The following is a 111,000-nucleotide window of genomic DNA, read 5'->3' on the forward strand; positions in this document are numbered from 1 at the left end:
CTTGCCGGGAAACAGCGTGACGTGGCGCGCTTGCTCGATGCCCTCGGCCGGCTCCCACGCATAGGTCGCGCTGGTGGTGGCATATTCGACCGCCAGCACCTCGGCCCGCCCAGCCAGCCGGCGTGCCGCCGCCTCGACCCGGTCGACGTGATAGGCGGCAAACTGCGAAAACAGGATCGCGACCTGCGGCAGCTTGCCCGTGTTGGCTGACCCTTCGTCCATTGCCGCCAACCGCTAGGCCAAGGGAGGCCGTAATGCCACCCTCCGGCTTGCCCCAGGCCACAGCTACGACTATCTGGCGCGCAACCTTTCCATTCCCGAACAGAATCGCTCGAAGGACACGCCCGATGGCCGCCCAATACGCCTTTGTCATGAAGGACATGACCAAGACCTTCCCCGGTGCAAACAAGCCGGTGCTGAACAACATCAACCTGCAGTTTTACCAGGGCGCCAAGATCGGCATCGTGGGTCCCAACGGCGCGGGCAAGTCGACGCTGATCAAGATCATGGCTGGCATCGACAAGGATTTCACGGGCGAGGCATGGCCGGGCGAGAACATCACCGTCGGCTATCTCGAGCAGGAGCCCGAGCTCGACCCGACCAAGACCGTCCTTGAAAACGTGCGTGAAGGCGCGAAGGAAACGGCCGATCTCGTCGCGCGCTTCAACGAAGTCAGCGCGCTGATGTGCGAGCCCGACGCCGATTTCGACGCGCTCGGCGCGGAAATGGGCGAACTGCAGGACAAGATCGACGCGGTCGACGGCTGGACGCTCGACAACCAGCTCGAAGTCGCGATGGAAGCGCTGCGCTGCCCGCCGGGCGACTGGCCGGTGAAGGACCTGTCGGGCGGTGAGAAGCGCCGTGTGGCGCTCACCCGCCTGCTGATCCAGAAGCCGTCGATCCTGCTGCTGGACGAACCGACCAACCACCTCGACGCAGAATCCGTCCAGTGGCTGGAAAATCACCTCAAGGAATACGCCGGTGCGGTGCTGATGATCACCCACGACCGCTACTTCCTCGACAATGTGGTGGAATGGATCCTCGAACTCGACCGCGGCAGCTACTACCCGTACGAAGGCAACTACTCGACCTACCTCGAGAAGAAGGCCAAGCGTCTCGAGCAGGAAAGCCGCGAGGAAAGCGGCAAGCAGAAGGCCCTGCAGCGCGAACTCGAATGGATCCGGCAGACGCCCGCCGCCCGCCAGACCAAGTCCAAGGCGCGTATCCGCAAGTTCGAGGAGCTGCAGAACAGCCAGGACAACCGTGCCGTCGGCAAGGCCCAGATCGTCATCCAGGTCCCCGAGCGTCTCGGCGGCAAGGTCATCGAGGCCAAGGGCATTTCCAAGGCCTATGGCGACAAGCTGCTGTTCGAAGATCTCAGCTTCACCCTGCCCCCGGGCGGCATCGTCGGCGTGATCGGCCCCAATGGCGCGGGCAAGTCCACGCTGTTCAAGATCCTGACCGGCAAGGAAGAACCCGACAGCGGCACGATCGAGATCGGTTCGACCGTGCGTCTCGGCTATGTCGACCAGAGCCGCGACCACCTGAACCCGCAGAACAACGTCTGGGAGGAAATCTCCGACGGGCTCGATTACATGAAAGTCAACGGGCAGGACATGTCGACGCGCGCCTATGTCGGCGCCTTCAACTTCAAGGGCCCGGACCAGCAGAAGAACGTCGGCAAGCTGTCGGGCGGTGAACGCAACCGCGTCCACATGGCGAAGATGCTCAAGGCGGGCGGCAACGTCCTCCTGCTGGACGAACCGACCAACGACCTCGACGTCGAAACGCTCGCCGCGCTGGAAGACGCGATCGAGAATTTCGCCGGCTGCGCCGTGGTCATCTCGCACGACCGCTTCTTCCTCGACCGCCTGGCCACGCACATCCTCGCTTTCGAGGGCAACAGCCACGTCGAATGGTTCGAAGGCAACTTCGAGGCTTACGAAGAAGACAAGCGCCGCCGCCTCGGCGATGCGGCCGACCGTCCGACGCGTCTCGCCTACAAGAAACTGACGCGTTAAGGCTGGCGTCACAGTCGACCGGCCAGGAGGACTTTCAAGGGGGGAAATCTTGAGCCGGAGGACTGCAAGCCATAGCGAGAGATATGTCTGGCCGCTGGTCTACAGCCTGGCCTGGCTTGTCTGCGCCTATATCGCGCTGGAGCTGACGCAGGGCGAGGACGGGATCGCTGCCGTCTGGCCGTCTAGCGGCATTTTCGTCGCCTCGCTTCTCCACCTAGGACGGTCCGGACGCCTCGCGACGACCGTTGGCGTCGGCATTGCGAGCCTGGTGGCGAACTATGTCGGCGGCCTCTCGCCGCTCGCCTGCTTCGGCTACACGGTCGCAAACCTCGCCGAAGGCTGGCTGGTCTTCTACCTGATGGGCGGCGAAAAGAGCCGCGGCAAGCTGCTGGCGCGGCCGATGAACCTGATCCGCTTTGCCGCCTCTGCCATGTTCGTCGCCATGCTCAGCGCAGGCGTCGCCGGCGTGCTGTCGGCCAAGTTCGATCTCGACTTCCTGACCTCTTGGGCGACGACTGTCGGCCTCGGCATGCTGATCGTGGCGCCGTTCATCCTCTTCCTCGTCCAGAGCGACGAGGGGCGCAAACGACTGGTCAGCGTGCGGACGGTCTGGGCGCTGATGCTGGTGGCGGTCGCATCGCTCGCCGCCTTCGGGCAGGCCCAGGTCCCGCTGCTTTTCCTTCCCGTTCTGGCGATCTCCATCGCCACGGCCGCACTCGGCCTCAGCGGCGCGGCGCTTGCCCTGCTGGTGGTGGCGGTCATCGGATCGGTGCTGACGGTCTACGATACCGGACCGGTCAGCGGCTATTTCCCGCTGCAGGGCCAGCAGGTCCTGTTCCTGCAGGTCTATTTCCTCGGCCTGCTCGTCAGCGCCATGCCGGTCGCCCTGATGCTGGCGCAGCGCCAGCGCGACCTCGTCAAGCTGTCGACCAGCAACCGCTTCCTCACTTCCGCCGAAAAGGCAGCCAAAGTCGGCCACTGGCGCTACGCCCCGTCGGACGGCGCGGTCTATCTCTCCTCGGAAGCGCGTCGCATGCTGGGCGAGGACGCGCGTCCGCATACGGTCGCCGACATCGCCGACCTCTTCCACGACGACGACCGCAAGCGCGTGGCGCACGTGCTGCTGCAATCGCTGGCCACAGGCGTGCCCTTCGTGTTCGAGGCGCGCATTCCGGGACCGCAGGGCGAGATGTTCGATACGGAATGCCGCGGCGAGGTCGAATGGGCCGACGACCCGCAGAAGATCGCCATTTTCGGCACGATGATGGACATCACCGACCGCGCGAACACCATGCGCGAACTGGCGAACGCCCGCGCCCATGCCGAACGCGAGGCACAGGAAACCCGCCTGCTGGCCGAAACCGACCACCTCACGGGCATCGCCAACCGCCGCAAGATCCTGTCCGACCTCGAACGCACCGTGCTCGACGGGCGTGCGCGTTCCGAGAAGGTGGCCATCGCCATGGTCGACGTCGACCACTTCAAGTCGATCAACGATCGTTTCGGCCACGAAGCGGGCGACCGCACGCTGCAGCAGCTTGCCTCGATCTTTATGGACCGGTTCGCCGATGCGGGAATGGTCGGGCGCTTCGGCGGCGAGGAGTTCCTCATCGTGACCCGCGGCCTCGGCGCCAGCGAACTGGATGCGCGCTGCACCGCACTGCGCGATTTCCTGTGCGCCTATGCCTGGCCGGTCGAGGGGCTGAGCGAACTGACGCTCAGCATCGGGATCGCCGAACTGGGCGAAGGGGCTAGCGAAACCGACCTCCTCAACGCCGCCGACAAGGCGCTCTATTTCGCCAAGCGCGGCGGGCGCAACCGCTCGGTCGTGTTCGAAGGCAATCTGGTCAGGGTGTAAGCCAGCGGTCGCCCTTGTCGCCGATCAGCGCGCGGCGATGGCCTTCGTGAGACAGCCAGTACCAGTCCACTTCCGACTGCGTTATCAGCAACACGGCGAAATTGGCCCGCGCTGGCACCAACTGCTCATCGGTCGGCTGTTCGCCCTGCGCCCAGTCGGGCAGCCCGCTCGACGGACCATCGCTTTCCTCGCCCGGCGCAGCGCCGAGGTAGCACCTACGAGCGAAATTCGTGCTCGAGGCCCAGGCCGCATCGGCCAGCGGCGTATCCGTTTCGATCCGTCCCCGGCCCCGGCAGCGCAACTGCACCTTCGCATCGGGATCGTAGAACAGCACTGCCATGTCGGCTCCCGCGCCGATCACCTCCACCTTCGGCGAGCGGATATCGGTGTGGAACCGCAAGGTGGAACTGTCGGTGTCGAATTCCCGCAGCACCATGATCCGTGCGTCGGCATCGGGGGTTATCACGACCGGCGTGTGCATCGCCGACTTGCGGCCCGATGCGGCCATGGCGAGGCGATCGGCGATATCGGCGCGGACCTTGTCGAGCGTGTCGTACATGGGATTGCAAACGCACCAGAGGCGGCTTGGTGTCAAGACGTCGATATTCAGGTTGAAGCTTTGAAACATGAACGGGAGGCCGGCAGGCCGGTTCAGTTACAAGACAGGACGTTCTGCTACATCGTGTTACATCGAAGTAGGAGCCGCGGGTGGTGGAGCGGTCTCACGAGCGAAAAAGGATAGCTCAATGACTGTGACCAAGCTGATGAAAGGCAGTGCCCTGGGTGCCCTCGCGATTGCGATGGCGACCACGGTCCTGCCCGCCCAGGCGTCGGCTGCCGAAGCCACCGCGCAGGAACGCCCCGACCGCGAGCGTGGCGAGCGCCGCCAGGAACGCCGCGGTGAGCGCAGCGAACGCCGCGAAGTTCGTCAGGAACGCCGCGAAGCCCGTCCGCAGCAGCGCGAGGAGCGCCGCGAGGTGCGCCAGGAACGTCGCGTGGAACCCGGACCGCGTATCGAGCGCCGTGCCCCGATCGAGAACATGCGAGAGCGCCAGATCGACCGTCGCCAGACCGTTGCTACCGCGCAGGCGCGTGGCGAGGAGCGTCGCGGTCGTGACTGGAACCAGTCGGAGCGCCGCGCGGAAGTGGCCCAGGAACGCCAGGGTCGCGACTGGAACCGCTCGGAAAGCCGGGATGATCGTCGCAGCGAACGCCGCGAGGATCGCCGTGACGACCGCCGGGCAGAACGCTGGGACGGCAACCGCGATGCCGCGCGCATCATCCGCCGTGAACGGGTCGAGGACGCCCGCCGCGAAGCCTATCGCGACGGCCGCCGTGACGAGCGCCGGGGCGATTACCGCGAGAACCGCGAGATCCGCCGCGATGCCTATCGTGACGGTTACCGCGACGCTCGCCGCCACGACCGCAACGACCGCCGTGCACGCTATTACGACGGACGCCGCTGGCACGATTACGACCGGTGGGACCACCGTCACTGGCGCTCGAACACGCGCTACGACTGGTACCGCTATCGCAATCACAACCACAGCATTTTCCGCCTTGGCCGCTACTACGCGCCCTATCGCGGATACAGCTATCGCCGGCTGAACATCGGTTTCTATCTCGGGGACCTGTTCTTCGGCAGCCGCTACTGGATCAACGATCCCTGGCGTTACCGCTTGCCGGAAGTCTACGGCCCCTATCGCTGGGTCCGCTATTACGACGACGTGCTGCTGGTCGATATCTACAGCGGCGAAGTGGTCGACGTAATTTACGACTTCTTCTGGTAAGCCCTTTTCGGGCTCCTGCCCGAAGGGTGAAGAGTGGTCCTTCGGGCAAGATACCCCCGCCGAGCGATCGGCGGGGGTTTTTCTTGGCCTCAGCCCGGCACCTTGCCGAAGGGCAGCATGCGGAAGATGCCGCCGTTCTTGTCGAAGAAGGTGTGCTTCAGCGCCCCAAGGATATGCAGCGCGATGAGGTAGATGAAGACTTCGCCGCCGGTCTTGTGGAAGCCGATGATGGCCTTGCCCGCATCGGGGTTTTCGCCCACCGGAAGCGCCGGCAGCGAGAAGATGCCGAAAACATCGACGCCCAGACCGAAGAAGGACCCGGCCAGCCAGCCGCCGATCGGCAGGCCGATGAGCAGGACGTAGAAGATCACGTGGACCGTACGCGCCAGCACCCGCTCCCAGTTTGCCAGATTGCTCGGCAGCGGAGGGACCGGATGGGTCCAGCGCCACAGCAGGCGGCCGATCGTCAGCAGCAGGATGGTGATGCCCAGCGCCTTGTGATTGGCCATCAGCGGTGCCTTCTCCGCATCGCCCAAATGCTCTGCTGCCTCGACGATGCGCCAGTTCACGATCACCGCGACCGCGATAACCCAGTGAAATATTATCGCGCCGACCGAATAGCGGCGGCCGCTGGTGGTGGTATCCATTGCCTCTCTCCCCGAAGTTTGCGGAGAAACTAGACGTTTGCGTGTGCGGCACAAGATGCCGCCTTGCGGGGCGCGCGCCGATTGGTAACAGTCGGGCCATGACCAAGACCGCAATCATTCCCGACCAGGACGCGCTGAAGCGCATCGGCAAGCAAGTGCGTGCGCGCCTCGAAGCCGACCCGGACATCTACAAGGTGCCGACCGACAAGGCGGAAATCTTCGCCGTGCCCAACTTCCTCTCTCGCGAGGAATGCCGCCGCTTCATCACCATGATCGATGTCGTCGCGCGGCCCAGCGAGCTGCACGAGACCGCTTATATCGAGAAGTTCCGCACTTCCTATTCGGGCAATTTCGATCCGCGCGATCCTTTCGTGAAGGGCATCTCGCGCCGGATCGACGATTTGCTTGGCATGAACCCGATGTGCGGCGAATCCATCCAGGGCCAGCGCTACCTGCCGGGGCAGGAATTCAAGCCGCACAACGACTGGTTCTATACCGACCAGGAATACTGGCAGATCGAACGCAAGCGCGGCGGGCAGCGGTGCTGGACGGCGATGGCCTTCCTCAACGTGGTGGAAGAAGGCGGGCACACGCATTTCACCGAGGTCGGCGCCTCGATCGAACCCAAGCCCGGCGTCCTGCTGGTGTGGAACAATGCCACGCCCGACGGTGTGCCCAACGAAGGCACGATGCACGCGGGCACACCGGTCATAAAGGGTGCGAAATACGTCCTGACCAAGTGGTACCGGACGCGCAAGCACGTCTGAGGCGTCAGCCGCGCGCCAGCGCCTCGGCGATGAGCTTGCGGCTGTTCTCGATCCCGTAAAGCGCGATGAAGCTGCCCATGCGCGGCCCCTGGTCGCTGCCGAGCAGCGTCTGGTAGAGCGCCTTGAACCAGTCGCGCAGGTTCTCGAACCCGTATTCCTCGCGCTTGCCGATCTCGTAGACTTCGGTCTGCAGATCTTCCGCGCTGGTATCGGCATCGGCCTTGGCGAGATAGGCGTCGAGCGCCTTCAGCGCCTCAGCCTCGTTCGCTGACGGAGCGCGCTTTTCCAGCGTCGGCGCGATGTAGTCGCGCGTGTAGTTCACCGCCGTCTCGATCAGCACTTCGAGTTCAGGCGTGACCTTGCCCTCGCCGATATAGCTTTCGAGATATTCGCGCAGGTTTGGGACAGTCGCTTCCGCACCCAGCACGCTGGCGAGATTCAGCAGCAGGCCATAGGTCACCGGCAGGCTGTCGCCGCCGCCGGGAGCCTCTTCCGCGTCGAAACCGCCATTGGCGCGCAGCAGGTGCCAGACCGGATTGCCGAGCTGCTTGTCGAGGTCCTGTTCGCTCAATCGCTCGCGGAACTGCCAGTAATCGTCCACCGCGCGCGGGATCACGCCCACGTGCAGCTGCTTGGCGCTCTTGGGATTGGGGAAGATGTAGAAGCCGAGGCTCTCCTCGCTGCCGTATTGCAGCCATTCCTCGATCGACAGGCCGTTGCCCTTCGACTTGGAGATCTTCTCGCCGTTCTGGTCGAGGAACATCTCGTAGATCAGGCCTTCCGGCTTGCGCCCGCCGAGCACCTGCACGATCTTGCCCGACTGCACGCCGCTGTCGGTCAAATCCTTGCCGTACATCTCGTAATCGACGCCCAGTGCATACCAGCGCATCGCCCAGTCGACCTTCCACTGCAGCTTGGACATGCCGCCGAGCGCGGACTGTTCGACCGTGCTGCCGTCTTCGTCGGTGAAGCGGATCGTGCCGGCTTCGGCATCGACCACCTCTACCGGAACCTGCAGTACGCGGCCCGTCGACGGGCTGATCGGCAGGACCGGCGAATAGGTCTGCCGCCGCTCTTCGCGCAGCGTGGGCAGCATGATGTCGAGGATCGCCTGGTTCTTGCGCAGGACCTGCCGCAACGCATCGTCGAAGCGCCCGGAATTGTACATGTCGTTCGCGGCGATGAATTCGTACTGGAAGCCGAAGCGGTCGAGGAATTCGCGCAGCTTGGCGTTGTTGTGCGCAGCGAAGCTTTCGTGGCCCTTCTCGAACGGGTCGGGCACGCGCGAAAGCGGCAGGTGCAAATTCGCCTCCAGCAGCGCCTGGTTGGGCACGTTGTCGGGTACCTTGCGCAGGCCGTCCATGTCGTCGGAAAAGGCGACGAGGCGCGTCTTGCCGTCTTCGGGCTTCGCACCGATCATCGCCTCGAAGGCACGGCGCACCAGCGTGGTGCGCAGCACTTCCTGAAACGTGCCGATATGCGGCAGGCCGCTGGGACCGTAGCCGGTTTCGAACAGCACGGGGCTGCCGTCGGGCTTGGTGCCGTCGGGATAGCGTTTGAGCAGGCGCTGCGCCTCCTGGAACGGCCAGGCCTTGGACACGCGCGCGGCGGCGATCAGATCGTTCATGCTCATGGCGCACCCTCTTGCCGCTGGCGCGCGCTTTCGCAAGTGCGAAGTGCTGTAGCCTGCCCGGAGGCAGGAAGGAGAAAGGCGGCGCCCCTAGTCCTTCCCTGCCCCGAAGCTGCCGTCGATGCGGATGACTTCACCCGTGCCCGACGGGTTGCCGCGTTCGGCGCGGAACGTCCCGCCTGCCTCGGCAGCGCCGGGCCCGTAGAACGCACCGTTCATCCGCCGCAGCCAGTCGCCCTGCTGTTCCTGTCCGGCGAAGGTCGAGCCGGTGATGAGGCCGCCAAGGGTGAAGCCTTCGAAGACACGGTTGCGGGGTGCCCCGCTGCCGTTTTCCTGCAAGGAAAGTTCCCCGTTGAAATCGGCGAACGTCGCGGTGATCGATCCCCGCCCGAAGTCGGCGTTCAGGCCGACAGTGCCATAATACAGGTAGAGCAGATTGCCGCCGGTCGTCGCGTCGCGGTCCACCCGGACGTAGCCCATGGTCGCACCGGTGTAAGACGCTGTACCCGTGGTTGGCATGTCGGTGGTCGGCAGGCCGGCCGAGAAGACATTGTAGTCCCAGCCCGCGCTTCCGAACACGGCGCGCGAGGCAAACCCGATCCGCCCGAAATTGGAATAAGTCAGCGCAACCAAGGGGTTGGTCCCCTGGGCGTTGTTCAGCTGGCTCACCCAGTCGCGGATAGCGCCTGTCGAATCCGTCAGGGTCTGCGAGAAGTTCCAGAATTGATCGGATTCGCCGCTGCGACTGTCCCTGGTCGTATCGTCCAGCGCGACGTCGGGGAAATTCGCGAAACTCACGATATAGCCCTTGGTCGCGGGATCATAGACGATGCCCGTGATCGCGCCGACATCCGACGGCTTGGAATCGTCCACTGCGGTAAGCGACGTGCGCGTCGTCAGGCTGGCGATGGAGCCAGCGGGCGGCGGGATCTTGGTCGGATCGAGCACGCCCTTGAACGTGCCGATCGCCATGCCGTCGGCATCGCGCGTCGCGGTGAAGCTGCCGCCCAGTTCGCGCGCGCCGGGGCCGAAGAACTGCCCCTTGCCGCTGCCCGAATAGTCGCCGATCCCGGTCATCGTGACCGTGCCGTTGAACTCGTTGCGGCCGGCAGCGATCTGGCCGTCCCAGATCCAGTTGCCCGTCGCCGTTTCGGAGAAGATGCCCGAGGCGGTCGCCCATTCGGCGTAATTGATGGGCACGTTGGCCGTCAGCTTGCCCGTGCCGAATTCCACCAGCAGCTCGCCGGTGCCGGAAATGACCATCGGGTTGCGGTAGGCGTTGTCGGCCGCCTGCCCATCCACGCGCACGAGGTAGCTGGCCGTGCCGGTGGTCGGGATGTCGTTGAAGACCGTCGGGAAACCGAAGACGAAGGCATTGAGGCGGAAATTGTCGCCTTCGCGTACGAGCAGGTAGTTCGAAGCGACGTAGTTGAACGCATTGCCCAGGATCTGGTTTTCCGTGGCCGACCGGCTGAATTCGACCTGCTTGGTCGGTCCGAGATTGATGAACTGCGCGATGTTCGCATCATAGGTCTCGGCCAGACCGGTGCCGCGGTAGATGTAGCGGTTCGTGTCGGCATCGTAGCGGATCGTGAACGGACCGTTTGTGACCGCGATGTCGCGGAAGTCGCCCCTTTCGAAATTCGAGCCGAGCTGGTTGTCGAACTTGAACGTCATCACCGCTTCGGTGGTCGAGAACGTCTCGCTCTTGGTCAGCGGCGTGGCGAAGGTGCCGTTGCTGGTGTCGGCCGTACCGCGGCGGCCCATGATGGTGCCAGTCGCTACACGTCCGGTCGAATCGCTGGCGGACCAGGAAGCGCCGATTTCCTCGCCTGCCGGGCCGAACAGCTTGCCCTGCAAGGTCCCGTTGAAATTCTGGAACTGAGTGAAGACGAAATCGCCCGAGAAGCTGTTGGCAGAAGACGACAGCGTAGCATTGCTGGAGAAATCGATCGTCTCGATCGACCTTCCATCGGCAATCAGGTCCATCTTGCCGATAATGATGATGTTGCCCGTCCCGAAGTCGACCGAGGCGGTGCCCCCGCCGGCAAGCCCGCGGATGGCGCTGAAATCGGTCATCGCCCCGATCAGGTCGATGTCGTAATTGGCCGAACCGGTGCGCGGCACGTCCGCGTCCTTGGTCGGGATGCCGTAGACGAAGGCATCGATCGAGCCCGAGGCAGTCGTCGTGCCGATATTGGTGCGCTGCCAGAAGGCGCTGCCGACATAACGGTAGGTCAGCGGGCCGGAAGTGCCCGGCCGAGTCAGCGTGAGCGAGTCGGTCCGGTCGCCTGAACGCTTGACGTAGACCACCGCCCCGGCGCTTGACTGCGCGGTGTCGATATCGCTCGGCGAGAAGGTGATCGTGCCGGTCGGGGTGACGAGCGAATAGCTGCTCGTCGTCTCGTTGAAGGCGATGGTGGCCGTGGTCCCGGTCGTCGCCGTGCCGCTGGTGCCGCTCGCGTTGAAATTCGCAGCGATACGCGACGAAACGCCCTGGAACGTCTCCGACTTCAGCGGCCCGAGAAGGTCCGCATTCGCCGTGGTGGGCGGCGGAGTAGGGGTCGGCGTAGGCGTTGGCGTTGGCGTTGGTGTGGGCGTCGGCGATGGCGTTGGCGTCGGCGAGGGAGTGGGGGTCGGCGACGGGGTCGGCGTCGGCGTAGGCGTAGGCGTAGGCGTAGGCGTAGGCGTAGGCGTCGGTGTTGGCGTAGGCGTCGGGGTGGGCGTCGGCGAAGGCGACGGCGTACCGGTCGGCGGAGGCGTGCTACGCGGCGGGCTGGACCCGCCACCGCAAGCTGCAAGAGACATGGCGAGCGCAAGGGCGGAGGCCGAAGAGGCCTTCGCAACAACAGTCGACTTCATGATTTGGTTATGCCCCCAAGACGCCGAAGCGTGACCCTAAAACGCCGCAGCGACTCCGATCTCTCCGGCAAGACGATTGTATTTATATATACCGACGGTTGAAAGATTTTTTTCGTATTCGACCTTCACCACCGGCGCGAAGTTCCCGAGGCGGAAAGTCCTCAGCGTTCCGGACAAAGCAACCGAGAACCGGTCGTCTAAGCGGCGCTCGGGAAACAGCAGTAGTCGCCGGTCCGCCTCGAGGTGCGAATAGCCCAGGTCGAGCACGGCCGTGACCGAGCCGAATTCGCGGTAGAGATAGCCGTCGATCCCCGCCGTGACATTGGCATAGCCCGGATCGCGCGCGCCCGTGCGCACCGCCATGAGGTTTGCGCCCAGGCCGCTGCGCGCATCGAGCGCAAGGTCCACTCCGCTCCGCAGTGCCAGCCGCGTGCCGTCCTGCAGATCGTTGCGGCGGTTGTCATTGTCCGTGACTGTGGCGGAGACGCGCAGCTGCGCGGTGTCCGATACCGGCAGGCGGTAATCGGCAGTCGCCCCGACGGTCAGCGAATAGCTTTCCTGCCCGAACCAGCGATGCGATGCGGTGGCGGCCACGTCCAGCGTTCCGCCCCACAGCCGGTATTGCGGCCCTGCCTGCAAGGCGACGATGTAATCGTCGAACTGGTTTCTCCGGTAAATATCGCCGCTCGCCGACAGACGCAGCAGCAGGTCGGACCGCTTGTCGATCCCGACCTTGCCGAACAGCTGTCCCTGCAGCGACAGGCCGACACCGGAGGTTTCCTGCGCATCCTCGTCGAGGGTGAAATCGCCCAGGATCGTATCGAGCGTGTCGGAACGCGTGGCGCGGTTGATGTTGCTGTCGGGTGCCAGCGCGACACGGAAGCTGGCGCCGAACGGTCGCTGCGCGGTGAGCGCCTGCGCATAGAAGCGCACCATCTGCTCCACCTCGGGCGGCAGGCCGGCTGCCTGCGCGGCGCGCAATTCACGGCTCGCTTCGCCAAGGTTGCCCATCATCGCCTGCATCCGCGCCAGTTCGATGCGGACGCGCGCATTGTCGGGCTCCTCGTCGAGGATACGCCGGAACAGCACGGCGGCATCGGCATAGCGCTGCTGCAGGTCCGCGCGCAGCATGGCGAGGCGGAACAGCGCTTCGCGTTTCAGCGGGCCTTCCTCGTTCTCCGCCAGCGCCTCGTAGGCCTGGGCGGCAAGCTCCAGCTCGCCGCGATCGCGCGCGGCATCGGCCACAGCGAAGAGTTCGGCATTGGTCAACTCGACGCTTTGCGCACCGCCGCCAGCCTCTTGTGCGTGCAAGGGCGCACCGACAAGGCAGGACAGGACCGGACCAAGAAGAAAGAGGCGACGCACCCGCTGCAATTAGCGGGGCGCGCGGCTATCACCGAACATATTCGTTTATCCTGCACATAATCAGCCGGGTTGATGCAGTTTTACATCAACCCCGCCAGCCATCTAGACTGACGTATTCCGGTCCGTACTTGCGCAGGTGCTGCAGCTGCCCAATCAACGGCTCTCGCAGGATGGGAAAATAAGGTATACGCAAGTCCCACAAGGGGGACTGGCGCTACCATGGCGGACGAGGAACGGCAGACCGGGCAAGCGGACGCACCTCGCCCCAGCGTATTCCTCAGCTACACCCGCACGGACAGCGAACGCGCACGCCAACTGATCTCGGCGCTCGAACAGTCGGGCTTCGACATGTGGTGGGACGGGCTGATCGAAGGCGGTGTCGATTACCTTCCCACGATCGAATCCGCCCTGCTCGGCGCCGATTGCGTCATCGTCCTGTGGTCTCATGAATCGGTGGAATCCACCTGGGTTCGCGACGAAGCCGAAAGCGGCCGCGACCGTGGCCGTCTGGTGCCGGTAACGCTCGACGGCACGATCGCCCCGCTCGGCTTCAGGCAGTTGCAGCTGATCGATGTCAGGGGCTGGAAGGGCGATCCCAAGGCACCGGAAGTCCAACGCATCGTATCCGCAGTAAGGCGGGCGATCGACGCCGGGCAGACGGGCGGGGGCAAGACCGGCGGCCACCATGCGCATGTCCTCCCGCCCCTGCCCGCCGAAAGAAGGGGAGTCTCCCGCCGGACGCTCGTTCTCGGCGGTCTCGGGGTAGGCGTGGCGGGGGCGGCCCTCGGCGCATGGCAGTTCGGCCTGCTGCCGGGGAGCAAGGGCGATACGGCCGTGGCCATGGCCGTTCTTGGATTTGCCAATCTGACCGGGGATGAAGACCAATCCTGGTTCACCAGCGGGCTGTCCAACGAGCTGCGCCAGATGCTCGCGCGCAATCCGCTGCTGCGCGTATCGGCGCCGACGTCATCCACGCTGCAAACGGAGGAGGACGATTTTTCCATCGGACGCGCACTCGGCGTGCCGAATATCCTGCGCGGCAGCGTGCAGCGTGCAGGCGATATCGTGCGCATCAGCGCCGAACTCGTCGCGGTCGAGGACGGCATGGTCCGCTGGGGCGAAACCTACGACCGCAAGCTGGAAGACGTCTTCGCTGTCCAGACCGAAATCGCCAGCACGGTGGCGCTGCGGCTGGTTGCCCAGATCGCCAGCGAGAGCGAGGCGGCCAGAAGCATTGCCGACCAGGAAGGCGTCGGCGGCACCAAGGACATGCAGGCCTATGAAGCGTTCCTGCGCGGCTCTGCCCTTGCAGATGCCTCGGCAGGATACGAGACCGACCGCTCCGCGCTCGAACAGTTCGAGACGGCGATCCGGATCGACCCGGCTTTCGCCAAGGCGCACGCCATGCGCGCGCAAATGCTGGCCGCAGTAGCGAATGCGACAGACGATTCCGCCGACTGGGCTCGCCTCTACGATGCCTCGATCAAGGCTGCAGAGCGCGCCATCGAATTGGCCCCCACCCTGCCCAAGGGGCACATCTCGCTGGGCTTTTCGCTCAACAACGGCCGGCTCGATCCCAAGGCTGCGCGGCCCCACTACACGCGCGCTCTGGAACTCGCGCCGGGCGATGCCGACGTGCAGCGCGCGGTCGCCCTGTTCTATGCCTATAACGGCGAGGGGGCCGAGGCCCTCCGGCTGATCGAGACGGCCCTCAAGCTCGACCCCATCAATCCGCGAGCCTTCCGCACGGCCGGCTTCGTGGCGCTGCTGGCCGGAGACTTCGCAACCGCATCGGCCCACGGCGAAAAGGCGCTGTCATTCGGCGCCAATTTGTCGAGCGCGCATTACATCGTCGGCGTCTCGCAATACATGCTCGGAGATCTTGCGAAGTCGGAGGCTGCCTTCGCACAGGAACCGGTTCCGCTGTTCGGCCAGGTCGGCTTGGCGATCGTGAGGCACAGGCTTGGGCGGCAGCAAGAGGCAAAGGCGGTCTTCGATGAGATGGTGGCCGATTACGGCGATGCCGGCCTTTACCAGCAGGTGCAGGTCCTTGCCCAATGGGGCGAGAAAGCGCGCGCCATCGAACTGCTGGCACAGGCAAGCGAGCTCAAGGACCCGGGCCTGCTGTTCGCCCCCAGCGACCCGCTGATCGATCCGCTGCGCGACATGCCCGAATTCGACCGGATCATCGCACCACTGGCTTGGTAAGACGCGGAAGGGTTCGGACGCCACACCGTTCAATCCTAGCGAAAACCGGCATTTATCATTAGAAAATGGCTGGATTCTGCGAATTCTACATCTTGTGCTATAGATGATCCCGGTCGCCCAGAACGGACAGGTCGCGCTCGTACCAATCCCATGGGAGACCCGCCTTGCCTGCTTTCCGCTTTCTCGCCGCCTTCGCCATGTCCGCCACCCTGGCTGTCACCGCCAGTGCCGGCCCGCCTGCAGGCAAGGGCGGAGGAAAAGGCGAAAAGGGAGATCCGGCCGACTTCCAGCCCGAAATCCTCTACCAGTACAATGGCCGGAAATCGCAGGATGTGCGCCTGACCGACATCAGCGGTTCGTCCTACGTAACCGTCCATTCCGCAGCGCAGGCGCAGCTCGACGGATTTGTGGCATCAGACGAGGAATTCGCGTTGATCGCTTATGCGGAAGCAGGCGACGTCTACCTGACCAACTGGACCGCATCCCCGGTCACGATCGGGACCAAGACGCTCATCTCGGCCCGTATCGACAGGGCGCCTGGCTCGGGGCGCGTAAACTGGATGGAATTCTCACCCGACGGCACGCGGCTGGTCTTCACCGAAAGTTCGAGCGAACCGGACAATCTCTGGTCCAACGACGCCCGCCGCCTCTGGGTGTACGATATCGCCAGTGGTGACCTAGCCCCGGTCCTTTGGGACTTCAGCATTCTCGACGTAGCCTGGAGCCCTTTTGACAGCGAGGACAATGTCGTTTTCTTCACGGGCGGAGCGGTCGGGGTGGAATATCCCGAGCATCTGTACCGCTTCGACATGGGAACGGGTGAACTGACACCGTTCCTCGACTATGGCGAGCATTATACCAGTCAATATTTCGACATTACCGGCAGACACGCACAAGGCGCGCCGAAGATCGTCATGGCCTACAAGGAAGCGGACGGGCGCGACTACATCCGCATCTACAATTTTTCCGGAAACCGCCTCAACGAAACCTGGATGTCGCGCGGCGACATCCTCAGCTTCGACTGTTCGGGGACGCGGGTCATCGGCAAGGACGAGGGATCGACCGGGGCCAATCTGACCATCACCGAGCTGGGGGGCAGCGCGAGTGGCTTCCTTTCTGGCCGCGGCGTGCACTCGGTCTCCGACTGGATGCCGCGCAACCCCTGCTGAAGAGGCAGCTCAGCTCAGCCGGTCGCGGAAGGTCTCGTAGCCGAACTCCTTCACCAGCTCGAGCTGGTCGGTATCGCTGTCCCACAGCCAGATGCTGGGCAGCTGAACGCCGTTGAAAGTGTTGGTCTTGACCATCGAATAATGCGCCTGGTCGAGGAAGGCGAAGCGCTTACCGATCTCCGCGCCACCCGGGATGCGGTAGTCGCCGATAACGTCGCCTGCGAGGCAGGAGGGCCCGCCGATACGGACTTCGGGCGTCTCGTGGTCGGTCGCCTCGCCCAGCATGGCCGGGCGATAGGGCGCTTCGATCACGTCGGGCATGTGACAGGTCGCCGAAATATCCGCCACCGCGACCGGCAGGCCGTTGTATCCGGTGTCGAGGATGGTGCCGACGAGGATACCGGCATCCAGCGCCACCGCCTCGCCCGGTTCGAGGTAAATCTCCGCGCCCGTGTCTTCCTTGGCGTCGCGCAGGAACTCGACCAGTTCCTCGCGCTGGTAGTCGGCGCGGGTGATGTGGTGGCCGCCGCCCATGTTGATCCACTTGAGCTGGCCGAACCACGGTTCGATCGCGTCGAACACCTTGTCCCAGGTTTCGTGCAGCGGCTCGAAATCCTGTTCGCACAGATTGTGGAAGTGGATGCCGTCGACATGCTCCATGATTTCGGGCGTCAGCTGGTCGATCGGAAAGCCGAGCCGGCTGCCGGGGCTGGAAGGGTCATAGCGCGGTACTTCGCCGGTGGGATGCTGCGGATTGATTCGCAGGCCCACGTCGAAGCTCTGCCCCGCCGCGCGCGCCGCTTCGAGGATCAGCGAGGCGCGTTCCAGTTGCCCGGGGGAATTGAAGATGACATGGTCGGACAGGCGACAGACCTCTTCCAGTTCCTCCGGTTTGTAGGCGGCGGAATAGGTGGCGATCTCGCCGTCGTAGAATTCGCTGGCGAGCCGCGCTTCCCACAGGCCCGAGGTGCACACGCCGTCAAGATACTCGCCGATGATGGGTGCGGTGGCCCACATCGAGAATGCCTTCAGCGCGGCGAGCACCTTGATGTCGGCGGCATCGCGGATGTCGGCCAGCACCTGGCAATTGGCGCGCAGCTTGGCCGCATCCACCACGAATGCGGGGCTGTCCACGCGGGAGAGGTCGAAGTGGGCAAAGGCCCCCGGGTCGCCGGCTTTGGTTTCCATGGGGCGCGACTTAGGGTGCGCAGGGGCCGAGGGGAAGAGGCTAGTCGCTCGCCCCGCTCGCAGGCGCATCCACACCGAAACGGACCACGCGGTTGCCGTAGACGTCGATCATGTAGGCGCGCCCCGCACTGTCGAGGGCGATGTCGTGGCCGAGACTGGCGCCTTCGCCTTCCAGCGCGAGGTCGAAGCTGCGCTCCACCGTGCCGTCGGGCCGGTAGACGCGGACCATGGCGCCGGTGCGGTCGAGCATGTCGCGCCCTTCCACCGCCAGCACCCAGCCCCCGCCAAGCGGTTTGACGCTATAGGTATGGCCGCGCTCCAGCCCGCGCCACTGGCCGAGCGGTTCGCCTTCGGTCGAGAAGACGGAAATCCGCGCGTTCTCGCGGTCCGCGACATAGACCCGCTCGCCATCGGTGGAGACGGCGTGGGGCAGGTCGAGTTCGCCCGCGTCCTCGCCCGGACCGCCCCATTCGCCGAGGTATTTGCCCGCGCGGTCGAACAGCGCGACGCGGGTGTTCACATAGCCGTCCGCCACCAGCACCCTGTCGCCGAGGAAAGCGACGTCGGCAGGCCGTCCGAAGTGATTGCTGTCCTCCCCGCTTTCGCCGCGCACGCCCATGACCAGCTCTTCCTCGCCGTCATGCGAGAAGCGCAGCACCTGCTCGCGCGCGACATCGGTGATCCAGATGTCATCCTCTGCGTCCACCGACAGGCCGTGCGGCATGATGAACTGCCCCGCGCCCCAGCGCGCCAGCAACTGCCCGTCCTGCGAGAACATGAAGACCGTGTCCTCGGCAATCGGCTCGGTGGTGAAGGGCTCTTCCCATTCGCGGCCCGCGCGGTGGAGCACGAAGACGTGGCCGTGGCTGTCGATATCGACCGCGCTCGGCTGGCCGAAAACCGCATCGGCGGGGATCGAGGGCCAGTCGGCGTCGACCTTGCCCCGCGGTGCTTCCTCGCGCGGGGCGCTGCTGCAGGATGCCAGCAACGCGGCGCCGATGATTACCTGAATTCCCCTCATGGGAGGGGAGGATTACGCGCCTGCCGCCCTGCCGCAAGCCCGAACACGAAAAAGGGCGGGAACGACCTGCGCCGCCCCGCCCCCTTTTCTCCTGGCGAAAAGGATTACTTCTCTTCGTCCGCCCGGTAGACCAGCGCCCGCACGGCTCCTTCGTAGGAGAAACCGCGCGACATCATCGCCTCGTGCCCGCTGCGCCAGTTGGACGCACCGAAGCCGGTGTAGATGGTGGTGACCGAGGTACCGGCCACGATGGTGTCGTGGCTCTGCCCGATGGGTTCGGGATCGACAGTCACCAGCGCGTAACGCTCGTTCTCCTGCGGCACGAACTGTACCGACAGGAGGCCCGGGCGGAACATGTACTGGTCGCGCGTGAAGGAGCGGGTTTCCGCGCCTTCGGCATCGAGCAGCACCACCCGCGGCGAAAGCACGCGGGCCAGTTCCAGACCCGCACCCAGTTCCACCATCTTCGTCCGGCCGTCATCCGGCAGGGCAAAGACCATGTAGGGCGCGGAAACGCCGTTGCGTTCGAGGCACTGACCCGACGCGGAGAGCTGGCTGTCGAGCACCCAGATCTTCTTGTCCTTGTCCGGCGTCAGGCTGACTGCCGTCACCGTTTCCGGCGTCGAGACACAGTCCGCCCGGTCGAACGACAGCGTTGCCGGCTGGATCGGCACCGTGGTCGCACAGCCGGCCAGCATGGCCGAAGTTACTGCCAGAAGAAGCAGTTTGGTCCGCATCGCGGCCTCCCTTACTTCATCAGCCGGACAGCGGCGTCTGCAACCTGCTTGAGCGCATCGTCGATACCTTCGGCGAGACGTTCGGGCTGCGAGATCATGTCCTCGCGGTTCTGGAACACGAATTCCGGGTTCGGCGCGAGCGTGACGATGCCTGCCTGCGCGTCGACAGGATTGTAGACGATGCGGTTTTCCATCAGCGTCTTGCCGGTCGCTGCATCGACCATCTTCACGTCGGCCGCGACGGTCGGACGCCACAGCTGGTTGCCTGCGTTGACGTAGCCGTAGCCGGTCACGTTGAAGTCGATCAGTGCCTGCGCACCGGCGGGTGCCACCGGATACTTTTCAAGGAAAGCACGCTTTTCGCGGTCCGGACCCTGCAGCATCGCACCCTTGATGCCGGCATCCGCAAGCGCGCCGATCAGGTGGGCTTCGAACGTGGCTTCGGGCGTGTGGTTCACGCTGGCGAGCGCTTCGTTCACGCGATCCTTGCGCGAATCCTGCACACCGGCGTCGATCAGCGCACCGAGCAGGCCGAAGTTGCCCATGGTGGATGCCGCTTCGTAAGCGATCGCTTCGTCGGGCAGCGTGTCGTCGACGATGCCGACCGAAGTCACCGGAACGGCCGGCGCGGTATAGGGCGTGCCGACATAGGGCGACGCGCAGGCGCCAAGGCTCAGCAGCCCGAGGGCTGCGATAGATTTTTTCATGGAAATACGTCCCCTTCAAACCGGGCGAATTATTCCGTCCCGGTGTCCCTGTTAGACGCGCGCAGGTATATATACTCGCCAAATCCGGTCAATCGTATTCACGCGAGTATTCGGGGCAGAAAAAAGCCGGCGTGACCGCAAGGACACGCCGGCTTTAACTTGGGTTAAATTCCGCAAATACGGATAGGGCTAGAAATCGACCGGCCCGTCCAGTTCCTTTACCTGCCACGGCAGGCCATGGGCATTGAGCATGTCCATGAACGGATCGGGGTCCATTTCTTCCATGTTGAACACGCCGTCGCCGGCCCACTTGCCGGTGACCATCATGGCCGAACCGATCATCGCGGGTACGCCCGTGGTATAGGACACCGCCTGATTGCCGGTTTCCTCGTAAGCCGCTTCGTGGCTGCAGATATTGTTGATGTAGAAGGTCTTCTCGCCCGACCCGTCGAGCGCCTCGCCGGTGGCGATGACACCGATATTGGTGTTGCCCTTGGTCGTTTCGCCCAGCGTTTCGGGCTTGGGCAGGACGGCGGCAAGGAACTGCAGCGGGATGATTTCCTTGCCCTTGTACTTGATCGGGTCGATCCGCGTCATGCCGACGTTCTGCAGCACGGTCAGGTGCTTGATGTATTCATCGCCGAAGGTCATCCAGAAGCGCGCACGCTCCATTTCCGGATTGAACTTGGCGAGGCTTTCCAACTCCTCGTGATACATCATGTACATGTTCTTCGGCCCGACGCCCTCGAAGTCGAATTCGACCTTCTTCGCCATCGCCGGGGTTTCGACGAATTCGCCGTTTTCCCAGTGACGCGCGGGCGCGGTCACTTCGCGGATGTTGATTTCCGGATTGAAGTTGGTGGCAAAGGCCTGGCCGTGGTCGCCGCCATTGCAATCGAGGATGTCGAGCTGGCGAATGGTCTTCAGCTTGTGCTTTTTCAGCCACATGGTGAACACGCTGGTGACACCCGGATCGAAGCCCGAACCCAGCAGCGCCATCAGGCCAGCTTCCTTGAAGCGGTCGTGATAGGCCCACTGCCAGTGGTATTCGAACTTGGCCTCGTCCTTGGGTTCGTAGTTCGCGGTGTCGAGATAGGACACACCCGCTTCGAGGCAGGCGTCCATGATCGGCAGGTCCTGGTACGGCAGCGCGAGGTTCACGACGAGGCTCGGCTGGACCTTGCGGATCAGGTTGACCATCGCCGGCACTTCCTCGGCATCGATCTCGTAGGTCGCCACGTCGACGCCCGTCCGGTCCTTCACCGAGGCGGCGATCGCATCGCACTTGCTCTTGGTGCGGCTGGCCAGGTGGATATCGGTGAAGATGTCCTTGTTCATCGCCATCTTGTGAACGCAGACCGAGCTTACGCCGCCTGCCCCGATGACCAGTACTGTCGACATGATGGAAACCTCTTGGATGAATTCGATTCTCGCGCGCCCTCTAACGCAATGCCCGTGATGCGCCAAACGATCCGCGAAACCTGTTTCCTACCGCAGGCGGCAGGGCGATAGTCGCGCCATGGCCAAACCGCGAAATCCTGCCCTGCCCGCGATGATGCACCGCTTTGCGCAGACGCGCGCTTTTCTTCTCCAGGACCGTGTTCCATGTGTTCCATCCTGTATGCCATGCCGAGGGAGTATCCGACTTTGACCGAGCAGCGCGAACCGACCCGTGAAGGCGTGCTGGCAGCTGCCCGCTCCATCGCCGCAATCCTGCCGCCGGCGCCGCTGCTGCCGGTCGAGATCGCGGGCGTGATGGCCCATGTGAAGGCGGAGAGCCTGCAACCCGTCGGCGCCTTCAAGATCAGGGGCGGCTGGTGGCGCCTGTCCAACCTGACCGAGGAAGAGCGGGCGCGCGGCGTGGTCGCCGTGTCGTCCGGCAATCATGCGCAGGGGGTTGCCTGGGCGGCGCGCCGGCTGGGCATCGCCGCGACCATCGTCATGCCGCGCAATGCGCCCCGGGTGAAGCTGGAAGCCACCCGCGCGCTGGGGGCCGAGATCGTGCTCTATGAACGCCCCGGCGAAGACCGCGACGAAGTGGCCGCCAAGCTCGTGGCGGAACGCGGAAGCGTGCTGGTCCACGCTTTCGGCGATCCGTGGGTGATCGAGGGCCAGGGCAGCGCGGGCGTGGAGATCGAGGCGCAACTCGGCCATGCGCCTTCGCGGCTGGTCGTGTGCTGTGGCGGCGGCGGCCTTGCAGCAGGGCTCGCTCTCGCCTGCCCGGAAAGCGCGATCCACGTGGTCGAGCCCGAAGGCTGGGACATGGTCGGCCGCTCGCTGGCAGCAGGCGAGATCGTGCGGGCCGGCCCGAACCCGCCCTCAACCATCTGCGACGCGCTGCAGCCCGATGCGACCAAACCGATCAACCTCGCCGTGCTGCAAGGCCGCGCAGAGCCCGGTGTTGCCGTCACCGACGAGGAAGTGCGGGCAGCCCAGCGCTTCGCCTTTGCCAAGCTCAACCTCGTGGTCGAACCGGGCGGCGCGGCAGCGCTGGCGGCGGCGCTGGCGGGCAAGGTGCCGGTGGACGCAGACACGGTCATCATGGTGACGGGCGGCAATACCGATGCGGCCAGCTTTGCCGCCACGATAGGTGGCGATTGACAACCGGCAGCAGGCAAAGCACCTCTGCCGGCCTTACAGGGAGGGAGTTTCACTGATGCAGACTCAAATGCTCGCACCGGCTGCGGTGCTCGTCATATGGTCGCTGGCCATGCTGTTCTGGACGGCGTTCACGCGCTTTCCCGCCATGAAGAAGAGCGGGATGGACCTCGCCAACGCCAAGCCGGGCGGCCGCGGGCAGGATCTCGAAGGGGTCGTTCCGGACAAGGTCCAGTGGAAATCGCACAACTATGCCCACCTCATGGAACAGCCGACGCTGTTCTATGCCGTCACCATGATCATCGCGCTGATGGGAGCGGCCGCCGGTGACGTAACTGCGGCGTGGATCTACGTGGGCCTCAGGGTCATCCACTCGGTCTGGCAGGCAACCGTCAACGTGGTGTCGGTGCGCTTCATGCTGTTCATCGCATCGACGCTGGCGCTGCTCTACCTCGCCTATCGCGCGCTTGCGCTCACCCTCTTCGCCTGATCGGGAGAAGCATGATGGATATCGCCCATTCGCCCATCCTCCAGCCCGTCGTGATCCTGCTTGCCTGGACCATGGTAATGTGGATCTGGATGTACGCCACCCGCATTCCGGCGATGAGCCGCAATCCCAAGCTCGACCCGGTGAATATGGTCGGCTCCACCGGCGCGGGATTGCGCGCCGAACTGCCGGACAAGGTCAACTGGAAGGCCGATAACTACAACCACCTGCACGAAGCGCCGACCGTGTTCTACGCAGTCGCGCTGGTGCTGGCGATCACCGGCTGGGGTATCGGGATGAACGCGCTGCTGGCGTGGATCTACGTCGGCCTGCGCATCATCCATTCACTCGTGCAGGCGACGAGCAACAGGGTGCTGGTACGCTTCGTGCTGTTCGCCCTGTCGAGCGTGGTGCTGATGGCACTGATCTTCCACGCCGCGATCGTGACGTTCGACATCCACTTCTGACGCCGGAAAGCGAGGCGGCGGGGATTACTCCGCCGCTTCGCGCTCCGCGACTTCCAGCGTGGCAAGGTAGCGTTCCGCATCGAGCGCCGCCATGCAGCCAGTTCCGGCCGCGGTCACCGCCTGCCGATAGGTGTGGTCCATGACGTCGCCGGCCGCAAAGACGCCGGGGATCGAAGTCTTGGGCGTGCCCGGCTCGACGACAAGATAGCCGCTGTCGTCCATCGGCAGCTTGCCCTTGAACAGTTCGGTCGCCGGCGCATGGCCGATGGCGACAAAGGCCCCGTCACAGGAGAAGTTGCTGTCTTCGCCCGTCACCGTATCGCGGAGCCGCAGGTGCGACAGAGCGCCGTTCTCGCCTGCCTCGAAGCTCTCGACCGTCTTGTTCCACAGGACCGAGATCTTGGGGTGGTTGAGCAGGCGGTCCTGCAGGATCTTCTCCGCCCGCAGCTCGTCGCGGCGGTGGATCAGCGTCACGTCGTCGGAATGGTTGGTAAGGTAGAGCGCTTCCTCGACCGCGGTGTTGCCGCCGCCGATCACCGCGACCTTCTTGCCACGGTAGAAGAACCCGTCGCAGGTCGCGCAGGCCGATACGCCCTTGCCGCCCAGTTCCATCTCGCCAGGCGCGCCGAGCCACTTGGCCTGTGCCCCGGTAGCGATGACCAGCACGTCGCCAATGTATTCGTCGCCGCTGTCACCGATCGCGCGGAAGGGCGAACCATTGGCAAGATCCACCTCGACGATCGTATCCCACATCATGCGCGTGCCGACATGTTCGGCCTGCGCTTTCATCTCTTCCATGAGCCAGGGGCCCTGGATGACGTCGCGGAAGCCGGGATAGTTTTCGACATCGGTGGTGATCGTCAGCTGGCCGCCGGGCTGGAGACCCTGCACCACGATCGGTTCCATCATCGCGCGTGCGCCGTAAATGGCGGCGGAATAGCCGGCAGGGCCGGAGCCGATGATAAGCATCTTGGTGCGGTGGGTAGCCATGGTTCAGTCTCTGGTTGGTCTGGGTAGAAATCGAAAGCGCTATATGGGGAGTGATGACCCCGGAGTCACGCCAGGTAGGCGCTGCGCAGTCTTTCACGCACAGGCTCATCCACACCTAAGACGCCAGTGATGAAGGCATCGAGTGAGCCATGGTCCGCCTCGACCTCGCGCCAGAAGGTGTGAAGGTAGTCCTCATGCACCCCGAGCAGCGCCTTGACCGCTGCATCGTCGAGCTTGCGGCCAAGCCTTTCCTCGATACCCGGCACGGACTGGGCGGCGAGCACGTCCATGCTCGGCGCTTCGTTGGTGCGCAGGAATTCGGCCATCTGCCGGTCCCTGTCGACCCCGAGGATATGCAGGAGAAGCATCGCCGCCACGCCCGTGCGATCCTTGCCCGCGAAGCAATGCACGAGGCTTGCTCCTTCCCGTTCTGCCAAAATGCGCAGGTAACGGCCGAACATGTCGATCATGGCAGGGTTGCGCGGCATGCGCGTGTAGACCGCCATCATCCGCTGGCGGGCGAATTCGGCCGTGGTCGTGTGTTCGTCGACATCCATGTGCGGCGGGCTCGAGCTAGTCTCGCCCTCGTAGAAAAGCACCTCGCCGTCGAAGCCTTCCACCCGGCGGCAGGGATGGCGTTGACGCTCGCTCTCGCCGCGAAGGTCGATAACGGTGCGGATATGGAGGTCGGCAATGGCCCGAAGGTCGGCATCGCTCGCATCCACGTGTTGGCCCGAACGCCACAGCAGTCCGCTCTTCACCCGCGCACCCTCGCCGGTCTCCCACCCCCCGTAGTCGCGGAAGTTGTGAATGCCGTCGGTGCTGATGAAGGGATCGCGAATCATGCCGGCGGGTGTGGCAGGCGCAGGCGCCCCCCGCAATGCACGCCTAATGGCAAACGCGTAAGGGCGCGGAAGGGATGGTTTGGGGCTTGCAGGGCTATCGCGTCAGCGGACCGGGAACAGGGAAGCTGGAGAATTTTGAATGGCGCGCATCCTGATAGTGGACGACGACGAAATCGTGGCCGACATGGCGAGCAAGCTCTTGTTCGATGCAGGCCATGTCTGCGGCTGGGTTGCCGATGGCGAACGCGCGCTCGAAATCCTCAGGTGGCGCAGGCCCGACCTGCTGCTGCTCGACCATGATATGCCCGGCCTTACCGGTGCACAGGTCCTGCGCTCGCTGCGCAGTTCGGCGGAGACCTACGACCTCCCCGTGATCATGTTTACCGGCCTGACCGGGGCGGAGGACGAACAGCACGCCTATTACAACGGCGCGCAGGCCTTCATTCGCAAACCCTTCAACGCGAAGATGCTGCTGCACGAGGTCAACCTCGTCCTCAAGGCGCGGGCCGAGCGGCCGCAGCATCGCTCGCTCAGCGAACATCTCGAACAGGCAGCAGGTCGCTGGCGGGACTCGCCCGAAAAGCGGATTATGCTCTAGCGCGCGCCTGCCGCGTCGAGATCGCGCAGGAAGTTCTCCGTCCAGGACTGGACGTTGTCGTGGCGCACCGTGCCGATCAACTTCTCATACCGCTCCCGGCGCTCCCCCAAGGGCATATCGAGCGCGATGCGGATCGCGTGTGACAAATCATCCGGGCTGTGCGGATTGACGAGGACGGCGTCACCCAACTGGGCGGCCGCCCCGGCAAAACGCGAAAGGATCAGGACGCCCGGATCCTCGGAATCCTGAGCGGCGAGATATTCCTTGGCCACCAGGTTCATCCCGTCACGCAAGGGGGTGACGAGTCCGATCTTCGATGCCCGGAAGAAACCGAACAGTTCCGCATGGCTGTAGCCGCGGTTCACGTAGCGCACCGGGACGAGGTCGACTTCGCTGCGAGCGCCGTTGATCTGGCCGGCCTTGCGTTCGAGCAGGGCGCGGATTTCCTTGTAGCTCTCGACGTCCTCGCGGCTGGGTGGCGCCACCTGTACAAAAACAAGATCGCGCACCCGGTCGGGATGCCGGTCGAAGAAGCGCGAGATTCCGTCAAGCCTTTCGGGTAGCCCCTTGGAATAATCCAGCCGGTCGACGCCGATCATGGCGGTGCGGTGGCGTGTCGAACTCATCAGGCGCTGCTGCGCCTGGCGCGCCTCACCCGTTTCACCAAGAGCGCTGAAGTGATCCCAGTCGATACCGATGGGATAGGCCCGCGCCACAGCCGTGCGGCCCTCGAGGGTCACCGCACCGCTGTCGTCGTCGACCTCTGCCCCGAGCTCGGTGCGGCAATAATGCAGGAAGCTTTCGAGCCATTCCTTGGTCTGGAAACCGAGCAGGTCGTAGTGCAGCATCGTGCGCACCAGCCGCTCGTGAAAGGGCAGAGACACGAACAGCCGGGTCGGCGGCCAAGGAATATGAAGGAAGAAGCCGATCCGGTTCTTCAAGCCCCGCGCACGCAGGCGCTCGCCGAGCGGGATGAGGTGGTAGTCGTGGATCCAGACCACATCCTCCGGCTCCACCAGCGGTTCCAGCATTTGCGCGAAGCGTTCGTTGACGCGCTCGTACCCCTTGCCCGTCTCGCGCTCGTATTCGGCAAGGTCCAGGCGATAATGGAACAGCGGCCAGAGCGTCGAATTCGCATAGCCATTGTAGTATTCGTCGACATCGCGTTTCGACAGGTCGATTGTGGCGGTGGTGACCCCGTCGGTGGTCTGGGTGGAGATTTCGCCCGTCTGCTGTTCGACTTCCTGTCCGCTCCAGCCGAACCAGACGCCGCTGCGCTTCTTCAGAGCCGCATTTAAAGCCCCAGCCAGACCGCCTTGCGCCCCTGCCGCCCCGCGAGCCTTGGGGACAGCCACGCGGTTCGACACCACCACCAGACGCGAAGTCTCGCTCACGTCATCTCACCTCGCTCCAGGATTTGGACAGCAGGCCTGCCGAATTGATAATACCGACCAGCGAGTAGGTCTGGGGGAAATTGCCCCAGAGTTCGCCCGTCTCGTAGTCGAGATCCTCGCTCAGCAGGCCCGAGCGGGTCGTGTGGCTCAGCATGGCGCAGAACAATTGCCGTGCTTCCTGGCTGCGGCCGGTCAGGTAGAGAGCCTCGATCAGCCAGAAAGTGCACACGTTGAACGCCGTTTCTGGCGCCCCGAAATCGTCTTCCGCAGCATAGCGCAGCATGTGGTCGCCACGCCGCAGGTCCCGTTCGACCGCGGCGAAGGTCTTCAGGAACCGCTCGTCGTCGGGCTTCAGATATCGCAATTCGACCATCTGGAGCAGGCTTGCATCGAGATAGTCGCTTTCGAAGCTGGCGCCGTAGTGCTGGCCTTCCTCGCTCCAGGCGTTGGCCTCGATCTTGGCGCGAATGGCCTCCGCGCGCTCTTTCCACAAGGCGGCGCGGTCGTCCTTGCCCAGCTGCAAGGCCACGTTGGCAAGCCGGTCGCAGGCAGCCCAGCACATGACCGCAGAATAGGTGTGCACCTCTTGCCGGGTCCGGAATTCCCACAGGCCGGCATCCGGCTTGTCGTGCTTGGCCCAAGCCGCCTCGCCCACCTCTTCGAGGTGTTCGAAGTCGGTTTCGTCCGCCATGCGCAGCAATCGCGTATCGAAGAAGGCCTGCGCGGTCGGCATGACGATCTGGCCATAGCAGTCGTACTGGACCTGCTTGTAGGCCGCATTGCCCACTCGCACGGGCCCCATGCCGCGGTACCCCTTGAGGTGCGGCGCGAAGCTTTCGTGCAGTTCCGCCTCGCCCATGACCGAGTAGAGCGGCTGGATCTGTCCGCCGCGCGCCTGGTCGATGATGTTGCGCAGGTAGGCGAGATACTTCTCGAGCACATCGAGCGCGCCCAGGCGGTTCAATGCCTGCACGGTGTAATAGCTGTCGCGGATCCAGCAGTACCGGTAGTCCCAGTTGCGCTCACTGCCGGGCGCTTCGGGCACCGAGGTGGTCAGCGCGGCCACGATCGCGCCGGTTTCCTCGTGCTGGCACAGCTTGAGCGTGATGGCAGAGCGGATGACCTCTTCCTGCCATTCGAGCGGTATGTGCAGTCCGCGGACCCAATGTTGCCAGTACTTGCGGGTATTGGCCTCCATTCGCCGCAATTCGCTTCGGAGGTTGCCCACGAACGGCTCGTCCGGGCCAAGGAAGAAATGCTGGTCGCTTTCCACGCGATAGCTTCGCCCCTCGAGCACGTAGCCGACCGGTGCATCGGTCGAGAGGCGCAGCGTTTCATCGCCGATGCGATAGCGTACGTGATTGGTGCCGTTGGTCGTCGTCGCCTCGCCAGCCCCGTAGCCATGCATCGGGGTCAGCCTGACACGGACCCGCGGTGCGCCGGCGGCGGGCCGGATAATGCGAATGAACGCCACGGGGCGGTACATCCGGCCCGAACCTTCGAAACGCGGGGCAAAATCGGTGATTTCCAGCGCGCTGCCATCCTCGGCCTCCAGCCGGGTCACGAGGATCGGCGTGTTGCGCACGTAATGCTGGGTGGCGGAAACCTGCCCTTCCAGTTCGAACCGCCAGACGCCCTGATCCTGCCGGTCGCCGTTGAGGAGTGCGCAAAAGGCCGGATCGCCATCGACCCGCGGGATGCATCCCCAGACGAAACCGCCCGTCTCGTCGACGAGGGCGCTGACTTGGCAATTGCCGATGGGCGACAGTTCGAGCGAGCTTCCTATTTCCACAACTCCAGCCACTGGTGGACAGCAGTCACGCTGCCCAGGTGATAGCGTGCATTCTTGCTGGCCCGTTCGCCTACCGCAATGCCGAACCCTCCGCATTCGATTGCGGCGGCCATCCCGTCCTCGTCGGTCACATCATCTCCAATGAAGATGGGGCATGCTCCTGCAAAAGTCGCTTCGGTAAGGAAGGCGCGTACAGCCCCTCCCTTGTTTGCCCCGGGCCGTACCAGTTCGGCTATGGCCTTGCCGGTCGTGACTTCGAGTTCGAACTGCGCAGCGACATGCCGCGCGAAATCCAGAACCGCCTCACCCATCTCTGGTTTCCGCCGGAAATGGAGTGCGCCGCCATGGCTCTTCTCTTCGTAGAGAAGTTCGTGAGCTGCAGCGAAGGAGCGGAGCTGCGCCACCGCACCCGGCGGAAGCCCTTCCGGCTCGGGTCCGACATGCGAACCGTCCGCCCGCCGCCGTGCCACTCCGTGGGACCCCGCGCGATACAGGCGCACATCGCCCAGATGGCGCTCGAGATCGTCCAGCGCACGCCCGGAAACCAGCGCCAGCCTCCCCTCCAGCCGGTCGCGCAGGTCGTGGAGCGAGCTAACCAGCGTTCCCGGTATGTGGATCAGGCCCGGCTCTGGGGCCAGTTCTACCAGCGTACCATCGAAATCGAGAAAGAGTGCCGCAGGGGCCTGCACCAGCAGGTCCGCAAGGGGCGGCGGGGATGGAAGCGAGGATTGGCTGGCCATCGCCACCCGACTTAGCGGCTGGCGCGCCCGGGTCAAATGCTCACTGCTGCGTATCGGCCTTGGCAGGCGACAGGATGAGGTTGCCATTCTCCACCCGCCAGCCCTTGAGGCGCGACAGGAAGTTCATACCCAGCACGTTGGTCCGGCCAAGATTGGGTGCGATGACCGCGTCGAGCCCTTCGGCGCGGATATTCCCGAATGACAGGCTGGGGACAGTGGTCAGTTCTGCGGTCACTGTGCCGTTGGCGGTGCCGAGCATAACGGGCAGTCCGCCCGGCCGAGGCTGAAGGCCCGCAGCTTCGGCAGACTCGGTCGAGAACGCCGTCAGCGTTGCTCCGGTGTCCACCATCAGCCGGGTCGGCACCCCGTTCACTTCGGCGCTGAGCCAGAAATGGCCGTCCGGCGCCATGGGGATGACCGTTTCCGCCCCGACGATGCTCTGCTCGGGCAATCCGATTTCGGTCATCGTGTCGAGGCGGGGATCGAAGCGGGCGATTTGCAGAAATACGGTTACGAGGATGCCGACAAGCGCCAGCGTGCTGAGCGTGCGCACGGCGCGCCCACCAGCTACTTCCCGCCGGAGCATGGCCGATCCGATCCAGCCGAGTAGCAGGGCCGCGACCGTGGCCACGAGGAGGCCCGAGCGCGGAATCGCCCTGATAAGCTCAGCACCTGCGTCGATAATTGCCTGTGGCTCCATGGCTCTGTCCTAGCGCAGAATTGCTTGCGCCGCGATGACTGTCACGGGGCTTCGCGCTGCTCGCTCGCCTGGGCCAGGGTTACCGAAAAACGGCCTTCTTCGTCGCTCCAGTGCTGGAGCGGGGTCCAGCCGCCTGCGAGCAGCATGAGGTTGCCGCTCCGCCGAGTGAACTTGTGGCTGTTCTCCGTGTGGATGGTTTCGCCCTTCTCCATCGTGAACTTCTCGCCGGACACGGAAAACACGATGTCTTTCGTCGCCTCGAGATGCATCTCGATGCGAGCAAAATCATCGTTCCAGATGGCGCGGTGGGCCAGGTCGCCGGTCGGAATAGTCCCGTCGAGTTCGCGATTGATACGCTCGGCAAGGTTGAGGTTGAAGCGGGCTGTCACGCCCTTCGCGTCGTCATAGGCCGCCTCGAGCACCGCCTGGTCTTTTACCAGGTCCATCCCGATCAGCAGCATTGGCCGTTCGCCCCGGCTGCCACGAAGTGTCGCACGCATTGAACGCAGGAGATCGACCGCCGTACGCGGCACCATGTTTCCGATCGTGGAACCCGGAAAGAAACCGAGCTTCTTGAGCGGCGCGATGGCATCGGGCAGCTCCACCTCGCGCATGAAATCCGCTTCGACCGGATGGACCGGCAATCCCGGAAACTTGCGCGCGAGGGCAGCAGAGGAAGAGCGCAGGAAATCGCCCGATATGTCTAGCGGGACATAGGCGCCCGGCTCGATTGCCGACAGCAGCAACGGTGTCTTCACCGAACTTCCCGATCCGAACTCGACTACCGCCCTTCCCGGCCCGATCAGGCGACGGAAGTCTGCGCTATGGTTGCGCAGAATCTCCGTTTCCGCGCGGGTGGGGTAATATTCCTCCAGCCGCGTTATTTCCTCGAACAGGGCAGAGCCCGCATCGTCATAGAACCAACGTGCGGGAACCGCTTTCTGGCTTTGGCGCAGGCCGTTCAGAACGTCGGCGCGGAACGCGCGGTCGACGCCATCTTCGTCCAGGTCAACGAGAGCGATCCCTTGTGTCGGCGTCATATGTCCCTCGCGAGCCTGAGGCCGGTGAACTGCCAGCGCTGGTGCGGATAGAAGAAATTGCGATAACTCGCCCGCGAATGGCCGCGCACGGTCGCACAACTGGCGCCCTTGAGGACGAACTGCCCGCTCATGAACTTGCCATTGTATTCGCCCACTGCCCCCGACGCCGGCTGGAAGCGCGGATAGGGAAGGTAGGCTGAACGGGTGAACTGCCAGCAATCGCCGAACAGGCCGGTATTACCGCGCGGTTGCGGAGGCGCAGCGGCATCGAGCTGGTTACCACCTGCCGGGTCATGCGCCGGCTCCTCCCCTTCCTGGCCTCGGGCGATGGCTTCCCATTCGAACTCGGTCGGCAAACGGTTACCGGCCCAGGTCGCAAAGGCATCGGCCTCGAAATAGGAGATATGGGAGACAGGCGCGGCAGGATCGCGATCCTGCCAGCCACAGTGCGTGAAATGCCGGTCGTCGGACCAGTACAGCGGCGCGGCGATGCCGTTCTCGCGCACCCAGGCCCAACCGTCCGACAGCCACAGGCTTGCCGTGCGGTAGCCGCGGTCTTCCATGAAATGGGCCCATTCGCGGTTCGTCACCAGGTGCGCTGACAATTCGAACGGTTGAAGCAGTACGCGGTGCGCGGGCCCTTCGTTGTCGAATGCGAAGCCATCTTCCTGGAAGCCGATCCGCGCGACACCGCCCGGATGGGAATGCCATCCATCCTCGACCTTTGTCGCCCCCTGAACTGGTTCGGACCACATCGCCGGGCCCAGCGGGTTCTTGAAGAAAGCGTGCTTGATGTCGGTCAGCAGCAATTCCTGGTGCTGCTGCTCATGCGCGATGCCCAGTTCGATGAGGGGGGCCAGCTCTTCGCGGCCGAAAAGCGGCTCCATCGCCTCGTCCACAATGGCCCGCCATTCGACAACTTGTGCCAGCGTTGGCCGAGACAGCATGCCTCGCGAAAAGCGGCTTATCCGGTCGCCTTCGGCTTCGTAATAGGAGTTGAAAATGAAGGGCCAACTCTCGTCGAACAGGCGGTAGCCGTCGAGGTGGTCGCGCAGGAGAAAGGTTTCCCAGAACCATGTTGTGTGCGCCAGATGCCACTTTGCCGGAGAGGCATCCTCCATCGACTGCAAAGTGGCGTCGGCTTCGGACAGTGGCGCCACCAGCGCTTCGCTCAGCCTGCGGGTTTCCGCAAAGCGGGCGGCGAGCGCGGACGGGTCGCGCGCGATACTGGCAGCATGGGACGGAATCTGGCCCCTCCCTCCATCAGATCGGATGCCGGAAATCGGCAGATGAAGGCACCATGACGCATTTCGATGACAGTTTAAAGGGTTAGTCCCGATAAACGCCCTCGCAGCCAACCTATGATAACTTATGGGCTTTCAAGCTGCACGGGCGACCTGGTTACGGCCTGCGCGCTTCGCCCCGTAGAGGGCCGCGTCGGCCCGGGCGAAAAGAGAGAGAGCGCCCTCGCCCGCTTCGTGGGTGGCGTGGCCCGCACTGATGGTTACGTCGGGGATGGGCTGCGAATGGGTCCCCGCCTCGACGGCCCAGCGCAGGCGTTCGGCTGCATCGAGCGCTTCCCTTTCGTCGCAATCGGACAGCAGCCACAGGAACTCCTCTCCGCCGATCCGGCCGACAAAATCCCCGTCCCGCGCATGGCGCAGCGCGATCTGGGCTACCCTGACAAGCACCTTGTCACCAACTGCATGGCCATTCTGGTCATTGACCTCCTTGAAGTGATCGATATCGAACATGATGATCGAGAACGGCTTGCCCGATCTCTCCGCCCCCAGGATCGAGCGGTCGAGCGCCGCCATGATCGCCCTCCTGCTTGCCAGCCCGGTGAGCGCATCGGTATCGGCTTCGCGCCGGGCGACTTCCGCAAGCCGCAAGGCGCGTGCCTTTTCTTCCTCGACCTGCTGCACGAACGCGTAATCCTCGGTGGCATCGCGTATGACCATCAGGATGCGTTCAAGCCCTCCTTCCGGAGAATACACATTGCGCGCGCGGGCTCTCAATATCCGAGCTTCGCCGTCGGGCCGCAGCAGTTCGAACTCGGCTGCATAAGGCTCCCGATCGGTAGCGTGCGCGGCCAGCGTGACTTCCAGCTGGACCATTCCGTCAGGCATCAGGCGCGCGAGTAGCTCGTCGTTCGGTGCTGCATCCGTGTGCAACCCCGCGATCTGGCACATTTCCTGCGACCAGAGATGCCTACGTTCAGGCCATTCGATGCACCAGCGTCCGATTCCGGCGAGACCCTCGACAGCCTCCAGCTGCCGGACGTCACGTTCGAGTGAACGGTTGCGGCGGTCGAGCTGGCATGTGCGGCGCAAGTGCCTCGCAACCAGCAATCCCATGCCGCAGCATGCCACGATGGTCCCTGCAGGCGCGGAACGCAGAAATAATGCCAGAGCCAGAAGTACGGTGGTCCAACCGACAACGAGCAGGGCCGTGTCGGTGCGAGAGGCAATTGGTGTTTCAAGTGATCGGGTGGTCCGTGCCATGGCATGATGCATGGCACGGGCCCCGATAATGGTGGGCGAAGCGTGGCTAGGTAAGAATACCTAGACCCAAAGCCTCAAGCAGCGTCGGCTTTCAGTTGGTCCTGTTCCGCGTTGAGCGTTTCGGCGATCAAGAACGCCAGCTCCAGCGACTGGGCAGCGTTGAGGCGCGGATCGCAATGCGTGTGATACCGGTCCTTCAGCGCCTCGTCCGTGATGGCGATGGCCCCGCCCACGCACTCGGTCACGTCCTGGCCGGTCATCTCGACATGGATGCCGCCGGGATGCGTACCTTCGGCGCGGTGGACGGCGAAGAAGCCCTTCACTTCGGTGAGGATGTGATCGAACGGCCGCGTCTTGTAGCCGCTGTCCGACTTCACGACGTTACCGTGCATCGGGTCGCAACTCCACACGACCGGATGGCCTTCTGCCTTCACCGCGCGGACGAGGCGCGGCAGGCCGTCTTCCACCTTGTCGTGGCCGAAGCGGCTGATCAGCGTGATCCGCCCGGGCTCGCGCGCAGGGTTGAGAGTGTCGAGCAGGCGCAGCATCGTATCGGTTTCGAGGCTGGGTCCGCACTTCATGCCGAGCGGATTGCCGATGCCGCGCGCGAATTCGACGTGGGCGCTGCCTTCGAAACGCGTGCGATCGCCGATCCAGACCATGTGTGCGCTGGTGTCGTACCAATCGCCCGTCAGGCTGTCGCGACGAGTCAGTGCCTGCTCGTAGGGGAGCAGCAGCGCCTCGTGACTGGTGTAGAAGCTGGTGCCCTGCAATTGCGGGACGGTTGCGGGATCGATCCCGCAGGCCTCCATGAAGTCGAGCGCTTCGCCGATCCGGTCGGCAAGGTCGGCGAATTTGTCGGCCCATGGGCTACGGCCCATGAAGTCGAGCGTCCACTGGTGGACCTGCCGCAGGTTCGCATATCCACCACCGGCAAAAGCGCGCAGCAGGTTGAGCGTGGACGAGGCCTGGAAATAGGCGCGAACCATGCGCTGCGGGTCGTTCGTCCGGCTGGCAGGATCGAAATCGATACCGTTGATATTGTCGCCGAAGTAGCTCGGCAGGGTCATATCGCCCTGCGTCTCCGTGTCGGAGCTACGCGGCTTGGCGAACTGGCCTGCCATGCGTCCGACCTTCACGACCGGCTTCTTGCTGGCAAAGGTCATGACGACCGCCATCTGCAGCAGCACGCGGAAGGTGTCGCGGATGTTATTCGGGTGGAATTCCGCAAAGCTTTCGGCACAGTCGCCGCCCTGCAACAGGAAGGCCTTGCCTTCGGCCACTTCGGCGAGATCTGCCTTCAGTGCACGCGCCTCGCCGGCGAAGACCAGCGGCGGGTGGCTCGACAGAGCAGTCGTCGCTTCCTCCAGCGCGGCGGGGTCTTCGTAGCGCGGCAGGTGCCGTGCTTCGAACGCCTGCCAGCTATCGGGTGCCCATTCGCGTGCCATTACTCATCCATTCTTCGTTACTTGCGGCCGGTGACAGAGCCGTATCGGCCCTTTTCGCGCAAGCAGCATAAACTTGGCCAGCGCAAAAGCGCGATTGCCGTGATCGGTCCCTAGCGGCCGGTGACAGTCGTCATGGCGGAGGCCGTCGCCAGCTCCTGGCCCTGCGGAATGACGGCCATGCGCCAGCCGGAAGTGCCACCGAAATACTCCTGCGCCAGCGCCAGCATGATATCCGGGCTGGTCTGAGAGTAATCGTTCAGGAACCCGCGCAGTGCCTGCATTCGCCGGGGATCGACCGTGGAATTCTCCAGCTCCAGCAGGAAGAAGTAGTTCCCGCTTGAAATCCGCTCGTAATAGTTGCGCAGCGGTTCGGTCGCTTCGGCCAGTTCGGCCACCGTCGGCGGGGTCTGGGTGAGCTCGCGCGCGATGCGGTCGGTTTCCGCGAAGAAAGCCGGCACGTCGCCAGGACGCAGCTGGGCCAGCGCGGTGATCGTCCCGCCGCTTTCCACATCGGTCGGCCAGTCGAGCCGCACGACCGGAGCATAGCTAGCGCCCGCCCGCTCGCGCATGGCATCGCGAAGACGATTGTTGAAGACCTCCGTCAGGATCGAAAGTTGGCGGGACTTGCGGATTTCACCCGGCCCGGCACCTGCCGGCCACGCCATCACGGCCGCCGCCTGGTCGGCTTCGCCCTGGTGGTAGCGCACCTGCGTCGCGCCCGGCTGGGCGAAACCGATTTCGCGGGCCAGTGCTGTCGCGGGGATCGCTTCACGAGGCGGCAGCGCACCGAAGGTCCGGCGCAGCGTCTCGACCGCTTCTTCCTTGTCGTAGTCGCCGAAGATCAGCACCTCGACCGGCCCTTGCCCCAAGGCCTTCGTCCAGCCCTCGCGGAACTGGTCGAGCGTCACGCCTTCGAGCATGTCCGGCGTGGGCGTGAGGAATCGGCGGTCCTGCCCGTAGAGATAATATTCGAGGTCGCGGTTTATGACGCCTGCAGGGTTCGATTCATAGCTCTGGTAAGCGAGCCTTCCGGCGGCCTTGGCCCGTGCCAGCGGTGCCGCATCCCAGCGCGGCATGCCGAGCTTTGCAGCAAAAAGGTAAAGCTGGTCGGCAAGGTCCTGCTTGCGGGTCTGGGCCGCGAAAGTGAACGCGCCTTCACCGATGCCGAATTCGAACCCTAGCTTGCGGCCCGTCGCGAGCCGGTCGAGATCTTCCTGGTCCAGTTCGCCGAGGCCGGACTGGATGAGAGCGCCTTCGCCCAGCTGGATCAGGGCTGCATCCTCGGGACCGAAGGCGCGAAGCCCTGCGCCGAAGCGGACCTTCACCGCGATGCGTCCGGGCTCGTTGTCATTGGCCAGCAGGAGCGCCTTCACGCCATTGGCGAACTCGACCCGCTCGACATCGCCCAGCGTGTGCGGTGCCCGCGCGACGATAGTCCCCGGCTCGCCCACGGGCGGCAGGTCGTCGAAGGAGATGGACTGCGCGGCCAGCCGCGCATCGCCTGCGCTTTCGACGGGCTTGGACAGTGCCGCCACTACGCCTGCCTTGCTGGCTTCGTTGGCATCGGGCGTGATGTAGGTGGCGCGGATGACATCGCCATCGAAGAGCTTACGGGTCGCTTCCAGCACGTTCGCGGGGTCCGACTTACGGCGCATCGAATTGAAAACCATCAGGAAGGTTTCGGGCGCGGCAATCGCTTCGCGAATATCGACCGCGTTCACGAGGTCGTCAGCATAGCCCGATCCCGCGAGCACCGAGCGCTGTTCGACGAGGTTGGCGTAGCCGACCTCCATCTCGTCGAGTTCGCGCTCCATCTCCTCGCGCGTCGGCGGGTTGGCGAGCGCATCCGCGATGACCGAGCGCACATCCGCAAGGGCAGCCTCCCAGTCCTCCGTCAGCGGCGCGAACTGGACCAACGTGGCATGGGTTGACCGGCTGATCTTCGCTTCGCTGGCCTGCGCGTAGAGGAAGCTGCCACCCGCACGCGCGCGCGCTTCAAGACGGCGATTGATAAGCTGGAGGGCAAGCTGCTCGCGCAGGCGCCCCTCGTTGTAAACGATGGTGTCCTGCACCTGCCGCCACGGTCGGAAATAGCCGTAGGTGAAGGCACGCGGCAGGGTCGGTTCGACGATGACCGCAACTTCGCCGACCGGGTTTTCTGCATCCGCGCCAGCTGGCGCGACGGGATCGCCGAAATCAGGGGCAGGTGCCGCCTTGCCGGTCGCTTTCCAGTCGCCGAAATACTTCTCGATCAGCGAGGCGAACAGGACAGGGTCGAGATCGCCGACGACCGAGATCACGGTGTTTTCCGGTCGATACCAGCGGTCGTAGAACGCCTTGACCGATTTGCCATTGGCAGCCTTCAGGCTTTCCTCGGTCCCGATCGTCAGGCGTTCCGCCAGGCGCTGGCCGGCGAACAACGTCTTCATCGAGGTCTCGGACACACGCTCGCCCACGCCGCCGCGCTCGCGCTTCTCGGCAAGGACGATCGGCACTTCTGTACGGACATTTCCGTCTGACAGGACCGGTGCTCGCACCATGCCTGACAGCAGTTTCATGCTCTCGTCGAGCTTGGCTGGATCGATGTTCGGCAGGTCGAGCTTGTAGACCGTGTGCGTCGGGCTGGTTTCGGCATTGGTGTCGCTGCCGAATGTCGCACCGAGCCGCTGCCATGTCGGGATCGCCTCGGAAATGCCGAGATACTTGCTCTCGCGAAACAGGAGGTGTTCGAGCAGGTGGGCATAGCCCAGTTCGCTGTCCTCCTCGTGGAGGGAGCCCGCATCGATGCGGACACGGATGGACACCTGGCCGGGCGGCACTCCGTTCTCGCGCACGCCATACCGAAGCCCGTTATCAAGCTCGCCGAACAGCCATTCCTTGTCGCGTGGAACGTCGCTGCCTTCGTAGATCCACGGCACCTCTCCTTCGGCCTGCAGCGAGGCGGGCCTAGGCGCATCCTGCGCCACCAGCGGCTGGGCGGCGAGAAACGCGAGGGGAAGGACGAGCGCGAAACGCCCGGCGGCGCGCGGGAAATCGGTCATGCCGGGCATATAGGGGGCGTCGAAGTGAAGGACCAGTGAACACCGGCATTTTCGCAGCTTCGCTTGCCGTTGGCCCCTCGGCCTCCTACATCGCGGCCATGTTCATAGAGACCGAAACGACTCCCAATCCGTCCAGCCTGAAGTTCCTTCCGGGCGAGGCTGTCATGGGACAAGGCACCCGCGAATTCGCCACTCCCGAAGCAGCCGAGGCGAGTCCTCTGGCCCAGGCTATCTTCGACACCGGCGAGGTCACCAACGTCTTCTTCGGAAGCGACTTCGTGACCGTGACCGCTGCTCCGGGTTCGAGCTGGACCGATCTCAAGCCGCAGGTGCTTTCCATCCTGCTCGATCATTTCGTCTCGCAGGCCCCGCTTTTCGCGCCGGGCAGCGCGGGCGGGATCAGCGTTCCTGCCGAGGACGCGGACCTTATGGTCGAGGAACGTGCCGAAGATGCAGACATCGTCGCGCAGATCAACGAACTGCTCGAAACCCGCGTGCGTCCGGCGGTTGCCGGTGACGGCGGGGACATCCAGTATCGCGGCTATCGAGACGGCGTGGTCTATCTCCAGATGCAGGGAGCCTGTTCGGGATGCCCGTCGTCTTCGGCGACGCTCAAGCACGGTATCGAAGGCCTGCTGAAACATTACGTGCCCGAAGTGGTTGAAGTCCGCGCCGCCTGACCTGTTCCCGTTTCCTGACGCGAGTTCCCTTCATGACCACACAGTTCCATGACACCGTCCTCGGCGCCGACGCGCTCGACCAGCTTTTCCGCGAAGCCCGCAGCTACAATGGCTGGCTGCCCAAGGATGTTTCGGACGACCAGATCCGCTCGATCTACGAACTGCTGAAGATGGCGCCGACGTCTGCGAACATGCAGCCGGGCCGCTTCGTCTGGGTGAAGTCGGACGAGGCCAAGCAGAAGCTCGCGGCCTGCGTCTCGGAAGGCAATGAAGCCAAGGTGCTGGCCGCCCCCGTCACGGTGATCATCGGCTACGACATCGACTTCCACGAAGAATTGCCTTGGCTATTCCCGCACACCGACGCGAAAAGCTGGTTCGAAGGTGACGAAAAGGGCCGCGAACAGGGTGCATTCCGCAATTCCTCGCTGCAGGGCGCTTACCTCATGCTGGCCGCACGGGCCGTCGGGCTCGACTGCGGTCCCATGTCGGGTTTCGACAATGCGGCGGTGGACAAGGCGTTCTTCAGCGACAACCCGCGCCACAAGAGCAATTTCATCTGCAGCATCGGCTATGGCGACCGCACGACGATCTTCGATCGCAGCCCGCGCCCCGATTTCGGCAAGTTCAATACCATCGCCTGACTTGAAGCGAACCGCAGGCTGAGGCAGGGCGCACGGCATGCGGATGCTGGCAATCGAAACTGCGACCGAAGCCTGTTCGGTAGCCCTGTTCGAGGACGGGGACGTCATCGGCTCGTTCCACGAGACGATCGGGCGCGGCCATGCCGAACGGCTGGTGCCGATGATTGCAGACTTGCCCGGCAAGGGCCGCGCGGACGAAATCCGCGTCTCGCTGGGTCCCGGGAGCTTCACGGGCGTCCGCATCGGGCTTGCCACTGCGCGCGCACTTGGCGTTGCATGGGGGGTGCCCGTTCGCGGGTATCCGACGCTGGCGCTGGTCGCCGCGATCGCCCAGGCCGAAAATGCCGGGCCCGTGACGGTCTGCATGAACGGCGGGCATGGCGAGTGGTTCTTGCAGGAATTCGCAGCTGATGGCCTGCCGGAAACGAAAGTCCGCTCGCTCGTCCCGGAGGAGGCAAGGCTGGCGGCCCGCCATCCGGTTGTTGCAGGCAATCGCGCGGCGCAGCTGTCCGAAGGACTGGATAGCCCCCGTCGCGCTCTCGATATCCTGCCCGATGCAAGCGGGGTCGCCTCGCTGGGCGAACGCCTGCTGACGGACCAGCTTTCCCCGATCTACGGCCGGCCGCCGGACGCGAAGCTTCCCGGCGCATGAACGACATCGACAAGCTGATGGCCGTGATGGAGAGCGCCTTCGATCCCTATTGGCGCGAGGCGTGGACGCGCCGGCAAGTAGAGGATTCGCTTTCCCTTTCTTCGGGCTTCATGTTGCTGGCCGATCAAAACGGCGAGGCACCAAGTGAAGCGGCAGATGCAGCCGGATTTGTTCTTGCCCGCAAGGTATTGGACGAAGTCGAACTTCTGTTGATCGGAGTATCACCTGACATGCGCAGTCGGGGTATCGGCCGCCTGTTGCTCGACCGGTTCTTCGAAGCATCCCGAAAGGCCGGAGCCGCCCGGGTTTTCCTAGAAATGCGCGCGAACAATGAGGCCGAAAGGGTCTACCTGGCCGCCGGATTCGAACCGATCGGTCGGCGCAGGGACTATTACCGCACGCTTGATGGCACCCCCATCGACGCAGTCACATTCGCCAAGTCATTGTAATTTCATAGCCCAAGTAACGTCCAGTTGTATGGACGCGACAAAATTGTCGGTTTTATACAATCTCATGTAGACAGTCCGTAATGGTCGGCGTATCCCATAGAAAAGGGAGAAAGATGACTATGGACCACTTCGAAACCGATATGGCCGAAACGTTGATTACGCTTACCTCGGATATCGTTGCCGCGCATGTGAGTAATAACAGCGTAGCCGTCGACGATGTCCCGGCCCTGATTTCGAATGTCTATGCAGCGCTCGCCGGCCTCGATGGCACTTCGATCACCGAAGAAGCGCGTCCCGATCCTGCCGTTTCTGTCCGCGCGTCGGTCAAGAAAGACCACGTTGTCTGCCTCGACTGCGGCAAGAAGATGAAAATGCTCAAACGGCACCTTTCCACCGAACACGGCATGACCCCTGACGAATATCGTCAGCGCTGGGACTTGCCCGGTGACTATCCGATGGTCGCCCCCGACTATGCGGATACGCGCCGTGACTTGGCGAAGAAGATCGGCCTCGGTCGCAAGCCCGGCCAGAAGCGCGGACGCAAGAAAGCGGCGTAATCCGCATCCCTCGCTTGAGAACAGCGCCCCGGCCCGATAAGGGTGCGGGGCGTTTTTCATTGGGGAGCCCCTTTGCACCAGAAGATCGATCTCGAACAGCTTTGCGCTGACAAGGGCCTGCGCATCACCGAACAACGGCGCGTCATCGCCAAGGTGCTGTCGGAAAGCGACGACCATCCCGATGTGGAAATGCTCCACGAACGGGCGAACAAGATCGATCCCGGCATCTCGATCGCGACCGTTTACCGCACGGTCCGGCTATTCGAGGAAGCGGGCATCCTGGACCGCCACGATTTCGGCGATGGCCGCGCCCGCTACGAGGCCGCACCCGAAGCGCATCACGATCACCTGATCGATGTCGAAAGCGGCAAGGTCGTGGAATTCGTCGACCCGGAACTCGAAGCCCTGCAGAAGCAGATCGCCGAAAAGCTGGGCTACCGCCTCGTCGACCATCGCATGGAACTCTATGGCGTCCGCCTCGACCGCGAAAGCTGAGCGTCGCCTCGCGCGCTACACGGAGAAAAGGCTGGCCGCAGCGCGGGGCGAGAAAGTCCCGCTGACGATTGCCGGTTGGGTGCGCTTCATTGCACGCACCATCGCCATTGTCCTGCTGCTGTTGCTGTTCGTGCCGCTGCACTATGCCTTCCGCATCCTGGCATACGGCTCGCCCTTCCCCATGCTGTTTCTGCGCTACACTGCCAGGGTCGTTGGCGCGCGGGTCGAAATCGTAGGCACTCCGCTGCGGCGGGACGTCTTCTTCATCGCCAACCACGTATCGTGGATCGACATCCTCGCCATGGCGGGCGCGAGCGGGACGGCCTTCGTGGCCAAGTGGGAACTGAGCCAGGTCCCGGTCATCGGATGGCTGTGCAGCCTCAACCGGACCGTTTTCGTCAAGCGCGAGAACCGGATGGGCGTGGCCGAACAGATCAATGCCCTCAAGGAAGCGCTGGCCGACAACTGGTCGGTCACGGTCTTTCCTGAAGGCACGGTAACCGACGGACACTCCCTCCTTCCGTTCAAGTCCAGCATGATTTCTGTGCTGGAGCCGCCGCCGCCCGGCGTCCTCGTGCAACCTGCAGTGGTCGATTATGGCGAGAATTCGGAGGAGATTGCCTGGATCGGTGACGAGACGGGCCTCCACAACGCCATGCGCATCATGGCGCGTCGCGGAACCTTCAAGCTGCGCATCCACTATCTCGAGCCGTTCAGCCCCGAGGAATTCCACGGGCGCAAGGCGATTGCCGCCAAGTCGAGAGCCGAGATTGTCGAGCGGTTGGAGGCGAACCTCGGGAAGCCTCTGCGAGACTACCAGCACGTGGTCGACGCCGTGCGCTACAAGCCGCCGGCGAGCGAAACCGAGAGCTAGAGAGCGGCGTTCACCAGCCAGTCGTGGAACAATCGCACTGGCCGTTCCTCGAGCGCGGTCGGCTTGCACACGAACCAGTAGCTGTAGGGGCTTTCGACCTCGACCCCGTACAGGTCGGTCAGCCTTGTGTCGGCAGCACGGCGCAGGTGGTCGTCATGCATGATGGCGATACCGAGGCCCTGTGCGGCGGCTTCCAGCATCAGCTGACCGGAATCGAAGTGGTCGATTGCTGCAGGTTCAAGCTCGCGCAGGCCCAGCTCGTCCTTCCAGGCGACGAAGCTTTCGGGAAGGCCGTTGTGGATGAGAAATGTCTGGCGCGAGAGCGCCTCGATATCCGGTTTGTCGCCCAGCTTCTCAGCCAGTTCCTTGCTCGCGATGGCGTGGACCATGTTGTAGTCCAGCCGCACCGCGTGCAGGCCGCTTGCGGGCCCTCGCGACAGGATGATGGCTGCATCCAGCGTATCGCCTACCCTGTCTTCGAGATGCGGGCCGGTATCGATATCGATGTGCAACAAGGGATGTCGCGCCCGCAGTTCCGCCAAACGCGGGAACAGGCGCTGAGAGCCGAACAGCGGCAACACACCAAGGTGAAGCCGCAGCACCGACAAGTTCTCCGACTGGCTTTCGACCGCACGGGCCAGAGCTTCGAGCTGGGGATGCACCGCTTCGTAGAAGGCGTGGCCGTCATCGGTCAGCTGCATCGACTGCCGCGCACGGGTGAACAGCTTCTTCCCTACGAAGTCTTCCAGATTGCCGATGCGCCGCGAAAGCGCGGACGGGCTCAGACCGAGTTCGTCCGCTGCCGCACGCGCAGAGCCCAGTCGGACGGTGCGGACGAAGGCCTCGAGGGCGCGCAGCGGGGGAAGTCGGCGGACAGCCATGATGCAACGGACCTATTGCGCACGCGCACCCGTGTCGAGCGCGAATGTGCGATTCCACGCAACAGTCGTATCAGTCGGACGCTTTTTCCTCGCTGGCCGGTTCGTGCAGGCGCATGCGGGTCACATGGGTTTCGTCGCCATCGAGGATTTCGATCCGCCAGCCGCTGGGATGCTCGAGAACCTTGCCGACCGGCGGCACCTGTTCCGCCAGGACGAAAGCCAGCCCGCCCAGCGTATCGACCGCTTCCTCGACCTCGGCAAGACGCGGATCGACCTTCTCGGCAACATCGTCGAGTTCCGCACGCGCGTCGCAGTCCCACATGCCTTCGCCGATCGACACGATCCATTCCTCGGGCGCATCGTCGTGCTCGTCTTCGATATCGCCGACGATTTCCTCGACCAGATCCTCGATGGTGATGAGACCGTCCGTGCCGGAAAACTCGTCGATGACCACCGCCAGATGCATTCGCTGCGAGCGCATGTCGGCAAGGACGTCCAACGCGTTACGCGTCTGCGGCACATAGAGCGGCTGGCGCATCAGCACCGTCCAGTCGGCCGGCGGCGCCTTCTTTTCCGCGAGGAAAGGAAAGACATCCTTGATGTGAATCATGCCGATCACATCGTCGAGCTGGCCGCGGTAGACCGGCATGCGCGAATGGCCGTGTTCGGAAAATTGTGAGACCAGTTCGTCCCAGCTGGCATCGGCCGACACGGCGATAATCTCACCGCGCGGGATTGCCACGTCGTCGGCATCGTGTTCGGAGAAATGCAGCAGGTTGCGCAGCATCTGGCGTTCGACCGGCGAAAGATCGCCCTTGGCCGGTTCGCCTTCGGCCCCGTCCCCGTTTTCGCCCTCGTGTTCGTCGATAGCCTCTTCGAGCTGCGCGCGGAGGGACCGCTCGCCGCTTTCGGGGTCGAACAATTTGCGAATTGCGGGCCACAGCCCGCTGCTACTCTCCGCGTCTCCGGCGGGGGTGGAAGAATTGGCCATGGGCCGGGTGCGTGCTCCTATTTGTCGCGGTCCCCATATGGGTCCGCAATACCCAGTTTTGCAAGCGCTTCGATCTCGAGTTTTTCCATTGCCTCGGCCTGCTCGTCGGAATCGACGTGATCATGACCGGCAAGGTGCAGCAAGCCGTGCACGATAAGATGGGCCGCGTGGTCGGCCAGAGCGATGCCCTTTTCCGCCGCTTCCCGCTCGCAGGTACCGTAAGCGAGTGCCAGGTCGCCGAGCATTTCAGGGGGACCGTCGTGCGCAAGTGCCAGCAGATCCTCGCGCTCCAGCATGGGGAAGGAGAGCACGTTGGTCGGCTTGTCCTTGCCGCGCCATTCGCGATTGAGTTCGTGAACCTCTTCATCGCTGGTGAACAGCAGCGAGGCGGTCAGGCGCGGATTTGCGAGGCCCGGCTCAACATGCGCGGCGACTTCCAGCACCCTGCCGGCAAGCGCTTCCCAATCGCCTTCGGGCCAACCGTCGATGTCGATGTCCAGATTCACCCAATTCAATCCCTGCCCGAAACGCGGGTCCACGTAAGCAGCAATAGGTCCCTGCGATTTGCGTTGGCTAGGCTGTTGGCCCCTCGTAAGCCTCCACGATCCGCCCCACGATCGGGTGGCGAACTACGTCGGCCGCGGTAAAGCGGATCGTGCCGAAGCCTTCCACGCCTTCCAGCTTCTCGACCGCATCGGCAAGGCCGCTCATGCGGTCGCCGCCGGGGATGTCGACCTGGCGCGGGTCACCGCAGACCACCATTCGGCTGTTCTGGCCGAAGCGGGTGAGGAACATCTTCATCTGCTCGCGCGTGGTGTTCTGCGCCTCGTCGAGGATAACGAAGGCATCGGCCAGCGTGCGTCCGCGCATGAAGGCGATGGGCGCAATCTCGATCTCGCCACTGGCGAGGCGCCGTTCGACCTGTTCGGGCGGCATGCAGTCGTACAGCGCGTCGTAGAGCGGACGCAGGTAGGGATCGACCTTGTCCTTCATGTCGCCGGGAAGGAAGCCGAGTTTCTCGCCCGCTTCCACCGCGGGACGGCTGAGGATCAGGCGCTGGACGCTGCCGGTAATCAGCTGCGCCACCGCCTGCGCCACGGCGAGATAGGTCTTGCCGGTCCCCGCCGGACCCAGCGCGAAGATGATGTCGTCGCGCACAAGGCTGCGCATGTAGGTCGCCTGCATGGCGCTGCGCGGCACGATGGTCTTGCGCCGCGTGCGGATCATGATCGGCGGACCTTCCGGCTTGCCGTCCATGATGCCGTCGAGCGTGGGTTCGTTCGACATGGCGATCAGCGATTCGATCGCGCCCTGGTCGAGATCCTGGCCCATGGCGAGCCGGTCGTACATTTCATTGAGGACATCGCGGGCCCGGGCCACGCTGTCTTCCGGCCCTTCGATATGGAGGGCATTGCCCCTCGCCGCGATAAATACGCCGAGCCGGTTTTCGACCTGGACGATGTTCGCATCGAACTGTCCGAACAGCGCACCCAGCAGGCTCTGGTTGTCGAAGGTCAGGTCGAGCTGGGCGCGGCGTATTTCACGCTGCGGACTGGGCGGCGGAGTGAAAGCCTGAGGGGCCTTCGATGCGGGTTTGCGAGCCATGCGCTCCTTTCGTTTCCGATTCGGAATCTAGGCCTTGTCCCCCGCCGCGCAAGAGCACCGCGATTATCGCGGTGGAAAGTCATGCAGTTGCAAGAATGGAACTTGCGCGGCATCCTGTCCGGACCAGACCAGAGGAGCCTGACCCATGCGCTTTGCATTCCTGCCGATCGTCGCCCTTTCGATTGCCGCCTGCGCCGAAGCGCCCGAAGCGGAGGCTCCGGAAACCGCATCCACCGAAGAGGTCTCGCCCGCACCTGCCGATGCGGAAGAGGACATCCGCCATTTCCTGCTTCAGGAATACCCCGATGCGGCACCGATGCAGTATGCCCTCGCCTGGTCCGATCTCAATGGCGACGGTGCGGACGAAGCCATCGTCCACATCATCACGCCCTATTTCTGCGGCACCGGCGGCTGCAATACGCTGGTCCTGACGCCTGCCGGCCCGATGTGGAGCAAGGTCGCGGAGATATCGGTATCGCGCACGCCGATCTCGGTCCTCGATAGCGAGACCAACGGGTGGAAGGATCTTGCCATCAGCGTATCGGGTGGCGGCGGCCCTTCGGGCATGATGCGCCTTGCCTTCGATGGTGAGAGCTATCCGTCGAACCCGACGGTTGCCCCGGCTGAACCGACCGAGGAAGCAGGCACCGTGCTGCTGCCCGAAGAACCCGAAATGAAGACGCTGGAGGCCGAAGCCAAATCAGGCGAGTGACAGGGCACCCTCGCGCACCGATGCCCTGAGCGAGTTGGGGCCTGCCTCGAGCAGGTCCACCTCGACCAGGTCGCCGATGGCATAATCGCCTTCGAACCAGGCGCTTTGCAACCAGGGCGTCTTGCCCAGCCATTGGCCGGGATGCTTGCCCTTGCGCTCGACCAGCACTTCGCAGGTCCTGCCGACGGTGCCCTCGTTGAACGCAAGCTGGTCACGGTTGAGGGCCGCCTGGAGGCGCTGCAGGCGCTCGTCCATGACTTCCTTCGCAACTTGGCCGTCCATGCTCGCGGCAGGAGTTCCGGGACGCGGACTGTATTTGAAGCTGAACGCCTGCGCATAGCGGACCTCGTCCACCAGCTTCAGCGTTTCCTCGAATTCGGCATCGGTTTCGCCCGGGAAGCCGACGATGAAGTCGCCGCTCAGCGCTAAATCCGGCCGGGCTGCACGGAAGCGTTCGAGCAGTTTCAGATAGCTTTCCGCCGTATGGCTGCGGTTCATCGCCCTCAGCACACGGTCGCTGCCTGCCTGCACCGGAAGGTGGAGAAAGGGCATGAGCTTGTCGATCTCGCCATGGGCGGCGATCAGCTCGTCATCCATGTCGGCAGGGTGGCTCGTCGTGTAGCGGATGCGGGCGAGGCCATCGATATCCGCAAGATCGCGGATCAGGCCGGCAAGGCCGACACGGCGGCCTCTGTCGTCCTCCCCGCTCCATGCACTGACGTTCTGGCCGAGCAGCGTGATTTCGCGGGCACCGGCTTCGACCAGTTTGCGAGCTTCGGTCACGAGATCGCTGTAAGGGCGACTGATTTCCGCCCCGCGAGTGTAGGGCACCACGCAATAGGTGCAGAACTTGTCGCAGCCTTCCTGCACGGTGAGGAAGGCGGCAGGGCCGATCTTGCGCCGCTCGGGCAGCGCCGCGAACTTGGCGATCGCGGGCATGTCGGTATCGGTTGCGCGCTCGCCCTGCACGGCCTTGTCGAGCATTTCGGGCAGGCGGTGATAGGCCTGCGGGCCGACTACCATGCTGACCGCCGGGGCGCGGGCCATGATCTCTTCACCCTCGGCCTGAGCGACGCAGCCTGCGACCGCGATCAGCGGCTTGGTGCCGTCCGCTTTCTGCAGGCGGCCGATGTCGGAATAGACCTTCTCCGCTGCCTTTTCGCGGATGTGGCAGGTGTTAAGGACCACGAGATCCGCCTCCTCGCCTTCGGGCGCAGGCTTTATGCCGCGCGTCGCCAGCATCTCGGCCATGCGCTCGCCGTCATAGACATTCATCTGGCAGCCGAAGCTCTTGACCCTGTAGGTCTTGGGGGCGTTAGTCGGTTTCATGCGGATCGCGGCCCTAGCCCGAAGCTGCCCAAGGTTCAATCACCCCTGCGGCAGCCGAAGGGCCTTGGCCTTACGAGAACTGCGTCGAAGCCCCGATTACAGCCACGTATGGCTGCGCGACCGTCCTGAAGCCCAGCTTTTCGTAGACGGGATAGCCCATTTCGGTCGCGCCAAGCGTGGCGAACTCCAGGCCGCTTTCCTGGTGATGCTCGATCGCCGACTGGAGCACGGCAGTGCCGACGCCCCGGCCACGATGTTCTTCCGGAGTCGCCATGACATAGACCCCGAGATGGTCATCGGTCCGCATGAAGACACCGGTCCCCAGGATCTTTCCGTCCTCTTCCACGAGCCAGACTTCGTTTCCCTCGTCCTGGAGGAATTCCGCCGGCATTGACCGGCTGGTCTTCTCGATATCGAGCGAGAAGGCGCGCGCCGAGACGTCCATGACTTCCGCCATCTCCGCAGCTGTCGCCTTGCGAGCCTTGAACGGAGCGGGCCTGTCGAACGGACCCGCGGGACGCTCCATGCAGGGCACCTGCCCCACCGTTTCGATCCCGCGTTGTTCCAGCCGGGCCTTGAGGTCGGAGCCTTCGCTGGGTGCGACGATGATCGTGTCGATCTGCGTATCGCGAATGACTTTCACGACACGGTCGAGGTCGTCGTCGGAGACAGAGGCACCAAGCCCCGCCATGTTCAGATCTGCACAGCCGGGTTCCCCGCTCAGGCCGATCCAGAAATCCTTGCCGGTTTCGAGCAGGCGGTTCGGCGCATGGCCGAACAGGCGCATGACCTCAGCACCCATGTGCTCGATGTGCCATGCCTCGTCGTGAAATGAATGTCCGGCCACCAAACTTCCCCCCAAAGTTGCGCACCCGATGAAAGGCGCAGGCTAGGGCCGGTTTCGCAATTGCACCAGCGCGGATTTTTGGGGGTGTCCGGCCATACGAGGGCGAGGAGGCGCAAAGCGGCGAAAACCCGCTCCCTCGCGCCTCCTCAACCGTAATGTTGATTAGCTGACGGTCGCCTTGACGATCTTGCCCGGCTCGCGCGGCGGCTCGCCCTTGGGCAGCGCATCGATGTGCTCCATGCCGCTCTCGACCTGGCCCCAGACGGTGTACTGGCCGTCGAGGAAGTGGGCATCGTCGAAGCAAATGAAGAACTGGCTGTTGGCGCTGTCCGGCACCTGGGTGCGGGCCATCGAGCAAGTGCCGCGTACGTGCGGTTCGGCGTTGAATTCGGCCTTCAGGTCGGGCTTGTCGCTGCCGCCCATGCCGGTGCCGGTCGGATCGCCGCCCTGCGCCATGAAGCCGGGGATCACGCGGTGGAAGACCACGCCGTCGTAGAAGCCTTCGCCGGCCAGCGTCGTGATGCGCTCGACATGGCCCGGTGCAAGGTCGGGGCGCAGCTTGATGACGACGTCGCCGCCTTCTCCATTGCCGGTGTCGAGGGTGAAGGTCAGTTTGTCTGCCATCTGGCTGGTCTCCTGTGAGTTGGTTGCCGCCTACATAGGCGCTCGCCCGCCGATGTCACCCTCTGCTTGCAATCGACGCCCGGGTGCCTAGACGGGGCAGCATGGCGGAGGACGAACGGCCCCTCGAAGACGACGACGTGATGCTGGCCGAAACGCCGGACGAAGGCGCGCGTCCGGACGACCGTATCGACGACGAACGTATGGACGAGGAGAACACGCTCAAGCGCGAGTTCGTCCAGGCGGTGGAGGACGCGCTCGAAGCGGGCGACGAAGGCGAGGTCTACGATCTCGTCGAACCGCTCCACCCTGCCGACGTGGCCGACCTTCTCGAACTGCTCGAGAAGGACGAGCGTACCCAGCTCGCCTCGGCCATCACCGACCTCATGACCTCCGACGTTGTTGCCGAGCTCAACGACTATGTCCGCGAGGAGATGATGGAGGCCCTGCCTGCCGATGCGGTGGCGCAGATTGCCGAACAGCTGGAAACCGACGACGCCGTCCAGCTGATCGAGGATCTCGACGAAGAGGACCAGCGCGCGGTCCTCGCCGAACTCGATCCCGAAGACCGGATCGCGATCCAGACCGCCCTCTCCTATCCCGAGGAGACCGCCGGGCGCTTGATGAGCCGCGAATTCGTGGCCGTGCCCGAACACATCACGGTCGGCGGCCTGATCGACTTCCTGCGCGACCAGCACGACCTGCCGGAAGACTTCTTCGAGGTCTTCGTGGTCGACCAGCGCCATCACCCGGTCGGCACCTGCCAGCTTTCGTGGATCCTGCGCACGCCGCGCAACATCGCGCTGTCCGACGTCATGAAGCGCGACCAGACGCTGGTTCCGGCCATGCTCGACCAGGAAGAGGTCGCGCTCATGTTCCAGAAGTACGGCCTCATCAGCGCCGCCGTGGTGGACGAGGACGGTCGCCTCGTTGGCCAGATGACGGTCGACGACGTGGTCCACATCATCTCCGAAGAAGCGGGCGAGGACGCCCTGCTCATGTCGGGTGCCGGCGAAGGCGACATCAACGAGCCGATCCGCGAGGCATACTCCGCCCGCGTGCGTTGGCTGGTCGCCAACCTCGGCACGGCGCTGATCGCCAGCCTCATCATCGCTCTGTTCGGTGCCGCGATCGAGCAGCTTGTCGCGCTCGCCGTGCTCATGCCGATCGTCGCCAGCATCGGGGGTAATGCCGGCACGCAGACCATGGCCGTGACCGTGCGCGCTATCGCCATGAACCAGCTCACTAGGTCGAACACGGGCCGTATCCTCGCGCGCGAGATGCGCGTCGCGCTGCTCAACGGGGCGACCATCGCGGTGCTGGTGGGCGCGGCCACCGCAGCCATCTTCAGCCCCCTGCTGGGCGGGGTGATCGCGCTGGCCATGATCATCAACGTGGTCACCGCAGGGCTGGCCGGCGTGCTCGTCCCAGTGGCCTTCGAACGGCTCGACCAGGACCCCGCGGTCGCATCCAGCGTGTTCGTCACGATGATCACCGATTCGATGGGTTTCTTCGCCTTCCTCGGCCTCGCCGTGGTCCTCGGAGTGGTCTGAAACCCAACAGGGTGGAACACTTGGATCACGGTCTAGGGAGAAAAAGCCCCGGGCCACCCAAAACTGGCCGAATTGGCGGTTTTCAAGGGATCGTGGGTGGCGAGCGGCTGGCATGCCGACACCCTGCGCGGTTCGCTAGCGAGTAGGAAAGCCGTTTTCCCGGCGACCGCTCAGACGAGGATGATGCTGTCTTCCTCGGTGAAGTCGTGCCGCTGGCAACGCGAGGCCGGGTCTGCGAGCATACCCTCGATTTCGCGCATGAAGGGTAGGACTGCCTGTTCGGCGGCGGCGTAAATACCCGGATCGATCGCGACCCTCGTCTTTTCCGCCCCCTTCTCGTCCAGCGCAACGAGGAACAACTCGTCCGTCCCCTTGGCGAGAGTCGAGATCGTCGGCCACTCGACACTGATATGGAAGGGACCGCCCGAACGCTGCGGCTCGGTGGCGATCCGGGCATTGCCGTATCTGCGCGGATTGCCATTCACCCGGAATTCGAGCTGCAGCTTCTTGCGCGTATTACGACGCTCGCCTGCGAAATCCCAGATATGCCACATCACGTTGGAATAGCCGTTGCTTATGTCGAAGGTGCGTTCCGGGGACATGTACCATGCGGCAGTCACCCAAGGGTTGCGGTAGGTGTCATTTCCGGCATCCCACTGGATGTAGCCAATTGGCTGTTCACCGTCGCGAATGCGAATATCAGTGGAGACAGTGCCGAAATCGCCAGCTTTCGAGAGTGCGCAGATATAGCCCATGCTCGCGCGCGCTGCCGGGGGTTCGGCGGCTTTGTGGACGCACGAAGACGCCGCGAGGCCCAGCAACGACACGATGACGATCCGCATGGCACCCCCTATCTGCTGACGCGACAATACCTGTGCAGATGTCCGCGCGCCAGCGTCGGCAATCGCACAGGGACTCGTGTCCGGCTCTTGAGCAAATTCGCACACGCGCTATCTCCTCACCATGCCGCTCAACCTGACCAAGATCGCCTTCGGCGCGCAGAGCTATGCCGATATCGAAAGCTGGTATGCCCAGCGGCGCAGCCCGAACCTGACGACGCGCTATCGCCCGACGAAGTGGGAACAGTGCATCGGCGGCTCGCTCTACTGGATCCACCAGCACAGCATCGTCGCCCGCAGCGAGATTACCGGTTTTTCCGAAACGCGTGACGGGCGCTGGTCGATCGACCTCAAGCCCGAACTCATCCGCGTCCACCCCCGCCCCAAGCGTGCCCACCAGGGCTGGCGCTATCTCAAGGGCGAACCCCCGCGTGACCTCGCGGAAGGCGAGGACATCGGCGACGCGCTACCCGGGAAGCTGGCGGGCAAGCTGGAGCGTCTGGGGCTGATCTGAACAGCGTGCGACTTGCAACCAGACGACGGATGTCAAAGCGGCGATCAGGAGCCAGCCAAGATCCGTGCCTTCATCTCCTCGAACTCCTCTTGGGAAAGCACTCCGCGATCGCGCAAGTCGGCAAGCCGCTCGAGTTCGGCAAGCGTTGTATCCTCGGATGGTGCCTGCGCAGTCCCTGCAACAGTGGTGCGGGTCGGGCCGCTTTCACTTTTTGGCTGCGGCAGTCCGAAAGTTGCTAGCTCCATCTTGCCCGCGCGAAGATATTCGACCTCAAACTGCTCGGCTTCGGCCACCTTCTCCGTTGCCACGTACAGCGAACCGCGCGAAGCAACCGGAACACCACCGATGGACATGATAACGTCGCCTGCGGAAAGCCCCGCAGCCTCGGCAGGACCGCCATCGGCTACCTGCGCAACCTTGAGTCCTTTCGCTGCCGGATCGTCCATGCCCAACAGGACGCCAAGCGAGGCGCGCCGCGTCGGAAGCGGCAGCGGCTTCGACGGGTCGATCTTCACGTCGTCATCGTTGCCGCTCGTCCCGCCCCCGAGAATTCCCAGCGCAGCCCCGGTCGTCCCGCCGAGATAGGCACCAGCCACTCCGCCCGCGATGGTGCGGAGGAGGCCACCACCGCCGCCAGTCTTGCCGGCCCTCGCCCGGATGTAACGGATGTTCTGGTCATCTTGCGAAGCAGTGAGGAAGTCGCCCCATCCCGTATCGCGGAAGGCACGGATCGCGTTCTCCTTCCCCGCATCCCTGGCATAATTGGCTGCGAGGAGCAGTTGCTCCTCCCGCGTGAGGACAGCATAATCATCGTCGTTGAGGTGCTGGTGGACGCCGTTTTCCAGCATAGAACGCACGATACCATATTCGTTTTCGTAGATCGCGAACTGTAGCGGCGACATGACATTGGCATCGTCGAACATCGAAGCTTCCCAGGCCGACAGCCGGTCTGGCGTCAGCACTAGGGCAAAAGCGGCAGCCTCGCTTTTCATCAACGCGCAGCGGATCGGTCCCATGTGGGCTCGATAAGACAACTCATCGAGCTCGAGCCCGTCGTCCAGCAGGGCCTGCAGAAGATCCACCCGGCCCTTGCAGCCCATTTGGCGAAAATCCTTGTACTCATCCTCTACATAGGCGTTCACGTCGCCGCCGAAGTCCTGCGCGATGATCTGCCGCATTTCCGAGACATCGTCGGGCATTGCCTGCGCGGCATTGGTGGCGAGAAACGAAGCCGTCAGGCCGATGAATGCTTTTCCGATCCTATTCATGGGCATTTTGTGTCGCAAAAAGCGGCCAAAGATCAAGGGCAGGCCCACGAAATGTCCTGGGTCGGGAAATTACGCTCCAAGCGGGACGGCGAAGGATTGCTCGGAAATCCCGGACAGTTCAATCGCACTGCCTGATGGTCAGGTCGCGGGTGACGATCGAGCTTTGTGCGTCGATCACGATGGCCTCGCCGTCCAGCTCGCACAGGCCGAGGCGCGATATCTGGTCGGGATCGATGGCCAGCTTGTAGCGGCCGGGCTGCACGCGTTCGAAGAAGAAGTAGCCGTCGACCTCGGTCTTGGCGAAGGAGATGACCTCGCCCTTGGGGTTCAGCAGGCGCAGGCGCACGCCCGACACGCCGCGGCCCTGCGCATCGGCAAAGCGCGCGGTGCCTTCCACTTCCGACAGGGCGACGATCGGGAAATCGATGGCCTGGATCGTGCCCGGGCGCGGCACGATCTCGATGCCCTTGCGCTGCGGGGCGAGGTCGATATCGGGCAGCGTGGTCGGGTCCACCTGCACGGTCACTGCCCGTCCGACGCCGAGGCCCGATAGCTGTGCGACGCCCTGGTCATCCGTGGTGCCGGTGCGGTTGAAGGAGATGAAGTCGACGCCTTCCACCGGCTCGTCCGGCGGGCCGTAGACCCCGTCGCCGTCGAGATCGCGGAAGGCACGCAGGCTCGCCCCGCCCGACGCTGCAAGGCCCGGACGCGCCATGAACACACGCCCGCGCAAGGGATCGCGCCCGAGGCTGTAGCCGAGCCGCAGGCCGACGAAATGGCTCTTGTCGACGAAGGAGTAACGGGCGTCGAACGCGAGAGTGAAGGTATCGAACTCGCGCGCGGCGGACAGGCCGAATGCAGGCTGTTTCGCCTCGAAGAAATAGCCAGCCGAACCGCGGATCGAGGTGCGATCGTCCAGCCGGTGGTCGACTTCGAGGTTGGCGTTGAGCAGATCCGCCTCGGGCAGGACGGAATAGCCCAGCGACAGCCGCCCGCGCGTGTCCGAGCGGCTGAGCGTGGCGAGGTCGAAGCTGCCGAAGAGCTGGTCGAACGCCTCGATCCCGCCCCCGCTGGTGCGCGAATAGTCGAGCGTGTTGGAAATGAGGAAACCCGAAGTGCGGGCCGATGCCCTCGTGCCGGCAGAAAAGGTGTTGCGCCCGTCGATGCCTTCGTAATTGCGGATGCGCGCGCTGACGGGGACGGTGAGGCCCGACCCGTCGCCGCCGAGGCTGATCGCAGTGTTGAAATCGAGTTCGGTCGCGCGGCGCAGGAACTGGTTGCCCAGCCCCACCGTCTCATCCGGGAATTCTCCGCCATATTCCATGTGGCTGAGCGTCACGCTCGACCGGCCGAACCGGCCGCCGACGCCGCCTCCGAAGGCATACGACCCGCCGTCGGCAACGCCCGCATCGACCTTCACGGCAAGGCCTGCGATGCCGGTGCGTAGCCCCGTGGTGGCCAGCCAGCGATCCTCGCCCTCGTCCTCGAACCATGCGGCACCTGCCAGCGCGGTGAGGCCGGACGTAACGCCGTAGGACAGCTGCGCGCTGCTCCGCCAGTCGCCGTAACCGGCAGGCTCGATATAGTTCGGCGGCCTGACACCGAGCAGGTTCTGCTGCTTCTGGGCCGCATCGATGCTGTAAACCAGCTTGCCTTCGGGCAGGCGGCCGTCGCCCACGCTGATCCGCTCCACCACCTCGCTGCGCTGGCCCTGCGGACCGAAGAACACGAAGCGGAACACGTTGAGGCCGAAATCGACCGGGATCTGCAGGAACTCGTACTGGCCGTTGACCGCATCGCGGGTCGACCCGACCAGGATATCGTTGCGATAAAGCTCGACCTCGTAGCCGTCGGGCAGGATGCCGCGAAGGTCCACGCGGTCGAACACCGATCCGACCTGTGACGGCGCATTGGTAACCATCGCCCCGCGCCCCGCCACGCTGCGCAGCCCGATCGCCATGGAGGCGGAATTGATGTCGCCGGCCGAAAAGGCCGTCGCGGCAAGCGGCCCGAGCAGGTCTGCGTCGGGATCTATCCGCCCGACCTTGAACAGCGAAGCGGTGGGACCGTTCTTCGTGTCCCCGCTGAAATAGCCTTCCGCCGACAGGTAGCCGAGATCGCCGGCGACGTAGAAATCGCCTTCCGCCCTTGTGCCGAAATTGCTGTCGGACACGGCGCGCAGTTCCACATCGGCAGACGGGATCGACAGTGGGCGATAGGGCGCCACGACCCTCTCGAAATCGTCCTTCGGCTTGTTGCCGGAGGCTTCCAGCTTCGCGCGGCGGACCATCCGGGCCACCCGTTCCTCGAACGGGAATTTCTCCAGTGTGGTGATCTGGACCGATTGCGACCTGAGGTCGGCCTTGACCGACAGCGGGAACAGCGCCTCGTACTGGTCGGCGCGCAGGTAGAGTTCACCGTCGAAGGGGGCCGCCAGCACGCCGTCGGTCTTGATGGTCTTGCCCCCCGCCTCGATCGTGCCCGAGCGCAAGTCGATCGTCAGCGTGCGGCTTTCGTCGAGGACCCAGCCATGCGCATAGCGCCCCTCGTCGGTCACCGAGATCGCAAGATCGAGGATACGCACGAGCGGACCGAGCGGCAGGTACAGGCCGCCGCGCGTGCCATAGGCGATGATGGTGTCCGTTTCAGACGCACCGTTGACCCTCACCTCGAGGATCAGTTCGTCCTGGTATGAGATGAGCGGTCCATCACCCGCGATCGCGCCGCGCAGGCCCGGAGCGGAGGTGAGTTCGGCCCCGGCAGGCTGCGCGGACGACGCATTCCCGCGCTTGATCAGCCCCGACGTGAGCGAGGCATAGGAGGCAGGCGCTTCTGCTGCGGCAGGCGGTGTGCGGACCGGCGGCGACGGCGCGGCAATATAGCTGGCAGAATCCACCTGCGGGGCAGGCTCTGCCGCCGTGGCTGCAGCCTGCGGTTTTGCAGATGCCGCGCGGCGCGATCGAGGCGCAAAGGACAGCCGCTCGTATTCAGGGACCTGCTCTGCCGAAGCGGGCTGCGGCGGAGGAGCGAGGGGAGCGGTAGGCGGCGCCGCCGGCGCGAGCTCTTCTGCCGGTGCAGGAGGTGCCGCAACTGGTTCGGCCACTTCCGGCGAGGTGGTTTCCGGCTCCACTTGAGGCGGCGGGGGAGCGAGGGGTGCCGGAACGGCTGGTTCGGCCTCCACGGCTTGTTGCTCTTCGGTGGAGAATGAGGCCGCGGTTTCGTCCGCTCCGGCAAGGTCTCGTGCCCCGACCTCGCCAGATGCGTGTACCTCGGGAGCAGGGTCTGGCTGGGAGGTCGCGATCCGTGGATCGACCGTTGCCGGAGCGGGCTCGACCGTTGGAGTAAGGGCACTGCTCGGCTCTTCCGGTTGCTCGGTCCCGAATGCATCGACGAATTCCCCCGTCGGCTCATCGGACGCTGGCTGTTCCGGTTCGTCATCAAGCGCCACGGGGGCGAGCGGGACTGCCGGAGCCTCGGCTTCAGGGGCGAATTGCGCCGACCCGGCCAGCGCCTCACCGTTGGCAGCATCGTCGGCTTCGTCAGCATCCGGCGCGGCGGCAAGTACCGGCTCTGCCGGCTCGATTACCGGGTCCGGCCCTACCCCGAACGCAGGAACAGGCAGCTCCTCCGCCTCTGCATCACCAAGGACCGGCGAAGGCGTATCCTGCGAAACAGCATGTTGGACCGCGGGCGCAGGTTCTTCTGGCGCGGCCACCGGGGCCTGCGCTGTTCCGGCCTTCGGCAGCAGCGGCGTATAGGCCGGTGGTCGCTTCTTGGCCGCCTCTTCCAGCGATGCCTGGGCGAGCACCGGAACATCGCTGCCGGAACCGGAAAGCCGCGCTTTCGGGCCAATCTTGCGGGCAGGCAATCCCGCCTTCGATGATGCCGTATCAGCCGCACCGAAGCTGGGCGTGGGCAAGGGGCGGCGCAGGCTGACCGACGGGCCTGCCTCTTGCGGGTCGAAGCGTTTGGGCGCGGGTATCTTGGTCCGCTGCGTCTTGTCGCCGGGAACAAGGCCATACCCGACGGCAGCGGTAATCAGTATCGCGGTGCCAGCACCGCCGACGATTTTCCGCTTGCTCACGGCACCACGAAATCGAGCTCGGCTAGCTTGGAGCCGGGCGAGAAGTCATCGTCGACGAATTCGATCCGCAATTTCGCGCCCGGAGCGGTCAACCGGCGGTCGGCTTCGGGATCGATCGGCACGATGACTTCCCGGCTGTCGACTTCGGGATAGACGCCGACCCCCTTGGAAATCGCGATCGGGTCCGAAGAACCCGCGGCTTTCACGGTGATGTCGCCAAAGGCAGAGCGCGTGCCCGAACGGTTGAGCGTGAAGGCAACTGCCTGCGTCCCGTCGCGCGCGGTCAGCACGCGGGCATTGGAAATCCCGACATCGAGCGTGGTCTCGCCGATCCGGACGATGATCGGGATGGCGATGCCGAAACGCGGGCGGATGGTTACGCCGATACCGTCGTCGCTGCCGCCGGTGGTCGCCTGCTCGATGCTGAAGCCGTCCGCTTCCGGCACCGAGGTCACGGTGAAGTGCGAACGGTATTCGCCGTCCGGCAGTTCTGCCCCGGCGCGCGCCATGATGCGGATGATCTGCGATTCCGTGCCGCGCAGAGTGACCCGGCGGGGCGAATAGCGCAGCATCTGGCTAGCCGTCTTGACCCGTGCCTGGCTGGCCGGATCGAGGCCGTTGTCGAAGGCGAGCAGCTGGCCTTCGGGCGTCATACCCATGTCGACGATGGTGATCTCGTAATCGCCCGGATTGACCGCCTTGTTGTACAGGCCGACCGTGGCGATCGAGCGCCTCCCGTCGATCACGACGCGCTTGGGAAACAGGTTCACGTCGCCGACGCCGCCAACCGATCCGGCAGGAGGCGGGGGTGCGGCCTGGGGCAAGCTGGCCTGGCCTGTGGCGGGTCCGGATACGGCAAACGCAAGGGACACGGCTGCGCCGAATGCGGCGGTGCGCATCCCGCGGAAAGCTTTCGACCCTGAATTCATGATATTATCCCTGCCTGTAGCGACTACGCGCTCCTACAGACAGCCTTAGACAGTCGACATTTACAGATAAAGAACGGTTACGTCGAAAGTCCCCGAATATGTTCCGACCTGTTGGTTTGCCGTCACATTGAGGCGCCCGCCGACGTAAAGGTCGAAGCTGCCTGCGGCATTGAACCGCGCGAAACCGAGCGTGCGGTTGTCGCGGAAGCGGTCGACGACCATTGTGGCCGTGCCGTTCGAGATAGTGATCTGGTTCGGCGTAAAGACGATGAAGCGGCGGTTGCGCTCGCCAAGCACTGTGAAACGGGCCGGCCCACGACCGCCCGGAAATGCCGAGATATCGAGATTACCCGTCACTGCACCGTTTGGGGCAACTTCGATGATGCCGGCAGTGGCCGGACGCATCAACGTACCGAACCGCAGGTCTGCGATGGCATTTATCGAAAGCGGCTCGACAACCCGGGCGTTGGATGTCCCCGTGGTGTCGGCCGTGTCGTTCGCCTGTGCCGCCAGCGGCGTGGCGAACAAGCCCGTCGCCATGGCCAGCATTCCCGCAAACAGTGTCTTTGAGAATGGCTGGCCCATGGGACGATGCCTGTCGGCAATGCTCGCCGGACTACGCTTGCAGCCCGGCGATCATCGCGTCGATCAGTTGTAGGTCACCGTTGCGGTGTACGAACCGGTGTAGCTGCCTGCAGCCTGGCTCGCGCCAACGGTAAGCGTACCACCGACGCTGAACGAGGTTTCGCCGGTGGCGTCGAGCGTGCCGGTTGCAGCGGCATCGGTCGAGAAGTTCATGGTACCGCCGGTGCCGTTGCTGACCGAACCGCCGGTCGTCACGATGTCGAAGCTGCGGTTCGCATCACCGGTCACGGTGAAGGAGTCGGCAGTGTTGGCGCTGCCCGAAACGAGAACGACTTCGCCAGTCGCGCTGCCCGCACCACCAGTCGTGACAACGACCGTACCGCCGGCGCCGGCGGTCATGATGCCGAAGTCGAGCGCGGCGCCCGTGTCGTGGACGATGGCGATCGGGGCGACGATTTCTGCGTTCGCTACGCCCGAGGTGTTTGCAGTGTCGCCCGGTGCGGCGGCTGCCGGCACGGCGATAACGGCGCTGGTCATGGCTGCCGCAAGAACGATCTTTTTCATTTGGTGTCCCCTGAATTCGAACAATAGCGCGACCAGCTATTGCCGGTGCTGATCTAGGGGATACTACGTAGGCTTTAAGGAAGTCTTACTGCCGGAAAACCGCACACCTACGGGGTTTTACGGAGCAGATTAACCCCGCATCAATCATAAAAAACCACCATCTGGAGGTCCGCGCGATAGGTCCCGACAGGACTTCCTTGTGCAACCTGCAAGGTTCCGCCTACCCGAAAGCGGTCTTGCCCCAACTCACCCAGCACGCCGCGCATGGCCTCGCCGGTCGCATTTTCGACAGCCACCGCGATATCGGAAACCGGCAGTCCGGTGCCTGTATTGGTATGGAAGGCGGTGACGCTGGCGGGAGCCTCGATGCGGTATGTGCGCCCCTCTTCCCCGCTTACGAGGAACAGCGCGGGAGATGCCGCGCAGACGGAAGACGACGGGCACGCATTGCCCAGCGCCCCGCTGTAGGAGACGGCCCCCGTTGCAGGATCGACCTTGATGGCGCCCGATTGCCCCTGCCTGACGGCCAGCGTGCCGAATTGCAGCGGATCGATCTGGCGTACGGTCAAAGGTTCCACCACCGAGGCATGGGCCATACCGGTGACGCTGGCACTGTCGCCGTCCGCCTGTGCAGGCGAAGCCAGTGCCGCAGCGGCGAGCGCGAGGGCCTTAATTGACCGAGACAAGGACGGCATCGACGAAAATCGGAATCTCGACGAGGCCGCCGCCGAATGCCCTGTCGACATCGATGCGTCCTCCGAGGTTGAAGCTACGCGAGCAGACGCGCTGCACGCAATTAGGTATCTCTACGCGGATTACCTGGCCGGGCTGGACCATGCCGTAACCCTGCAAATCGATCTGGTAGCGCGACAGCCGCGCGGTCAGCCCGCCCTGCGCGAAATTGGCGGGCGCTGCGAACACCAGCTCGATGACGAGGTCCATGCGCCGCCGGCCATTGTTGCCGCGATCGTATTGCACCACGAACTGCGCCGGCCCCACCCCGCTCTGGTCGAGGGCGAAAATGCCGCCGCTCGTCACGCCGCCGGACGGGGAAATTTCGCGATAGCCCGAAGTGGGGACGGCGAATGTGCCGAAACGCAGGCCCTGCCCGTTGATGACCGACAGCTGCGGCTTGTCGCCTGCGGCCGGAACCGACCAGACGCCCAGCGCCAGCGCGCAGGCTGCAGCGATGCGGCCCGGCAGCTTCACGGGCGCACCCCGCAATTGCGGGCGAGGAGGCAAGTCTGGATGCGGTGCTCCGGGCTCATGCGAAGATGGTTAGCATAATCTTTCAGTGGATTGCACGTGCCGAAACGCGCCTTTCCCGGAGGACAGGCCAAAGCGGGACAGCGATTTTCGCAAGTCTTAACGCGAAGCGCGCGTTCAGGCCGCTGCCGTCTTCTCCGCCACCCGGCGCAAAGCATTGGCATAGGCCTCGGGCGGCTGGGCCCCAGGCACGATGAACCGGCCTTCGAGGATCATCGCGGGGACGCCCGAGATGTTCATATCCCAGGCGGCGCGTTCTTCCGCGCGGGTCTTGCGCGCCACTTCCTCGTCGTCGAGCGCGGCTGCGGCAGCTTCGCGGTCGATCCCCACGCTTTCGGCAACGTCGAGCAGGATCTCGCTCTCCCCGATGCGGCGGCGCTCGTTGAAGTGCGCCTTGAACAGGGCAAGCTTGAGCTGCGTCTGCTTCTCGGGGCCGAGCGTCTCGCCTGCCCAGGTGAGCAGGCGGTGGGCGGCGAAGGTGTTCCACATCATCGCATCGGGCGCAGGTTCCTCGCCCTCGTAATCGAGCGATACGCGCGCCGCTTCGGCAGCTGCGCGCATCTGGCCCTGCACGGCCTTCGACTGTTCGATGGTGCGGCCGTACTTGCGGGCGATATGCGCCGTGCGCTCTTCCCCCTCCTCGGCCATGTCGGGATTGAGCTCGAAAGCGTGCCAGCGCACTTCTGCCTCGATCTCGCCTTCCAGTGCCTCCAGCGCCTGCGAGAGATTGCCCCAGCCGACGAGGCACCAGGGGCACATCACGTCGGACCAGATGTCGATGGTCATCTTCCGGGGCTGGGTCATCGCGAAATCCACCACTGCATGAGATGATACGCAATAGCATGGGGCGGCGGCGCGACGAAGGGCCCCTCGCCTTTCAGCGCCGCAGTCACCTCTTCGCGCGTGAACCAGATGATCTCGGCCATCTCGGTCTCGTCGATGGTCAGTGCATCGTCATCGGCATGGGCATGGCAGCCGATCATCAGCTGGCTGGGGAACGGCCATGGCTGGCTGGCGATGTAGCTGACGTCGCGGACGCGCACGCCGCTTTCCTCGAATACCTCGCGCGCAACGCCTTCCTCGATACTCTCGCCCGGCTCGACGAAGCCTGCGAGCGCCGAAAAGCGTCCTTCCGGCCAGCCGAGGCCGCGGCCCAACATCAGCCGGCCCTCGTGTTCTACCAGCATGATCGTGACCGGGTCGGTGCGCGGGAAGTGGCTTGCCCCGCAAGCGGTGCAGTCACGTTGCCAGCCACCCTTGGCGATCTTCGTGTCGCCGCCGCACTGGGCGCAGAAGCGGTGCCGTGCGTGCCAGTCGACGATGCTGCGCGCGCCGCCATAGAGCGCCAGATCGTCGGGCTGGAGCGTCGCCATGAGCGACCACAGCGCCGGGTTGGCCATGCGCGGAGAGGCATCGCCGCGCGGCGGCACGGAAGCAAAGCAGGCCTTGCCCTCATCGAGGCCGAGGAACACCAGCTCCGCATCTTCCGCCGCATCTGCCAGCGTGCCCCACACGAGGCGGCCATCGTCGCCGACCGAGGGCATCAGCCCGTCGAGCGCGAGCAGCCGCGCCTTCCAGTTCATGTAACCGGCCAGCCGCTCGGGATCGGCGCGCACGTGGTCGGCACGGTCGAGACGCGAGCCGGTGAAGGACAGCATGGGTGCTTACGCCCCCGTCATGGCGGCAAGGTCCTTCATCACCGCCTCAGGGAAACCGGCATGGATCGGATAGGCCTCGGACGGCATGTACTGGGTATAAAGGCTGGCGCGCAGGTTCGCCTCGTGGCTGACGAAGGCAACCGTTCCGGCCGCACCGCCCCAGCCATAGGCACCGTTCGAAACGCGGCCACCGGCGCCGAAGCCCTGCCCTTCGACCCAGGTCCCCTTGGTCGAGGCGGTTTCGGGCAGCAGGTTCGACGTGCCCATCCTGACCGCCGCCTCGCTCATCACGCGCTTGCCGTCGATAGTGCCGTAGCCGAGCAGCATCTTGAGGAAGCGGTCGTAATCGCGCGGACTGGAAACAAGACCGGCCCCGCCGAAGGGGAAAGCCGGATCGTCGAGATAGATCGAGGCCGGAGCCGGATCGAGCGGAAGCGGCATGCCGCCCATTATCCCGTAATTGGTCGTGAAGCGGCCCACTTCGCTCTTCGGCACGCGGAAGTAGGTGCTGTTCATCCCGCTCGGCTCGAAGATCTGCGTACGCAGGTACTCGTCGAAAGACATGCCGCTGGCGACCTCGATCACGCGCCCGAGCAGGTCGAGGCTGACCGAATAGCTCCATTTGGTGCCGGGCTGGAGGACCAGCGGCAGCTGCGCGAGGTTGTTGGCGAACTTGTCCAGCCCGCGGATCGCCTCCTCACGGCCAAGGCCGGGGATCGGAAGGCGCGTGACCTGTCCCGGGACGACGCCGTATTTGACGTACAGATCGCGGATCGGGCCCTTCTGGATGATCGAATAGCCAAGACCTGCCGTGTGGGTGAGCAGCTGGCGAATGGTGATCGGGCGTTCTGCCGGCACGAGATCGGTGACCGACCCGTCATAGGTCTTCTGCACCTTCATGTTCGAGAAGGCTGGCAGCACTTCGGCGAGCGGCTGGTCGAGACCCAGCTTGCCCTCGTCGATCAGCATCATCGTCGCCATGCCGGTGACCGGCTTGGTCATGGAATAGATGCGATAGAGGCTGTCCATGTCGACCGGCGTCGCGCCGCCCAGCACCAGCGTGCCCTTGGCAATCAGCAGCGGGTCCTTGTCGCCCCAGCCGAGCGCTGCGGCCATGTTGGCGACCTTGCCTTCCGCCACGTACTTGTTGACCATCGAGGATACCGAAGGCCACCGCGCTGCCGCGCCCTGTGCCATCGCCGCGCTGCCCAACGGCAGGCCGGACATGGCCGCACCGGCAGTCATCCATGCGCCGCCCCTCAGCAGCGAACGGCGGGAAAGCGGGGACGTATCGAAATCGCGGTAGGCCATGTAATTCCTCTCGAAACCTGGTGCGCGCGCCGTTTTGGGCAAGCGATCCTGAACGGTCAATTGCGAATCGAAACTATTGCAATCCGCAGGTGACTTACCCATATAGGACACATGCTGAACCTCCTCTCCTTCATCTTCGGAATCGTCTCGCTGGTGATCGTGATCCCGGCGACCATCCCCCTGCTCGGCTGGGCCAACTGGATTGCACTGCCGCTGATCGTGATCGGCGTGGTGCTGGGCCAGCTGTCTTCCAGCAATGCGGGCCGCAACTTCTGCATCGTGGTGATGCTGATCGCAGTGGTCCGCCTGTCGTTGGGCGGCGGGATCATCTAGGCTAGCGCCAGCCGCGCAGCCTTGGCGAAGAGCGTCGGCAGGCCCGCATCCTCGAGCCTGTCGATCGGCCACCATTCACCCGCGCCCAAGGTTTCCTCTATCCGGAGGACGGACAGTTCTAGCTCGAAATGGGTGAAGCCGTGCCGCACGAGGCCAAGCGCCTCGCCGATGGCATTCCCCGCACCGTCGCCGCGAGCTGACCAGCCGTCGTCCGGTAGCGCGCGCATTCCGCCCAGCATGCCGGTGCCTTCGCGCCGAACCAGCCAGACCTGCCCTTCGCGCTCTATCCAGTATGCCTGGCCCTGACGCAGCGGCTTGGCCTTCTTCGACGCCTTGACCGGATAGCGCGCCGGCTCTCCCTCGGCCCGCGCGGCGCAGGTGTGCGACAGGGGGCACAGAAGGCACTTGGGATCGCGCACGGTGCAAAGGCCGGAGCCGAGATCCATCATCGCCTGCGCGAAATCGCCCGCGCGTTCTTCCGGCGTGATCTCGTCGGTTCGCTCGCGGATCTGCTTGCGCGAGCCCGGCAGGGGATCGGCGATGGCGAAGAGGCGCGATACGACACGCTCGACATTGGCATCGACCACCACGGCGCGTTGGCCGAACGCGATCGCAGCGACTGCGGCGGCCGTATAGGCACCGAGGCCGGGCAGCTTGCGCAAGGCCTCCTCGTCCGCAGGGAAAGCGCCCAGTTCGGCCACGGCCTTTGCCGCCTTCACGAGATTGCGCGCCCGCGAATAGTATCCCAGCCCCGCCCATGCCGCCATGACGTCCTCTTCCGGCGCTGCGGCGAGCGCCTGCACATCCGGCCATCGGCTGGCAAATGCCTCGAAATAGGGCTTCACCGCAGCAACTGTGGTCTGCTGCAGCATGACCTCGGACAGCCAGACGCGATAGGGATCGGGCGGCGGCGCACCGGGCGGCGCGCGCCACGGCAGGTCGCGGGCATGCGCGTCGTACCAGTCGAGAAGCGTATCGGAGATGCTGGCGGCCACGGCCCGCCTATGGCATGAGCGCCGCCGTCATGGAAAGCGACAAGCCCGAAACCCCTGCCTCAAGCAGCGAAGCGGTAGGCAAAAAGACGCCGAAGCCGAAAAAGGCAGCGCGCCCTTATGAACGGCCGCGCGGAGGACAAGCGAAGGCGATTTCCGACCTGATGCCGCAGATCGGCCGCCCCGCCTTCCGCCGTTTCGGCTTCGTCCAGTCGTCGATCGTCAGCCGCTGGCCCGAGATCGTGGGCGATACGCATTCGCTGGTCTGCACGCCGGAAATGATCCGCTTTCCCCCCGGCGAGAAGTCGGAAGGCATTCTCGAACTGGTGGTGAAGCCCGCCCATGCGCCGCTGATCCAGCAGGTGCTGCCGGAAATCATCGAGCGGGTGAACCGGTTCTTCGGCTATCGCGCCGTCGCCCGCATCAAGCTGCGGCAAGGTGCGGTTAAGCCTCCCGAAGGCAGGCAGAAGGCCAAGGCCCCGCCTTCGCTGAAGCCGATTCCTATGGAACTGGGTGACAGCCTGCGCGATATTGGCGACCCGGAACTGCGCGCAGTGCTCGAATCGCTGGCGCGCGGCCTCGGATCGCAGGATGAGAACGGAACCGATTGACGTGAAAATTCCCGCCCGGCTCGTAGCGCCCGCATTCCTCGCCATTGCCGCCACTCTTTCAGCCGCCCCCGCCGCCGCGCAGGACAAGCCCGCTGTCGCCAAGCCGAAGAACGGCAACTGGAGCAGCGTCATCACCGAAACCGCCGGCGGGCACCTGCTCGGCAATCCGGAAGCGGATGCGCGGCTGGTCGAATTCATGAGCTACACATGCTCGCACTGCGCCGATTTCGCGCGCAGCGGCGAAGGAGCGATCAAACTCCTCTACGTGCCCAGCGGCAAGGTCGCCTTCGAAGTGCGCCACCTGATCCGCGACCCCGTGGATCTCACCGCCGCATTGGCCGCACAGTGCGGCCCGGCGAACAATTTCTTTGCCAACCATGCCGCACTGATCGGCAAATATGCTGACTGGATGGCCAAGGCGCGCAGTATGACGCAGGCGCAGATGGCGCGCTGGAATTTCGGCAGCTTCGGCTCTCGCGCGCAGGCCATCGCCAGCGATCTCGACTTTTACGAGATCATGGAAGGCCGCGGCTATTCGCGCATCGAGGTCGACAAATGCCTGACCGACGAGACGCGCGCGCAGGCCATCGCCGCGCAGAGCCAGGCCGATATCCAGAAATTCGGCCTGCGCGGCACACCTACCTTTTTCATGGGCGGCGAACAGCTCGACGCGCATGACTGGAAATCGCTCCAGCCGCATCTCGACGCCCTGTTCCGCAAGTGATCAGGGCAACCGCGGGGTTGCCTTTACCGGGGACAGCCCTGTGGACACCGCCTCCGTGGCGCTTCACCTGCGCCGGACCCTAGCCTAGCCTTTTTCATCCACTCGAGAGGAATCCGATGAAGACCAGCCTGCGTTTCGCCCTTGCAGCCCCCCTCGCACTCGCGCTTGCCGCCTGTGGCGGCGATGCCGGGGAAGCGGAAGTCGGCGCCCTCGAAGGCGAACCCATCGCCGCCATTCCCGCGCCCGAAGGATCGAGCTGGCTCGAAACTGCCAGCAAGACCGCGGAAGGCGGCTTCGTCATCGGCAATCCCGATGCCCCGATCAAGCTGGTGGAATTCGCCAGCCACACCTGCGGCGCCTGCGCCTATTTTGCGGAAACCGGCTCGGCCCCGCTCCAGCAGGATTACGTCAGCACCGGCGTCGTCAGCTACGAAATCCGCCCGCTGCTGCGCGATCCGCTGGACGTGACAATTTCGGCGCTGGCCCAGTGCGGCGCACCGGAAAGCTTCCACGCCCTGTCCGACCAGGCATGGGCCGCCCTGCCGAGCTTCGGTGAAGCCCTGCAGGCCAGCGGCGCTTACGAATCCGCCATGGCCGCCCCGCCGGAACAGCGCTTCCTGCTGTTGGCACAGGGCGCGGGCCTGATCGACTTCTTCGCCTCGCGCGGACTGTCGGCCGACCAGGCGCGCAGCTGCCTCGCCGACACGGCCAAGATCGAAGAGATGGCCAATACCTCGCGCGCCGCAGCCGATGCGGCCAAGGTCACCGGCACGCCCACCTTCTTCCTCAACGGCAACCGTATCGAGGAAAACCAGTGGGCCGCGCTCGAACCCATCCTGCAGCGCGCCGGCGCCAGGTAAGGGCCGAGGCAGGGGGGCGATACGGCGATGCTCATCAAACAGCTCAGGTTGAGCGGTTTCAAGAGCTTCGTCGAGCCGTCCACCCTGCGCATCGAACCCGGCCTGACCGGCGTCGTCGGCCCGAACGGCTGCGGCAAGTCCAACCTGCTCGAAGCGATCCGCTGGGTAATGGGCGAAAACTCGCCCAAGTCCATGCGCTCGGGCGGGATGGAAGACGTGATCTTCGCCGGCACCGCCACGCGCCCGCCGCGCGACTTCGCCGAAGTCCAGCTATCGGCAGAAAGTGACGACGGCGACGAGCTCGAAGTCATTCGCCGCATCGAACGCGGTGCGGGCAGCGCCTACCGCGTCAACGGCAAGGACGTGCGCGCCAAGGACGTCGCGCTGACCTTTGCCGACGCGGCGACCGGTGCGCACAGCCCGGCCCTCGTCAGCCAGGGCAAGATCGCACAGGTCATTGCCGCCAAGCCACAGGAACGGCGCATGATGCTGGAAGAGGCGGCGGGCATCGCCGGCCTCCACGTCCGGCGCAAGGATGCCGAAAGCAAGCTGCGGCAGACCGAAACCAACCTCGCGCGGCTCGAAGACCTCATGGCGGGCCTCGACAGCCAGATCGCTTCGCTGCGCCGCCAGGCCAAGCAGGCGGAACGCTACAAGAAGCTGTCCGACGAGATCAAATCGGCGGAAGCACGGCTGGTCTTTGCACGCTGGCGCGATGCCGCCGCTGCTGCCGAAGCCGCCAAGAAAGCCGCCGGAGAGGCAGAGACCCGCGTCGCGCAGGCGCAGGCTGCCGCCGACGAGGCCCAGAAGGCCCAGCGCGCCGCCGCCGAAGCCCTTGCAGAAGCGCGCGAGGAGCAGGCCGACCGCCGCGATGATGCCAGCGCCCACGGCCACCGCATGGCGGCGCTCACCAGCCAGCTGGAAGCCGCCGAACAGCGCCTCGCCGACCTCGAACGGCAGAAGAAGCGGCTCGAGGAAGACCGCGGCGATGCCGACCGGCTGACCAAGGATGCCGCCGAGGCGCTCGCCCGGCTGGAAAAGGAACTGGCCGCCAGCGAGAAAGACCTCGCCGCCAACGAGGAACGCCGCCCCGCCCTCGTCGCACAGAGCGAGGATGCAGAACGCGCCAGCCGGACCGCCGAACTTGCGCTCGCCAAGGCCACCGCAGACAATGCGGGTGTCGAAGCCGAATGGCGCGTGGTCGAGGCCGAAATCGCGCAGGCCAGGCTACGGCTCGAGCGCGTGGAAGCCGAAGGTCGCCGCATGGCCGACCAGCGCGGCGCGCTCGCCGGAGAGGACGTCCACGGTGCGCTCGAACGTGCGAAGCAGGGCGCGCAGGACGCGACCGCCTCGCTCGAACAGCAGCGTACTGCCCTTGAAGCCATGCAGGCTCGCAAGGCGGAACTGCAGGCGGCAAGGGACGAGGCAGCCAGCGCGCTCTCCAGCGCCCGCGCCGAACTTTCGGGCGTGGAGCGGGAACACACCGCCCTGCTGCGCGACCGCGAGGCGCGCGAGAGGGCCGCGGCCAAACGCTCCGGCCGCCAGCAGGCGATCGACGGCGTGCGCGCGGCCAAGGGTTATGAACGCGCCGCTGCCGCCGCACTGGGCCGCGACGGCAAGGCGCTGCTCGGCCTGCCGGAAGAAGGCGCGGAAGGGCGCTACTGGACCGGGGCCGATGCGCCGAAGAAGGTGGCCCACAGCCTTGCCGACCATCTCGATGCCTGCCCCGCCGAATTGCGCGCCCGCCTCGCCCTCGTCCACGTGGCCGAAAGCGATGACGGACGCAGCCTTGCACCGGGCGAAAGCCTCGTCACCATGGCCGGGCACCTGCGCCGCTGGGACGGCCTTGTCGTGCGCGGCGAAGGCGCGGCGGAAGCTGCCCGCCTGGAAGCCGACAACCGCTTTGCCGAACTGGATGCGCAGCTGCCCTCATTGCAGGCCGCGCTGGAAGCCGCAGAAAGCGCGCAGGCAAGCGCGAGCGAGGAACTCTCGAACCTCCAGCGCGAGCTGATCGCGGCCGAGCGCGAGCTTGCCGGAGCCGCCGATAGGGAGCGTCAGGCGCTGCGCGCTCTCGACCAGGCGGAAGCCGCTCGCGAACGCATCGCTGCGCGCCTCGCCGAACTCGAACGGGCAGAGGGCGAGCACGCCGAACTCGTCGCTTCGGCGAGGACCGATCTTGCCTCTGCCGAGGCGAAGCGCAGCGCCCTGCCCGATCCCGAAGCAGGCCGCGCCTCGCTCGAAGCAGCCCGCGCGAAGAACGAAGCGGCCCGCGCCGCACTGCAGGCCCGTGCCGCCGAACTCGCAGCGCACGACCAGGGCCTTGCCGTCTCGCGCGAACGCACCAGTGCCCAGCGCTCCGATATGGCGAACTGGCAGGCGCGTTCGGGCGAAGCTGCCCGACGCCTGTCCGACATGGCCCGCCGCTTCGAGGAAATCGAGGAAGAGCGCGCCGTATACGCCGCCAAGCCCGAAGGCCTGATGCGCGAGATCGAACAGGGCGACCAGGTGCGCGAGCGGCTGGGACGCGAACTGGCCGAGGCCGAGGCCGCCGTCGCTGCAGCCAACGAGCGGGCGCAGGAGGCCGAACGCGGCTTCGCCTCGGCCAACGAGGCACTCGCCGCCGCCCGCGAAAACCGCGCCGGCTTGGTTGCACGGGCGGAGAACGAAGACGGCCGCCGCATCGAGATGGCGCGCATTTCGGGCGAACGCTTCCAGTCGCCCCCGCCGCTTCTGCCGACCAAGTTCGAATTCGACGAAACCGCGGTCAAATCCGCCGAGGCGGAGGCGGAAGAAATGGACCGGCTCACCGCCAGCCGCGAGCGCATCGGCCCGGTCAACCTCGTCGCTGCCGAAGAGTTGGAGCGGATCGAGAGCGAGCACGGCTCCAACGCGGCCGAACAGGAGGAACTGCGCGAGGCGGTCAACCGGCTGCGCGGATCGATCGGTAGCCTCAACCGCGAAGGTCGCGAGCGGCTGCGCGAGGCGTTCGAGCGGGTCAACGACCACTTCAAGCATCTCTTCACCCGCCTGTTCGAAGGCGGCGAGGCGCATCTTGCGCTTATCGACAGCGACGATCCGCTGGAAGCCGGCCTCGAAATCTTCGCGCAGCCGCCGGGCAAGCGCCTCCAGTCGCTGACCCTGCTGTCGGGCGGCGAACAGGCGCTGACCGCGACCGCGCTGATCTTCGCGCTGTTCCTTACCAACCCGGCCCCGATCTGCGTGCTGGACGAAGTCGACGCGCCGCTGGACGATGCGAATATCGACCGCTTCTGCGACCTGCTCGACGCGATGGTGAAGGAAACCGACACGCGCTACCTGATCGTCACGCACAATGCGGTCACGATGAGCCGCATGCACCGCCTGTTCGGCGTCACCATGATCGAGAAAGGCATCAGCCGCCTCGTCAGCGTGGACCTCGGCGGAGCAGAGGAATTGCTGGCGGCGGAATAGTCTGCCCGCTCGTCCTGCGTTGTGGGAGGACAGAGAGATGACCAGACTGAAGACACATACCGAAAGCCACGCAACTTCTCGCATCGGCTGGCTGCGCGCCGCCGTCATGGGAGCCAATGATGGCATCGTTTCGACAGCAAGCCTGATCGTCGGCGTCGCTGCAGCCAGTGCGGGGCGAAGCGAGATCCTTATTGCGGGCATGGCTTCGCTGTTTGCCGGCGCGATGTCGATGGCCGCAGGCGAGTATGTTTCGGTCAGTTCGCAGGCCGACACGGAGAAGGCCGACCTCGCACGGGAAAGGAAAGAACTGGCAAGCGACCCGGAATTCGAACACGCGGAATTGGCATCGGTTTACGAGGCGCGCGGCGTCGACGCCACGACAGCGAAGGAAGTCGCCCGGCAGATGATGGCGCATGATGCCTTGACTGCGCATGCACGCGACGAACTTGGCATTTCTGATATCAGCACGGCTCGCCCGCTCCAGGCGGCGATAGCTTCCGCTCTCACCTTCATCGCAGGCGCTGCCGCACCGCTTCTTGTGGTGCCCTTCGCACCGCTTGCATCAATGGTGGTGGCCGTGGCCGCTGCTTCGCTCGTATGCCTTGCAGTCCTTGGGGCGCTGGGTGCCAAGGCAGGCGGGGCGCCGGTAGTGCCCTCGGTAGTCAGGGTCGTGTTCTGGGGTGCGATGGCGATGGTCGTCACCGCACTGGTCGGAAAACTGTTTGGCGCCGCTGTGGCCTAGATAATTTACGGACCCGCCTTTCAGGCACACACGATCCGTTTCATGTGGAAGAAATATGCTGAAAATTGATCGCTCCTGGATCCTTGCCGTGACGGGTGCCGGATTGGCGTGCCCGGCCGTAGCCTCTGGCGTCGAGCCCCCCCTGCTTCCCATGACGGCGACTGAACTCGCGCGCCCAGAACTGCCGGTTATCCTTCCCCAAAGAGACAGGGCCGCGGTGATCGACGAAATCCTCGCCGAGCGGCTGGAGACAGTGATCCCGGCCATCATGCGCGAGCAAGGGGTGGATTTCTGGCTGTTGATGTCGCGCGAATATTTCGAGGATCCGGTGACCGCCACCATGCTCGATGCCGAGAGCATGCATGCGCGCCGTCGCACGATCCTCGTCTTCCACGATCCGGGTGACGGCCAGCCGGTCGAGCGCCTGACGGTGAGCCGCTATGGACTTGCCGACCTGTTCGAAGCCTCCTGGTCGCCTGAAAGCCAGCCAGACCAGTGGCAGGCCGTGGCCGAGATCATCTCCAAGCGTGACCCGGCGAAAATCGCGGTCAATTTCTCCGACCTGACCGCTTTTGGCGACGGCATGACGCTGAGCCAGTACCGCGCTTTCACCGAGGCGCTGCCGGAGGGTTACGAGAACCGGATCGTGTCCGGCGAAGCGCTGTCGATCCGTTGGCTCGAAAGCCGTACCCCGCGCGAACTGGAAATTTACCCCGGCATCGTGCGGATCGCGCATTCGATCATCGGCACCGCCTTTTCCCGCGAGGTCATCACGCCGGGCAAAACCAGCGTCGAGGAGGTGCAGTGGTGGTACCGCGAAAAGCTCGCCGAACTGGGCCTCACGCCCTGGTTCCACCCCTCGGTCGGCATCCAGCGACAGGGACGCGAAGGAATGCTGCGGGGAAGCGAGGTCATCCAGCCGGGCGACCTGCTATGGACCGATTTCGGCATTACCTATCTGCGTCTCAACACCGATACCCAGCACCTCGCCTATGTCCTGAAGCCGGGCGAGACGCGGGCAACTGCGGGCCTCGTGGCGGGGCTCAAGGCGACCAACCGAGTGCAGGACCTATTGCTCGAATCCTTCGAGGCCGGGCTGAGCGGTAACGAAGTGCTCGCCCGCGCCCGCGCCAAGGCGCTGTCCGAAGGGCTGGACCCGTCGATCTATTCGCATCCCATCGGCTTTCACGGGCACGGGGCAGGCACGGCCATCGGTTTCTGGGACAACCAGAACGGCGATCCGCGCGGCGCCTTCCCGGTGCAGGCCGGGACTACGTGGTCGATCGAGCTGACCAATTACCACAAGGTGCCCGAATGGGGCGGCCAACGGGTCGATTTCCGGTCCGAGGAAGACGCCTGGTTCGACGGGGAGCGTGTGCGTTTCCTAGATGGGCGGCAGACCGAATTGACGCTAATACCGTCCGATTGATCCAGCCTGATTGAGCGAGGCTTCATGCAACTGGCCTCCCCGAGTTTTGCCGAAGCCACGCGGGTGTTCGCGCGCATCGGCCTGCTGAGCTTCGGCGGGCCTGCGGGACAGATCGCGCTGATGCACCGCGAGTTGGTGGACGAGCGCAAGTGGGTCGGCGAGGAGGATTTCCTCAACGGGCTCAATTTCTGCCACCTCCTGCCCGGTCCCGAAGCGCAGCAGCTGGCGACGTGGATCGGCTGGCGGCTGCACGGCTGGCGCGGCGGCGTGGTCGCGGGCACGCTGTTCGTCATCCCGGGCGCCCTGATCGTCCTGCTGCTATCCGCGCTCTACGCTGTCGCGGCCGACCTTGCCTGGTTCGAGGCGCTCTTCCTCGGCATCAAGGCGGCAGTCCTTGCCATCGTCGCGCAGGCGCTGCTGCGAATTGCGGGGCGGTCGCTCGACACGGGGTTCAAGCGCGCGCTTGCCATTATGGCCTTTGCCGGCCTGTTCCTGTTTGCGCTGCCTTTCCCGCTGGTCGTCCTACTGGCAGGTGCCGCCGGCGCTTTGGCCGCATGGAAGCGGCCCGGCTGGCTGGCGCTCAAGCCTGCGGCGGCAGCGGGGGAGCGTGGCCCCCGCCCGTGGAAGGCAACGGCAAGGGCCGTGCTAATCTGGGGCGCGATCTGGGCCGCGCCGATCATTGCCATCGCCATCGGCCTCGGCCGCGAGCACCGCCTGTGGGACATCGCGATGTTCTTTTCGCAGCTGGCCGTGGTGACATTCGGCGGGGCCTATGCGGTGCTCGCCTACATGGCGCAGGAAGCGGTGACCGGTTTCGGCTGGCTGCAGCCGGGCGAGATGGCCGACGGCCTCGGCCTTGCGGAGACCACGCCGGGCCCGCTAATCCTCGTCACCCAGTTCGTAGGCTATCTCGCCGCCTTCAGGGCACCCGAGCCTTTCAGTCCATTCGTCGCAGGGCTGATCGGCGCAGGGCTGACCACCTGGGTCACCTTCGCGCCCTGCCTCCTGTGGATCTTCGCCTTTGCTCCGTGGATCGACCGGATGCGCGATGCGGTGCGGCTGAAGGGCGCGCTGGCAGGCGTAACCGCGGCCATTGTCGGGGTGATCGCCAATCTCACCGTGTGGTTCGCGCTCCATGTCCTGTTCGCGCGCGTGGGCGACGGGGCGGCCGGACCGTTGCGGGTGCTCGTGCCGGAACGGGCCAGTTTTGACTGGCGCGCAGGCTCGCTGGCGCTGGTCGCCGGAGTCCTGATCTTCAAGCTGGGCTGGAGCGTGCCGCGAACTCTCGCGGTCTGCGCCGGTGGAGGACTGCTGCTCGGCCTTGCGACCTAGACTGCGCGCCTAGGCGGAAAGCGCGGCCTTCAGGTCGTCGCGGATGGCCTTGAGGCGCGGCAGGATCGCATCGGCACCTGCCGGGGGCTGGGCCTGCACCACCGGGGCGCTTTCAGCTTCGGGAGCACCGCGCAGGGCAGCCTTGGCGCCTTTCAGCGTATAGCCTTCGCGGTTGACCAGCCAGTCGATCCGTTCGACCAAGGCGACATCTTCCGCGCGGTAATAGCGGCGGCCGCCGGAGCGTTTCAGGGGCTTGAGGCTCGGGAACTGCTGTTCCCAATAGCGCAGAACATGCGTCTTGATGCCGGTTGCCTTGGCAACCTCGCCAATGGTGCGCAGTGCGCCGTCGTCCTTGTGGTCGTCGAATTCCGCCATCACGACCCCTTAGCAGTCATCCGTTCGCGACGCGATCCTTCAGGAGCTGGCTTGCCCGGAAAGTCATCACGCGGCGCGGCGTGATCGGCACTTCGACGCCCGTCTTGGGGTTACGACCGATCCGTTCCTTCTTGTCGCGCAGCACGAAGCTGCCAAAACCGGAAATCTTGACGTTTTCACCGCGCACCAGCGCATCGGTCATCTTGCCGAGAACCTGTTCGACAAGGTCCAGCGATTCCGCCCGGCTAAGTCCCATTTTCCGATTGATAGTCTCTGCCAGGTCGGCGCGGGTCAGTGTTCCCACCGAGCGCATCATATCCATCTCACTCTCCCAGACGCGACCCTGGGGTTCGATTCTAGATATCCAACATACTGTATTGCGGCGAGTTTCACAACCGAATGAAACAAATGTTTCATCGCCTACATGCGGGCGAGCGAGGCACCCCATGTGAAGCCGCCGCCCATCGCCTCGAACATGACCAGATCGCCTTCCTTGATCCGGCCGTCGCGGCGGGCGACGTCGAAGGCGAGCGGCACCGAGGCGGCAGAGGTGTTGGCGTGCTGATCAACCGTCACCACGACCTTTTCGGCCGGCAGGTCGAGCTTGCGCGCGGTCGCATCGAGGATGCGGGCATTGGCTTGGTGCGGCACGACCCAGTCGATATCGGCAGCTTGCGCCCCTGCATCGACCAGCACTTCGCGCAGCACGTCGGCAAGGTTCACGACCGCATGGCGGAAGACCTCGCGGCCCTTCATGCGCAATTTGCCGACCTCGCCCGTGGTGGAGGGCCCGCCATCGACATAGAGCAGGTCGCAATGCGCGCCGTCGGCATGCAGCTTGGTGGACAGGATACCCGGACCGTCTTCGGCAACGTCGCGTGCCTCGAGCACGACAGCGCCTGCCCCGTCGCCGAACAGGACGCAGGTGGTGCGGTCTTCCCAGTCGAGGATGCGGCTGAAGGTTTCCGCGCCGATGACCAGCGCCTTTTTCGCCATGCCGGTCCGCAGGAGCGATTCGGCAGTCCCCAGCGCGTATAGAAAGCCCGAGCACACGGCCTGCACGTCGAAAGCGACGCAGCCATTGCAGCCAAGGGCGTTCTGCACCTGCGTGGCGGTGGCGGGGAAGGTGTGGTCCGGCGTCGCAGTGGCGAGCACGATGAGACCGATCTCCGCAGCGTCCACACCTGCATCCTCGATCGCGCGGCGCGCGGCCTGCGTTGCGAGGGTCGAGGTCGTCTCGCCTTCGGCGGCGATGTAGCGCTGGCGGATGCCGGTTCGCTCGACGATCCACTCGTCGCTGGTATCCACACGCTCGGCCAGGTCGGCATTGGTCACGCAGTTCGCGGGCAGCGCGCTTCCGCTGCCGGTGATGACCGCGCGGATCATTTTCCGTTGAAGCCCTGCGTGTCGATCTTGCACAGATCGTTGGCGATGCGGTTGGTGATGTCGTCCTCCAGCAGGCGGGCGGCGACTTCCACCGCATTGGCGACGCCCTTGGCATTCGCGCTGCCGTGGCTTTTCACGACCACGCCGTTGAGGCCGAGGAAGACCGCGCCATTGTGGTTGTTCGGGTCCAGATGGTGCTTCAGCAGTTCGGTCGCGGGGCGCGACACGAGGAAGCCGACCTTGGACCGGATGCTGGAAGTGAAGGCCTGGCGCAAGAGGTCGGTCACGAAGCGTGCCGCGCCCTCGATCGCCTTGAGCGCGATATTCCCGGAGAAGCCGTCGCACACGACCACGTCGCATTCGCCGCGGTTGATCTTGTCGGCTTCGACATAGCCGGCAAAATCCATCGCCAGATTGTCGGCCGCGCGCAGCGCGTCGGCGGCAGCCTGGATATCCTCGGTGCCCTTGGTCTCTTCCGTGCCGATATTCAGCAGGCGCACGCGCGGGCGTTCGCGCCCGGTGACGATGCGCGAATAGGCCGCGCCCATGATGGCGAACTGGACGAGGTTGCGCGCATCGCAATCGCGGTTTGCGCCGAGGTCGAGCATGATGACGTCGTTTTCGCCGAGCGTGGGCAGCAGCGCCGCCAGCGCCGGACGGTCGAGGCCGGGCATGGTGCGCAGGGCCAGCTTGCTCATCGCCATCAGTGCGCCGGTGTTGCCGGCGGACACGGCAGCGCCGGCCTCGCCGCGCTTCACCGCGTCGACGGCCAGGCCCATGCTGGTGGTCTTGGCACGGCGCAGCGCGCGGCTGGGCAGCTCGTCACCGGCGACCACGTCGTCGCAATGCAGGATTTCCGAAGCGCCGGACATTCCCGGGTGCGTTTCGAGCGCCGCCTTGATGCGGGTTTCGTCGCCGACCAGAAGGAACTTGAATCGATCGTGGCGCCTACGCGCAAGCGCGGCGCCTTCGATCATGGTGCGAACGCCTTCGTCCCCGCCCATCGCGTCGATAGCGATACGCGGCAAACTCATGACGTTCTCCGGCTTTCAGCTGTGGTCTTAAAGACCGACGGCGATGACTTCACGCCCGTTGTAGTAACCGCAGTGCGGGCACAGGTTGTGCGGACGCTTGAGTTCACCACAGTTCGAGCACTCGTGATGAGCCTCGACCTTGAGCGAATCGTGCGCACGACGGTTGCCGCGGCGGTGGGGCGATACTTTCCTCTTGGGGACGGCCATGGCGGCACCTGTTCCTCAAACAATTACAATCAATTTCGGTGGCCGCCCTAGTGGAAGGTCCGGCAGCGCACAAGAGTGCGTGAACCCGAAACTTCCCGACCGTGGCGGTGAAGGCGCGCGCTATAGCGATTTTTCGCGTCCGCGCAAGCGCTGTGCGCAATCGCGGCGCCCGCATTGCCACCGGGGGCCCATCTCTATAGCCCGAGATAGGGTTCGCCAGAGAGATCGCAAGGGAGGGATCGCATGGGCATTATTCTACCCGTAACGCTGACTGCCGCCGCAGCCGCGGCCATCATCAACTTCTGGCTCGCCATGCGGGTCGGGCAGATGCGCGTGAAGCACAAGGTTTCGATCGGCGACGATGCCGGCGGACCGCTGACCGCGCGGATGCGGGCACAGCTCAATTTCGTGGAAAACACGGTCTTCGTGCTCGTGCTGATCGCGGCCATCGAACTGGCCGGCAAGGGCGGCAGCTGGCTTTCGATCGTCAGCGCCATCTACATGCTGGGCCGAATCGCCCACGGTCTGGGAATGGATGGCGGCAAGTTCGCGCGCGGACGCAGCATCGGCGTGATCATCACCATGCTGACCCTGCTGGGGCTGGCGGTGGTTGCCGCGCTGATCGCGATGCGGGTGCTCTAACCCAGCGCGTAATCGCTGACGAAAGCGTTGGTCTTGCGTTCCTGCCCGAAGGTGCTGGTGGGACCATGACCGGGAATGAAGGTCACGTCATTGCCCAGCGGCCACAGCTTCTGGGTGATGGCGTCGATCAGGTCCTGGTGGTTGCCCATCGGGAAATCGGTGCGCCCGATGCTGCCCTGGAACAGGACGTCGCCGACGATGGCGAACTTGCTCGGCCGGTGAAAGAACACCACGTGGCCGGGCGTGTGGCCGGGGCAATGGATGACTTCCAGCTCCAGCTCGCCGATGGTGACCTTGTCGCCGTCTTCCAGCCAGCGATCGGGTTCGAACACCTGCCCGTTCACCCCGTAACGCGCACCGTCCTCGTCGAGGCGGCTGATCCAGAAGCGGTCGCCTTCGTGCGGCCCCTCGATCGGCAGGCCGAGTTCCTTGGCCAGGATGCCCGCCTCGCCGCAATGGTCGATATGGCCGTGGGTGATGAGGATCTTTTCCAGCTCCACCCCGGTCTTGGCGACCGCGGCCTTGAGCTTGTCGAGATCGCCGCCCGGGTCGACCAGCGCGCCCTTGTTGGTCTTGGTGCACCAGATCAGCGAACAGTTCTGCTGGAGCGGGGTGACCGGGACGATACCGGCTCTCATCGGGGGCATGGGCTTGTCGTTCATGGCGCATGAAATGGCGGCCTGCCGCCACGAATGCAAGCGCGCGCGGCACGGCCTGCCGCGGCCTTCCGGTGGCAATTGCCGCTCCCAAGCGCTATGATGCGCGAATGGTCGCACGGGTCGCCTCTCGCAAGGAGGTAAGACATGCGAGTTTTCAAGACACTGTCGATGATTGCCCTCGTCACCGGCGGCGCTACGCCGCTGGCCGCCCAGTCCGCCGACACCGACGCGCTGATCGCCGATGCGCTGAGCGCCGCCCCGGCCTCGGTCACCGACAATGCGAGCGTGCGCAACAACGACGGCACGCTGCTGCGCGAAGGCAGCAATGGCTACACCTGCTACCCGCAGGCGCCCACCATGGGGCCGCGCTGCAACGATGCCGAATGGGACGCCTTCATTGCGGGCTTCATGAAGGGCGAACCCTATACGCCGAAGAAATTCGGTGTGTCCTACATGCTGGCCGGTGAAGGCACCGCGCCCGGCACCAGCAATATCGACCCGATGGCGACCGAGCCGACCGCTGACAACGAGTGGATCAAGGACGGGCCGCACATGATGCTGATTTTCCCCGATCCCGCCATGATGGCAGGGCTGTCGACCGATCCGAAGGACCCGGTCTATGTCATGTGGCGCGGCACGCCCTATGCCCATGTGATGGTGCGGATCGAGGAAGAATAGCGCGCCCTACAGGAGCGGTGCGAGGTCGGGTTCCACCCAGTCCCGCCGCGCATCGACCGAGAAAAGGCGGTCACGCGACCAGTGGGCGAGGATCCAGTCCGACCGGCCGAGCGGGCCTGACATCAGGTCGCGCAGGACCTCGGCCAGTTGCGCGCCGCGTCGAGTATCCAGCAAGCGCTCCGTCGCGTGTAGCGAAGCGAGCGTGATCGTATGGTGATATCCCGAACTGTCGGTGTTGGGCGTGCCATGAGCCTCGTTCAGCCGGGTGATGATGGTGCGGAAACTCTCGCCGCCTGCAAGGCCGGGGCGATGGCGCAATATCTCCAGCGCCAGCGCGAAATGCGCCTCGTGCGTCCATTCGGCACGCGGCAGGCTAGTATCCAGCACGCGGTCGGCAAGATGCGAGAAATCGGTTTCCGTGGTGAAGGCGGTCATCGGGGCAATCCTTTTCGGGAGTTGCGCCCGACCGGCACGAAAAACCCCGCCGGTCGGGCGGGGTCTGGCTGGTGTCTGTGGCTTGGGACCGGAAGGATCAGCACACAGGCGCGCAAACAGTCGCCGCCGTTATCGGGCGGGCCGCTTGCAGGACAGTGGTGGCGATCGTTCGGGCCATGACCAGGTGCTGCGCCCGGCGCGCAATCCTGTCAAGCCGGGCCACAAGCGATCAATAAGTGATCTTCTCGTAATTCAGCGTGACCTCTTCCGCCGCGCAGCTGGCGATGGTCACGCCGGTCAGCTTCGCTTCCCCGCCTCCCTCATCATCGCCGATCAGGACGTGCGGGTAGCTGGCACCTTGGGTGCAGCCATCAAACCGCCCTGCGAAAGTCAGGGTTCCCGGCCCGTTCGAGGCCGGCACCATGATGCGTGAGCCCTTCTCCATCGGTTTCAGGGTAACGGGTCGATGCTGCCGTTTGCCCGTTGCCATGCCGGTGGCGGTATCGCGCGGGGCCGGCTCGGCCGTCGTCGCACGATCCTTGTGGCGCAGGCGTTCCGAGACACCGGCACGCAGGGGAACGCCCTCGGCGCTCCAGTGTATCGGGCCGGGGGGCGCATCTGCAGTGCCTGCGCCGCCCTGCTGCACGACATGGGTCACTTCGCGGCCGCCGGCACGCGGACTGAGTGTGATGGTCAGGTAATCGAGATGCGCCTCGCCCGAATCCTTCGTCTGCGCACCGTCATCGGCCATCTTCACGTCGATCTCGTCGGGTTCGACGCCGGGCGTTGCGCGCCCACTCTCGCCGTCGATGTCGGGAATCTTGATGTAAATCGCCGCGCTGAGCGGGGTGGTGAGCGTCAAGGCCGCAGCCAGGGTCGCGATGGTCCGGATAGTGGGCATGGACATCCTCCTCCGCGCGGCAGTGTGCCACCGATGCGGCGGGTTGGTCCAGCACGACCTCCCAAGCGGCTAGATTCGCCCGCCCTTCCAAACCACGCGGCCGATCACTTCCACCTCGTGACGCGCGAGTTCGACCGGCGCATAGGCATCGTTCGCACTGATCAGCTTGATGCGGTCCGCAGCGCTGACCTGCACCTGCTTTACGTGCAGAGCATCGCCGATGCGAACGACATGGATACCCTCGCCCGCGCGCTTGTTGCGGTCGACGAAGATCTCGTCACCACTGCGAAGGACCGGTTCCATGCTGTCGCCTTCCACGCGGATGGCGGACAGGTCCGCACCTTCCAGCCCCATTTCGCGCAGCCACCGGCGCGAAAAGCGGAAGCTGTCGAAGGAAATTTCCTCCGCCGATACTGCGCCAGGCCCCGCCGAGGCATCCAAAGCAAGCCTTGGTACGGCAAGAAAGTCGTCCGATTCGCGCGGACGAGCGAGGTCGGGATCGGCCCCCAGTTCGACCTCGCTCACTCCGAAGAATTCGGCAAGGCGATGACGGTCCTGCTCTTCCAGTCGGCGCGGACTGCCCTTGCGCACGAATTGCTGCAAGTAGCTGGGATTGCGCCCCAACATAGAGGAAAGAGCGGCCAGGCTCGTGCGGTTGCGTTCGGCCAGTTCGACCAGCCTGGCGCGATCTTCGCTCATCCCGTCTGCCATGCCTTAACTCCCTGCCAACCTTCGTCACCGGCGCATTTCCGCGCCTCGCCGGAGAGCGATGCGGGAAAATTCCTATAGCATAGGATTTTTCCTAGACAAGTAGGATTTGGGGTGGAACGAAATAGGAACACGGCGAGCGATTCGCCTGTCAGTTCAGCTATTTGGGGAGCCTTCGCATGCTGATCCGGTCCATCGAGAAATTCCTTCGCGCCCATGACATGCCGCCGACCAAGTTCGGGCGGCTCGCGGCGCATGATCCGCGCTTCGTGCTCGACCTGCGCATGGGGCGCGAACCGCGCAGCGGGACCGAAGCGCGCATTCGCGGTTTCATGACGGGTTTCGAGGCCGGTCGCGGCGAAGCTGCGCGGGAGGTGGCCCATGTCGGCTGAGTGCGCCCCACCCAAACGCCAGCGCATCCGCCCGCGCCGCACTGCCGCCGACCGGCTGCGCGATGCGCTGATGGATCTGTGCGATCATCGCGGACAGGTCCTCACCCACACGGAAAAAGCCTGGGCCAGCATCACCTTTGCCGGCACGCGCCACAGCCTCGCCCTGCTGTTTGCTGGAGACGAGGCGGTGGAAGCGGGCGAGCGGTTCGTCGCCGAACTGCCCGATCACGAGTTCGCGATTGCGGGCCAGCTCGTCGCTGATGCCGGCGTGAGCGAGGTCGAGCACCGCATGGTCCCCGACCCGCGCCTGCTGGTCCAGTGCGAGTTGCTGCTGCTCGAAGACGCCTGATCAGTACCCGGCGGCAAGGTCCATCTGCGGCTGGACCGGTTCGCCCTTCTGCCACCGTTCGAGATTTTCGACGAACCTGTCGGCGCTGCGCTGGAACATCTTCGTCTGCGCGCGGCCCGACAGGTGCATGGTGACCTGCGCATTCTGCAGTTCCCACAGCGGGTGGTCTTCGGGCAGCGGCTCGGGGTCGGTCACGTCGAGCAGCGCCGCCTCGATGGTCTTTGCCTTGAGCGCCTCGACCAGCGCGTCCTGTTCGACCACGTCCCCGCGCGCGATGTTCACCAGCACGGCATTGGGGCGCATGGCGGCAAGTTCCGCGGCTCCGATCATGCCCTTGGTCTCGTCGGTAGAGGGCACGGCGAGCACCACCCAGTCGAATTCGCCCAGCTTTTCGCGCCATTCGCCGGGACGCAGCGCGCCCTCGCCGCCCGAACGGCGCACGGGCACCACGGACATGTCGAAGGCCTCGAGGCGGGTCTTCACGAGGCTGCCGATCGCGCCCATGCCGAGCAACAGCACCCGCTCGCCCGAGAGTTCGCGCTTGCCCGGGCTGTCGAGCAGCCATTCATGGCGTTCCTGTGCGCGTACGACCTCGCGGTAGCCCTTGGCATGGGCCAGCATCAGCATGACGACATATTCGGCGATGGTGATGGCGTTGATGCCGACGCCGTTCGTCACGACCGTCCCGCGCTCCGCCAGCAGGTCGAGCGGCATGAAATCGAGCCCGGCGTAGATCGAATTGAGCCATTTCAAATTCGTCGCGGCGCGCGCGATTTCTGCCATTGGCTCTTTCTCGTTCAGATCGAACCAGCCGATTTCCGCTTCGGGCGCGAATTTCAGCGCCTCTTCCTTGCTCATGAACCACAGGGGCTCGACCCAATCGGGCAGACGCGGCTCCACCAGCGGGCGGATCAGGGCGGACATAACGGCTTTGGTCATGTGTGGGACTCTCCTCTTCGGATTAAGTCCCTAACCGCAACTCAGCCCAGCTTCCACTCCCAGCCGAGCGGATCGCCGTCCATGACCTCGACGCCCTTCACGGCGAGGGTTTCACGAATGGCGTCGCTGGCGGCGAAGTCCTTGAGAACGCGCGCTTCCTTGCGGCGGACGAGTTCGGCCTCGATTTCCGTCTCGGTAATTTCGGCAGAGACGGGCCTGATGCGCAAATCCTCGCGGGTGAGCGAAAACAGATCGAGGCCGAGCACGCGGTCCATGTCCTCGATCACGGCACGCTTCACCCCGCCGTCGACCTTCTTGACCGCCAGCGCCTCTTCCAGCGCGACAAGCGCGATCGAGGTGTTGAGATCGTCGGACACGGCAGCGGCGAATTTCTCGCGCATCGGTGCGAACTTCTGGTGCGAGGGATCGCCTGCAATCTCGTCCTTCAAGCGTTCGACCTGCATCACGATGCGCTTCAGGCGTGTCAGTGCCGCACCCAGCCCTTCCCAGCTGAACTCCAGCTCGCTGCGGTAATGCGCCTGCAGGCACATCATGCGGTAGGCGAGCGGGTGGTAGCCCTTGTCGATCAGCAGCTGCAGGCGCAGGAACTCGCCCGCGCTCTTGCTCATCTTGCCGCTGCGTTCGACGAGGAAGTTGTTGTGCATCCAGATGCGCGCGCCGCTGTTTTCGGCCACGTCGAGGCCGTTGGTGCAGCAATGCGCCTGGTTCTGCGCGATTTCGTTCGGGTGGTGGATCTCGCGGTGGTCGATACCGCCGGTGTGGATGTCGAAGGGGAAGCCGAGAAGCTTTCCGCCCATGACCGAGCATTCGAGATGCCAGCCCGGCGCGCCCTTACCCCACGGCGAATCCCATTCCATCTGGCGCTTCTCGCCCGCTGGCGTCTTGCGCCAGATCGCGAAGTCGGCCGCGTTTCGCTTGCCTTCGACCGTATCGATGCGGCCCTCACCTTCTTCGGTGACAGCGCGGGCGAGCTTGCCATAATCCTGGATGGTGGAGACGTCGAAATAGAGCCCGCTATCGAGTTCGTAGCAGTGCTTGTCCGCGATGCCTTTCGCGAACTCGATCATCTCGTCGATGTAATCGGTGGCGACCGACCACTTGGCCGGCTGGCGGATATTCAGCGCCTTCACATCGGCCCAATAGGCCTCGGTGTAGTGCTTCGCGATGTCCCAGATCGACTGCGCTTTCTCCGCAGCCATCTTCTCCATCTTGTCCTCACCCTCGTCCGCATCGTCGGTCAGGTGGCCGACGTCGGTGATGTTGATGATGTGGGTGAGATCGTACCCCTTCCAGCTCAGCGTGCGGCCCAGCACGTCGGCAAAGACATAGGCACGCATATTGCCGATGTGGGGGTAGTTGTAGACCGTCGGCCCGCAGCTGTAGACGCGCGCCTCGCCCGGATGGACAGGAGTGAACGTCTCGATCTCGCGGGTGAGCGAGTTGAACAGCTTGAGCGGCGTATCGGTCATGGCGTGCGCAATAGGTGCGCGGGTGGCTACTGCCAACCCTCCCAGCGCACGCTTTCATCCAGCGACGCGCGTTTCACATCGAACAGGTTCACCGGCGCGTCCGCATCGCGGTAGCCGATGGCCATACCGCAGAAGAAGGTGTGGTCTTCGGGAATGTCGACCACCTCGCGCACCTGCGGGCTGTAAGCGGCCCAGGCTTCCTGCGCGCAGCTATCAAGGCCCTCTTCGCGCAGCAGCAGCATGATGGTCTGCAGCCACATGCCGATATCGCTCCACTGCGGCGGACCCATGTATTTGGGCGTGTGGACCAGCATCAGCACCGGCGCTCCGAAGGCGCGGAAATTGTTGGCGAACCACATGAGGCGCTTGGCCTTGTCCTCGCGGCTGATGCCGAGCGAGGCGTACATGTCCTCGCCCACGCCGAAGCGGCGTTCCTCGTATGCGCCGTCGAGACCCTCGGGGTAGATGTCGTATTCGGGCTGCATCGCCGCCCGGCCCTTGGGAAACTCCAGCGCCACCCGGTCGAACAGCGCCTGCATCGGCGCGCCGGTGAGCAACACGGCATTCCACGGCTGGACGTTCCCGCCTGAAGGCGCACGCTGCGCCTTTTCGAGCACGCGGGTGAGCACCTCGCGGTCGACCGGTTGGTCGGTGAATGCGCGCACGGAGCGGCGCGATTGGACTGCTTCGGTGACGTTCATCACTTCTCCACCTCGAACAATCCGGCCAACTGCTCGATAATCGTGCCACCGAGCTGTTCGACGTCCATGATCGTGACCGAGCGCTTGTAGTAGCGGGTCACGTCATGGCCGATGCCGATGGCGGCGAGCTGGACGGGGCTTTGCTTCTCGATCCACTCGATCACCTTGCGAAGGTGCCCTTCGAGATAGCCTGCCTGGTTCACGCTCAGCGTGCTGTCGTCGACCGGTGCGCCGTCGCTGATGACCAGCAGGATGCGGCGGTCTTCGGCGCGTGCGAGCAGGCGGGAGTGCGCCCAGAGCAGGGCCTCACCGTCGATGTTTTCCTTCAGCAGGCCTTCGCGCATCATCAGGCCGAGGTTGCGGCGCGCGCGTCGCCACGGCTCGTCGGCCTTCTTGTAGACGATGTGGCGCAGATCGTTGAGGCGGCCGGGATTGGCGGGGCGCCCATCGGCGAGCCATGCCTCGCGGCTCTGCCCGCCCTTCCATGCGCGGGTGGTGAAGCCGAGAATTTCCGTCTTCACGCCGCAGCGCTCCAATGTGCGCGCCATGATGTCGGCGCTGATCGCGGCGATGGAAATCGGCCGTCCGCGCATCGAGCCCGAATTGTCGATCAACAGGGTGACGACCGTGTCCTTGAACTCGGTATCGCGCTCGATCTTGTAGGAGAGCGCATGGCCGGGGCTGACAACCACGCGGGTCAGGCGCGCTGCATCAAGCAGGCCCTCTTCCTGGTCGAAATCCCAGCTGCGGTTCTGCTGCGCCATGAGGCGGCGCTGGAGGCGGTTGGCAAGCCGCGTGACGATGCCCTGGAGGCCCGCCAGCTGGCTGTCGAGATAGGCGCGCAGCCGGTCCAGTTCCTCGTGATCGCACAGCTCGGGCGCCTCGATCACCTCGTCGAACTTGTCGGTATAGGCCTTGTAATCAAAGTCTTCCGGCAGGTCGGTCCACGGGCGGTTCGGACGGACGGGCTGCATGCCCTCGCCATCGTCGTCCGAAGGGTCGCCGTCGGACATTTCCTGTTCGCCCTCGACGTCCTGCTCGGCATCGCCATCGGCCTCGCCGTCGGTGATTTCGCCGCGCGCATCGCTTTCCTGCGGCTGGGCCTCACCCTCGTCCTGTTCGTCGGTGTCCTCGTCCTGTTCGGGCGTTTCGCCGTCGTCCTGGTCCCCGTCGTCGGAACTGCCGTCGTCCGGCGTATCGGGCAGCGTCAGTTCCAGATGGCGGAGCATGTCGAGCGTCAGATTCTGGAAGGCGCGCTGGTCGTCGAGCGCGTCGGCAAGGCCGTCCATGTCGGTGCCGATCTTGGCGAGGATATCGCCGCGCACCATGTCTACGCCGGCCTTCGCGCGGTCGGGCACAGCCTCGCCCGTCAGCGCCTCGCGCAGGATCAGAGAGAGCGCGGTCGACAGCGGCACCTCGTTCGCCTCGCTCGCCTTGGCGATGGGGTCGGTCGCGGTGCGCAGTTCGAGCGCAGCGTCGAGATTGCCGCGAATGCCGTCGTAGCGGTTGCTGCCGATCGCCTCGTAGCGGACCCGCTCGATCGCGTCATAACAGGCACGCGCGATGGGTTCGGGCGGCGCGCCCTTGGCGTGCAACGCCTCGTTGTGGTGGCGCAGCTTCAGCGCAAAGCTGTCGGCAAAGCCGCGCGCCTCGGTCGCCTGGTCGCGGGGCAGGTTGCGGCCCGGCAGGGGCACGCGGAAGTTCTTGCCCGACTGGCTCGGCTGGTCCGCGCTCCAGGCCACCTCGACCTCCGGCTCTTGCGCGAGCGCGCGCGCAGTGCCGGTCAGCGCCTGCTTGAAACGGTCGAGGGGGGTCTGGTCGGTCACGTGTGCCTAGTTAGGACGTCGGGATGCTTTGGCCAGTCTTTTCCCAGTCGGCGACGAAGCCTTCGATGCCCTTGTCGGTCAGGATGTGCTTGAACAGCCCCTTGATGACGGCGGGCGGCATGGTGGCGACGTCGGCACCGATCAGCGCGCTCTGCAGCACGTGGACGGGGTTGCGGATCGAGGCAACGAGGACTTCGGTCTCGAAACCGTAATTGCTGTAGATCGTAACGATATCCTCGATCAGCGACATGCCGTCGAAGCCGTTGTCATCATGACGGCCGACGAAGGGCGACACGAAGGTCGCGCCGGCCTTGGCGGCCAGCAGCGCCTGGTTGGCAGAGAAGCACAGGGTCACATTGACCTGCGTACCGTCCGAGGTCAGCTTCTTGCAGGTCTTGAGGCCGTCGATCGTCAGCGGCACCTTGATGCAGACGTTGTCGGCGATCTTGCGGAGCGTTTCGGCCTCTTTCATCATCGTCTCGTGGTCGAGCGCGACGACTTCGGCGCTGACCGGACCATCGACGATGCTGCAGATTTCGCGCGTCACCTCGATGAAATCGCGGCCCGACTTGGCGATCAGCGAAGGGTTGGTGGTGACCCCGTCGAGAAGACCGGTGTCGGCCATTTCCTTGATGTCGGCGATGTCGGCGGTGTCGACGAAGAACTTCATGTGTGCGCGCTCCGGAAGGCGAGAGTTGGTGTCATTCGCTGCAAGGCGATTGCGCAGCGCGAGTCAAGGCTTGCGCGGCCTTAGACCCCCGCATTGCCGACGACGAAACAGGCCGCGGCGACCAGCGCGCCGGTCCAGCGATTGGCGCGGAACCTCTCGAGCGGGTTGCCGGCATCCTCGCCGTCGAGGGTCGCGACCTGCCACGCAAGATGCCACGCGGCGGGGATAAGCGCCAGCAGTGCCACCCAGTCCTCTCGGTAGAGCCAGAAAGCGAGCGCCCACAGCGCAACAGCGCCGGTGTAGAACAGGGCCACCCCGCGCTTCACCCCTGCCCCCAGCCGGAGGGCGGAAGAGCGGATGCCGACCAGCGCATCGTCCTCGCGGTCCTGCATGGCGTAGATCGTGTCGTAACCGATCACCCACAGCGCCGCGCCCGCATACATGGCAGCAAGTGCACCGAGGTTGTCGGCGCGGAAGTGGGTAAAGCCGACCAGCAGCCCCCAGGTGAAGACCATGCCGAGCCAAGCCTGCGGCCACCAGGTAATCCGCTTCATGAAGGGATAGGCCGCCACCAGCGCAAGGCTCGCCAGCGCGACGATTTGGGCCAGCGGTTCGAGCTGTAGCAGCACAAGGAGCCCGACGAGGCTCAGCGTGACCAGCCAGCCCCAGGCGAGCTTCTTCGAGACGCGCCCGCTTGCAACCGGGCGACTGGCCGTGCGCGCCACCTGCCGGTCGAGCTTCGCATCGACGATATCGTTGTAGACGCAGCCCGCTCCGCGCATGGCGATACTGCCGAGCAGCAGCCAACCGAGCAGGGCGAACTGCCAACCCGCACCCGCGAGCCACACGCCCCAGGCGCAGGGCCAGAACAGCAGCCACCAGCCGATCGGCCGGTCGAACCGGGCGAGCATGGCGAGGTCGCGTGGGCCTTGCGGCAGGCGCGCGACGATGCCGCGGTGCTCTGTATCGGGGACGATGTCAGGTGAAGCAGTCTCGCTCATGACTTGCTCCCTACCCGCCGCCGTGCCACCTGCAAAGCCATGCCCGCTACACCCGCCTGGCCCCCGAAAAGCGCCCCGCGCCTGTTCGTCGACACCCCGCTTTCGCCGGATGCGCCCGTACAGGTGGACGGCAACCAGGCGCATTACCTGGCCAAGGTGATGCGCGTGTCGCCCGGCGACGCGGTGATCCTGTGCGACAATGCGACCGGCGAATGGGCCGCCGAGGTGCTGGAGGCAGGCAAGCGCCATGTCCTGCTGCAACCGCGCGACCACTTGCGCCCTCGCGAGCCGGTGCCCGATTTCTGGCTCTGCCCGGCACTGCTCAAGAAGGACCGGTTCGATTTCGTGCTCGAAAAGGCGACCGAACTGGGCGTTGCGCGCATCGCGCCGATGGTCACGCGGCGCTGCGTGGCGGACAAGCTCAACCTCGAACGGGCAGGCACGATCGTGACCGAGGCGGCCGAGCAATGCGCCCGCACCGCGCTGCCCGAATTGTCCGAACCAGTGAAGCTCGACGCCATGCTGCGCGACTGGCCCGAAGACCGCCTGCTGTTCTTCGCCGACGAGGAAGGCGGGGAAAGCGCTGCCGACGCCTTCTGCCTTACCGAAGGGCCCGCAGCCCTGCTCACCGGCCCCGAAGGCGGATTCGACGATGCCGAGCGCGAGGCGATCCGTGCCCATCCCAACGCCCGCCCGATCAGCCTCGGACCGCGCATCTTGCGGGGCGAAACGGCAGCGATTGCAGGCATCGCGGTGTGGATGGCGGAAGCAGGCGATTGGATCGGAGAGGAATAATTTCCTTTCCCTGATAGATTCCGTTTTCTAACGCCACCCAATGAGCACGCGCGACACATCCGCCAAGGTCGATCCCATCATCGAATCGCGCGACCAGCTCGTCGCGCCGATGCAGAAGGGCGAGAAGCCCAAGCACGCCTGGCGCATCGGCACCGAGCACGAGAAGCTCGTCTTCAAGCGCAAGGATCACCGCGCGCCGTCCTATGACGAGGAAGGCGGCATTCTCGATATCCTGCTGGCCCTGCGCAAGTTCGGCTGGGAGCCGGTGGAAGAAGGCGGCAAGGTCATCGCCATGCGCGGCGAGGACGGGACGGTCAGCCTCGAACCTGCCGGCCAGCTGGAACTGTCGGGCGCGCCGCTCGAAAACCTGCACCAGACCTGCGCGGAAACCGGCCGTCACCTGTCGCAGGTGAAGGAAGTGGCCGAAGCCTTCGACGTCGGCTTCCTCGGGCTCGGCATGTGGCCCGACAAGACCCGTGAAGAACTGCCGATCATGCCCAAGGGCCGCTACGAGATCATGATGCGCCACATGCCGCGCGTCGGCAGCCTCGGCCTCGACATGATGCTGCGCACCTGCACCATCCAGGTGAACCTCGACTATTCGTCCGAACTCGACATGGCGCAGAAATTCCGAACCGGGCTCGCGCTCCAGCCGCTGGCGACCGCGCTGTTCGCCAATTCGCCCTTCCTCGAAGGGAAACCGAACGGTTACCTGTCCTATCGCAGTCATATCTGGAGCGACACCGACCCGCATCGCACCGGCATGCTGCCCTTCGTGTTCGAGGACGGTTTCGGCTACGAACGCTATGTCGACTACATGCTCGACGTGCCGATGTATTTCGTCTTCCGCGACGGGAAATACATCGATGCCGCCGGCCTCAGCTTCCGCGATTTCCTCGATGGCAATCTGTCCGTCCTGCCGGGCGAAAAACCGACTGAGAGCGACTGGTGGGACCACCTTTCGACCGCCTTCCCCGAAGTGCGCCTCAAGAGCTTCCTCGAAATGCGCGGAGCGGATGGCGGCCCGTGGAGCCGGATCTGCGCCCTGCCCGCCTTCTGGGTCGGCCTGCTCTACGACCAGGGCGCGCTCGATGCGGCGTGGGACCTCGTGAAGCACTGGACGATGGAAGAGCGCGAGGACCTGCGCAACGCGGTGCCCAAACTGGCGCTCGACGCACCCATCCCGGGCGGCGGGAAGCTGCGCGATCTGGCAAAGGAAGTGCTCGCCGTGGCGCGTGCCGGCCTGACCGCGCGGGCCAAGCTCAACACTTCGGGCGATAACGAAACCGGCTTCCTCGAAACGCTCGACGAGATCGTGCGGAGCGGCAAGGTGCCCGCACAGGTCCTGCTCGACCGCTACAACGGCGAATGGAGCGGGGACATCACCCGGGTCTACAAATACAGTTTCTGAGCAAAGGAGGACGGCGATGATCCAGATCAACGGCACGATCAAGCTGGGCAAGCCGATGGACGCCGCCACCCGCAAAGCGATGGTCGAAATGGTCCGCGCCAGCCGCGCGGAAGATGGCTGCCTCGACTACGCCTTCGCCGAAGACCTCGCCGATCCCGACACGCTGATCCTGTTCGAACGCTGGCGCGACCGCGATGCGCTGGCCGCGCATGGCCAATCGGCGCACATGGCCGAATTCCGCGGCGTGATGGCGGCCAACCCGCCCGTGTCGCGCGAAATCAGGGTCTATGAAACCGACGAGGGCGAGCCGCTCGGCTGACCTATTCCGCCGGTTGGGCCGCCGCAGCACCGGCGCGCGGCGTGAACAGGCGGAACAGTCGTGACAACGGCGCGGTGATCAGTCCGTTTGCGCTCATCCACGCGTAATATTCGCGGTATTTCTCGTCCTCTGTCAGCAGGTGCGCCTCTTCCGTACGCGCGCGCCAGTAGTAGATGCCGTTCACGCACAGCAGGAAGAAGGTGTTGCGGATGGCATCGGTCATGCTGCCGTTGACCACGAGGAACGGCATTACGCTGCACCACCAGAACAGGTTTTTCGACAAATAGGCCGGATGCCGCGTGAAGCGGTAGGGCCCGTTCGTGAGCACGCCGCGATAGGTGAGGTTTGAAAAGCGGATGCCGAAAGCGAATGTCGCCCAGGCATAGACCGCGGTCAGGAAGACCAGCACGCCCGCCCAGACCCACAGCACCGCCTGGTTCCCGTCGAGCCAGTAGTGCCACTGCCCGACATTGTGTTCATAGCTCATCACCTGACCGTTGCCGAGGATGCCCCAGACGAACGGCGGATAGCAGACCAGCGCGGCCAGCCAGCCACCGAGGAAGGGGTTGCCCGACCGGATATGCGCATCAAGCGGGCGCAGCGTCACGATGTAGCCGACAGCGCCGACCATCACGTCGATCAGGAACAGCAGGTTGATCAATACGACCGCGAAGACGACCGGATTGCTCAGGAATTCATAGAGGTCGGCATTCACCACATTGGCGAAATTCACCGGCACGATGGAGATCATGAAGGCGCCGAAGAAGCCCTTGATGATCCAGGCACGCCAGTGCTTCTTCACCTCGCCCGCATCCCAGTCGTCGCGCATGAACAGCATCGCGCCGAAATGCCATGCGTGGTCGCGCGGGTTCTTCATCACGCGGTCGAGCCACAGGACATAGGGCACCGACAGCACCACCATGGCCGCGCCCATGACGGCGAGGACCTTGAGCGCGTAGATGTAGTTCCCGCTCCAGTACCAGCGGCACAGGCAAAACAGCGCAACGAGAATCGCCCATGTGGCCCACAGGCCCGCGATCTTGGTCAGCGATGTCTCGAGGTCTGCCTTGCGCGTCTTGGCCAGCGACCAATCGATCCCGGTGGACGGGCGCCGATGCACCTTGTCGACGAATACCGACCAGGCGACCATCGGGATGGTGATGAATACGAGGCCTGCGATGGCGGCATTGGGGCCGACCAGAGGCTCGCGCGGGCCGGGCAGGTTCCAGAACTCCGCGATGCCCGCCCAGTCGCGGGCGATCCATACCCATGCGAGCAGCGCGAACAGCCCCACCAGCCCCACGGCTGGCGAGACGTCGCTGGTCGGACGGCGGTCCGGTACGGGTAGGTTCCTGTCCATTGCCACGCCCTATAGCGCGGCAATGGTAAACGGTGCGAAAACTATCGCGCCTTACCGGAAAGCGGTGATCGTGCCGCTGTCGTCGAGGACGTAGAGCGTGTTGTTCGCCACGATCGGCGGCAGGCTGATGTCGGCGTCCAGCTCGGTGAACAGCGTGGCCGAACCTTCGCCCGTGCTGATGCGCCAGATTTCGCCTTCCGAATTGACCGCCCACAGCTGGCCGCCGGCAAGCACCGGGCCCTGCCAGAAGATCGGGCCTTTCTTGTCCTCTTCGTCGCGGTAGCGGGCCATCTGCGTCAGCCAGCGGACCTTGCCGGTTCCGCGCTGGATGGCGATCAGGCGGGCATCGTCGGTGAGGGCGAAGATCCATTCACCGGCGATCGCGGGGGTGGAGATACCTGCGACGTTGAGTTCCCACAGGCGCTGGCCGGTCACCAGTTCGTAGGCCGCCATGCGACCGCCCTGGCCGAGCGCATATACGCGGCCGTTGTCGATGATCGGGTCGGCGTCGATGTCCGACAGCGCACCGACCTGTGTCGAGATCGAGGTGCGCGCAAGGGCGTCGGCCCACAGGCTGCGGCCATTCTCGTAACGGTAGGCGATCAGTTCGCCCGATGTGTAGCCGGCCACGACCGTGCCCTGCCCTGCGGCAGGCGCGGCAACGCCGAAGACGCCGGCCATGGTGGTCGAACCCGATTCGTCCCACTGGATGCTGCCGTCGGCGGCATTGAGGGCGAAGAGCAGATTGTCCTGCGTCATGACGAAGACGTTGTCGAAGGCGAGCGTCGGAGATCCGCGCAGCGGGCCGCCCGGCTTGACCTTCCAGAGTTCCGCGCCGGTCTGGGCGTTGAGGGCGAACACATTGCCCGCCCCGTCGGTCCCGTAGACCGTGCCGTTCGAATAGCTGACGCCGCCGCCGAATGCGGAGGGGCGCGTATCATCGCTCAACTGGGTCTGGTAGCTCCAGCTGCGTGCGCCGGTCTGCGCATCGAAGGCCGAAACGCGGCCGTCAGTGCCGACGGCATAAAGCTTGCCGCTGCCGATCACCGGCGCAGCGCCGAGGCGGCGGCGGTTGTCCGCGCCGGTCACGCTGACGGTGAAGGCCCGCGTGGGTGCCTGCGAAAGGGCGAGGTGCCCGTAGCTCTTGCTGGCAGTGCCGCCGGCCTGGCCCCATTCGGTATTGGCCTGAGCCGGAGGCAGGACCACCGAAACGCCTGCCAGCGCCGGATCGACTTCTGCGCCCGTGGTGATGCGCGAGAGGATGGGTTCGCGCTTGCCGACGGTCGGCGTGGTCTTCTTGCCGTCCCCGCCGCCGAACAGTCCGCCGCTGCAGGCCGACAGGCCGAGGGCGATCGCTGCGACGAGTGCGCCGCGCAGATAGGGTTTTGCGTTGGTCTGGCTCATCTTCATCCCGTCTATTCGATTATTCGGCAGCCGGCTGCTGGGCTTCGGCCTGCGGGTCGACACGCTGCGAATCGAGCAGCTTCTCGACATCGTCCACGGCATCGACGCCGAGGATGCCTGCCATGTTCAGGACCCGGGTCCTGGTGCCTTCGGGCGTGCCCTCGGCACGTGCGATCTGGCCGAACAGGGCGCCGGCTTCGGCGCGCTTGCCCTGCGCGAGATAGGCATGGGCGACGATTTCGCCCGCGCTGGCGAACAGCGGCTCGCCCGGCGTCGCCAGCGGCTTGAGCGCGGCGATGACTTCGGCGGGTTCGAGATCGTCGTACTGCATCGTCACACGGCGCAGCAGCGCCATGTCGCGCATGACCTTGGGCGCGCTTTCATCGTCGGCGACCTCGCCGAACAGCTTCACCGCTTCCGCGTCATTGCCCGCTTCCGAAGCAAGGCCTGCACGCAGCAGCTTGGCGGAAATCACGGCCGTGCCTTCGCCTTCCATGCCGTTCAGCTTTTCCAGCGCGGCGGCATTGTTGCCCGCTTCCAGCTGGTCGAGCGCGACGACCAGCGCTTCGGACTGCGCCTCCATCTTCTGCTCGTTCTGGTTGTCCCACCACAGATAGCCGCCGAAGGCCGCGAGGCCGGCAACCAGCACGCCCAGCAGCGGCTTGCCGTAGCTGGTCGCGAAGCTTTCGAAATCGCCCTGGCGAACGGCATCGTCCACCTCGCGCAGCAGGGCTTCCTGCTCGGCTGCGTCGGCGCGGGCTTTCTTTTCCTCGCGGGTCAGGTCGGTCTTGGGTGTGCGTGCCACTGCGGCGCGTGCTCCATTCAAGGCAAATGTGAAGGCGGGTCTTTAGGCATAGCGGGGGGCAAGGGCAATGCTTGAGCGGCCATGGCGCATGCCTGTCCCCCGACGGGTGAACGGGTGATGAAACGCGCAGGCGCGCTCAGAATTCGCGGCGCATCGCGCTGGAGTAGAGCCGGCGGTAGGTGGCGACCATCCGTTCGCGGTCGAATTGCGCCTGCGCGCGGGCCCGGTTGGCTTCCCCGATGGCTTTCTGGGCCTTCTCGTTATCGGCGAGCGCGCGCATCAGGGCGGATAGATCGTCCTCGTTGCCGGGCGCGCTCAGGAATTCGCGATTCTCGTCCGAGACGATATGCGGGATGTCGCCGACTGCAGGGGCCACAACGGGAAGGCCTGCGGCCATCGCCTCGATCACCGAGAGCGGGAATTGTTCGGACGAGCTGGACAGGGCAAACATGTCGAACAGGCCGATGACGCGCGAGGGGTCCTTGACCGAGCCGGGCAGGTGGACGCGGTGGTTGATGCCCAGCCGGTCGATTTCCGCCTGGATGGCATCGCGCTCGCTCCCCTCGCCGATGATCACTAGATGCCATTCCTCGCGCATCGGGGCGAAGGCACGCACCAGCGCGGGCAGGTTCTTGACCTTGCGCAGTCCCGCGAGCGTACCGACCCATTTCTCGCCCTTGCGCTTGATCAGGCGGAAAGCCTCCGGCTTGGGCCGCATTGCAAAGGCCTTGGTGTCGATCCCGTTGGGAATGCGCTTCACCCGGCCGAGCGGCTGCTGCCAGTCGACCAGCGCGATTTCCTCCAGCGTTTCAGACGGGACGACGAGGCCCGACGCCTTGCCCAGCGCCACGCGGCGGTACCAGGTGCGCCCGCGCTTGCGCTTGTGCAGCTCGCTCTCGTCGAAGCCGTCCTCGTGATGGATCAGCGGCGGCAGCGTCAGCGCTTCGGAGAACATGGTGTGCGCCATGACCGCATCCATCGCGCCCCAGTTGTATGTCAGGACGAGGTCGTAATCCTTCATCGCTCGCGCGATCTTCATCAGCCTGCCGGGCAGCGGCGTGCCCTTGAGGCTGGGAAAATCGGGCTGGAGGACGACGGGAATGTTGCGGTCGATGCCCTCCGCCGCTTCCAGCCGGTCAGGCTCCGCCGACACGATCGTGTGGTGCAGCCCGCGCCCGAAGGCGTTGATGAGTTCGACCGTGCGCCGTTCCTTGCCGCCTGCGGCGAAGGTCGACTGCAGGTGGAGGACGCGCGGCGCGCCGCCGCCGGCGCTGCGGTTCATCGGATGCTGGCGAGCAGCGAATCGATGGCCGAACGGACCTCCGGCTCGTCCAGCGTCGGGGCATGGCCCGCATCGGGCACGGTCACCGCATCGGCGGCAGGCGCACGGCGCTGCATTTCCGCAAAGGCTTCTTCCGGCAGCAGGTTCGACAGGCCGCCGCGCACCAGCAGCAGGGGCTTGGTCGCCAGCGCCTCGAAACCGGGCCACAGGTCCGGCGGCACGGCGTTCTCGTCCGCGGCATTGAAGGGTTCTGCGATCTTCATGTCGTAATCGAAAGCGATGCGGCCATTGTTGCACAGGGTCATCCCGCGCTTGGCCATGGCGATCCAGTCCTCGGTATCGAACGACGGGTGGGCTGCGCCGTGCACTTCCTCCAGCGCGCGAGCGGCATGCATCCAGGTGGGGAAGCTGCGTCCCTGCCCCAAATAGGTGCGGATCTTGTCGATGCCCGAGGGATCGACCACCGGGCCGATGTCGTTGAGCAGCGCACCTGCGATCAGCTGCGGCATGCCCTGCGCGATCAGCATGGTCATCAGCCCGCCCATCGAGGTGCCGACCGACACGAAGCGTTCGATCTTTTCCTGCTGCAACAGCCCCAGCACGTCGCCGATGTAATTGGGCACCGCATAGGTCGCGCTGTCTTCGGCGTAATCGCTCTTGCCGCGACCGCGCATGTCGGGGACGATCACCCGCCAGCCCTTGCTCGCGATATAGGGGGCAACGCCTTCGAAATCGCGGCTGTTGCGGGTCAGGCCGTGGAGGCAGAGCACGGGCGGACGTTCGTTCGCCTCGCCGTAATCGCGGAAATAGAGGGTCAGGCCCTCGGCGCTTTGCCAGCTGCGCTCGCTGAATTCGCTATCCATGGAAAGCGCGGTAGCGGCTTGTGCGGCAAATTTCGAGAGACGACTTGCACCTGTCGTTGCGGACCCTCATCTGGTCGGGGATGCCCAGCGCGCCCGAACCATCCGCCTATCGCCCCGACACACCCGTGACGGAGCTGGCCGGCTGGCTCGCCGATCCGGTGAGGGCAGCCGATTTTCCCGCCACGCGACTGCGCTTTCGCAACGACCGCTGGGCCGCCGCCGTGGGGCTGTCGGATTTGTCGGACGAGGAGTGGACGCACCATTTCGGGCGATTCGATCCGCTGCCCGACAATTTGCCGCAGCCGCTGGCGCTGCGCTATCACGGCCACCAGTTCCGCGTGTACAACCCGCAAATCGGAGACGGGCGCGGTTTCCTGTTCGCCCAGCTGCGCGACGGGACCGGCCGCCTGCTCGATCTCGGCACCAAGGGTTCGGGCCAGACGCCGTGGAGCCGCGACGGCGACGGGCGGCTGACGCTGAAGGGCGCGGTGCGCGAAATCCTCGCCACCGAAATGCTCGAGGCGCTCGGCGTGAATACCTCCAAGACCTTCAGTGTGGTCGAGACCGGCGAGGAGCTCTGGCGCAATGACGAGCCGTCCCCGACGCGCTCTGCCGTCATGACGCGGCTCAGCCACGGACACGTGCGTATCGGCACCTTCCAGCGCCTTCTGGCCCTCGAAGAGCGCGAGCACATGCAAGCGCTGGTCGACTATTGCCTCGCGCAATTCCCCGGCCCGCCCCCGCCTGCCGATGCCCCCGGGCGCGACGAGCCGGCAGTGCGCCTGATGCACCTCGTCGTCGAACGGCTGGCCGATCTCGCGGCAAGCTGGATGGTAGCCGGTTTCGTCCACGGCGTGCTCAACACCGACAACATGAACGTGTCGGGCGAAAGCTTCGACTATGGTCCCTGGCGCTTCCTGCCGAAATGGGAGCCGGGCTTCACCGCCGCCTATTTCGACCATGCGGGCCTTTATGCCTTCGGCCGCCAGCCCGAGGCATTGCACTGGAACTGCGGGCAGTTCGCGGTTGCCCTGCGCCTGATCGCCGATGCGCCGCCGCTGATTGCCGCGATGGAGCGGTTCGGCTCACTCTACATGGAAGTGGTGGCGCGGCGCTGGTGCTGGCGACTGGGCCTCCAAAGCCGGGGCGCCGATGCCGACGCGAGGCTGGTCGGCGCATGCGAGGCCCATATGAGCGAAAGTGGCGTGCAGCCTGATGCCTTCTTCTTCCGCCATCGCGGTGGGCGGAACGCTACGGGCGATCTGGCGCAGCCCTTTGCCGGCTACCAGCCGGTCGAAGACAACCACGAATACTGGTCCGCAGACGAGCCCCAATCCATGCTGGTCGAGGAGGTCGAGGCGATCTGGTCGGCCATCGACAAAGACGACGACTGGGGCCCGCTCGAAGCCAAGATCGCCGCGCTGCGCAGCATGGGCGATGCGCACGGGCCTGCCCCGCTGCCTGCCGGACATTTGCCGCAGGGCGAAAGCTAAACTCGATTTGACGCGCCAGCGCGGCTGGCACATAGGCGCCAGCGGAGACGCCGCGTCGGCGCAGGAAGGGAACGAAGTGTCGCAAGCCGAAATGATTTCGACCGAACCGGCCACCGGCAAGGAACTGTGGCGCGGCCGGATCGGCAATGTCGAACAGGCCGTCGAAAAGGCGCTGTCGGTCCGCGACAGCTGGGCGCGCGAACCCGTGGGCCAGCGCATCGAACTCATGCGCCGCTTCGCGAACGAAGTCCGCAAGCAGGCCGAACCCTTTGCCGAACTGATCGCGCGCGAAAGCGGCAAGCCCCTGTGGGAAGCCAAGACCGAGGTCGAGGCGGTGATTGCCAAGGTCGAAATCTCCAAGACCGCCTATGCCGAGCGGACCGGCCAGAAGAAGCTCAACAGCGCGCTTCAGGGCACTGCCGCGCTGCGTCACAAGCCCCATGGCGTGATGGCCGTGCTCGGCCCCTACAACTTCCCCGCGCACCTGCCGAACGGGCACATCGTCCCGGCGCTGATCGCGGGCAATGTCGTGATCTTCAAGCCGAGCGAGAAAACGCCGGCCGTGGGCGAATTCCTGGTGAAGTGCTTCAACGCCTCGGGCATTCCCGAAGGCGTGGTGCAGTGCCTCATCGGCGGTCCCGAAGAAGGCAAGGCGCTGGTCGAGCACGCCCATGTCGATGGCGTGCTGTTCACCGGCTCCGCGCGCGCAGGCATCGCGATCAATCGCAAGCTCGCCAGCAATCCGGCCAAGATCGTGGCGCTGGAAATGGGCGGCAACAACCCGATCGTCATGCTCGATACGCCCAAGATCGACGATGCGGCGGCAACGATCATCCAGTCGGCCTTCACCACTGCCGGCCAGCGCTGCACGGCTGCGCGGCGTCTCGTGGTCGTCGACAGCATGTACGACAAGATCGTCCCGGCGGTTAAGCAGCTGGCGGAAAAGCTGATTGTCGACCAGCCCTTTGCCGATCCCCAGCCTTTCATGGGCTGCGTCATCGACAACCAGACCGCCGACCTGTTGTCCGAAAGCTTCGTCGCGCTGATCAGCCGCGGCGGCAAGCCGCTGATGCACATGAAGCGGCCGGACGAGAACCTGCCGTTCCTCTCGCCGTCGATCATCGATGCGACCGAGATGTCCGAGCGCCCCGATATCGAGTTGTTCGGCCCGCTGCTGCAGGTCATCCGCGTGCCCGATTTCGATGCCGCCATCGCCGAGGCAAACAACACGCGTTACGGCCTCTCAGCCTCGCTGGTCGGGGGCAAGCCGGAAGATTTCGAGCGCTTCTGGTTCGAAGCGCGCGCGGGTATCCTCAACTGGAACCGCCCGACCAACGGCGCGTCATCCGCAGCGCCCTTCGGCGGCGTGGGCCTGTCGGGCAACCATCGCCCGGCCGCCTATTACGCGGCCGACTACTGCGCCTATCCGGTGGCGAGTACGGAAATGGACCAGCCGCGCGCCAGCATCGGCGTCGGCCTCAAGGACGGCTGATAGGTTCGGCTCAGCGCTTGCTGGTGACGAGGTCGATTTCGGTGACCTCGCCCGGCAGGTCGCGGGCATAGACCACCATCGCGCTATTGCCCTTGGTGGCGGACAGCACGTTGTCGCCGCCCTTCACCACGTGTTCCACGCTGTAGCCCGCGTCATTGGCGCGGGTGACGTAGAAGGCCAGCACGTCGTTCTTCGGCACGCCGGTGCGGAAAGTGACGGCGCGTAGAGCGCAGGAGCGCTCGTCCGTCCCCGCCGCCTCGACCGTGTTGCCGCGCGGATAGACCGGGAATTCGGCCGGCAGCTTTGCCGCCCAGGACGCGGAATAGCTGACCGCCTCGAAGCAGTTGCCGCCATTGGCGGACTGCATGGCGCGGGCCGCCTTCACCATGGCAGCGGTATCGGCAGCATCTTCGGACAGGCGGCGCGGCGTGGGCGCTGCATCCATGTTGGCGCTACCCCCGACGAGTTCCGCAGCGCGGGTGCGTGCAGCCTCGATCGCGCGGGGCGAGGTGTCGATCTTGGGCACGTTCTGGTTGCCGGTGCCCGACAGCGCGGCATTGGCTTCGCTGGTGCCAGCCATGTCGGGATCGGTAGCGAGATTGTCGCCCAGCGCAGCCTCGCTCGCCGCGTTCATGTCATCGCCGGCCTCGCCCGCATCCTCGCCGTTCTGGCAGGCGGCCAGCAGGGCAATCGGGGCGACGACCATGGTGATCGGGGCGAAAGGGCGCAGTTTCATTTCGGCATCTCCGGCACGTATTTGCCGCCGTAATGGCCGCGCGCGCACCAAAAAGCCATATGCGCCAGCAGGCTGCGCCATTGCGGGACAGGCAGAGACCGACACGTGAAATGGGCGCCGCCCGCTCCTTCTTTGCGAGGAGGCGGACGGCGCCCGACACGACCCAGGAGGGATCGCGCTATCGGCCGCGGGTGGGCACGACCGGTAGCTGGTAAAACTGGTCTCAGCCGCAGCGGGTGTTCGAGCGGTCGATGGTACGGCCGAGCAGCGCACCCGCCGCACCGCCGAGGATCGCGCCGAGGGTGCGATCGCCGCGACCGGCGACTTCGTGGCCGATCAGCGCACCGACCCCTGCGCCGACCAGCAGGCCTGTGGTGCCGTTCTCGCGTTCGCAGTAATAGCGCCCGTCACGGCCGCGCCAGACGCGGGTGTCGCGGTAGACCGGCTGGCCGTAATCGCGGTCGTAACCCATGTAATAGGGGCGCGCTTCGCGGTAGCTGCCGCGATAGTCGTCATAACGGTCATTGTGATGGCGCTTCCAGTGCTTGCGCTTCTTGCCGTGTTCGTAGGTCATGTCGCCCGCGATGGAGGCGGCATGGGCGTGGGCCTGCGGCGCGGCATGGGCCGGGACAGCGGCCGATGCGGGCATGGACAGGGTCAGGCCGGTGGCGGCGATGGCCAGCGAAGCAGTCTTGAGAAGGTGTGCCATAGTTCGTTTCCTTGGTCTTATCGGGCGGTCTTTTTCGACTCGGGGGTGTCGATGTCGTTCAGGAATACGCTTCGCATTCTGAACGGTTTGCAACCGCGCTGTCAGCAAACGACAGTTTCGACGAGCCGTGCCGCTTTGCCGGACGAATTGAAGCTTGCGGCCCGGATGGGGCGCGCCTAGGCGCAAATCGTTCATGGACACGACAGCATCAGACCAGCGCCGATCGGGGCTTTTGTCAGCCTTCAGCGCCTATCTGATCTGGGGTTTCCTGCCGCTCTACCTGATCCTGGTGCGCGAGGTTCCGGCCTTCGAATTCGTCGGCTGGCGCATCCTGTGGACGCTGCCGCTGTGCCTTGTGATCGTGGCCGCGCGCAAGCAGATCGACCAGCTGGTACGCGCCTTTGCCACGCCCAAGGTCATGCTGCTGCTGCTCGCCAGCGCCACGCTGATCGCGGTCAACTGGGTGGTCTATGTCTGGGCGATCCAGCAGGGCAATGTCTACGCGGCCAGCCTCGGCTATTACATCAACCCGCTGGTGAACGTCCTGCTCGGTACGCTGGTGCTGGGCGAACGGCTGTCACGCGCGCAGTGGATCGCGGTCGGCCTTGCAGCGGTGGGCGTATCGCTCCTGCTTGCAGGCGCGCTGACCACCTTGTGGATCAGCTTGACGCTGGCACTCAGCTTCGGGACCTACGGCCTCATCCGCAAGCAGGTGGACGTGGGCGCCCTGCCCGGCCTGACGATCGAATCCATCCTGCTGACCGTGCCTGCCGCCGGGGTCGCCTGGTATTACGCCGGAACGCCCGCGGGCTCGTCCTTCACGCAGAGCTACGGCCTTTCCGCCGCCATCATGCTGGGCGGCGCGCTGACCGCCTTCCCGCTGCTGCTGTTCGCCATCGCCGCGCGCAAGCTGCCCTATTCGACGCTCGGCTTCATCCAGTTCCTGGCGCCCAGCATCGTCTTCGTGCTGGGCCTGACCGTCTTCGGAGAGCAGCTGAAACCCGCGCAGGCCGCCTGTTTCGCCTGCATCTGGGCGGCAGCGGCGATCTTCGTCTGGGACCTCTGGTCGCGTTCTAGGACGCCAGCCGCCAGCTGAGCGTTTCGCCTGCGTGGAACGGCACGATGGCCGCGCCGCCGCCATCGACTTCTGCCGGGACTTCGACCGGGGCCTTTTCCAGCGTCACCGAGCCTTCGTTCACCGGCAGGCCGTAGAAAGCCGGACCGTTGAGGCTTGCAAATCCCTCGAAGTGGTCGAGCGCGCCTTCCTCGTCGAACACGGTGACATAGCTTTCCAGCGCATAGGGCGCGTTGAAAATGCCGGCACAGCCGCAGTCGCTTTCCTTGGCGCCGCGGTGGTGCGGCGCGCTGTCCGTGCCGAGGAAGTACTTGGCCGAGCCGCCCGTGGCCGCCTTGCGCAGCGCCAGCCGGTGTTCCTCGCGCTTGGCGACGGGCAGGCAGTACATGTGCGGGCGGATACCGCCGACCAGCATGGCATTGCGATTGATGTGGAGGTGCTGCGGCGTGATGGTCGCTGCGATGTTCGGGCCAGAGGCATCGACGAATTCCACCGCCTGGCGCGTGGTAATGTGTTCGAAGATCACCTTCAGTTCGGGCAGGCGGTCGACCAGCGGCTGGAGCACGCGCTCGATGAACACGGCCTCGCGGTCGAAGATATCGATATCGGCATGGGTGACCTCGCCATGGACGCACAGCGGCATCCCGATCTCGGCCATCTTTTCCAGCACGCCTGCAATATTGGCGATGTCGGTTACGCCATGCGCGGAATTGGTTGTCGCCCCGGCCGGATAGAGCTTGGCCGCGGTCAGCACGCCATCGGCAAAACCGGCGGCCAGGTCGCCTGCATCGATATTGTCGGTGAGGTAGGCGGTCATCAGCGGGGTGAAGCTCACCCCTTCCGGCACCGCGCCCAGAATGCGTTCGCGATAGGCGGCAGCCAGCGCAGTGGTCGTCACCGGCGGCGAGAGGTTCGGCATAACGATCGCGCGGGCGAACTGGCGCGCGGTATGCGGCACGACGGCGCGCATCGTGTCGCCATCGCGGAAGTGAAGATGCCAGTCGTCGGGGCGGCGGATTGTCAGCGATTCGACCATGCGGTTGCCTATGCCGCCGGGCGACCTATCTGTCACCCATGACCGCAAGCCGCCTGTTCGATCGCGCCCTCGTCCGCCTCACCCCGCGTGAGGAAGGAGAGGATGTTGCCGCCTTCCTGCAGGGGCTGCTGACCAATGACGTGACCAAGACCCTTCCGGTCTATGCCGCGCTGCTCACCCCGCAGGGCAAGACCCTGTTCGACATGTTCGTCTGGCCTGCCGCGGACGGCCAGCTGCTGCTCGATTGCGAGGCCGCGCTGGCGGAAGAACTGGTGAAGCGCCTCTCGCTCTACCGCCTGCGCCGCAAGATCGACATCGCGGTCGATCCCGGCCTTGGCGTGCACTGGCAGAAGGAAGCGGGCGATGGCGGGGCCGCCGACCCGCGCCTTGCCTCGCTCGGCCAGCGCTGGATCGCCCCTGTCAGCGACAGCGACGAGCCCGCGGACGATGATTACCGCGCCCACCGCCTTGCGCTTGGCGTGCCGGAGGGCCGCGCGGAGCTAGGCGATATCCTGTGGCTGGAGACCAATGCGGTCGAATTGAACGGCGTCGCTTTCGACAAGGGTTGCTACATCGGGCAGGAAAACACCGCGCGCATGAACTGGCGCAGCAAGGTGAACCGCCGCCTGGTTGTGGTGGCGCTCGAACACTCCGACGAAAAGCGGCGCAAGGTAGCGCATCCGGAACTCGCGCTCGCCATCGATCACTTGCGGGTGTCGGACATCGATCCGGCCCTCGTTCCGGTCTGGCTCGGTAAGGCATTCGTCGAGGACCGATAGTCGCGCATCCGGCTTCGGTGCAGGCATCCGGCGGGGATGACCGGGATGCACCGAGGAGGTTCGCGAATGCGAATATCGATACTGCCTGCCATCGCCCTTGCCCTGACGCCCCAGCTGGCGGCCGCGCAGGAAACCGACGACCCCGCGGTCCCCGAAGCCGCCCGCGCCGAAGTGGTCGAGGCCCTCGGCGAAGCGCTGATCGGAAAATACGTTTTCCCCGATGTGGGCGAACAGGCCGCGCAGGCCCTGCTCGAAAAGTCGCGCGCGGGTGGCTATCGCGACCACGGGACCGCTGGCAGCTTTGCCGAAGCGCTACGCACCGACCTGCGCGCCGCGGGCAACGACCGCCACCTGCAGGTGCGCTACATACCCGGCTTCGCTCCGCCCGAAGGGGCCGACCCCAACCACCATAGCGAGGAGGAGGTCGCCGAGATGCAGCGCGAAATGGCGGCCAACGGCTACGGGATCTTTCGCACTGCCCGCCTGCCCGGCAATGTCGGCTATCTCGATATCCGCTTCTTCGGCCCGCCCGAAGGAGTCGCCCCGGCTTACGAGGCGGCAATGCAATTGCTTCACGGCAGCGATGCGCTGGTGATCGACCTGCGCGCGAATGGCGGCGGCGATCCGGCTGCGGTGGCGCAGCTCGCCAGCCACCTGTTCGCCAAAGGCGACGTGCGTCATATCAACAGCATCTACAACCGGCTGGAAGACCGCACGCGCGAATTCTGGACCAACCAGAGCGTGGAAACGCGGTTTACCGGGCCGCTTTTCGTCCTCACTTCGGACTATACCTTCTCGGGCGGCGAGGAATTCGCCTACGACATCCAGACACAGAAGCGCGGCACGCTCGTCGGCGAGACGACGGGCGGCGGCGCGAATCCCGGCATGATGGTGCCGCTGGGGCACGGCTTTGCCGCCTTCATCCCCACCGGGCGCGCGGTCAATCCGGTTACCGGCACCAATTGGGAGCACGTCGGCGTCGTGCCCGAAGTGGCTGTGGATGCGGACGAGGCGATGAAGGAAGCCTTCGGCCGCGCGCTTGCGACGATCAAGGAAAGCGCAGGGCCCGAACGTGCGCAGGAAATCACGGGTGTGGAGGCAAGGCTGGCGGAAGGAAAGCTGGACCTGCCGGGCTGGAAGGACCCGAGCGCCGATCGCTAGCTAGGGCTTGGTCGCGACCGCCTCGAGCGAGCGGACGAGCATCCGCTCGGCGCGGTCGCGGGCAGCCGTTTCCGGCAGGCCGAGCGAACGCGAAAGCGCGCTGCCGATCAGCGCATCGCCCATCGCCATCAGGACCAGCGCGAGCGTTTCCTCGTGAACCTGCGTCGGCGACCCGCCGTGCACGGCCTCTTCGGGCGCGATTTCGTCGACCAGTTCGTGGATAGTTTCCACGATGGGTGTCAGCGCGTCTTCATTGCCGGTCAGGATCATCCAGCTGGCAAGCGCTCCCGCTCCTTCCTTGTCGAAGGCGTCGAAGGCGAGGTCCACCACTTCACGCGGATGGCCCAGCCCTGCGCGGCTGGCGCGAACGGCATCGGCGATGGTCGCGCAGACTGCTTCGGCAAGGTGCCCGGCCAGCGCCTTCTGCAGGCCTGCGGCAGAGCCGAAATGGTGGAGCAGGTTTGCGTGCGTGCGCCCGATGCGCGACGATACGGCCTTGAGCGTGACCGATTGCGGCCCGGTTTCGATCAGTAGCGAGCGCGCCGCTTCAAGAGCTGCGAGCCGCGATTCCTCGGGCGAAAGACGTTTTCTGGTGGCCATTGCCATGAAGCGGTAAACCATTGCGGCTGGCAGGGGAAGCGCTCCGGCGCGCCTTATTGACATCTATGTCAGTATCGATTACTTACACTGATGTAAGTTAATCACGGAGCAGGACATGAACGCCCCCCTCCCCATCGATACCGCCACCGCTCGCACCGCGCCGACGCCCGAAGACCTCACCATCACCGTGCGTGACGAGCGTTTCAACCGCGGCACCACGCCGCGTCGCTGGTGGGCGGGCGAGCCCTTCGGCACCGCCTGGCACAATGCCTTGTCGGCCACCTTCCCGCGCGGCGAGGCCTTCTTCATCGAGGCCGTGAAGGCCCACCGCGAAGGCGCCGATCCCAAGCTCGAGGCCGAAATCCGCGCCTTCGTGAAGCAGGAAATCAATCACACCCGCGAACACATCGCCTTCAATCGCCTCGCAGAAGATGCCGGCTACGACATCAAGGCGATCGACCAACGTGTGGCCGAACTGCTGGCGCTTACCAAGGACCGCCCGGCCATCGCCAACCTCGCTGTGACCATGGCGCTGGAACACTACACCGCGATGATGGCGGCCGAATTCCTCGCCAATCCGCAGCACTTCAAGGACGCCGATCCGGAAGTGCGCGACATGTGGCGCTGGCACGCGGCCGAGGAAATCGAGCACAAGGGCGTTGCCTACGACACGTGGAACCACGCGACAAAGGACTGGACGCCCTTCCGCCGCTGGAAAGTGCGCAGCATCGTCATGCTGACCGTCACCGCGCGCTTCTTCAAGAACCGCTGGGTCGATTCGCTGAACCTGCTCGAACAGGACGGCATCACCGGCTGGAAGGCCAAGTGGGGCCTGTTCAAGTACCTCACCGTGTCGCCGGGCGTGGTGCGCCGGATCTTCCCGGCATGGCTCGCCTATTTCAAGCCGGGCTTCCACCCGTGGGATCACGACGACCGCCACCTCATCAATCTCTACGAGGGCGAGTTCGAGGACGCGCTGCTCCCCGCCGAGTAAGCTTTCCGTATCGGAAACAGAAAAGGCCCCGCGAGCGTATCGCGGGGCCTTTCTTGTGTCATGCGGCCACGAGGTTCGGGCCTGCCTCGGCGTCGAGATCGAGCCGGTACATCACGCATTCGGCCTTCTCGCCGCGCCCGCAGCTGTGGCGCAGGGCCGTCTTGCCGGTGGGAATGAAGCCCAGCTTCCTCAACACCTTGCCCGAGGCGGGATTATCGGTGAAATGCCCCGCCACGATCTGCCTGTGGCCGAGCAGCCGCGCCACTTCGAGCACGCCGCGCGCGGCTTCCGTGGCGAAACCCTGCCCCCAGAAAGGGCGCGCGATCCAGTAGCCGATCTCGACCTCGCCATCGGTCTCGTCGATGCCGATGCATCCGACCAGCTCGGAGCCATGCGGCCCCGGCTTCGTGATCAGGAAGCGGGGGAAGCGCGCATCCTGCTTTCGCATGACGAATTCACGCGCGTGTTCGGGGAGATAGGGCCACGGCGCACTGGCAAGATTGCGGACCACGCCCTGGTCGGCAATGCCGCCGAACAGCGCGTCTGCATCTTCGGGCCATGCGGGCCGCAACAGCAGCCTCTGCGTGATATGGAACATCGGTATTCTCCCCGTATCTCCACGCTCCGGGCTCCTAGGCCGGACGCGTGACAATTGCGTGATGGCGAAAGGATATTTCGCCGCGAAATCGAAGAGGGAGAAACGACAAGAGGGAGACGGGTCGGCCCCATCTCCCTCTTCGTCTGCCGGATCGTTAGCCCGGCTGGGACCGTCCCGTTTGGACGATCCCGTTATCGGAACGTCCGGTTATTCGGCTGCTTCCGCCATCGCATCGACCGATACGTATTTGCGGCCGAGCTTGCCCGAGTGGAATCGGACGACGCCGTCGGTCAGCGCGAACAGCGTGTGGTCCTTGCCCATGCCGACGTTGACGGCCGGGTAGAACTTGGTGCCGCGCTGGCGCACGATAATGTTGCCGGCGACCACGGACTGGCTGCCGAACTTCTTCACGCCAAGACGACGACCGGCCGAATCACGACCGTTACGCGACGAACCGCCTGCTTTTTTATGTGCCATGGTCCGGGCTCCTTACTTCTTGGCTTCGGTCTTCTTGGCAGCCGCCTTCTTGGCGGGAGCCTTCTTGGTTGCAGCAGCCTTGGCCGGTGCAGCCTTCTTGGCCTTGGGCGCAGCCTTCTCTTCGGAAGTGTCCTTCTTCGGAGCGGCCTTCTTGGTTTCGGCCTTCGGAGCGGCTTCCTTCTTGGGAGCAGCCTTCTTCTCGGCCTTCGAATCGCCAACCGCGGTGATGCGCAGGAGAGTCATCTGCTGGCGATGACCGTTCTTGCGGCGGTAGTTGTGACGACGACGCTTCTTGAAGACGACGACCTTTTCGCTCTTCGCCTGTGCGATGATCTCGGCCGAAACGGTCACCTTGCCGGCGTCCGAAAGCTTGTCGCCTTCGCCTGCGAGCAGGACGTCGCCCAGCGTGATGGTGTCACCGGCTTCGCCAGCCAGCTTCTCAACCGCGATCTTGTCTCCGGCGGCAACCCGGTATTGCTTGCCGCCCGTGCGCACTACTGCGAACATGGTCGTTATCTCTCGTTCAAATTGCTGTGCCGCATCCTTGCGAATCTACGGCGCACCCGTCGACCCACCTAGGGCGGGCCCGGAAAGAAGCGTGCCGTTAGGCGAAACGCGGGACCAAGTCAACGCTGCCATCAGGCATTTTTTGCCATTCGCGCTGGCGCGCATCAGGTCGCGTGCTATGTGAGCGCCATGTCGCGAATTGCAAGCCTCTGCCTGCCGCTGTCGCTCTGTCTTGGCGCCTGCGCCAGCTCCGGCGGCGACTATCCCTCCCTCGCCATCCGCGATGCCGAGCGCGCGCAGGGAAGCTTTTCCTCGCCCGAGCGCAAGACGATCGACGTCCCGCCGGTGGAAACGGACCTCACCGGCCCGCTCGACCAGACGCTGGTGCAGCTGGTCGCCGCGACGGAGGCCGCCCATGCCGATTTCCTGGAAATCGCGCCGCGTGCACGCAAGCTCGTCGCCGCAGCGGGCAGTAGCGAGGTGGGAAGCACGGCCTGGGCCAGTGCGGAAGTCGCCCTGTCGGAACTCGATTCGGCCCGCAGCCTTGCGGCAATCCCGCTGGGAGATATCGACACGCTCTACAGCGCGGCCCGCGTGGCAGCAGGCGACGTCGCCGCGATCGAGGCGGCGCGCGCGCGGATTACCGCAATCATAGCCGAAGAAGACGAAACGCTCGCGCAGCTGCGCGAGCGTTGAGAAAATCCGGAGAAGACGCGGGGAACTAGCTGCCAGCGTCCCCCGCGCCCCCCTCTCCTATCGCACCAGCGATGCGACGGTGACTGCCACCAACCCCCAGGTGAACACGATGGCCGGCAGGATCAGCACCTGCACTGCGGCATCACGTGCCGGGAGGCGGCCCGTGTGGGTCATGATGCCCTTGGTCTTGAGCTGGCCGAAGCTGAGCGCCTTCGAACGCGTTTCGGGCGAAAGGCGCGTCCAGATCGTCGGCACGCCGAAAGCGGCGACGATGAAGAAGGCGAAGATCACCATGGGGATGGCGAGGCCCGAACTGGGCAGGCCCGCTGCCATCACGGCGATGAAGCCGAGGTAGAGGCCGACGGTCGCCACATAGAGGCCGCGAGGCAGTTCGAAGGTCCGGTCGACCTCGTGATGCTTTACGGGGGTTTCGACGATGCGGGCCTGTTCGGCAACGAGTTCGCGGCTGAAGTGCTTAACCATTCTGCGTCTCCTGTCTGGAGCCATTGATGACGCGGGCAGGCGGGCGATTCCTTGATCGAAATCAAAGGCTCGCCGATTATTTCCAGCGGGCGAGGTCCGCGCGGTCCTGTGCGCGCGGTTCGATCCAGTGCCAGCCGTCCTCGCGCCGTTCGCGCTTCCAGAACCAGGCAGCGGACTTCAGATGGTCCATCACCATGTCCACCGCGTCGAAAGCCGCGCGGCGGTGGGGTGCGGCGGCAGCGACGAGCACGATGGCCTCGCCCGGCGTCATGACGCCGACGCGGTGCCAAGCGAGCAGGCCGGCAAGCCCGAAGCGCGCGGCGGCCTGTTCGGCCAGCGCTTCCATCCCAGTGAGGGTGAGCGGTTCGTAATGGCTGAGTTCGAGCGCCTTCACCCCGTCCCCGCCCCTGACTTTGCCGAGGAAGCTGGCGGTCCCGCCTGCATCCGGGTTGGCTGCATCGAATGCCGCCAGCGCCTCGCCGACGGACATCCCCCGGTCGAGCACGCGGACATCGACCGGTGAGGAAATCGCCAGCCTAG

114 protein-coding genes (2 of these 114 running past the window's edge) are annotated in these 111,000 nt (G+C 64.9%); 43 read left to right on the forward strand and 71 right to left on the reverse strand.

All coding sequences use genetic code 11. The features are described 5' to 3' along the window. Positions 1-222: the 5' end (the start) of a glycosyltransferase gene (locus tag LC083_RS01750; RefSeq protein WP_226698933.1), read on the reverse strand. It extends 954 nt beyond the left edge of the window; only the first 222 of its 1,176 coding nucleotides appear in the window; the start codon lies at positions 220-222; its stop codon lies off the left edge, out of view. 125 nt (positions 223-347) lie between these two features. On the opposite strand from LC083_RS01750, the gene ettA reads away from it, so the two are divergent. Both ettA and LC083_RS01760 read left to right on the forward strand, forming a co-directional pair. After that, the gene (gene ettA / locus LC083_RS01755) at positions 348-2,021 is read left to right on the forward strand and encodes an energy-dependent translational throttle protein EttA (RefSeq protein ID WP_160607545.1); all 1,674 of its coding nucleotides are present in this window, start codon (positions 348-350) and stop codon (positions 2,019-2,021) included. Between the two features lie 49 nt (positions 2,022-2,070). After that, positions 2,071-3,879 carry a diguanylate cyclase gene (locus LC083_RS01760; protein ID WP_226698934.1) on the forward strand — a complete coding sequence of 603 codons (1,809 nt, stop codon included), beginning with the start codon at positions 2,071-2,073 and terminating at the stop codon, positions 3,877-3,879. On the opposite strand, the gene LC083_RS01765 is transcribed toward LC083_RS01760, so the two are convergent. Next, positions 3,869-4,438 carry a pyridoxamine 5'-phosphate oxidase family protein gene (locus tag LC083_RS01765; RefSeq protein ID WP_226698935.1) on the reverse strand — a complete coding sequence of 190 codons (570 nt, stop codon included), beginning with the start codon at positions 4,436-4,438 and terminating at the stop codon, positions 3,869-3,871. The two genes, LC083_RS01760 and LC083_RS01765, sit on opposite strands and share 11 nt — an antisense overlap. A gap of 187 nt (positions 4,439-4,625) precedes the next feature. Between LC083_RS01765 and LC083_RS01770 the strand changes: the two genes are divergently transcribed. Beyond that, positions 4,626-5,669 carry an RcnB family protein gene (locus LC083_RS01770; protein ID WP_226698936.1) on the forward strand — a complete coding sequence of 348 codons (1,044 nt, stop codon included), beginning with the start codon at positions 4,626-4,628 and terminating at the stop codon, positions 5,667-5,669. Positions 5,670-5,758: 89 nt separating this feature from the next. Here the strand turns inward: LC083_RS01770 and LC083_RS01775 are convergent, their stop codons facing one another. After that, positions 5,759-6,316 (reverse strand): cytochrome b, encoded by a 558-nt coding sequence (locus tag LC083_RS01775; protein WP_226698937.1) that lies wholly within the window; start codon positions 6,314-6,316, stop codon positions 5,759-5,761. A gap of 98 nt (positions 6,317-6,414) precedes the next feature. Between LC083_RS01775 and LC083_RS01780 the strand changes: the two genes are divergently transcribed. Continuing rightward, complete coding sequence (locus LC083_RS01780) at positions 6,415-7,083, forward strand: prolyl hydroxylase family protein (RefSeq protein ID WP_226698938.1); 669 nt, start codon at positions 6,415-6,417, stop codon at positions 7,081-7,083. 4 nt (positions 7,084-7,087) lie between these two features. Here the strand turns inward: LC083_RS01780 and LC083_RS01785 are convergent, their stop codons facing one another. Together LC083_RS01785 and LC083_RS14030 are read right to left on the reverse strand one after the other, a co-directional pair. Further along, positions 7,088-8,716 carry a lysine--tRNA ligase gene (locus LC083_RS01785; protein WP_226698939.1) on the reverse strand — a complete coding sequence of 543 codons (1,629 nt, stop codon included), beginning with the start codon at positions 8,714-8,716 and terminating at the stop codon, positions 7,088-7,090. 87 nt (positions 8,717-8,803) lie between these two features. Continuing rightward, entirely contained in the window at positions 8,804-11,026 is a 2,223-nt protein-coding gene (locus LC083_RS14030; RefSeq protein WP_226698940.1) for a transferrin-binding protein-like solute binding protein, read from the reverse strand. A gap of 103 nt (positions 11,027-11,129) precedes the next feature. Here LC083_RS14030 and LC083_RS01795 point away from each other — a divergent pair, with 103 nt between their 5' ends. Beyond that, positions 11,130-11,609 (forward strand): hypothetical protein, encoded by a 480-nt coding sequence (locus tag LC083_RS01795; RefSeq protein ID WP_226698941.1) that lies wholly within the window; start codon positions 11,130-11,132, stop codon positions 11,607-11,609. A 2-nt stretch (positions 11,610-11,611) separates the two neighbouring features. On the opposite strand, the gene LC083_RS01800 is transcribed toward LC083_RS01795, so the two are convergent. Further along, a complete protein-coding gene (locus LC083_RS01800) occupies positions 11,612-12,886 on the reverse strand; it encodes a surface lipoprotein assembly modifier (RefSeq protein ID WP_226698942.1) in 1,275 nt (424 codons plus the stop codon). 273 nt (positions 12,887-13,159) lie between these two features. Here LC083_RS01800 and LC083_RS01805 point away from each other — a divergent pair, with 273 nt between their 5' ends. Both LC083_RS01805 and LC083_RS01810 read left to right on the forward strand, forming a co-directional pair. Continuing rightward, on the forward strand, positions 13,160-15,148 hold the full coding sequence (locus LC083_RS01805; RefSeq protein ID WP_226698943.1) for a TIR domain-containing protein: 1,989 nt from the start codon (positions 13,160-13,162) through the stop codon (positions 15,146-15,148). 164 nt (positions 15,149-15,312) lie between these two features. Beyond that, positions 15,313-16,317 carry a hypothetical protein gene (locus tag LC083_RS01810; RefSeq protein WP_226698944.1) on the forward strand — a complete coding sequence of 335 codons (1,005 nt, stop codon included), beginning with the start codon at positions 15,313-15,315 and terminating at the stop codon, positions 16,315-16,317. Between the two features lie 9 nt (positions 16,318-16,326). Here the strand turns inward: LC083_RS01810 and LC083_RS01815 are convergent, their stop codons facing one another. The 5 genes from LC083_RS01815 to LC083_RS01835 form a co-directional block, all read right to left on the reverse strand. Beyond that, complete coding sequence (locus tag LC083_RS01815) at positions 16,327-17,505, reverse strand: carboxynorspermidine decarboxylase (protein ID WP_226698945.1); 1,179 nt, start codon at positions 17,503-17,505, stop codon at positions 16,327-16,329. 40 nt (positions 17,506-17,545) lie between these two features. Continuing rightward, complete coding sequence (locus LC083_RS01820; protein WP_226698946.1) at positions 17,546-18,526, reverse strand: peptidyl-alpha-hydroxyglycine alpha-amidating lyase family protein; 981 nt, start codon at positions 18,524-18,526, stop codon at positions 17,546-17,548. Between the two features lie 104 nt (positions 18,527-18,630). Continuing rightward, the gene (locus tag LC083_RS01825; protein ID WP_226698947.1) at positions 18,631-19,263 is read right to left on the reverse strand and encodes a hypothetical protein; all 633 of its coding nucleotides are present in this window, start codon (positions 19,261-19,263) and stop codon (positions 18,631-18,633) included. Positions 19,264-19,274: 11 nt separating this feature from the next. Next, the gene (locus tag LC083_RS01830) at positions 19,275-19,970 is read right to left on the reverse strand and encodes a hypothetical protein (RefSeq protein WP_226698948.1); all 696 of its coding nucleotides are present in this window, start codon (positions 19,968-19,970) and stop codon (positions 19,275-19,277) included. Positions 19,971-20,159: 189 nt separating this feature from the next. Continuing rightward, positions 20,160-21,371: a saccharopine dehydrogenase family protein gene (locus tag LC083_RS01835; RefSeq protein WP_226698949.1), complete on the reverse strand. Its 1,212-nt coding sequence runs from the start codon at positions 21,369-21,371 to the stop codon at positions 20,160-20,162. Between the two features lie 204 nt (positions 21,372-21,575). On the opposite strand from LC083_RS01835, the gene LC083_RS01840 reads away from it, so the two are divergent. From LC083_RS01840 to LC083_RS01850, 3 genes are read left to right on the forward strand one after another with little or no spacing between them, the layout of a single operon-like run. Continuing rightward, a complete protein-coding gene (locus tag LC083_RS01840) occupies positions 21,576-22,571 on the forward strand; it encodes a threonine/serine dehydratase (protein WP_226698950.1) in 996 nt (331 codons plus the stop codon). A 55-nt stretch (positions 22,572-22,626) separates the two neighbouring features. Further along, on the forward strand, positions 22,627-23,058 hold the full coding sequence (locus LC083_RS01845) for an MAPEG family protein (protein WP_226698951.1): 432 nt from the start codon (positions 22,627-22,629) through the stop codon (positions 23,056-23,058). 11 nt (positions 23,059-23,069) lie between these two features. Further along, positions 23,070-23,522 (forward strand): MAPEG family protein, encoded by a 453-nt coding sequence (locus LC083_RS01850; RefSeq protein ID WP_226698952.1) that lies wholly within the window; start codon positions 23,070-23,072, stop codon positions 23,520-23,522. A 24-nt stretch (positions 23,523-23,546) separates the two neighbouring features. Here LC083_RS01850 and trxB read toward each other — a convergent pair whose 3' ends face one another. Next, positions 23,547-24,512 carry a thioredoxin-disulfide reductase gene (trxB, locus tag LC083_RS01855; protein WP_226698953.1) on the reverse strand — a complete coding sequence of 322 codons (966 nt, stop codon included), beginning with the start codon at positions 24,510-24,512 and terminating at the stop codon, positions 23,547-23,549. Positions 24,513-24,577: 65 nt separating this feature from the next. After that, positions 24,578-25,357, reverse strand: a complete 780-nt coding sequence (locus tag LC083_RS01860) for a tyrosine-protein phosphatase (RefSeq protein ID WP_226698954.1) — start codon at positions 25,355-25,357, stop codon at positions 24,578-24,580. Positions 25,358-25,496: 139 nt separating this feature from the next. Between LC083_RS01860 and LC083_RS01865 the strand changes: the two genes are divergently transcribed. Next, the gene (locus LC083_RS01865) at positions 25,497-25,955 is read left to right on the forward strand and encodes a response regulator (protein ID WP_226698955.1); all 459 of its coding nucleotides are present in this window, start codon (positions 25,497-25,499) and stop codon (positions 25,953-25,955) included. Here the strand turns inward: LC083_RS01865 and LC083_RS01870 are convergent. From LC083_RS01870 to LC083_RS01910, 9 genes are all read right to left on the reverse strand, one after another. Then, positions 25,952-27,349, reverse strand: a complete 1,398-nt coding sequence (locus tag LC083_RS01870) for an alpha,alpha-trehalose-phosphate synthase (UDP-forming) (RefSeq protein ID WP_226698956.1) — start codon at positions 27,347-27,349, stop codon at positions 25,952-25,954. The genes LC083_RS01865 and LC083_RS01870 overlap by 4 nt on opposite strands. A gap of 1 nt (position 27,350) precedes the next feature. Beyond that, on the reverse strand, positions 27,351-29,153 hold the full coding sequence (locus LC083_RS01875) for a glycoside hydrolase family 15 protein (protein WP_226698957.1): 1,803 nt from the start codon (positions 29,151-29,153) through the stop codon (positions 27,351-27,353). Next, positions 29,132-29,881 carry a trehalose-phosphatase gene (otsB, locus tag LC083_RS01880; RefSeq protein ID WP_226698958.1) on the reverse strand — a complete coding sequence of 250 codons (750 nt, stop codon included), beginning with the start codon at positions 29,879-29,881 and terminating at the stop codon, positions 29,132-29,134. Before otsB ends, LC083_RS01875 begins: the two co-directional genes overlap by 22 nt. 40 nt (positions 29,882-29,921) lie before the next feature. Then, positions 29,922-30,581 carry a TIGR02281 family clan AA aspartic protease gene (locus LC083_RS01885; RefSeq protein WP_226698959.1) on the reverse strand — a complete coding sequence of 220 codons (660 nt, stop codon included), beginning with the start codon at positions 30,579-30,581 and terminating at the stop codon, positions 29,922-29,924. 41 nt (positions 30,582-30,622) lie between these two features. Further along, positions 30,623-31,621, reverse strand: coding sequence for an L-histidine N(alpha)-methyltransferase (gene egtD / locus LC083_RS01890; protein ID WP_226698960.1), 999 nt, complete (start codon positions 31,619-31,621; stop codon positions 30,623-30,625). Then, entirely contained in the window at positions 31,618-32,847 is a 1,230-nt protein-coding gene (egtB, locus tag LC083_RS01895) for an ergothioneine biosynthesis protein EgtB (RefSeq protein WP_226699999.1), read from the reverse strand. Before egtB ends, egtD begins: the two co-directional genes overlap by 4 nt. A gap of 153 nt (positions 32,848-33,000) precedes the next feature. Then, on the reverse strand, positions 33,001-34,125 hold the full coding sequence (locus tag LC083_RS01900; protein WP_226698961.1) for a sensor domain-containing diguanylate cyclase: 1,125 nt from the start codon (positions 34,123-34,125) through the stop codon (positions 33,001-33,003). Positions 34,126-34,199: 74 nt separating this feature from the next. Then, on the reverse strand, positions 34,200-35,573 hold the full coding sequence (locus tag LC083_RS01905) for a class II 3-deoxy-7-phosphoheptulonate synthase (protein ID WP_226698962.1): 1,374 nt from the start codon (positions 35,571-35,573) through the stop codon (positions 34,200-34,202). 110 nt (positions 35,574-35,683) lie between these two features. Beyond that, positions 35,684-38,614 (reverse strand): M16 family metallopeptidase, encoded by a 2,931-nt coding sequence (locus LC083_RS01910; protein WP_226698963.1) that lies wholly within the window; start codon positions 38,612-38,614, stop codon positions 35,684-35,686. Between the two features lie 98 nt (positions 38,615-38,712). Here LC083_RS01910 and LC083_RS01915 point away from each other — a divergent pair, with 98 nt between their 5' ends. From LC083_RS01915 to LC083_RS01945, 7 genes are all read left to right on the forward strand, one after another. Then, positions 38,713-39,294 (forward strand): NifU family protein, encoded by a 582-nt coding sequence (locus tag LC083_RS01915; RefSeq protein WP_160609115.1) that lies wholly within the window; start codon positions 38,713-38,715, stop codon positions 39,292-39,294. A 32-nt stretch (positions 39,295-39,326) separates the two neighbouring features. Further along, positions 39,327-39,935 (forward strand): malonic semialdehyde reductase, encoded by a 609-nt coding sequence (locus LC083_RS01920; RefSeq protein ID WP_226698964.1) that lies wholly within the window; start codon positions 39,327-39,329, stop codon positions 39,933-39,935. Positions 39,936-39,972: 37 nt separating this feature from the next. Continuing rightward, positions 39,973-40,587, forward strand: coding sequence for a tRNA (adenosine(37)-N6)-threonylcarbamoyltransferase complex dimerization subunit type 1 TsaB (gene tsaB, locus LC083_RS01925; RefSeq protein WP_226698965.1), 615 nt, complete (start codon positions 39,973-39,975; stop codon positions 40,585-40,587). Beyond that, positions 40,584-41,036: a GNAT family N-acetyltransferase gene (locus LC083_RS01930; protein WP_226698966.1), complete on the forward strand. Its 453-nt coding sequence runs from the start codon at positions 40,584-40,586 to the stop codon at positions 41,034-41,036. Before tsaB ends, LC083_RS01930 begins: the two co-directional genes overlap by 4 nt. Before the next feature lie 119 nt (positions 41,037-41,155). Further along, positions 41,156-41,593, forward strand: coding sequence for a MucR family transcriptional regulator (locus LC083_RS01935; RefSeq protein WP_222554078.1), 438 nt, complete (start codon positions 41,156-41,158; stop codon positions 41,591-41,593). A gap of 72 nt (positions 41,594-41,665) precedes the next feature. Continuing rightward, positions 41,666-42,088: a Fur family transcriptional regulator gene (locus tag LC083_RS01940; RefSeq protein WP_090482542.1), complete on the forward strand. Its 423-nt coding sequence runs from the start codon at positions 41,666-41,668 to the stop codon at positions 42,086-42,088. Next, positions 42,060-42,962: a lysophospholipid acyltransferase family protein gene (locus tag LC083_RS01945; RefSeq protein ID WP_160607574.1), complete on the forward strand. Its 903-nt coding sequence runs from the start codon at positions 42,060-42,062 to the stop codon at positions 42,960-42,962. The genes LC083_RS01940 and LC083_RS01945 overlap by 29 nt, the downstream gene beginning before the upstream one ends. Here LC083_RS01945 and LC083_RS01950 read toward each other — a convergent pair. From LC083_RS01950 to LC083_RS01965, 4 genes are all read right to left on the reverse strand, one after another. Next, a complete protein-coding gene (locus LC083_RS01950) occupies positions 42,959-43,843 on the reverse strand; it encodes a LysR substrate-binding domain-containing protein (protein WP_224830827.1) in 885 nt (294 codons plus the stop codon). The genes LC083_RS01945 and LC083_RS01950 overlap by 4 nt on opposite strands. 70 nt (positions 43,844-43,913) lie before the next feature. Further along, positions 43,914-44,834, reverse strand: coding sequence for a hemolysin family protein (locus LC083_RS01955; RefSeq protein ID WP_226698967.1), 921 nt, complete (start codon positions 44,832-44,834; stop codon positions 43,914-43,916). A gap of 17 nt (positions 44,835-44,851) precedes the next feature. After that, positions 44,852-45,340, reverse strand: a complete 489-nt coding sequence (gene ybeY / locus LC083_RS01960; protein WP_226698968.1) for an rRNA maturation RNase YbeY — start codon at positions 45,338-45,340, stop codon at positions 44,852-44,854. Between the two features lie 67 nt (positions 45,341-45,407). Beyond that, on the reverse strand, positions 45,408-46,439 hold the full coding sequence (locus tag LC083_RS01965; protein WP_224830830.1) for a PhoH family protein: 1,032 nt from the start codon (positions 46,437-46,439) through the stop codon (positions 45,408-45,410). A gap of 145 nt (positions 46,440-46,584) precedes the next feature. Here LC083_RS01965 and LC083_RS01970 point away from each other — a divergent pair, with 145 nt between their 5' ends. After that, positions 46,585-47,151: a hypothetical protein gene (locus LC083_RS01970; protein ID WP_226698969.1), complete on the forward strand. Its 567-nt coding sequence runs from the start codon at positions 46,585-46,587 to the stop codon at positions 47,149-47,151. Here LC083_RS01970 and miaB read toward each other — a convergent pair. The 3 genes from miaB to LC083_RS01985 all read right to left on the reverse strand — a co-directional run bounded on the left by miaB (position 47,140) and on the right by LC083_RS01985 (position 49,951). Then, positions 47,140-48,480 carry a tRNA (N6-isopentenyl adenosine(37)-C2)-methylthiotransferase MiaB gene (gene miaB / locus LC083_RS01975; RefSeq protein ID WP_226698970.1) on the reverse strand — a complete coding sequence of 447 codons (1,341 nt, stop codon included), beginning with the start codon at positions 48,478-48,480 and terminating at the stop codon, positions 47,140-47,142. The genes LC083_RS01970 and miaB overlap by 12 nt on opposite strands. A gap of 70 nt (positions 48,481-48,550) precedes the next feature. Next, positions 48,551-49,327: a GNAT family N-acetyltransferase gene (locus LC083_RS14035; protein WP_226698971.1), complete on the reverse strand. Its 777-nt coding sequence runs from the start codon at positions 49,325-49,327 to the stop codon at positions 48,551-48,553. Between the two features lie 162 nt (positions 49,328-49,489). Further along, positions 49,490-49,951 (reverse strand): peptidylprolyl isomerase, encoded by a 462-nt coding sequence (locus LC083_RS01985; RefSeq protein WP_160607580.1) that lies wholly within the window; start codon positions 49,949-49,951, stop codon positions 49,490-49,492. Between the two features lie 101 nt (positions 49,952-50,052). On the opposite strand from LC083_RS01985, the gene mgtE reads away from it, so the two are divergent. Further along, positions 50,053-51,501, forward strand: coding sequence for a magnesium transporter (gene mgtE / locus LC083_RS01990; protein WP_226698972.1), 1,449 nt, complete (start codon positions 50,053-50,055; stop codon positions 51,499-51,501). A gap of 170 nt (positions 51,502-51,671) precedes the next feature. On the opposite strand, the gene LC083_RS01995 is transcribed toward mgtE, so the two are convergent. Further along, positions 51,672-52,343, reverse strand: a complete 672-nt coding sequence (locus LC083_RS01995; protein ID WP_226698973.1) for a hypothetical protein — start codon at positions 52,341-52,343, stop codon at positions 51,672-51,674. 121 nt (positions 52,344-52,464) lie between these two features. Between LC083_RS01995 and LC083_RS02000 the strand changes: the two genes are divergently transcribed. Further along, on the forward strand, positions 52,465-52,854 hold the full coding sequence (locus tag LC083_RS02000) for a DUF1489 family protein (protein WP_224830835.1): 390 nt from the start codon (positions 52,465-52,467) through the stop codon (positions 52,852-52,854). A 44-nt stretch (positions 52,855-52,898) separates the two neighbouring features. Here LC083_RS02000 and LC083_RS02005 read toward each other — a convergent pair whose 3' ends face one another. The 10 genes from LC083_RS02005 to LC083_RS02050 form a co-directional block, all read right to left on the reverse strand. Next, positions 52,899-54,122 (reverse strand): PDZ domain-containing protein, encoded by a 1,224-nt coding sequence (locus tag LC083_RS02005; RefSeq protein WP_226698974.1) that lies wholly within the window; start codon positions 54,120-54,122, stop codon positions 52,899-52,901. Positions 54,123-54,240: 118 nt separating this feature from the next. Further along, the gene (locus LC083_RS02010; protein ID WP_226698975.1) at positions 54,241-58,206 is read right to left on the reverse strand and encodes a hypothetical protein; all 3,966 of its coding nucleotides are present in this window, start codon (positions 58,204-58,206) and stop codon (positions 54,241-54,243) included. Beyond that, positions 58,203-59,135, reverse strand: coding sequence for a hypothetical protein (locus LC083_RS02015; RefSeq protein WP_226698976.1), 933 nt, complete (start codon positions 59,133-59,135; stop codon positions 58,203-58,205). The genes LC083_RS02010 and LC083_RS02015 overlap by 4 nt, the downstream gene beginning before the upstream one ends. 60 nt (positions 59,136-59,195) lie before the next feature. Next, a complete protein-coding gene (locus LC083_RS02020; protein WP_226698977.1) occupies positions 59,196-59,720 on the reverse strand; it encodes a DUF4402 domain-containing protein in 525 nt (174 codons plus the stop codon). A gap of 63 nt (positions 59,721-59,783) precedes the next feature. Continuing rightward, positions 59,784-60,284, reverse strand: coding sequence for a DUF4402 domain-containing protein (locus LC083_RS02025; protein ID WP_226698978.1), 501 nt, complete (start codon positions 60,282-60,284; stop codon positions 59,784-59,786). 140 nt (positions 60,285-60,424) lie between these two features. Next, positions 60,425-60,970 (reverse strand): DUF4402 domain-containing protein, encoded by a 546-nt coding sequence (locus tag LC083_RS02030; protein ID WP_226698979.1) that lies wholly within the window; start codon positions 60,968-60,970, stop codon positions 60,425-60,427. Then, positions 60,954-61,493: a DUF4402 domain-containing protein gene (locus LC083_RS02035; protein WP_226698980.1), complete on the reverse strand. Its 540-nt coding sequence runs from the start codon at positions 61,491-61,493 to the stop codon at positions 60,954-60,956. Before LC083_RS02035 ends, LC083_RS02030 begins: the two co-directional genes overlap by 17 nt. 174 nt (positions 61,494-61,667) lie before the next feature. Then, entirely contained in the window at positions 61,668-62,354 is a 687-nt protein-coding gene (locus LC083_RS02040) for a DsbA family oxidoreductase (protein ID WP_226698981.1), read from the reverse strand. After that, positions 62,351-63,208, reverse strand: a complete 858-nt coding sequence (gene nudC / locus LC083_RS02045; protein ID WP_226698982.1) for an NAD(+) diphosphatase — start codon at positions 63,206-63,208, stop codon at positions 62,351-62,353. The genes LC083_RS02040 and nudC overlap by 4 nt, the downstream gene beginning before the upstream one ends. A 6-nt stretch (positions 63,209-63,214) precedes the next feature. Next, positions 63,215-64,519, reverse strand: a complete 1,305-nt coding sequence (locus tag LC083_RS02050) for a serine hydrolase domain-containing protein (RefSeq protein ID WP_226698983.1) — start codon at positions 64,517-64,519, stop codon at positions 63,215-63,217. 111 nt (positions 64,520-64,630) lie between these two features. On the opposite strand from LC083_RS02050, the gene LC083_RS02055 reads away from it, so the two are divergent. Continuing rightward, positions 64,631-64,852 (forward strand): hypothetical protein, encoded by a 222-nt coding sequence (locus LC083_RS02055; protein WP_160607595.1) that lies wholly within the window; start codon positions 64,631-64,633, stop codon positions 64,850-64,852. Here LC083_RS02055 and mutY read toward each other — a convergent pair. Next, positions 64,849-65,847, reverse strand: coding sequence for an A/G-specific adenine glycosylase (mutY, locus tag LC083_RS02060; RefSeq protein ID WP_226698984.1), 999 nt, complete (start codon positions 65,845-65,847; stop codon positions 64,849-64,851). The two genes, LC083_RS02055 and mutY, sit on opposite strands and share 4 nt — an antisense overlap. A 14-nt stretch (positions 65,848-65,861) precedes the next feature. Here mutY and LC083_RS02065 point away from each other — a divergent pair, with 14 nt between their 5' ends. The 7 genes from LC083_RS02065 (at position 65,862) to chrA (ending at position 74,992) form a co-directional block, all read left to right on the forward strand. Continuing rightward, a complete protein-coding gene (locus LC083_RS02065) occupies positions 65,862-66,455 on the forward strand; it encodes a DUF721 domain-containing protein (RefSeq protein WP_226698985.1) in 594 nt (197 codons plus the stop codon). A 1-nt stretch (position 66,456) separates the two neighbouring features. Further along, entirely contained in the window at positions 66,457-67,179 is a 723-nt protein-coding gene (locus LC083_RS02070) for a thioredoxin domain-containing protein (RefSeq protein WP_226698986.1), read from the forward strand. 116 nt (positions 67,180-67,295) lie between these two features. Beyond that, a complete protein-coding gene (locus tag LC083_RS02075; RefSeq protein ID WP_160607599.1) occupies positions 67,296-68,039 on the forward strand; it encodes a thioredoxin domain-containing protein in 744 nt (247 codons plus the stop codon). A 27-nt stretch (positions 68,040-68,066) separates the two neighbouring features. Continuing rightward, a complete protein-coding gene (locus tag LC083_RS02080) occupies positions 68,067-71,489 on the forward strand; it encodes a chromosome segregation SMC family protein (protein WP_226698987.1) in 3,423 nt (1,140 codons plus the stop codon). Positions 71,490-71,526: 37 nt separating this feature from the next. Next, positions 71,527-72,231 carry a VIT family protein gene (locus LC083_RS02085; RefSeq protein WP_226698988.1) on the forward strand — a complete coding sequence of 235 codons (705 nt, stop codon included), beginning with the start codon at positions 71,527-71,529 and terminating at the stop codon, positions 72,229-72,231. A 217-nt stretch (positions 72,232-72,448) separates the two neighbouring features. Beyond that, on the forward strand, positions 72,449-73,660 hold the full coding sequence (locus LC083_RS02090; RefSeq protein ID WP_226698989.1) for a M24 family metallopeptidase: 1,212 nt from the start codon (positions 72,449-72,451) through the stop codon (positions 73,658-73,660). Between the two features lie 24 nt (positions 73,661-73,684). Then, entirely contained in the window at positions 73,685-74,992 is a 1,308-nt protein-coding gene (chrA, locus tag LC083_RS02095) for a chromate efflux transporter (RefSeq protein ID WP_226698990.1), read from the forward strand. Between the two features lie 9 nt (positions 74,993-75,001). Here chrA and LC083_RS02100 read toward each other — a convergent pair whose 3' ends face one another. The 5 genes from LC083_RS02100 to rpmF form a co-directional block, all read right to left on the reverse strand. Further along, the gene (locus tag LC083_RS02100; protein WP_226698991.1) at positions 75,002-75,367 is read right to left on the reverse strand and encodes a MerR family transcriptional regulator; all 366 of its coding nucleotides are present in this window, start codon (positions 75,365-75,367) and stop codon (positions 75,002-75,004) included. Positions 75,368-75,383: 16 nt separating this feature from the next. Then, positions 75,384-75,683, reverse strand: a complete 300-nt coding sequence (locus LC083_RS02105; RefSeq protein ID WP_199800526.1) for an integration host factor subunit alpha — start codon at positions 75,681-75,683, stop codon at positions 75,384-75,386. Positions 75,684-75,787: 104 nt separating this feature from the next. After that, positions 75,788-76,753 (reverse strand): beta-ketoacyl-ACP synthase III, encoded by a 966-nt coding sequence (locus LC083_RS02110; RefSeq protein WP_226698992.1) that lies wholly within the window; start codon positions 76,751-76,753, stop codon positions 75,788-75,790. Further along, complete coding sequence (gene plsX / locus LC083_RS02115) at positions 76,750-77,787, reverse strand: phosphate acyltransferase PlsX (protein ID WP_226698993.1); 1,038 nt, start codon at positions 77,785-77,787, stop codon at positions 76,750-76,752. Before plsX ends, LC083_RS02110 begins: the two co-directional genes overlap by 4 nt. 27 nt (positions 77,788-77,814) lie before the next feature. After that, positions 77,815-77,994: a 50S ribosomal protein L32 gene (gene rpmF / locus LC083_RS02120; protein WP_160607606.1), complete on the reverse strand. Its 180-nt coding sequence runs from the start codon at positions 77,992-77,994 to the stop codon at positions 77,815-77,817. A 243-nt stretch (positions 77,995-78,237) separates the two neighbouring features. On the opposite strand from rpmF, the gene LC083_RS02125 reads away from it, so the two are divergent. Then, a complete protein-coding gene (locus tag LC083_RS02125) occupies positions 78,238-78,636 on the forward strand; it encodes an MAPEG family protein (RefSeq protein ID WP_199800439.1) in 399 nt (132 codons plus the stop codon). Here the strand turns inward: LC083_RS02125 and LC083_RS02130 are convergent. Continuing rightward, complete coding sequence (locus LC083_RS02130) at positions 78,633-79,274, reverse strand: MBL fold metallo-hydrolase (protein WP_226700000.1); 642 nt, start codon at positions 79,272-79,274, stop codon at positions 78,633-78,635. The two genes, LC083_RS02125 and LC083_RS02130, sit on opposite strands and share 4 nt — an antisense overlap. Positions 79,275-79,439: 165 nt before the next feature. Here LC083_RS02130 and LC083_RS02135 point away from each other — a divergent pair, with 165 nt between their 5' ends. Then, positions 79,440-79,973, forward strand: a complete 534-nt coding sequence (locus LC083_RS02135) for a hypothetical protein (protein WP_226698994.1) — start codon at positions 79,440-79,442, stop codon at positions 79,971-79,973. 6 nt (positions 79,974-79,979) lie between these two features. On the opposite strand, the gene LC083_RS02140 is transcribed toward LC083_RS02135, so the two are convergent. The 3 genes from LC083_RS02140 to LC083_RS02150 all read right to left on the reverse strand — a co-directional run bounded on the left by LC083_RS02140 (position 79,980) and on the right by LC083_RS02150 (position 82,020). Beyond that, positions 79,980-80,408: a hypothetical protein gene (locus LC083_RS02140; RefSeq protein ID WP_226698995.1), complete on the reverse strand. Its 429-nt coding sequence runs from the start codon at positions 80,406-80,408 to the stop codon at positions 79,980-79,982. 229 nt (positions 80,409-80,637) lie between these two features. Then, positions 80,638-81,309 carry a hypothetical protein gene (locus tag LC083_RS02145; RefSeq protein ID WP_226698996.1) on the reverse strand — a complete coding sequence of 224 codons (672 nt, stop codon included), beginning with the start codon at positions 81,307-81,309 and terminating at the stop codon, positions 80,638-80,640. A gap of 69 nt (positions 81,310-81,378) precedes the next feature. Next, positions 81,379-82,020 carry a helix-turn-helix transcriptional regulator gene (locus LC083_RS02150; RefSeq protein WP_226698997.1) on the reverse strand — a complete coding sequence of 214 codons (642 nt, stop codon included), beginning with the start codon at positions 82,018-82,020 and terminating at the stop codon, positions 81,379-81,381. A 176-nt stretch (positions 82,021-82,196) separates the two neighbouring features. Between LC083_RS02150 and LC083_RS02155 the strand changes: the two genes are divergently transcribed. After that, positions 82,197-82,409, forward strand: a complete 213-nt coding sequence (locus tag LC083_RS02155) for a hypothetical protein (protein WP_224830861.1) — start codon at positions 82,197-82,199, stop codon at positions 82,407-82,409. Then, on the forward strand, positions 82,399-82,758 hold the full coding sequence (locus LC083_RS02160) for a hypothetical protein (protein ID WP_226698998.1): 360 nt from the start codon (positions 82,399-82,401) through the stop codon (positions 82,756-82,758). Before LC083_RS02155 ends, LC083_RS02160 begins: the two co-directional genes overlap by 11 nt. Here LC083_RS02160 and LC083_RS02165 read toward each other — a convergent pair whose 3' ends face one another. The 6 genes from LC083_RS02165 to ubiA all read right to left on the reverse strand — a co-directional run bounded on the left by LC083_RS02165 (position 82,759) and on the right by ubiA (position 89,385). Then, positions 82,759-83,697 carry a D-2-hydroxyacid dehydrogenase gene (locus LC083_RS02165; RefSeq protein ID WP_226698999.1) on the reverse strand — a complete coding sequence of 313 codons (939 nt, stop codon included), beginning with the start codon at positions 83,695-83,697 and terminating at the stop codon, positions 82,759-82,761. A 41-nt stretch (positions 83,698-83,738) separates the two neighbouring features. Next, complete coding sequence (cysS, locus tag LC083_RS02170) at positions 83,739-85,187, reverse strand: cysteine--tRNA ligase (RefSeq protein WP_226699000.1); 1,449 nt, start codon at positions 85,185-85,187, stop codon at positions 83,739-83,741. Between the two features lie 26 nt (positions 85,188-85,213). Beyond that, positions 85,214-85,888: a nitroreductase gene (locus tag LC083_RS02175; protein WP_226699001.1), complete on the reverse strand. Its 675-nt coding sequence runs from the start codon at positions 85,886-85,888 to the stop codon at positions 85,214-85,216. Next, positions 85,888-87,714 (reverse strand): cobaltochelatase subunit CobT, encoded by a 1,827-nt coding sequence (gene cobT, locus LC083_RS02180; protein ID WP_226699002.1) that lies wholly within the window; start codon positions 87,712-87,714, stop codon positions 85,888-85,890. Before cobT ends, LC083_RS02175 begins: the two co-directional genes overlap by 1 nt. A gap of 10 nt (positions 87,715-87,724) precedes the next feature. Continuing rightward, positions 87,725-88,384, reverse strand: coding sequence for a fructose-6-phosphate aldolase (gene fsa / locus LC083_RS02185; RefSeq protein ID WP_160607617.1), 660 nt, complete (start codon positions 88,382-88,384; stop codon positions 87,725-87,727). Between the two features lie 80 nt (positions 88,385-88,464). Further along, entirely contained in the window at positions 88,465-89,385 is a 921-nt protein-coding gene (gene ubiA / locus LC083_RS02190) for a 4-hydroxybenzoate octaprenyltransferase (protein WP_226699003.1), read from the reverse strand. A gap of 39 nt (positions 89,386-89,424) precedes the next feature. Here ubiA and LC083_RS02195 point away from each other — a divergent pair, with 39 nt between their 5' ends. From LC083_RS02195 to LC083_RS02205, 3 genes are read left to right on the forward strand one after another with little or no spacing between them, the layout of a single operon-like run. Continuing rightward, positions 89,425-90,180, forward strand: a complete 756-nt coding sequence (locus LC083_RS02195) for a 16S rRNA (uracil(1498)-N(3))-methyltransferase (protein ID WP_226699004.1) — start codon at positions 89,425-89,427, stop codon at positions 90,178-90,180. 40 nt (positions 90,181-90,220) lie between these two features. Further along, positions 90,221-91,591 carry a glutamate--cysteine ligase gene (locus LC083_RS02200; protein ID WP_226699005.1) on the forward strand — a complete coding sequence of 457 codons (1,371 nt, stop codon included), beginning with the start codon at positions 90,221-90,223 and terminating at the stop codon, positions 91,589-91,591. A 16-nt stretch (positions 91,592-91,607) separates the two neighbouring features. Continuing rightward, positions 91,608-91,910, forward strand: coding sequence for a putative quinol monooxygenase (locus LC083_RS02205; RefSeq protein ID WP_222554035.1), 303 nt, complete (start codon positions 91,608-91,610; stop codon positions 91,908-91,910). Between the two features lies 1 nt (position 91,911). On the opposite strand, the gene LC083_RS02210 is transcribed toward LC083_RS02205, so the two are convergent. From LC083_RS02210 to LC083_RS02230, 5 genes are all read right to left on the reverse strand, one after another. Next, complete coding sequence (locus LC083_RS02210; RefSeq protein ID WP_226699006.1) at positions 91,912-93,270, reverse strand: methyltransferase family protein; 1,359 nt, start codon at positions 93,268-93,270, stop codon at positions 91,912-91,914. Positions 93,271-93,321: 51 nt separating this feature from the next. Beyond that, the gene (locus LC083_RS02215) at positions 93,322-94,680 is read right to left on the reverse strand and encodes a PQQ-binding-like beta-propeller repeat protein (RefSeq protein WP_413469438.1); all 1,359 of its coding nucleotides are present in this window, start codon (positions 94,678-94,680) and stop codon (positions 93,322-93,324) included. Between the two features lie 13 nt (positions 94,681-94,693). After that, positions 94,694-95,479, reverse strand: a complete 786-nt coding sequence (locus LC083_RS02220) for a tetratricopeptide repeat protein (protein WP_226699008.1) — start codon at positions 95,477-95,479, stop codon at positions 94,694-94,696. A gap of 136 nt (positions 95,480-95,615) precedes the next feature. Further along, positions 95,616-96,761, reverse strand: coding sequence for a glycosyltransferase (locus tag LC083_RS02225; protein WP_226699009.1), 1,146 nt, complete (start codon positions 96,759-96,761; stop codon positions 95,616-95,618). Beyond that, complete coding sequence (locus tag LC083_RS02230; protein WP_226699010.1) at positions 96,758-97,624, reverse strand: alpha/beta fold hydrolase; 867 nt, start codon at positions 97,622-97,624, stop codon at positions 96,758-96,760. The genes LC083_RS02225 and LC083_RS02230 overlap by 4 nt, the downstream gene beginning before the upstream one ends. A gap of 80 nt (positions 97,625-97,704) precedes the next feature. Between LC083_RS02230 and LC083_RS02235 the strand changes: the two genes are divergently transcribed. Next, positions 97,705-99,117: a protein adenylyltransferase SelO family protein gene (locus LC083_RS02235; RefSeq protein WP_226699011.1), complete on the forward strand. Its 1,413-nt coding sequence runs from the start codon at positions 97,705-97,707 to the stop codon at positions 99,115-99,117. Between the two features lie 76 nt (positions 99,118-99,193). Then, positions 99,194-100,609, forward strand: coding sequence for a succinylglutamate-semialdehyde dehydrogenase (gene astD, locus LC083_RS02240; RefSeq protein ID WP_407692156.1), 1,416 nt, complete (start codon positions 99,194-99,196; stop codon positions 100,607-100,609). Positions 100,610-100,619: 10 nt separating this feature from the next. Here astD and LC083_RS02245 read toward each other — a convergent pair whose 3' ends face one another. After that, positions 100,620-101,345, reverse strand: a complete 726-nt coding sequence (locus LC083_RS02245; RefSeq protein ID WP_226699012.1) for a hypothetical protein — start codon at positions 101,343-101,345, stop codon at positions 100,620-100,622. Between the two features lie 223 nt (positions 101,346-101,568). Next, entirely contained in the window at positions 101,569-102,054 is a 486-nt protein-coding gene (locus LC083_RS02250) for a glycine zipper 2TM domain-containing protein (protein WP_170290006.1), read from the reverse strand. 193 nt (positions 102,055-102,247) lie between these two features. Between LC083_RS02250 and rarD the strand changes: the two genes are divergently transcribed. Beyond that, positions 102,248-103,150, forward strand: coding sequence for an EamA family transporter RarD (rarD, locus tag LC083_RS02255; protein WP_226699013.1), 903 nt, complete (start codon positions 102,248-102,250; stop codon positions 103,148-103,150). On the opposite strand, the gene pyrC is transcribed toward rarD, so the two are convergent. Beyond that, a complete protein-coding gene (gene pyrC / locus LC083_RS02260) occupies positions 103,128-104,165 on the reverse strand; it encodes a dihydroorotase (protein ID WP_226699014.1) in 1,038 nt (345 codons plus the stop codon). The genes rarD and pyrC overlap by 23 nt on opposite strands. A gap of 38 nt (positions 104,166-104,203) precedes the next feature. Here pyrC and LC083_RS02265 point away from each other — a divergent pair, with 38 nt between their 5' ends. Next, positions 104,204-104,944: a YgfZ/GcvT domain-containing protein gene (locus LC083_RS02265; RefSeq protein WP_226699015.1), complete on the forward strand. Its 741-nt coding sequence runs from the start codon at positions 104,204-104,206 to the stop codon at positions 104,942-104,944. Positions 104,945-105,010: 66 nt separating this feature from the next. Beyond that, positions 105,011-106,105, forward strand: coding sequence for a S41 family peptidase (locus tag LC083_RS02270; protein ID WP_226699016.1), 1,095 nt, complete (start codon positions 105,011-105,013; stop codon positions 106,103-106,105). Here LC083_RS02270 and LC083_RS02275 read toward each other — a convergent pair whose 3' ends face one another. Beyond that, positions 106,106-106,705, reverse strand: coding sequence for a TetR/AcrR family transcriptional regulator (locus LC083_RS02275; protein WP_226699017.1), 600 nt, complete (start codon positions 106,703-106,705; stop codon positions 106,106-106,108). A gap of 115 nt (positions 106,706-106,820) precedes the next feature. Between LC083_RS02275 and LC083_RS02280 the strand changes: the two genes are divergently transcribed. Then, positions 106,821-107,699, forward strand: a complete 879-nt coding sequence (locus LC083_RS02280; protein WP_226699018.1) for a metal-dependent hydrolase — start codon at positions 106,821-106,823, stop codon at positions 107,697-107,699. Positions 107,700-107,757: 58 nt separating this feature from the next. Here LC083_RS02280 and LC083_RS02285 read toward each other — a convergent pair whose 3' ends face one another. The 3 genes from LC083_RS02285 to rplU all read right to left on the reverse strand — a co-directional run bounded on the left by LC083_RS02285 (position 107,758) and on the right by rplU (position 109,281). Then, positions 107,758-108,297 (reverse strand): GNAT family N-acetyltransferase, encoded by a 540-nt coding sequence (locus LC083_RS02285; protein WP_226699019.1) that lies wholly within the window; start codon positions 108,295-108,297, stop codon positions 107,758-107,760. Between the two features lie 207 nt (positions 108,298-108,504). After that, the gene (gene rpmA, locus LC083_RS02290) at positions 108,505-108,774 is read right to left on the reverse strand and encodes a 50S ribosomal protein L27 (protein WP_160607634.1); all 270 of its coding nucleotides are present in this window, start codon (positions 108,772-108,774) and stop codon (positions 108,505-108,507) included. 12 nt (positions 108,775-108,786) lie between these two features. Then, positions 108,787-109,281, reverse strand: a complete 495-nt coding sequence (rplU, locus tag LC083_RS02295; protein ID WP_160607635.1) for a 50S ribosomal protein L21 — start codon at positions 109,279-109,281, stop codon at positions 108,787-108,789. Positions 109,282-109,461: 180 nt separating this feature from the next. Between rplU and LC083_RS02300 the strand changes: the two genes are divergently transcribed. After that, positions 109,462-109,977 carry a hypothetical protein gene (locus tag LC083_RS02300; protein ID WP_226699020.1) on the forward strand — a complete coding sequence of 172 codons (516 nt, stop codon included), beginning with the start codon at positions 109,462-109,464 and terminating at the stop codon, positions 109,975-109,977. A gap of 57 nt (positions 109,978-110,034) precedes the next feature. Here the strand turns inward: LC083_RS02300 and LC083_RS02305 are convergent, their stop codons facing one another. From LC083_RS02305 to LC083_RS02315, 3 genes are all read right to left on the reverse strand, one after another. Then, the gene (locus tag LC083_RS02305) at positions 110,035-110,460 is read right to left on the reverse strand and encodes a hypothetical protein (protein ID WP_160607637.1); all 426 of its coding nucleotides are present in this window, start codon (positions 110,458-110,460) and stop codon (positions 110,035-110,037) included. Between the two features lie 76 nt (positions 110,461-110,536). Then, positions 110,537-110,950 (reverse strand): molybdopterin synthase catalytic subunit, encoded by a 414-nt coding sequence (locus LC083_RS02310; protein ID WP_264187145.1) that lies wholly within the window; start codon positions 110,948-110,950, stop codon positions 110,537-110,539. Positions 110,951-110,996: 46 nt separating this feature from the next. Then, positions 110,997-111,000, reverse strand: partial view of a MoaD/ThiS family protein gene (locus LC083_RS02315; RefSeq protein ID WP_160607638.1) — the final stretch only. Its footprint extends 239 nt past the window's final position; the window shows 4 of its 243 coding nt (coding positions 240-243); its start codon lies beyond the right edge, outside the window; it ends in the stop codon at positions 110,997-110,999.

It is taken from the genome of Qipengyuania gaetbuli, assembly GCF_020524765.1.
In the GTDB taxonomy this organism is placed as follows: Bacteria; Pseudomonadota; Alphaproteobacteria; order Sphingomonadales; family Sphingomonadaceae; genus Qipengyuania; species Qipengyuania gaetbuli_A.

Coding starts and splice junctions, on each gene's coding strand:
- ettA (WP_160607545.1), top strand. CDS start 348: ATGGCCGCCCAATACGCCTTTGTCATGAAGGACATGACCAAGACCTTC.
- LC083_RS01765 (WP_226698935.1), bottom strand. CDS start 4,438: ATGTACGACACGCTCGACAAGGTCCGCGCCGATATCGCCGATCGCCTC.
- LC083_RS01770 (WP_226698936.1), top strand. CDS start 4,626: ATGACTGTGACCAAGCTGATGAAAGGCAGTGCCCTGGGTGCCCTCGCG.
- LC083_RS01775 (WP_226698937.1), bottom strand. CDS start 6,316: ATGGATACCACCACCAGCGGCCGCCGCTATTCGGTCGGCGCGATAATA.
- LC083_RS01780 (WP_226698938.1), top strand. CDS start 6,415: ATGACCAAGACCGCAATCATTCCCGACCAGGACGCGCTGAAGCGCATC.
- LC083_RS01785 (WP_226698939.1), bottom strand. CDS start 8,716: ATGAGCATGAACGATCTGATCGCCGCCGCGCGCGTGTCCAAGGCCTGG.
- LC083_RS01795 (WP_226698941.1), top strand. CDS start 11,130: ATGGTGGCCGTGGTCCCGGTCGTCGCCGTGCCGCTGGTGCCGCTCGCG.
- LC083_RS01805 (WP_226698943.1), top strand. CDS start 13,160: ATGGCGGACGAGGAACGGCAGACCGGGCAAGCGGACGCACCTCGCCCC.
- LC083_RS01815 (WP_226698945.1), bottom strand. CDS start 17,505: ATGGAAACCAAAGCCGGCGACCCGGGGGCCTTTGCCCACTTCGACCTC.
- LC083_RS01820 (WP_226698946.1), bottom strand. CDS start 18,526: ATGAGGGGAATTCAGGTAATCATCGGCGCCGCGTTGCTGGCATCCTGC.
- LC083_RS01825 (WP_226698947.1), bottom strand. CDS start 19,263: ATGCGGACCAAACTGCTTCTTCTGGCAGTAACTTCGGCCATGCTGGCC.
- LC083_RS01830 (WP_226698948.1), bottom strand. CDS start 19,970: ATGAAAAAATCTATCGCAGCCCTCGGGCTGCTGAGCCTTGGCGCCTGC.
- LC083_RS01835 (WP_226698949.1), bottom strand. CDS start 21,371: ATGTCGACAGTACTGGTCATCGGGGCAGGCGGCGTAAGCTCGGTCTGC.
- LC083_RS01840 (WP_226698950.1), top strand. CDS start 21,576: ATGTGTTCCATCCTGTATGCCATGCCGAGGGAGTATCCGACTTTGACC.
- LC083_RS01845 (WP_226698951.1), top strand. CDS start 22,627: ATGCAGACTCAAATGCTCGCACCGGCTGCGGTGCTCGTCATATGGTCG.
- LC083_RS01850 (WP_226698952.1), top strand. CDS start 23,070: ATGATGGATATCGCCCATTCGCCCATCCTCCAGCCCGTCGTGATCCTG.
- trxB (WP_226698953.1), bottom strand. CDS start 24,512: ATGGCTACCCACCGCACCAAGATGCTTATCATCGGCTCCGGCCCTGCC.
- LC083_RS01860 (WP_226698954.1), bottom strand. CDS start 25,357: ATGATTCGCGATCCCTTCATCAGCACCGACGGCATTCACAACTTCCGC.
- LC083_RS01865 (WP_226698955.1), top strand. CDS start 25,497: ATGGCGCGCATCCTGATAGTGGACGACGACGAAATCGTGGCCGACATG.
- otsB (WP_226698958.1), bottom strand. CDS start 29,881: ATGGCCAGCCAATCCTCGCTTCCATCCCCGCCGCCCCTTGCGGACCTG.
- LC083_RS01885 (WP_226698959.1), bottom strand. CDS start 30,581: ATGGAGCCACAGGCAATTATCGACGCAGGTGCTGAGCTTATCAGGGCG.
- egtD (WP_226698960.1), bottom strand. CDS start 31,621: ATGACGCCGACACAAGGGATCGCTCTCGTTGACCTGGACGAAGATGGC.
- LC083_RS01900 (WP_226698961.1), bottom strand. CDS start 34,125: ATGGCACGGACCACCCGATCACTTGAAACACCAATTGCCTCTCGCACC.
- LC083_RS01905 (WP_226698962.1), bottom strand. CDS start 35,573: ATGGCACGCGAATGGGCACCCGATAGCTGGCAGGCGTTCGAAGCACGG.
- LC083_RS01910 (WP_226698963.1), bottom strand. CDS start 38,614: ATGACCGATTTCCCGCGCGCCGCCGGGCGTTTCGCGCTCGTCCTTCCC.
- LC083_RS01915 (WP_160609115.1), top strand. CDS start 38,713: ATGTTCATAGAGACCGAAACGACTCCCAATCCGTCCAGCCTGAAGTTC.
- LC083_RS01920 (WP_226698964.1), top strand. CDS start 39,327: ATGACCACACAGTTCCATGACACCGTCCTCGGCGCCGACGCGCTCGAC.
- tsaB (WP_226698965.1), top strand. CDS start 39,973: ATGCGGATGCTGGCAATCGAAACTGCGACCGAAGCCTGTTCGGTAGCC.
- LC083_RS01930 (WP_226698966.1), top strand. CDS start 40,584: ATGAACGACATCGACAAGCTGATGGCCGTGATGGAGAGCGCCTTCGAT.
- LC083_RS01935 (WP_222554078.1), top strand. CDS start 41,156: ATGGACCACTTCGAAACCGATATGGCCGAAACGTTGATTACGCTTACC.
- LC083_RS01945 (WP_160607574.1), top strand. CDS start 42,060: ATGGCGTCCGCCTCGACCGCGAAAGCTGAGCGTCGCCTCGCGCGCTAC.
- LC083_RS01950 (WP_224830827.1), bottom strand. CDS start 43,843: ATGGCTGTCCGCCGACTTCCCCCGCTGCGCGCCCTCGAGGCCTTCGTC.
- LC083_RS01955 (WP_226698967.1), bottom strand. CDS start 44,834: ATGGCCAATTCTTCCACCCCCGCCGGAGACGCGGAGAGTAGCAGCGGG.
- LC083_RS01965 (WP_224830830.1), bottom strand. CDS start 46,439: ATGGCTCGCAAACCCGCATCGAAGGCCCCTCAGGCTTTCACTCCGCCG.
- LC083_RS01970 (WP_226698969.1), top strand. CDS start 46,585: ATGCGCTTTGCATTCCTGCCGATCGTCGCCCTTTCGATTGCCGCCTGC.
- miaB (WP_226698970.1), bottom strand. CDS start 48,480: ATGAAACCGACTAACGCCCCCAAGACCTACAGGGTCAAGAGCTTCGGC.
- LC083_RS01985 (WP_160607580.1), bottom strand. CDS start 49,951: ATGGCAGACAAACTGACCTTCACCCTCGACACCGGCAATGGAGAAGGC.
- mgtE (WP_226698972.1), top strand. CDS start 50,053: ATGGCGGAGGACGAACGGCCCCTCGAAGACGACGACGTGATGCTGGCC.
- LC083_RS01995 (WP_226698973.1), bottom strand. CDS start 52,343: ATGCGGATCGTCATCGTGTCGTTGCTGGGCCTCGCGGCGTCTTCGTGC.
- LC083_RS02000 (WP_224830835.1), top strand. CDS start 52,465: ATGCCGCTCAACCTGACCAAGATCGCCTTCGGCGCGCAGAGCTATGCC.
- LC083_RS02005 (WP_226698974.1), bottom strand. CDS start 54,122: ATGAATAGGATCGGAAAAGCATTCATCGGCCTGACGGCTTCGTTTCTC.
- LC083_RS02015 (WP_226698976.1), bottom strand. CDS start 59,135: ATGAATTCAGGGTCGAAAGCTTTCCGCGGGATGCGCACCGCCGCATTC.
- LC083_RS02020 (WP_226698977.1), bottom strand. CDS start 59,720: ATGGGCCAGCCATTCTCAAAGACACTGTTTGCGGGAATGCTGGCCATG.
- LC083_RS02025 (WP_226698978.1), bottom strand. CDS start 60,284: ATGAAAAAGATCGTTCTTGCGGCAGCCATGACCAGCGCCGTTATCGCC.
- LC083_RS02040 (WP_226698981.1), bottom strand. CDS start 62,354: ATGACCCAGCCCCGGAAGATGACCATCGACATCTGGTCCGACGTGATG.
- nudC (WP_226698982.1), bottom strand. CDS start 63,208: ATGCTGTCCTTCACCGGCTCGCGTCTCGACCGTGCCGACCACGTGCGC.
- LC083_RS02050 (WP_226698983.1), bottom strand. CDS start 64,519: ATGGCCTACCGCGATTTCGATACGTCCCCGCTTTCCCGCCGTTCGCTG.
- LC083_RS02055 (WP_160607595.1), top strand. CDS start 64,631: ATGCTGAACCTCCTCTCCTTCATCTTCGGAATCGTCTCGCTGGTGATC.
- LC083_RS02065 (WP_226698985.1), top strand. CDS start 65,862: ATGAGCGCCGCCGTCATGGAAAGCGACAAGCCCGAAACCCCTGCCTCA.
- LC083_RS02075 (WP_160607599.1), top strand. CDS start 67,296: ATGAAGACCAGCCTGCGTTTCGCCCTTGCAGCCCCCCTCGCACTCGCG.
- LC083_RS02080 (WP_226698987.1), top strand. CDS start 68,067: ATGCTCATCAAACAGCTCAGGTTGAGCGGTTTCAAGAGCTTCGTCGAG.
- LC083_RS02085 (WP_226698988.1), top strand. CDS start 71,527: ATGACCAGACTGAAGACACATACCGAAAGCCACGCAACTTCTCGCATC.
- chrA (WP_226698990.1), top strand. CDS start 73,685: ATGCAACTGGCCTCCCCGAGTTTTGCCGAAGCCACGCGGGTGTTCGCG.
- LC083_RS02100 (WP_226698991.1), bottom strand. CDS start 75,367: ATGGCGGAATTCGACGACCACAAGGACGACGGCGCACTGCGCACCATT.
- LC083_RS02105 (WP_199800526.1), bottom strand. CDS start 75,683: ATGATGCGCTCGGTGGGAACACTGACCCGCGCCGACCTGGCAGAGACT.
- LC083_RS02110 (WP_226698992.1), bottom strand. CDS start 76,753: ATGATCCGCGCGGTCATCACCGGCAGCGGAAGCGCGCTGCCCGCGAAC.
- plsX (WP_226698993.1), bottom strand. CDS start 77,787: ATGAGTTTGCCGCGTATCGCTATCGACGCGATGGGCGGGGACGAAGGC.
- rpmF (WP_160607606.1), bottom strand. CDS start 77,994: ATGGCCGTCCCCAAGAGGAAAGTATCGCCCCACCGCCGCGGCAACCGT.
- LC083_RS02125 (WP_199800439.1), top strand. CDS start 78,238: ATGGGCATTATTCTACCCGTAACGCTGACTGCCGCCGCAGCCGCGGCC.
- LC083_RS02130 (WP_226700000.1), bottom strand. CDS start 79,274: ATGAGAGCCGGTATCGTCCCGGTCACCCCGCTCCAGCAGAACTGTTCG.
- LC083_RS02135 (WP_226698994.1), top strand. CDS start 79,440: ATGCGAGTTTTCAAGACACTGTCGATGATTGCCCTCGTCACCGGCGGC.
- LC083_RS02140 (WP_226698995.1), bottom strand. CDS start 80,408: ATGACCGCCTTCACCACGGAAACCGATTTCTCGCATCTTGCCGACCGC.
- LC083_RS02145 (WP_226698996.1), bottom strand. CDS start 81,309: ATGCCCACTATCCGGACCATCGCGACCCTGGCTGCGGCCTTGACGCTC.
- LC083_RS02150 (WP_226698997.1), bottom strand. CDS start 82,020: ATGGCAGACGGGATGAGCGAAGATCGCGCCAGGCTGGTCGAACTGGCC.
- LC083_RS02155 (WP_224830861.1), top strand. CDS start 82,197: ATGCTGATCCGGTCCATCGAGAAATTCCTTCGCGCCCATGACATGCCG.
- LC083_RS02160 (WP_226698998.1), top strand. CDS start 82,399: ATGTCGGCTGAGTGCGCCCCACCCAAACGCCAGCGCATCCGCCCGCGC.
- LC083_RS02165 (WP_226698999.1), bottom strand. CDS start 83,697: ATGACCAAAGCCGTTATGTCCGCCCTGATCCGCCCGCTGGTGGAGCCG.
- cysS (WP_226699000.1), bottom strand. CDS start 85,187: ATGACCGATACGCCGCTCAAGCTGTTCAACTCGCTCACCCGCGAGATC.
- LC083_RS02175 (WP_226699001.1), bottom strand. CDS start 85,888: ATGAACGTCACCGAAGCAGTCCAATCGCGCCGCTCCGTGCGCGCATTC.
- fsa (WP_160607617.1), bottom strand. CDS start 88,384: ATGAAGTTCTTCGTCGACACCGCCGACATCGCCGACATCAAGGAAATG.
- ubiA (WP_226699003.1), bottom strand. CDS start 89,385: ATGAGCGAGACTGCTTCACCTGACATCGTCCCCGATACAGAGCACCGC.
- LC083_RS02195 (WP_226699004.1), top strand. CDS start 89,425: ATGCCCGCTACACCCGCCTGGCCCCCGAAAAGCGCCCCGCGCCTGTTC.
- LC083_RS02200 (WP_226699005.1), top strand. CDS start 90,221: ATGAGCACGCGCGACACATCCGCCAAGGTCGATCCCATCATCGAATCG.
- LC083_RS02205 (WP_222554035.1), top strand. CDS start 91,608: ATGATCCAGATCAACGGCACGATCAAGCTGGGCAAGCCGATGGACGCC.
- LC083_RS02210 (WP_226699006.1), bottom strand. CDS start 93,270: ATGGACAGGAACCTACCCGTACCGGACCGCCGTCCGACCAGCGACGTC.
- LC083_RS02215 (WP_413469438.1), bottom strand. CDS start 94,680: ATGAAGATGAGCCAGACCAACGCAAAACCCTATCTGCGCGGCGCACTC.
- LC083_RS02225 (WP_226699009.1), bottom strand. CDS start 96,761: ATGAACCGCAGCGCCGGCGGCGGCGCGCCGCGCGTCCTCCACCTGCAG.
- LC083_RS02230 (WP_226699010.1), bottom strand. CDS start 97,624: ATGGATAGCGAATTCAGCGAGCGCAGCTGGCAAAGCGCCGAGGGCCTG.
- LC083_RS02235 (WP_226699011.1), top strand. CDS start 97,705: ATGCCCAGCGCGCCCGAACCATCCGCCTATCGCCCCGACACACCCGTG.
- LC083_RS02245 (WP_226699012.1), bottom strand. CDS start 101,345: ATGAAACTGCGCCCTTTCGCCCCGATCACCATGGTCGTCGCCCCGATT.
- LC083_RS02250 (WP_170290006.1), bottom strand. CDS start 102,054: ATGGCACACCTTCTCAAGACTGCTTCGCTGGCCATCGCCGCCACCGGC.
- rarD (WP_226699013.1), top strand. CDS start 102,248: ATGGACACGACAGCATCAGACCAGCGCCGATCGGGGCTTTTGTCAGCC.
- pyrC (WP_226699014.1), bottom strand. CDS start 104,165: ATGGTCGAATCGCTGACAATCCGCCGCCCCGACGACTGGCATCTTCAC.
- LC083_RS02265 (WP_226699015.1), top strand. CDS start 104,204: ATGACCGCAAGCCGCCTGTTCGATCGCGCCCTCGTCCGCCTCACCCCG.
- LC083_RS02270 (WP_226699016.1), top strand. CDS start 105,011: ATGCGAATATCGATACTGCCTGCCATCGCCCTTGCCCTGACGCCCCAG.
- LC083_RS02275 (WP_226699017.1), bottom strand. CDS start 106,705: ATGGCCACCAGAAAACGTCTTTCGCCCGAGGAATCGCGGCTCGCAGCT.
- LC083_RS02280 (WP_226699018.1), top strand. CDS start 106,821: ATGAACGCCCCCCTCCCCATCGATACCGCCACCGCTCGCACCGCGCCG.
- LC083_RS02285 (WP_226699019.1), bottom strand. CDS start 108,297: ATGTTCCATATCACGCAGAGGCTGCTGTTGCGGCCCGCATGGCCCGAA.
- rpmA (WP_160607634.1), bottom strand. CDS start 108,774: ATGGCACATAAAAAAGCAGGCGGTTCGTCGCGTAACGGTCGTGATTCG.
- rplU (WP_160607635.1), bottom strand. CDS start 109,281: ATGTTCGCAGTAGTGCGCACGGGCGGCAAGCAATACCGGGTTGCCGCC.
- LC083_RS02305 (WP_160607637.1), bottom strand. CDS start 110,460: ATGGTTAAGCACTTCAGCCGCGAACTCGTTGCCGAACAGGCCCGCATC.
- LC083_RS02310 (WP_264187145.1), bottom strand. CDS start 110,950: ATGTCCGTCGGCGAGGCGCTGGCGGCATTCGATGCAGCCAACCCGGAT.